Genomic DNA, 113,749 nt, shown 5'->3' with positions numbered 1-113,749 from the left:
GGTCAAGATCACGTCCGTCAGGGGCGGGCCCGTTAGTGCATGCGCTAGCTCCACGCTGCTGATCACAGGCCAGAACCTGTGGCGTGCGGAGAAGGTCTTGGTGCTCGGACAACTCCTCAGCGGAGATGCGGTCAAGATCGCGCCCGACATGGATGCGATCCTTGTGACAGTGCCACCCATTGCGCCGCTGCCCAAGGGCAATCAGGAGCTTGCACTCCACGTGCTCACCCCACTCGGCAGTCGCACGACGTCGGACTTCCAGTACATTCCGGAGCCGTCGGGGGACGGATGCAAGCCGGCTAAGGCTGCGGCAGCAGCGGCTGCCGATTCCGTCACCATCAGCACGGTCTCTCCGCCGCTCGACTTCGTCGTTCCTTCCAAATTCACGATAGACGTGACTGGAACGAACCTTGGCAAGGTCGAGTCTGTCAAGCTCCACAACCAGGCGGGCGACGTGACAGTCGCCCAGGGAGGCAAGTCCCTGTCCGTGCGTTTCGACGAGGATGACACCGGCGCCATTCCGCCATCCGACAATGTGGCTCTGGAGTTCTTCGAGAAGGGAAAAGAGGGCGAGCCGGGTAAGCTGGTGGGCAGCAGGATGGCGCGCATCAGGAAGAAGGGAGGGGACTGATCCATGTCGACGACGGGCCGCGGATGGGCAAGTGACGTAGAGGGTCAGTTCTGGGAGATCGTGGACAAGGCCGGGCGGGTTCTCGCGGTCTTCGATCACCAGCGTTTCCACCGGATCATGTCAGGAGCGCGGGTACAGTTCTGGGACGAAAACGGCGACGGTATCTGCGAGCACGTGCAGTCGGCCGCCGACGTCGACGCGATCTTCAGCATTGCGGCCTCCGACGGGAACAGGTTCGGGTGGGGCGCGAAGAAGGTTCTCGGCGCCTACGTCGTGAAGGCACTCAGCAACGGCAGCGACACTCCGGAGGCAATTCGCCCGCGGCTCGCCGCGGTCCGGACAGGTGCCGCATCCGGGCAGGGGCTCGTCACGGTCACACTCCTCCGGGACAACGGCTTCGTCATCTAGCCTCAAGGCGCTCTGAAGGGTTTTTGCGACCGCCTCGGGGCGACGCGCAGTACCGCGGGACCTTCGACACTCCGGCGGGGCGTGGACCAAGGGGCGCGCTGATTTCCTAAATCCATCAGTTGAGGCGTCTTCGAAGAGCATTCCTCCACAGGTTCGGGATGAGCAGTTCCAGCACCTGAAGGATGGAGATGTCGTCGGACGATCGTTTTGTAAGGGGAGCAGGCCCGCACCACCGGCTGCGCAACGAACTTCCAGTACTACCGGGTTGGGCCGGGATCCTCAGGCGGAACAGGGTCTGTCGAGGGGAGACGCGACGCTCCGGCTGATCTGGATCTTGATGGCCAGAGACGGGGAAGGGGGATTTGACCCGGATTGGGTCTTTCTGCACTTGCCCCCCGCCTGGCTGCACGTGAGTGTCGAAACCCTGTCAGGGGGAGCTCGAGCTGATGTGGCTGTCCGGTTGTTCGAGTCGCGGCATATACCCGCCCAGTTCGCTGTGTTCGGACCGGTCCCGTACAGCGCGGCGCCGTCGGGTGCACCACCGATGCTTCGGGCCTGATCGATATCGTGCCGTGCGTGCCGACTTCCGCTCTGCGTCCGCCACCGCGCAGCGGCGAACGACATATGAGGGGGAGGTGCTGCCATGATCCCCGGCAGCATCATGGGTGTGCTGCTACTCTCGGCCGCGCCTGGCGGCGGCGCCACTGTCCCGAAGAAGGAGGATAAGGCAGCGACAGCGCTGCGGGGGCAGAGCGTGGAGCAGCTCAAGGGTTCTGTCCGCTTGAGGGGCTACAATGTGACCCGTGCGCGGCTGCTCGCAACCGGAGCGGAGCTCAAGCAGGACCAGGATTGGAAGGTCGTTGGGGAGAAGGTGGTGCTTTATCCCGCTGGCGTGGTGTTGCGCTCAAGGTGCGGCGAAGGGCCCCGGAAGGTGGCGGTGCAGATCCCGCTGGAGCAGCCGGGAGCGCTCGGTGGTAGGGTCACCCGGGTGACCGTGACCTGGTCAATCATCAAGTCGGGCTGGAGCGATGGTGCGGTAGAGCTCTTCGGCTTCGGCGTTCGCAGGCGGGCGACCAGCCGGTCTACCCAGGCTTCAACGGCCGGGCGGCGGCTCCACATTGACCTGCCGGCGGCGACTGTAGTCGCGGCGGAGGGGGTTCTCGTCGACGTTGCGGCGGCGGTGCGCTGCAGGAAAGACGGGTCGGCCACGATCAGGGTCGACGCGCTGGAGCTGGAGGTTCGGCCATGATCCAGACCCGACTGGGCGAGTGGGGAGACGACGGCGCGGAGATCGAGCGCGACGAGCTGGCATATGTGCGTGAGCGACGTTCCGCCGCGCACATCCCGTCGAACGCGCCGGCGGTGGGCCTTGCGCTCTCCGGCGGAGGAATCCGGTCGGCGACCATCTCCCTGGGCGTGCTGAAGAGCCTGAGCCGACTGGGTCTCCTCCGCTGGTTCGACTACATGTCTACCGTGTCGGGAGGCGGCTACACTGGCGCCTTCTACGGACGGCTCATCACCTCCACGTCCGGCCGGCCGGACGCACCTCCCCCGGACCTTGACGACCCGCTTGGCACTAGCGTCGGCGAGGCCGCGGTACGCCACCTCAGGAACAATGGCCGCTACCTTCTTCCGAACGGGGCGGGGGACGCAGTCCGGCTCGCTACGACCGCTGTTCGCGGCTGGCTCGCGATCCAGCTGGTTATCGGCCTGACCCTGCTCGCATTCCTGCTGACATTGAAAGCTGTCCAGGCGTCTCTTCTGCGCTGGACCGCTGTGAACGGCGTCGAGGCCTGGCTGGCTGATCGGGGCTGGAGTCCGTGGTGGTCTCCACTGGAGTGGTTGAGGGGCTACCCACTGGGCGACTACCTGATGCTCAGCGCACTCTGGATCGTTCCCGCGATCGGCGTGCTGATCGCAGCTGCGACCGGCTGGGGTTACTGGCTCGCGCGCTACGATACTGTGCCCTTGTACCGCCCGGTCCGGCTACTCGGCCCGAGCGGCATAGGTGCATTGGGCATCGCCGCCATCTCTCTGGTTCCGATAGCTGACGGGGACCTGAGAACGGCGGTCAGGTTCATCGGCGGTCTGGCGGTCGCAGCGGTGCTCTCCTACCTGGCTGCCGAGTGGCGCGCGGCTACCGGCGAAAGGGTGGCTGGCTCGGACGTGCCTTCCCCGACCCTTGCGGAGCGGCGGGAACAGGAGGATCGCGTGCGCAACCTGCTCACACGATGGACATCAGCCTCTATCGCATTTTCGATCGCCCTGTCTGTTCTCGCAGCTATCGATACGGCGGGGCAGTCCATCTACTCGCTTTACCTTCAGGAGGACCGGCCGGGCATAGTGGCACCGCTCACGGGCGCGACGATCGTGCTCGCGCTGATCCCTGTCATTCGTCGTGTGGTCGCTTGGGTTCAGGGTGCAGGTCCGATGGGAGACCTGCTACGGAAATTCGGGCGCATCCTGGCGCTCGCCGTTGCTATCCTGGTGGCTCTGGCACTGGCGTCATTCTGGGCTGTGCTGGCCGAGTATCTGGCCTGGCGTGGAGGTGCGATCGGTGGCGAGCCAAACCTCCTGCGGGCGCCGGATGAGGACATCTGGTCACTTGCGTCCGTCTGGGCGCTGGCGGCCGTATTCCTGCTCGTTGCGTGCGGCATCGGCCTGTCGATCGGCTTCCTCAACCTCTCCTCGTTCAGCGCGTTCTACTCAGGTCGCCTGCGCCGAGCCTACCTCGGCGCCAGCAACCCGGACCGGATCGCGGGCGGCGTGGCAGCGGACCGGGAGGTGCCGGGTGACGACGTCCAACTGGCCGAATACTACCGTCCAGCAAGCGGCGCGCCGCTGCACCTCATCAACGTTACGATCAACGAGACCGAGGGGGAAGGGTCATCCGTCGTGCAGCGGGACAGGAAGGGGCGCCCGATGACGATCTCGAGCGCCGGCTACCTGATCCCCACGGTCGAACGCGCAAGGAACCGCATGACGTTCGACGCGCCCGGGCGGAATGGCGGCTCCTCGGGTGCCGAGCTTCCGCTTTCGAACTGGATCGCGATCTCGGGTGCCGCCATGTCGACGGGCCTGGGACAGAACACTTCGCTCGGCGTGTCCCTGTTGGCTGGCCTCTCCAATCTCCGGCTCGGTGTGTGGTGGACGCCGCCGGGCCGGCGGGGGCTCCGACTGCTCGACCCGCGGGAATGGGTGCAGCGCTATCTGGCGGCCGAGTTCCTCGCCCGGTTCACCGGCATCTTCGGCCGTCGCTGGTACCTCACCGATGGCGGCCACTTCGAGAACACGGGCATCTACGAGCTTGTCCGGCGGCGCGTGCCCCTGATCGTCGCGTGCGACAACGGCGCCGATCCTGACTATGACTTTGGCGACGTCGTGAACCTGACCCGTAAGCTCCGGGTGGACTTTGGCGCGGACCTCGACTTCCTGCCTGCCGGGCGGCTGGACGATCTTCTGGGCGCTGACTCTCCATCGAGGCCTATCTTCGGCGAGCTGAGCGAGCTCGTTCGGCTGTCGAGGGAGAGGAGTAGCCGTGGACCGTATGCGGCTATCGGCCGGATCCGCGTAGCAGGAGAGCCTTATCTGGGCACGCTCATCCTCCTGAAGCCGCGGCTCAGCGGGCTCGAGATGGTCGACCTGCTGGACTACAATCGGGCGAACCCGGACTTCCCCCAGCAGACCACGGGCGATCAGTTCTTCGACGAGGCCCAGTGGGAGAGCTACTTCAGGCTTGGCGCGACCATTGCCGAGCTCGCGTTCTCCACTGAAACGGCAGGCGCACCGCGACAGGCGCGGCGCATGGATCCGATCCCGCCGCAGGAGGAGCAGCAGCAGACTGGAGACCCGCCAACGGGGCCGCCGCCGAAGACGTGGGTGCCGGGAGCACTGATGCCGATCAGCAGCGACGACTTCGAATGGTTCGGAAAGGAATGGTTCGGCGTCAGCTTCAGGAAACCGGATGCCGTTTCAACGCCCCCGCCCCCTCCGCCGCCGGCCGGCGCCTCCGGCCCGGCTCCGACCGGAGATCTCCTCGCGACGACCGCCGCCCGCGTGGGCACCGGACGGTTGATGGCGGGCGCAGTCGCGGCCTTGGGAACGGTGGGTCTCGCGAGCGGGATCGGGAGTGGCCTCGCTGGTGGGCAGTCCGTTCCGCAGGATCCGCCCGCGAGCGTCAGGAATGAGGCGGTCGGGGCCCCCGGCGCTGCCGTGCCGCCGAACGATACGGCGGGCGGGTCTGGCAAGGCGGACACCGATGCGCGCCTCGGCGAGGCTATCGATCGGCTGAATGCGCTGATCGACAGCATGCCGCTGAGGCAGGACCCCACCGCTGCCACGCAGCTCATCGCCCTGCGCGCGAGCTTCGACCGGTATGCGGAGAGCCGCGAGCCCGATCTTCTGCCCGGCATGATCAAAGAGCTTGATGAACTGCGCCAATTTCTCGGGGGGCGGGACGACAAGCTCGACAACTCTCTGAAGAATATTGACCGACAGCTCGGCATCCTTGCGCAGCAGGTTCGGGACGCCGGTCCGCGGCGCAACGTGAGAGGAAACTGACTCATGGCCGACGCACGCCGCGGGGCTGTGGCACTCATCCTCCTGATGCTTGCGGGCGCCTGTGCCCCGAGGCACCAGCTCGCCGCATCCTGGTACATGACGTACCCCGCGACGCAGTCCTCAAAGCGGGACAGCGGTTCGGAAGACCGGCGGGAGACGAGCGCGTCTGAAGAGGATGTCGTCGTCGTGCTGCTGAACAAGGGGCTGCGAGCCACGACGATCACCGGCGTCGCCCTCAACCTGCCCACTGCCACGCTTTATTCGGGACCGCCGCACTCGCTGCAGCCGGGCGAGGTCATGGTCCTCCCCACCGGCATCTTCCGCTCGGGTGCCGGGCCACGCCCATGCGCCGTCCCGCTTCGGCTCTACGTTGCCGTGCAGGGCGGCTCGAAGCGGCAGCTGCCGGTGGAGATCAGCGGTTTGATGCCGACCTCGCTGCCGGACCGTTGGGCGGGTCCGGGCGCCTGCAGCCAGGCTCCGCCACGCTGAGGAGTCTACATGCTCGGTCCGGTCAACGGCACCTGGAGCCTCGGCTCCCCGACATTCTGCATACCCTGGGGCCCGAGCATCGGCGACAGGGCCATGCTTCAGCCTATCGCCTGCTCCAGCTGTCGAGTCTCCTCTCGGATCGAAGGAGGGCTTGCTACCGACGGCACTTGCGCGATTTCGTGGACGTAGGAGGAGGCGAGGGTCTTCGCCAGTTCAAGTCCTTCAGGTCGCAGGTGCGGGTGGATGAGGCGCAGGTATTCGGCGGCATGCCTCAGACCTGACGCGCTTTCGAACCAGCAGACGGGCATTCTTGGAAGCCCGTGCCTTTCATTCAGCTCCGCCGCGATGCGGCTCGTCCGTACATGAAGGTCGCGGTGCAAAGGCTTCAGCGCAGCTCTGCAGATGACGCGCTCCATAGCGCGCACTTCCCGTCTCAGCCGGCTGAGCGAGGGTCCGCCCGCCCGCTCCAGGCTGCGCGCATCCCACGCATAACCCGCTGTGCTTAGCACGACGCCGAGTATGTAGCCGCCTAGGAGGCCAACGCTCATCGGCGCGATGACTGCCTCGAGTTGGGGCGACGTGAGCATGACTGAGGCACCCCGCACGGCAGCTGTCACGATTGCTCCCGCCCGGGCAGGAACACCAGTCCCCGCGGCCATCGTGTCCAGCGCCTGGTTGCCTACGGCTGCGCCGAACGCCCATGTGCAGCCGAGCAGCCCGGAGGTCACGACTGCGATCCTTCTTCTGGATTCATGCATGTCTGCGTCATCAGCTGATCTCCTTAACGTTATGGATCTGGAACGGTGAGTGGCCGGCGCGGGGTCGCGGCAAGCCTGGATCAGCAAGCGGCCATGTGAACCCGCGGCGGAACTGGCATGGCTTGCGGTAATCGGTGGGGTGGAACCGCGCTGAAGGCAGGGACACCGCTGACCAGCAGCTTCAAGTCTCCTGAGCGTGTGCAATGGCAGCTCGGCTGACGAAGGCGCCGAGCGGCGAGAGTCGGGTCCGATGTCGACTAGTAGCGAGAATGGGGACGTGGCCTTGCTATCGCCCTCATGTGCGCGGCCGAGAGAGGGTGATCAGGCAGTCAAAGCGGAGGGCTCGGCTTTGGGGCCTTGTGGGCACCTGAGCCGGTCCTGTGGTGCCTTGTCTCAAGAGCGCTGGCTCGGACCGTCCTGCGCACCACCGCGACAGGCATCTTCTCCTCGTTCAGGACCAGCATCCAGGCCTGGATGATCGGGCTGACTTCCGATCGAACTTGGCTCAACTCCGTTTTCGACGAGACCCGCTTCGACGCGATGGTCTGGAGTTCGCGATGGCCTGTCGCAAGAGGTCCCATTCTGGTGTTCTTCGTTGCCGGACTGCCACGGCCGGGTATGTGCCAGCCGTCGGTAGTGAGCACATTCCGGCTACCGCAGGAGATCGTCCACCTGCGGTGCACGATCCTTTCCCCCGGAACATGCTTCAGCAGCTTCTGGATGCCGACAGTCATTTTCGCCGCCGGACGGGTGATCGGCACTTTGATGATTTCTGGCTCTCGTCTGTTCGTTGATCTGCAAAGCTGATTGGCCAGCTTCGCGTCGGAGGGCTCGCTGCTGACCTGGGCCGCGAGGCTGCGGATCAGCGCAAGCGCCTCTTCGGAATTAGCGGCTTCGCGCCACCAGACTGCTGCTTGCTGCTTTCCTATGGGGAACTGGTCGACCACCCAGCCCGTGACGGCCCAACCGGCGTTGACGAGCAGGAGCAGCGCGAACGTCATGAACGAACGCAGAAGGAAGGCATGGGCCATGCGGATGCCCGTCACCTTCTCGTTGACGCCATCCCTGTTCCGCCGCGAGGCTCTGAGGATCTGACGGACGAGGGCCGGCCTCGGATCCTTGCGCCCGGACCAGGACCTCGTCAGGTCGCCCACATCCACCCTGTAGGTGATCGACACCCGGAGCGTCCGGAAGGCCCAGAGGCCCGCGCCGGCCACATAGAGGACGGCGATGGCGAGAAGCGCTTGGCTGAGCAGCTTCGGCGCGCCTCCGGCCTTCACCTGCCAGATGGCGTTCTGGATGTTGACGACGAGAGGAACGAAGGCTGCGCCGACGGCGAGGTAGGCGGCCGCCCGGGTGTCCGCCGTCTTCCGGCGGTCCGTCTCGGCCTCTCCCAGCCTCCGGGCCTCCGCCAGAGCCACGTCAACCTGCCGGGCCCAGTCCGCATCGTCGATCGCCCTGAGGTCGCGCTCCTCCATCGCCGCGGCGGTCCGCACCGCCGCCGCGTCGGGCTCGGTGAGGGTGGGCAGGAACCACTCCCTCACCGCTGCCCAGTTCATTGCCGCTCCAGCAGGAGGTCGACGATCGCGCTGCTGATCGGTAGTCCGGTCCTCCGCTCGATCCAGGCCCATTGGCCGTTCGGATTGATTTCGAGGAACCACAGCTGCCCGTGGACATCCTCGATCAGGTCGATGGCGCCGAACCGCAGACCGAGGTGCCTGGTAAGCTCGACGCAGAGATTCGCCTCGTGCTCGGGAAGCTCGACCGCATGGTGCGCCAGGTCCGTGCGGGATCCCTTTCGCCAGTCGACACTGGTCTCAAGCTGTTCCTGTGACTCAATGGCGGCGGCGAACACCTGGCTTCCCACCACCGTCACGCGCAGGTCGCGCCGCTTGAGGACCTCCTCCTGGATGATGATCGGCGCCAGCTGGATAGCCTTCGGGTCCTCGCCGCGAAGCTCTCGCAGGCGTGAGGTGAAGATCACCTTCCCCGCCTCGTCGCTGCCGATGAGGTTCGTCCGCAGAGGTTTTCCAATGCAGGCGCGCCGCTCGCTGAAGGGGATCACCTCGTCAACGACGTTGCTGATCAAGGTGCTGGGCACGCGGAACCCCAGCTCACTGGCGGCGCTCAGCTGCCTTGGCTTGTCCTCCGCGCGCAGTATGGCGAAGGGGGAACTCAGCCAGCGGCCTTCGAGCGCGTTCCAGAGCGACCTGAGCACCGCCGACCACTCAGCTGACACATACTCGGTTGTCGCCTCGTCCGCGTCCTCACTCGGTAGCGGGGCGCCTGGACGCCTGTAGTATGCGGCCGGCACTGAGTTCAGCGGCAGCGCCACGCCGTCACTCAGGTGAAACGTCCAGCCCTGGTCAGGTGTGAACGTGACGGAGGCGCTGGGTAGATCCTCCGTGTTCAGGCGGACGAAGTCCGCGCCCCGGCGTTTGAGTTCCAGCACGACGAAGTCCGAAGTGATGTCGCGCTTGTTCGTGACGAGCAGGATCATCGGCGCACGGGTCTTCAGAAAATGTGTCCGATCTCGTCGTCGGTCTCCTGCTTCTGTGAGGCCGTCTTCGTCTCAAGCTCGAGGCTGTGCCGGTTCGGCGGGGACTCGTCGTCCTGCTCCTGCTTGGCGGCGGTCTTGGTGGTGATCTCGACCAGGCCGCGCGTTGGTGGCGAGTCCTCATCGTCCGTCTCGTGCAGCACTTCGGTCTTGGTCTCGAGCTCCACCAGCGAGCCGACCTCGTCGTCGGCTTCCTGGTTCACCTTCGTCTTGGTGGTGATCTCCACGAGGTCCGCATCCGCGAGGGTGATGACCGGCGTCTTTCCTTCCGGCCCATCGACTACCCAGGCGTTCTGCTCAGGATCGTAGCTTCCTGGCAGCGGAGGATGATTGGTCCTCGGGGTTGCGTGGCGAAACAGGAGCGGCAAGGGACTGCTCAAGCCGTCGGGTCTGCTCATGGTGATCTCCAATCCGTTACAGAGAGAGAATGGCAGCCGGGTGATGGTGCGGCCAGTCGAACTGGAACCGTATTGGAGGCATATCCCGATCGCGAGGCGGCGGGATTGCAGATGGCGACGCTCAGGTTGAGCGGGCAGGCTCCGCCGTTACAGTAGAGACACTTCGTTCTTTTCTCGCGCTGGCTTCGCCAGACAGGCGACCTGGTATGGTTCCGACCATCTGTCGACGTGCCGCGCGACGACGAGGCAACCTGCCGCGGCTTCGGAGAGAAGGCCCGACGCAGCTTCCTCGATGCGCCTCCGCAGCTCGTTGCGGTCCGTGAGATCGTGGACGAAGAAGCCGACCGGCACCTTGCGGGCAAGCGGCGGCGTAACCTGGACGAACCCGCCGCGCTCGAACCGCCGCGTCTTCCGGCGCACGTTCCTTCGGGCCTTGTCGAGCATTCTTGTCAGCTGCACCTGCTCCTCCGGACTGGCGGCGTTGAGGAGGTGCAGCCCCATCATGGTCCATCCGGAAGGGCGCCGGTCCCCGAGCGCCAGGATTATCGACCTGAAGAGGGCGCTTCGCCTCGGAGCGGGTTTGGGAGTCCGGACCCCGCGTGGACTGCATCGTAGTGCCGGTCGATCGGAGCTGACATTCCGGACGGCGAGAAGCGCATCCGGTCCTCCTGCTTGCCGAGATTGAAGCCGGTCTCGAGGTACAGGCCGAGGAAGTCCAGCTCGTCACCAAGCAGTTCGAAGGTCCGCTGGAACGGTCCGCGCTCAGCAAGGTAGTGGATGAAGTCGATCGGCTGATCGAGGACGTCCGCCACGACCATCAGATCGGCGATGTTCATCATGGGGGCGAGCTCATGGCCATCGGGAATCCATCCCGCCTCGCGCAGCTCTGGCTCTGCCGCCGAGATGACGGACAGGTCGTCGAGCGTGATCGAGATTCTTATCACCTGCTCGATGCCTTCCGCTGGCGGCAGCCCGGCCGCCGCCAGCACACCGCGGGCATCTTCCGATCCCGACCGCGCCGCGTCGACAACCTGCTCCAGGCGCGCCGACTGGATGGAGGGCTCGAGAATCAGGTCGCGGACATGCCGCCTCACGCGGTCAGGCGCACCCCGAAGCCCTTCGGGCGTGAGATGATGGGCCTTTGCCTCGGCGACGATCATGACCTTGTCCAGAATGGCCACCGCATCGGACTCGAATCGCTGGGTGCCGAGCGTCCACTGGACGTTCGCCCGTACGTCCGCTCCCGGAAGCGCCTTCCCGAGCGTCTCGACCAGGCGCCGTTCAAGATAGTCGGCTCTCCGTTGATCAAGCAGGTCCAACGCGTTGGCCTCTCTCGCGAGGCGCCTCATGATCCGGTGCACGTGGCTCATGATGGCCTGCGGCATGGGGAAGACGAAGCGGGCTCCCATCCTGATCCCGGGTGCCAGCCATATCGGGTTTCCGAGGTAGAGGTGTTCCAGCGTCTGCGCGGCGAGCGCTCCTGGCTCGAGTGACAGCGCGTGGAGTGCGAGCCGGACCCGCTCCGCGTCGATGCCGGTCGAGGCGGACAGCTCATCCACGCTGAAGGTGACGGTGCCCGCGTGCCGCAGGTCCGCGTGGGCCATGAGCATCGCCAGGACGGTCTCTCTCGGGGTGCCGGGCGCGAAGGCCTGCTCTAGCGATTCCGGGGTGCCCAGCATGCCCGGAAAGGCCTGCAGGTAGCGCGACAGGATGTCGGGTATTGTCTTGCCGCCCGCGACCGTGGCCAGTGCCTTCAGCCAGGCGCTGGCCCGACGCTCCACATCCAGCACCATCCCCTGCGCGAGCGCGATTACGTCCGATGCGGTGAAGCCATGGAAGGCGAGGAGCGAGGCGTCCAGCTGCCCGTAGATTTCGCGTGAGATCGATATAGCGTCGCCGAAGTATCCCCAGTTGCGGATCGCCTGCGTATGGAAGCGGATCCGCTCGAGTATGCCTGCAGCCGTCCGCTCCTGGGGCTTCGTCATGTCCTTTGCTGCAACGATGCGCTGCGCCAGGAACGCCGAGGCGAGGCGCGGCAGTTCGTCGTAGACCTGCTGCACCGCGGCTGGGACTGACGGTGCGGTCGGCCACTCCTCCTGCGGAACGGTCAGCACGATCGCCTGGAGCAGCTCGACCTCGTGCTGCTCCAGCGTGTGGGAGAGTACGGCGATCGATCCGTCAGGACGAATCCGCCGCTGAAGGGCGTAGAAGGCGATCGTGGCGATCACGCCGACCGGATCGTGTGTCCGGAAGAGCGTCTGCATGGACGCGAACATCTCGGGGATGCGATCAACATGGTCCCGGGCAGCCTGGGAGATCCTGTCGCGCGTGGCACCTGCGTCTGGCAGCGGTCTCATCAGGCGAAAGGCTGGCGCGCCCCGAGCGCGCTCGGACAAGTTAGGTCCCGCCTTCTTCCTTCGCCTCCTGCTCTTTGGCATCGCGGGACAATAGAAGGCCAGGGATGCGTGGTGAAGCGTGGGATGACGAGTGGGGAACTCCGGGCAGCCGACCCGGCAGACGCCCTGCAATCCGCAGTCAGGCGCAGAACTTGACATCAGATAGGGTATAGGTAATTACCAACACTATCGGAACAGCTGAGATCGGGCGGTCTGCTCTCTCTTTTGCGCCCTTTCTGGCGGGCTGTTTCAGAGAGGTGTATCATGGAAGCGGATAGCGGACGGATGCTTCGTGTCGGACGGTTCCGGCGCAATCTGCGCCAGCTCGAGCAGTCGCTTGAGCTGCAGGCCCTCAGGATGAAGCTGCTGCGCGACGTCAATCAGGTTTCTCCACTCGTCCAGGACCTGGCGCGCACGCGCGGTGTCGATCTGAAGGAGTTCCTTCGCGACCTGAGGCCGGAGACCTGCCATCCCGGTGGTCACGTGCGCTATGTCCACGCGTGGTGGGCCCATTCGGAGCAGTGGCCAAGCTTTGCGGCGCGTCGAAGACCCCATGCCATCGGCGAGGGGGCCAAGGCCTCTGGAATTCACGCGACGAAGGCGTTCGGTGACCCGCACGCCGCACCTGGGCTGCTGCGGGTGGCGCTTCAGGATGGAGAACTCTCCGCAAAGGCGAACCTCGGTCCGGCGAAGCTCCTTGCCTACCAGTCGAAGGCTGTCGTCGTGCTCCGGACGATGACCCCTGAGATCATATGCCGGGCGCTGCGGGGCAGGATGATCGATGAGGCGGTCATGCATCCGCTGCTCGCCAGCCGCGCATACCCTATCGAGAGCTGCTTCAGCGATGAGGCGGACGGGACGACCATCTGGTTCCGAACCCCGCCGATCCCGTTCGCTCCGCCGTTCAGGCTCGTCAGGTCCGAGCGGCTCGGCATTGTCGATGTCGACGGCAGTGATGTCTAAGTCGGGGACGATGACGGCTCATGGGGCGCCCGGCAGCGCTCCGAAGGATCCGCTCGCCTGGAAGCCGGACGCTGCCGAGGTCGTCCGCTTCAGACGACGCATCGCGGCCCTTTCCGCAGAGGCGTCGCCGCTCGCACTCGACCTGGTCGCTTCGGAGGGTATCGACCTGGCGGCTCTGCTGCGGGATCTGCCGCTGCAAGCCGGATCCTGGCACGCGATCGGAGGACCTGGCCGGCAGCCGCCCGTCTGGCTGGACCCGGACTGGTATCATCCCGATCAGACGTCGCTTGGCATGGACTTCGCCTTTGCCGCAGAGCACCTCGCGGGCCGCGTGTTCAGGGCGCCCTCCCACCCCCGCGGCTGTCTCGGAATCTCGGTCACCCCCTTGGGACTTCGGGTCGTCGCTCTCATCCGCCGCAGTCTGCTCATCGTGGAGGGTGGGGAGGCGCTCGTGATCGATCCCGTCGTCATCCCGGACGTCGTGATGGTCGGCGCAACAGGTGCCCCCTCAGGAAAGCTGATCGCCAGCGAGTTCATCGGCGAGAGGGATTATCCGATCCTGTCGATCGAGCATTCGCCGGACCTCGAGCGCACCCTCGTACGGTTCCGGACGGGACTTGTGCCGTCCACCCTTGATCTGTGAGACCATACCGCCACCCGTTCAGGTCCCGGCGCCGCTGGACTCGTGTGACTCGCGCCATGGCGAACGTCCCCTGCGAACCGCTTCTCGCTCACGACGACTCCAGCATCGCCCGGACGACTTCGACAGCGAGCGCAGATGAGAGCGAGGGAGCGCCAGCGTGGTGGAGGCTAGGCCCGGACGAAGTCCGCGTGCGCGCATCCCGCCTTGGCTGGAAAGGGCCGGCCTGGAGCATGGACGAGGAGACCGGCAGGGAGTGGATCGAGGGCTCGGACGTGCTGCTTGGCCAGGCCTCGGTGTCGGCGGAGACCATCTACTCGCTGCTCGACATGCTCAGGGCACATCTGACCCTGCCAGGAACAGCGAGATCGCCTTGCTACACCATAGCCGGCGTCCGCCGGTGCTTCGCAGATCCGGATGCCGACACTGAAAGGCAGTGCCTCGTCTTCGATATCGATCTCGACGACGTCATCGTGCCGGTCGCGGTGCATGAGCGCGCCTTCTGTCCGGCGGAAGGCTCAAGCCTCCCCGACATGATATCGGGCTTGGTCGACGCGATCGACGCAGCTGCGATCGGTCGCACGGAGTTGCTCGAGCAGGAGTTGGGGCTCCGGCGCGCGCTCGAGGGACTGGTCCCCAGCGGGGTCACTCCGCTTTGGCTGCGAAGACGTCCGGAAATCGTCCGTGAGTTCGACGCGCCTCTCCCTCCTCTCCCGTTCGAGGCGGTGGTGCTGTTCTCGGGCAGCCGGCCGACGCCTTTTCTCCGGGGACACAACTTCCTGTCCGGAGAGAAGGACTTGGCACGATGGCTCAACGACATCGCGCCCCATCAAGCGGCATCATGAGGCCGCGCCCGCTGAGATAGACCATGGATCACCGCGGCAGCGAGTGCGCCTGTCTCAGGTCCGACGCTTGTATCGATTACCGACAGGCGCCTCGATCGGTGTGTAGTTCGGGGCCTGCAGTTCGTCCGTCAAACGCATGAGGGCGAGCACATCCATGTCCAGAAGCGTGGCGTCGTCTCCGAGAGTGTGCCGCAGCCAGTCGATCACGGCCTGCCCGGCTGGCGCCACGTCGATCACGGTGGCCTGACGGAACCCGATGCTGGGCTCGTCCAGCCACTTCGGCGCAGCCGCGGCGCGTGCTGCCTTGGTCGGCTTGCCCTCGGCGTCATCAGGGTCCCTGGCGCTCCAGAGTTCGCCAAGCCGGCCGCGGGCCACAAGCCTGACGCGTGCGACTTCTGCTTCGGGAGCGATGTCGGGAGCCATCGCAGCGGAGAGGGCGCCTCCAGAAAGCACCAAAACCCCTTCCAGGTCGTGCGGCCGCCCTTTGTTACGGAGCAGCGCTTCTGGGTGCAGCCTTGACGCATAGGCACGAAGGAATCCGACCTCGTTGTCCCGGGCGATCTTCACCGCCTGCATCGGGGGGAGGTGGCTCTCTAGGAGAGCGAGCAGCGTGGTGATCCGGAAAATCTGGCGCACGGTGTGGCCGCTGCGCAGCATCGGATCGGACTTCAGGCTGTCGGGCCAGTCCCATGACGTGAGCGTCCTCAGGCGCTCGCGGATGAGGCGCCTGCTCTCGGGATCAACCGCGCTCGCCAGCTGATCCCAGTCCGCTCCTGTCCGAGGTTTCCCCTCGACGTCTGGGTCGTCGGAGGCGCCGCCAAGCAATGCGATCGTCGCGATGCGCTCGAGATGCTTGCCCGGGATGCGGAAGGGTCCGTCGGCCACAGGCGGAGGTCTACGGCTTGACAGATCGAGCGCAAGAGGGCACATAGGTGTTGGTAAATACAGACACCTTAGCAATCGCATTCTGTTGAAGAGGAAGATCCTGTGCTCCACCTGACCAGAAAGCGCTTCTCGGAAGCGTCCAAGCGTCTGAAGCGCATCCTGCAGGATGATTTCGGCGAGGCGACCAGGCTCAATCACTGCCAGAAGGCGCTCGCGGAGGGCCTCGATTTCGGCAACCTGCAAGAGCTCTCCATCGCCATCCCGACCGGGACGTTCTGGAACCGCGAGTGGTGCATCTACCATCTCGTGGAAGAGGGCTACGTCAGCTCCGCCGATGTCGCCGAAGAGGCGCTGATCGCTTTGGAGAAGCGGCTGCCATGGCTGAGCCATAATCCCCCCGAAGAAGAGCACGGGAACGGCGTTGATAATCTGCAAAGTGTTCTTCCCCCTTAGTGAACAATGAACAGTTATATCGACAATAAGATGCCTTATTAGACGCATGAACAACTGTTCACTTCGAACTATCACTTCCTAGATACATTGGAATAAGGAGCGGCTTGCCATGGCCTACGTTCTTCAGCGCTTTAATCCTTGGGCTGGCGATGTCAGTCTGGCCCACGCGGGTCCTGAGCTCCGCGCATCATCCGTCCTTCCGTTCGGAATGCCATTCCTGGTCGAGCGGGACACCCGGCACATTCCCATCCCCGCCCTCAGCTATCAGCTATCGATCTGCGACGTGCCCACGCGGAAGCACCGCGATGCCTCGACCTTTCCGGTCAATACCGCGCTCGCGTCGGGCCGGGCCCTGAAGAGCCTTCACGAGCAGCTGCAGCTCGAGCGGATGACCGAGGCGGAGATCGACGATGAGTTCCTCGCGGATTGGGTGGGCGACATGGTCGCCACCGTAAGCGACCAGACGGGTCGGCCCCTCCAGCGCTCAACCATAACCAACCGCATCCACTTCGCCATGGCTTTCATGCAGCACGCTAATCGGAAGGGCCTGATAGACGTGCACGTGGACAGGGACAGCGCTCTGCGCCTCGCCTGGGGTGTGGACCACCTCTACAAGCCCGATGGCACGCGCATGCATGGTGTGAACGCCTCAACCCTGAGGCGGGACATGATCCGGCCGATCCTGCTCAGCGAGTGGCGCCGCATCGCACCCGCCCTCGGGCCCACGCCGAAGGAGCAGGCGATGGGTCGCGACCAGCGCTCGTGCCGCCCGCGCGTGGCTTCGGAGATAGCTTTGCGCGACGGCCTCCGGGCCTGCGAGGTAGCGGAGGGACTCCAGGTGGATGCGATTATGGGCATCACCGTCACCGATCCCGACGCAGACTACGAGCTGATGCTCACCCGCACAAAAGGGCGCGCTGGACGGAAGGCGCATCTGCGTGGCCACAGCATCCTGAACTCGCAGGGATACGCCAGGGGAGAGCGCGCCGCCTGCATTGCCGCGGCGAAAGCCAGGGGACTCGGCGACTGGGTCGAGCCGACGGAGCTGCTCGTCAATGGGCTGGGGAGCGGACGCAACGTCGGTCGGACCGTGCAGCCCACGACGCTGGAACGTGACTTTGGCCAGTCCCAGCTGTCGATCGGAATGACAGTGGAGGGCACCAGGCGCGTCGGGGACGGGCGGCTGGTTACGGTTCGTCGTCCCCTCCACAGCTTCCACGACCTCCGGCACACCGCAGCGCTGTGGCAGCTGCATGAGGCAATCCGCCGAGGCGACCCCGATCCGGTCGCGATGGTGCAAGTGATTCTCGGACACCGCCGCCGCTCGAGCGCCGAGGTGTATCTCCAGCCGGACCGCTCGATTGTGCAGCAGGTCGGCGACCTCATGCGGCGACTGATCAAGGGGCTGGCGGATGCTTGAGCGCTCACAGCTCACCGCCACCGAGCGAAGGTGGCTGGATCGTCAGGAGGAGCGGCAGCGGAACCGAACGGAAAAAGCGCGCCGCAGGGTGGTGCAGTCCGAAGTCCTCGCCGCCTCCGCGAGCAGCCAGATGGGCACCGGCCCGGATGGAGTGGAGACATGCCCTGAGCGACTTCGCGATATCGCGCTGGAGCAACTCAGTCGGCTCGGGATGGTCGCCCGGTATGAGGATATACGTCGGGACACTCCCCTCGTCGTGACTGAGTTTCGGCGCAGGTGGATCGTCAGCCTCGCACACCCTCGTTACCGTTGCGGCCGCCACACCTCGCTCGTGGAGGAGGTGTTGGCGATCGGCGCGTTCGGCGCGCTTCTTCTCGACGCGTTGCGCGAAGAAGCTCCCAGCTTAGCGCCGGACACCCTGATGACAAAAGTCAGGGCTCTGGTGCATTTCAGTCGCCACATTGCGGACCTCGGCCTGGCGGGGAAGCTCGGCCGATCGGTTCCGGCGGATCTGTTCCTCCAGATCGAAGACCGGGTCTGCGTCTCCAAGGGTCTGAAGGAGGTGCCGGGCCGGATCGGGTGGGGACTCAACTCTATTCGCCGTCTCGTTAAGGGACTGCCGGCGCACGGTCACGTGGACGTCACCGCGGCGAGAGTGGGTTGGGACGCTCCTTCCGAGAACAGGCCGGAGCTGAAGGACTTCGAGGTTGAGCGGCTTGTGAAACGGTGCCGACAGGAGATTGGTGACACCATGCGCCTGATCGCCGCCTGCGACGCGCTGCCGGGGCACCCGCCTGCGCCTGGCGCGCCCGCAGATGAGGTGATCGCCTATATGCGCCGGACCTATCCCGGGGGACCACCCACGCCTTCGGCCCTGCGGCGCCGGCACCCGGAACTGGCCGAGGCTCACCGGGTCTACGGCCTGCGCGACCTCGTCTGCCGGGGCTATCCCGCGCTCCGCAACCTTGCGCCTTTCGCTACCCTCCTGACTCTTACGACGGGCCTGAACGCGTCCCTCGTCGTGAGTGCGGCCGAAGATGAATTTGTGGAGCGCACCGTGCTCGGTATCGCCCAACTCGTGCTCGCGGGATCGCCTGGCCAACCGGATGGGGAGGAGGGCGGGACGGATCTTCTGGCGAGCGGGCTCGAGCGCGCGCATGAGGAGGAACGGTTGGAAGGCGCTCCGTGGAAGGCGCGCTCGCGCAGGGTGCAACCGGTCAGCTGCCCCGTGGATCCGGCGTTCGACAATCCGGCCACGATGGTGAGCTTCCTCAGGAGTTGGACTGCACCGCTCCGCGCACGAGCGCCCGTCTCGCTGGCTGGCAAGCTCTTCATAGGCCTGGACCAGGTGCGCTTCGGGGTCATCGGGCTCTGCGGGGCCAGAGATAAGAACATGAAGCGCTACATGGCGGAACTCTGCGCGGACGCTGGCGTGCGTAGGCTTCCGCCCAAGGTCCTCCGGCTCGCGTCCACCGAACTCGTCCGCGAGGCGACCGCCGATGATCCAGCGATGGTCCAGGCGATCGGCAACTGGCGCCACCTGCACACAGCCGACGAGCACTACCGTTCGCTGAACTCGCGATCCGAGGAGGATGTGATCGAGGCCATGAGGATGCACTGGCGCGAGGCGGCCGCGGGCGTCGTGGTGTCTGACCGGGAGCCCGGGGAGGACCGGGCTGCGGCCAGCCCCGGCTTCATCTGCCTGGAGCCGCTGCGCTCGCCGGTCGAGATCGTCCCGAGGGGCGATCTCTGCTTCGCCACGGGACACTGCCCCACCTGCCGCCACGCGCGCGTCGACTTCAGCAGCCCGAACGCCTTTGCCCGCCTGGTCGCGCTGGCGCGGGCCATTGAGGACCTCCGGCCTGGCGAGGAGGACGACTGGGATCCCCTGGCCGTGCACTGGGCCGCGAAGTGGCAGCCGAAACTCGATCGCACTCGACTTCTGCTCGCGGCCTTTCCAACGGAAGTCATCGACGAGGCGAAGCTCCTCCCGGTGACCAGCTACCCGAGGCTACAGCCATGACGACGAAGACGACCACCGCCCGGATCGTGGCTGCAGGGGGCGGCCTTCAGCCTCTAGGTGAGCTGATCCGAGGGCGCGCGCCGGTCTCCAGCACCTCGACCTTCGACGAGGATGTCTGGTTTATCGACCTTCCGGCACATAAGGGCGGCCGCTGCCGGATTGACTTCCGCATTGTCGAGGAGCCGCTCAGGTCCCGCGGCAAGGCACTCCTGTGGGCCACGATGGCCACGCCGAGGCGGGCCCATCGGGCAGACCTCGCCAGCGTTGTGGCCATCGCGCCCAGCGTGATCAGGCTCCTGACATGGCTGGAAACCAGGTGCGTGCACGACTTCGCCGACTGCGACGCGTGGATGCCCGAGGAGCATCTCGAGGACCTCGCCCGGTGGCTGGAGCAGCAGGCCGAGGAGCTCGAGGACGCAGGACTTAACGCGAAAGAGGGGGAAGGCGCGGGGGACGTGGTCTCCGGTGCGCGGGCTGTCTCCAATGCCCGCACAAAGGCGCGGGCCTTCCGCGGTCAGGCATGCCGCGCGTGGACACCCTTCGATCCTGAGGCAGAAGGCGCCGTGGGCGAGGCGCGGAGCGCGGCAGGCCTCGATGGTTCCGCGTCCGGCTGGGCTCCCGCCGTCATCGGGACGAGGAGCCTCTCATACCCCAGTCTTGGACGGAACGGGCACATCTCGCGAGGCGCGCCTGCTGGAGTGTTCGACGCGTGGGCGCGGCTGCACCGGCATGGCCCGGACCTTGCCCGGATGGGGGTGGCCCCGATGACGGAGATGCCGTTCGGCGGGGAGCTTCGCGAGCACTTCCTCCGGAAGTGGTCAGCGCTCTACAGTAACGCAGTCTCAGCTTTGCCTGATCCCGTGTTCGTGGCCGCAGCAAGGGGCGCCGAGCGGATGATCGGCACCCCTGCCGACGACGTTGTCGCGCTCGTGGAGCGGGTGACGGGCGGGATCGCAAACGGACTGACCTTGTTCGAATCACTTCGCCGTTGCCAGGATCACCCCTTCGCTGTCGTGGAGGGCGAGACCCGCCCTTGGTCGGACAGGTTCACCCAGGCGCCCACTGACCCGACCCGAGCGATCGCCTTCTTCTCGCTGATCCGGCTCGTGCGGGACGCGGCGGACACCCTCCTGTTCGCCCATGGCGGCATGCGCCCGTCGGAGGTGATCGTTGCAGAGGGCGGGGTTCGGCCGCACGAGCGGCCCCGCACGCTGCCGGAGAGGACCAGGACGCGCCACGCGGCGGAGGTGGAGTCGGGCTGCGTTCTTCCCGTGGCCCTGCGGGAGAGCCTCTCGCACAGCGGTCTCACCGTCGCCTTCCACTTCGCCTCCTGGGTCGTGAAGGGGAGGAAGGACTGGAGGCCGGCCACATGGCTGATAGGAGGGATGACCGACGGCGGGTCGGTGCCGCCGGCCGTCCGGGCCACGATCGTGCTCGAGCGTCTGTTCGCGCCGCTCAGGCGGTTCGCCTGCGAAGGCAGCACGAGGCTCCAGCTGGCGGTCAGGTTCGACCCGAACGAGCCGGTGCCCGACGAGCTGGTGATGCAGCCGCTCTGCACGAGGGCGCTGTGCACCAGTCTGAAGCAGAGCCTCTTCGAGTTCTGCGACTTCTCCGGGCTGCCTGACGAGTGGCACGGGATCGACCTTCGCCGCTACCGAAGTCGCCCGTCGATCTCTGCCTACCAGTTCCGCAAGGCCTGGGCGCAGGCGGTCTACAGAATGGAGCCGCGCCTGAAGTCAGCGATTGCGAGGCAGCTCAAGCATGTGAAGGTCGCTGTGACCGAGCAGTTCTACATCACCGATGATCCAGTCCTGCGGCGCCACCTCGACGGCATGGCAGTCCGCCAGTCCAACCAGCTATTCGAGCGCCTGATCGACGGTGAGGTCAAGGTGGCCGGCGGAATGGCTCCGCTGATCGAGCGCGAGATGGAGAAGGTCCGTGCTCGACTCGGCGACGTCACCGGGCTGGAAAGGCAGCAGGCCATTGCCCAGCAGGCGGCTTTGCAACAGGCCAAGGTGTTCTTCTTCTCCGACGCCCACTGCTTCATCGGCCTCCGCCCCAGGGCCAGCCTGTGCAACCGCTTCGGGCGCGGCGCCCACTGGGCGCGTCAGGCGCCGGACACTTCGGTGCGGGACCGCAACCTGTGCGCGGACTGCCCCTGCGCACTTTTCTCCCCAGAGCACGCACCTGCGCTGCTGAGGAGCTACGTGGCAGACCGCCGGGCCTGGCTGGAAGCGGAGGCAGCCGGACTGGCGGACTGGCACCTGATCTCCCGTGCGAGGGCGGGTCGGGACGCCAGGCTGCTGTCGCAGATGGGTGTGCGGATACCGACCGACGCGGAGGTGATGGATGGCTGACGAGGGTGACGTCACCGGCCAGCCGGAGTCTCCGCCTGTGGCCTGTCAGAGCGGCATAGCGCCCCCGGGCGGTGATCCGGCCGGCGACTTCCGGTGGGCACTCGCCCGGCTCGTGGACCGCGGAACGCCTTTCTCGCTGTCCGAGGTGGCACGGGTCGCCCGCAGGTCGCGGACGCTCATCGGCTACGACGGCTGCGACCTGCCGGACGTCCGCCGCGAGGTTCTGGACGGAATCGCGAGCGTCGATGCCCGCAGGCCCGCCCGGCCTCGACGCGACGGCGGCGCCCCCACGGTGGGGCGCATCAGCGATCTGGAAGCGCGCCTGCGCAGGGCCGACAGCCGGAACGCCGTGCTGGTGTCCCGTGCGCTCGAGGCCGAAAGGGGACGCCTGACGGCGGAGCGGCGGCTCCAGAGGCTGCGCGAGCGCACCCGCGGTGCTTCGCCCTTTCTGGAGGATCCCTGCGAACCCGCTTCGTCCGGAAAGGACAGGTCCGGCGGCTTCGAGGCCGATCCGGGACCTCGGGACGACCATGGCGAGGAGGGATCCGAAGGTTGAGGTTCCTGCCGCTTCGGACGAGTGCCGCGACTGCCGCTTGCAGGTCACCTGCTTCAAGGACCTCGCAGCCGCGCTCGTTCCGCCCTCCAGGCCGCGAGTAGCGCAGGCGTCAGTTGAAGGCGGCGCTCCGCTTGCGCGCGTGCGTCTGTCAGCAGCCGACGCCCGGGATCCCCGCGAACTGCACCCGGACCGTGCGGTGACCGAGCATCCTGGAGAACCGCTGGTAGTTCCGGTTCGCGAGCCGCCACCTGCCCGCCACGATGGCCGGATGGACCCCTGCCTTCGCGGCGAGAGCCTCCACTTCGGCCTTGCTGGTGTATTCGCCCTGGTTGAACCCTCTCCAGAGGTCGGGCGGGATGAGCGCCTCCTCGGCGATCCGGTCCGCCTCCCGCTCGATCTTCGACGAGGACCCGATGTCCAGGTCGTCGATGATCGCGGGACGGCCGGCGCCGATGTGCTTCCAGACGTGGGCGAGCTCGTGCATCAGCGTGAACCAGAAGCTGTCCACCTGGTCCCGCCGGAGCGACAGGGCCACGACGGGGACCCCGTCCGCGCGCAGCATGGCGGCCCCGTCCAGGTGGGTTCCCGGAAGTGTGGGCACGACCACGAAGGCGACGCCGAGGCCGGCGAGTTCCTGGGGAACGCGGGCAGGTCCGTCCTCGGACGCGCTCAGCCGGGCGATGTCCCGCATCGAGCGGCCCAGGCGGTTGGCATCGAACCGCTCATCCACCTTCGCCTCCTCGGACCTCACGAGCGCGCCGGCGCACCATGCCTGCATGGAGGCCGCGTCGGTCTTCGCGTTGGTCCTGTCCGACCGGGTCTGGCGCAGCATGGCGAGCGCGGGCGACCCCCGGGTCGCTCGTTCGACGAACGCGGCCAGGCTCTCGCCGATCCGCATCAGCCCCCAGGAGGTCAGTCGCTGCTCCACGGGCTTGGGTAGCCGTCGCGGCTGCTCCGGCGATGCCTCGCCTCCGAGGAGTGCCTCGGCTGGGATGCCGAGGTGCAGGTTGAGCGCGCGGATCATGTCCAGCGACAGAGGTCGCGTGCCGTTGAGGACCTCGCTGACCCGCGAGCGGGAACCGAGGATCGGCTCCATGTCGCGAGGTGTCAGTCCCTGCTGCTCCATGCGGAAGCGGATGGCCCCCAGCGGGGTCGGAGCCGGGATGTGGAAGTTCTGCTCCTCATAGCGGTCGAGAAGGGCCGCGAGCACGTCGAACTCGTCGGACTCGGGCGTGCCGGGCTCGGCTTCGGCGATCTCCTCGAGACGCGCGAGTGCTGCCTCGTAGTCGTCCTCCGTCCGGATCGGCTTGACTTGTACGGTGTTCACTTTTTCCCTCCACCTACTGTCTCTGCCGAGATCGCGTCATATTCCTCATGAGTCCCGATGAACTTGATCAGGACTCTCTGCTTCGCGTAGATCACGTGCACGACGAGCCGGTACTTGTTGCCCGCTATGTTGAAGATCACCCGGTTGTCGCCGACGAAGCTGGCGGACCGGTACTTCTCCTTGATGTCGGCGGGCGTCTTCCAGGCGGCCGCGGTCGTCTCGAGATACCACGCCTGGAGCGGCTCTTCGGAGTCGCCGCGGTTCGGCGTTTCCCAGAACTTCCGTAGCGCGCTCCTGCTCAGCACTCTCATGTAATCTGCCCTGCGGAATGCACGATGTCAATGGATGTTCCCAAAACGGGAACAGTGGTGAGGCCATACGCGGCACCTGGAGCTGTCGCAAGCGCGGAGCCGTTGCCGGTCGGGACCTGCAGCGAGCACCCGGTGACTGGTCTCGGGCTCGTCGCGGCTCGGTCGCTCCCGCACTAGCGCGGGCCTGTGCTCGCGTCCGCAGGAGATCGAGCCGGATCGGGGCGATCTCCCGTTGCGGCGCGGAGCGCAGTGCTGTTCACTCGCGCCGCGACCCGACCCGTGTCGGAACTCGCCAGTTCTACGCCGGGGGGCGAGACATGTCCGGATCGAAGTTCTTGAAGCTTCTTGTCGGCCTGCTGGCCGCGCTCGGGGCCATTGCGGGCTCGCCGGCATCGGCCTGGAATGCGCGGGGGCACATGATCGTCGCGGCGATCGCCTGGGAGCGGATGACTCCCGGGGCGCGGGCGGCCGCGTCGCGACTGCTCGCCCTCAACCCGCAGCACGGCGGATGGGCGGTCGGCATACCGGCCGGGGAGCGTGACCGCATAGCGTTCATGGAGGCTGCGACCTGGGCCGACGACATCAGGGGAATGGCATGCACGGGGCGGCCTGAGTGCTACAGGGACGAGGGCTACACGCCCGCCGACGCGGGTCAGGACCTCAACATAGGCTTCGCCGACAGGCGCGTGCGGCCCTACTGGCACTTCAAGAACCTGGCGTTCACGACCGACGGCACGCCGATGAGGACGCCGTTCGCGCCGAATGCGGAGACGCAGATCATCGCGTTCTCTCAGTCGCTGTCGAACGCGACGCTGGGGGACGAAGCGAAGTCGTACAACCTCACCTGGCTCCTTCACCTCGTGGGAGACGTCCATCAGCCGCTCCACGCGACGGCCCGCTTCAGCCAGGGCAACCCGAACGGCGACAGCGGCGGCAACCGGCAGATCGTGTGCAGGCCGCCGCCTGCGAAGTGCGACACCGAGCGCCGTCCTGACAAGCTGCACGGGCTTTGGGACCAGGCGCTCGGCACGGGTCCGAGCCCGACGGCGGCGCGGGCGAAGGCCCTGAAGCTGGTCCAGCAGGCCGATCAGCCCGGCAGCTTTCTGGCGACGGTGGTGGAGCGCACTGATCTGGACGCCGACGTGCCGCAGTGGATGATGGAGAGCCTGGAGCTGGCGAAGAAGTATGCCTACGCGCCGCCGATCGGAGACGGCAGGGGGCCGTTCTTCCCGACCCCCGCCTATAGGGCGGCGGCGGGTTCCATCGCCGAGCAGCAGGTGGTGATTGCCGGGGAGAGGCTGGCGCGGATGCTGAACGCCGCATTCCCCTGATTGGCGCCTGTTCCAAGCCAGTAACGGCCAGTCAGCAAGTGCGCCCTGCGGCCGAGAGCCAGATTTCCGCGGGGTCAGGCAGCCAGCGAAGCTCGCGTGCGAGATCGCGGACCCTCTGATCGATTACCGCGTCCGGTGCCGGAAGCCCAGGTGCGTGTACGGCGCGTCCATCTCTCAGGAGCCTGACCAGTGTGAGGGCACATGCGGGCGTGGTGACCCAGGCGCACAGCGTGTCGGCATGCCTCCAGCGGAAGTAGCCGAGCGCCTGGACCAGCTCGCTGGCCCGATCGTCCTCCGCGCAGAAGTCGGTCGCTCTCGCGCAGGTCAGGAGGTCCCATCCCAGATCAGGTCCCGCCCACGTGGCTGCGCCATCGGGCCGGACGAGTTGACCGCGTTGTGGCGCGGCTGGGCGGATTGCCGCCGGAAGCCTGGAGACCTCGAGGGCCGCGCTGCGGCACGCGATGCCGATGTTCCCGCAGGCCGCCTCCACGTAGAGGGCGGCCGTGAAGAACCCGGCGTCCCGAACGGGACCGTGGAGGGCTGTGGCATGGTCCCGGAGGATCGCGAGCCGCTCCAGCATCAGCTCGTCATGCGAGGTCTTCACAGCGGGCGTGACCTGGCACTCAGGAAGGTGGCCGGACTGCGCCCGCGCCCGGACCAAGACTCCGCTTGCAGCTCCAGCGGGAGGGCGCATACTCCGCCGCGGTGGCGAATCCCTTCTTCGTGGCTGTCGGCGAGCGCGTGAAGGCGATCCGTCTCGAATCCGGCCTCTCGCGAGAGGAGGCGGCGGGGCGGATGCAGCTGAACCCCTTCTTCCTGGCCCGGGTGGAGAGGGGCGAGCAGAACCTCTCGCTCATGACGATCGGTCGCATCGCGCTGGGGCTCGAATGCCCCGTCACAAGGCTGTTCGATGGCATCGAGCCTGACTCCTCGCTGCTCGAGCCGCGGCCTCGCAAGAACCACCGGGAGCCGCGGTTGCGCCAGACCTAGTCCCATGGCGCGGCTCACGCCGCGCCGACCGGGTGTCGAAGCCGATCTGAGCCCGCCGGCCGCCCCGGAACGCGGATTTCGGTCCGGCAGGAGTTCGGGCCCGCCGTGAACTCGACAGTTCCCCCGAGGCTGCGCACCATCTCCTCGGCCAGGGGCCGGCCGAGGCCTGTACCGGACCTGCCTGGGCGTCGCGGTCCCACCGGACGCTCCTCCACGACTAGGACGATGGCTTCGCCTGTGCCTGACCCCATGATGTCCACGCGCGCGCCGAGGGCGCCGGTTCCGTGCCTGGCCGTATTCCCGAGGAGCTCGGCGACGATGCAGGCGAGCCGGTGGGCCACCGGACCAGCAAGGATGAGCGGGCAGTCGTGAAGGTGCACGGATACCTTCGCCTGGTCGAGATGGGCGCGCACCATGCCCGAGCAGAGCCTCTCGAGCACGTCCGCAAGCCGCACGTCGCCGGTTCCTGAATGAGCGAGCAGGGCGTGCACGTCGGCGAACGCCTCCAGCCGGACGGCAGCCTGCCGCACCCTGTCGCGCCAGCTCCCCTCATCCGCATCGGCGGCGAGGCGGAGCGCGGACACCGCGGCTGCAAGCTCGATCGCCACCCTGTGGTTGCTCTCAGCCAGCCGGAGTGCATCCAGGCTCGCGCCGGGCCTTCCGCTTCTGAGACGTTCTCGCACATCGACCTGGACGCCGTTCATCATCGCCATTCCTCCCTACCAGACATGGGGGCGCGGTTTTGAACTTACAAGTTCAAGTCAAAGACCCATTCAGGGCGCGAGTGGGGGAAACTCACCGGCCCTATCGCAATCAGGGTGTTCGAGGCGGTCGAGAGCGACGCCAACTTCCACGTGGATGTCGTCTTCGACGAGGGGAAGGTCCGTGCGATGTTGAGCCGCGCAGCAGGCGGGTAGCGACACTTAGGATCCTGGCCGAGCTCTGGCGGGCCAGGGCTCCGCGTCGGGGCGTGGCCTGTCGCGCGTCAGCCTGAGTTCGAACCCCGCTGCAAGGAGCGCCTCGAGAGCCGATCTCGCGTAGACGTGGAAGCTGTCCATCGAACTCTGCGGTGTAAATGCACCGCTTGTCACGGACATCATGCCCTCGATCATCGCATTGAGGGCGGCAGCCTTTTCCTCCTGGTCCACCGGATGGGCGTTAGTGCCGCCGGTCGCCCTGCCGCAAGCATGTTCTCGAACCACACCGTACGGTTCATCACCGCCCTGCAGGCCGCAACCGACGCGACGGTCGCCATGGCCTTGACGATGGTGCCGCTCGGGCACCGCCATGCGCGGCTTACGCGCCTCCAACATCGTGCTTTGGGGAACGAAACTGAGTGGAGGAGGGCGCGATGCTCGGGACCGGCTGGAACGCGCGACCGTGCAGGGCCGGCAGCCTCGGGAAAAGGCGGGCTGGCGCATGGCGCATCGCCGCTGCCCGGCCCGGACATCGGCAAGCAGCTATTGGAGCGACGAATGGCACGTGCAGTCCTCATCGGTGTGGTTGCGGTGGCCGCAGTCGTTCCCCTCTTCGCGCAGATGGCCGCACCCGAGGCGCCTCTCCCGGGAGTTCCCGACTCGAGCCGCGTCACCGCGGGAACCTACCGGGTGGATCCCTATCACACGCAGGTGGTCTGGACGGTCAACCACATGGGGTTCACCCCGCTCTCGGGAGATCTGGCGGCGAGCGGCGGATCGCTTGAGCTGGATCCAGCGCGCCCTGAGACAGCCAGGGTGAGCGTCACGTTCGGTATGGCCACCATGACCACGCTCGTACCGAGCTTCACCACTCATCTCCTGAGCGCCGACCTGTTCGACGTCGCCAGGCATCCCACGGCCCAGTTCACTTCCACCAGAGTGTCGGTCGAGGGCGGTCAGGCGAAGATAGTGGGTGACCTTACGATCCGGGGCGTGACGAGGCCGGTCACCCTCGAGGCGAGGCTCTTCGGCGCGGGCTTCCATCCCAGGAATGGCAAGCTGAACGTGGGCTTCAGCGCGACTGCGCGGATCCGGCGGAGCGACTTCGGGATCAACTATGCGCCCACCGTGGGCGATGAGGTCGATCTCCGCATCCATGCCGCCTTCGAGAAGGTCGAGTGAAGTCTACACCCCCAGCCAAGAGGCGGACACCGGCTAGCAGTTCCGGCGCGACTGCGGTCACCCGGTCGCCTGCGGGTGAGAGATATACGACGGTCGCCATCATCCTCCACTGGACGATCGCCTTTCTCCTGATCTTCGAGCTTTCGCTCGGCCTCAACATGGAGCGAGCGAGCGGTCCGGCGAAGTTCGCCGTGTTCCAGCTCCACAAGTCGGTCGGCATCACGATTCTGCTGCTGATGCTGCTCCGAATCGCGTGGAAGCTTCGTCGTCGGCCGCTTCCGCTGAAGGCGGACGGCTGGGAGCGGGCGCTCGCAACGGCGGTGCACCTGGCCTTCTACCTGCTCCTGCTGGCGATGCCTCTGTCCGGCTGGCTGGTGGTGTCCGCGAGCCGCGTCGCAGTCCCCACTCTGCTCTACGGCACGGTGCCTCTCCCCCACGTGCCCGTCGTCATATCGTTAGCGGCGGAGACCCGGGAAGGCTGGTACCGGGGCTCAGCCTCCGTGCACTCCTACCTCTCCTATGGGCTCTACGTGCTGATCGGCCTGCATGTCGCGGGAGCGCTCAAGCACCACTTCCTCGACAGGGATGGTAGCTTCGCCCGGATGGCTCCAGGGATCAGGCCGGGCTCCCTGCTGGACCCGCGCCTCCTGCTGATCGGCGCCGCAGCCAGCTCGGCCGCTGTCTTCGGGTTCGGCTGGGCCCGAGGCCGCAATGTGCATCGGCCCGTCCAGTCGGTCGAGGCCACGCCACCTCGTCCCGCGACGCCAGTCCAGCAGGCGAGGCAAGAGACCTACGAGCAGGCTGCCGCTGCCGCGCCAGATGCCCCGGTGGCGGCGGAGGACGTGCCTTCCTGGACCATCGAGGACGGCTCAAGCCTGAGCTTCAGCACCAGCTGGGCGGGTGAACCGATCGAAGGAGGCTTCCGCCGCTTCCGCGGCAGCATCGAGTTCAGTCCGGACCAGCTGGATCGCTCCTCGGTGGCGATCACGGTGGACATTGGCACCGTCTACACCGGCGACTCCAGCCGTGACGAGACGCTGAAGGGCGGCGAGTGGTTTGCAGTGGGCACTGACCGCAATGCCGTCTTTCGCGCGGAGCGCTTCAGGAGTGTCGGGCGGGGCCGCTACGTGGCTGAAGGCACGCTCCGGATGAAGGGCGCGACGGCTCCCCTGTCCATGCCGTTCACGCTCCAGATTAACGGGAACCGCGCCTTGGTGGAGGGGAGCGCCGTAGTGGACCGGCTCGCATACCGCATTGGCGAGGGCGAGTACGCCTCCACGGCGGAGATCCCCGCTGACGTGACGGTCAGGATACGGGTTGAAGCCCGCCGGCGCTGATTGCCGGCCGCGGGTGGCCGTCGCGCGAAACGACCTGCACGGGTGGTGCGTGCGGCGCACCATCCCTGACGCCTTAGGCACCTCCTGCCGCCTGGCCACACCGGCCAATCAGGCACGGGAGGCAACATGCTGGCACGTAGGGATATTCTCGGCTTGATGGGTAGCGCCGCGGCGCTGTCTCTCTCCGCGGCAAGTCGGGCGATGGACGTTCTCCCCGCCAACGGTTCCGACCGGGCGCGGCTGCTCTATGCCTCGATCATGCAGCGCGTGCTCGAGGCTTCGCCGGAGCTCGCGACGGAGCTCGGACGGGACCGGGAGGCTGCCAGTCACCTCAGGTCGCGCCTGACGGATGTCTCGGCGGAACGCCTGCGGCAGTTCCGGCCGCTCGTTGACGCCCTGCCTGCGCTGCGGGCGCTCCGGCATACGGAGATGCCGCGCCGCGAGAAGGTCTGGCTGGAGACGTTCATCTGGCAGGCCGAACGGGCGCTGGACGTCGATCGGCTCGCCATCGGAGCGATCTCCGGCGGTTATCCGGTCCCGTTCCCGGTGACACAGCTCACCGGATCCTATCTGGACACTCCGCGACTGCTCACGGGAGCGCACGCGGTGGAGTCGAGTTGGGACGCGGAGGCGTTTGTGGAGCGGCTCCGCGGATTCGCCCGCAACCTGCGCCTTGAGAGCGGCCAGGTGCGCCGCGATGCCGGGCGAGGACTCCTGCCGCCTCCGGTCATCGTGGACAAGACGCTCACCCAGCTGCGCGCGCAGAGGCCCGCCACGGCGGAGGAAAGCGAACTGCTTCGGCACCTCCTGGCCGGTGTGCGGAAGGCCGGGATCAGTGATCGCTGGGAGCGGGTCGCCCGCCTCGTGATCGAACGGGAGGTTCTGCCCGCTCTGGACGGACAGATGCGGCTGCTGAAGGATCTGTCAGGGCGGAGGGGCTCGCCTCGCCTATCGGACGTCAGCGGTGGCGCGGACTTCTTCGAGGCGTGTCTCAGATGGCACACCGGGACGGGTCTGTCCGCCCGCGAGATCCACGAGACCGGCCTCCGGGAGACTGCCGTCCTTCAGGCCGAGCTCGACCAGCTGCTGCGTGGGCAGGGTCTCCGCGATGGCACCGTCGGGACAAGGCTGGCTCGCCTTGGGCAGATGCCGCAGCACCTCTACCCCGACACCGCGGACGGCAGGGCGCTGCTTCTGTCCGACGTCAGGAGCCAGGTCGAACGCGTTCGATCGTTGCTGCCGCGCTTCTTCGCGGAGGTGCCGCGGACGGATGTGCGGATAGACCGTGTACCGCCTGAGGTTGAGGTCGGCGCGCCGCGGGCCTATGCAGTTCCGCCCGGCCCTGGGGGCCGCCCGGGGGGCTACTTCATCAACCTGGCCGATATCCGTGTCTGGCCGAGATGGGCGCTCCCCACGCTGACGCACCACGAGAGCATCCCTGGGCACCTGTTCCGCATGGCGGTGGGCGCCTCCACGCCCGAGCTGCCTGAGCTCCACCAGATCGTCTACACGGGAGCGTTCGGTGAGGGCTGGGGCGTCTACGCCGAACAGCTCGCGTCTGAGATGGGCATCTACGAGGGGGATCCGCTCGGCCGGATCGGCTTCCTGCAGTCACTGCTTCACAGGACTGCCCGGCTTGCCGCGGAGACCGGTCTGCACAGTCTCGGCTGGAGCCGTGAGGCCGCAGTACGTCATCTGGTCGAGATCGTCGGCATCACGGAGGGGCTGGCCGAGAACGAGGTGGACCGCTACATCGTCTGGCCTGGGCAGGGTGCCACCTATCGCATCGGCCACATGCAGTTCGCCAGGTTGCGTGAAGGAGCCCGCACCACCCTAGGGGCTAGGTTCGACATCCGTGCCTTCCACCAGGCCATACTGTCGGATGGGGACATGCCGCTCGACCTCCTCGAGAAGGTCGTCGACGCGTGGGTGGCGTCCTCCTGAGCGCCCTGCCGTGAGGCTCGATCACGGTGGCACCGGCTGCCGACCCGCTAGCGCAGCAGCGGCCGATCCATGATGCGGAAGCTGCTGGGAAACGGCCCCACAAGGTTGGCCTTGGCGCTGCTGGCCGCCGGGGCAGTGGCCTACCTGGTCCTCGGCGGGGCAGGACTGTTCCTCCTGGGCATTGGCGCGATGCTCAGCCTTGCCTGGCGATACGACAACCATACGGGCAGCCTGTTCCTGGCGGCGGTGCTTCTCACGATCGTCATCGTGATGCTCGTTCTTCTGATCGCCCTGCTTGCACTCATGCGTGCATAGGGGAGCACGTCTGGAGCTGGCCTCCGGGCAGCAGTAGGAGAGGCCATGCAACGGACGACGCTCGGAGTGCTGCTCCGCCACCTGCTCGACCTGCTCGACGGTGACGTCGAGGTCACCTACCGAGCCGCCGGACTGGACTACCGTCCCAGGTTCACCCCGGTGGTCCGCCACCTGGCGGAGGTTGGCAGCGGTTCGATCCGGACAATCGCCGAGGCGGCCGGCATCACCCACTCGGCCGCGAGCCAGACGGTGGCGGAGATGACGAGGAAGGGGCTGGTGGTGGCGGAACCCGGAGCCGATGGCAGGGAGCGGATCATCGCACTCAGCGCCGTAGGCGTTGAGCTGGTTCCGGCTCTCCGGACGATCTGGTCGGCGACGAATGCGGCAGCTGAGGAGCTGGACCGTGAGGTCGGCGGACTGCATGAGGTGCTCGGCGCCGCCATCGAAGCTCTCTCCCGGCGCCCCTACCGCGATCGGATCGCGGCGCGGCTTCCATCGGCGGGACACGCCGTGCGTGAGTCTGTGATCGTCCGGCCGGCCGACTGACCAGCTGATCGTCTGCGTCATTCTCGTTGCCCGCAAAAATGAAAGCGCTTATGCATCTGGTATGAGCCGCGCTGCTGCTTCCTGCATCCCGATCATCTCCCTGGCAGGAGCGCGCGCCGGCGACATGGGATCTGCGGCCGGCATGATCGGGAACGCATTCGCGGAGACAGGCTTCTGCTATCTTGCCGATCACGGAGTGTCTGATCAGCTGATCGAGGAGGTGGTGGAGCAGTCCCGTCGCTTCTTCCGGCTTCCGCTGGACGTGAAGGAGCGGTGCGCCCCACGCGAGCTGGTCCGCGGCTACAATCGCATGGGCCGGACCGTCATGCGGGGCGCCCGTCATCCCGATCTGAAGGAATACTTCCAGATCGGCCTGGAGCTGCCTCCCGACGATCCGGCTCGTCTTGCCGGGCAGCCGATGCGGGGAGCGAACCAGTGGCCTGAGTCGCCGCCTGGCCTGAGGATAGCGCTCGAGCGCTACTTCGACGAGGTCTCCTCCTGCGCCGAGGTGCTGCTGCAGCTCGTCGCGCTGTCCCTGGGCGCTGGCCAGGACTTCTTTCGGCCGAGATACGGGAAGCGGCTGCAGCGGACGCAGGTCATCTACTATCCGCACGATCCCTCTTCCGGCGACGACGAGCTCTTCGGCGTGGCGCCGCACACCGACTACGGATGCGTGACCCTGCTGTGGCAGGACGATGCGGGCGGTCTGGAGGTGCGGACCCGGGGAGGGGAGTGGATCGGGGCTCCTCCGGTCGGGGGAACGCTCCTCGTGAACATCGGCGACCTACTGCAGCGCTGGTCCAACGACCGCTTCGCCTCCAATCTGCACCGAGTGCGCAACCGGTCGGGGCGGGAGCGGCTGTCGATCGCCACCTTCTACGACCCCGACTATTCGGCGCTCGTCGATCCGCGTGAGCTCGGTCTTCCCAAGGGTCAGCCTTCGGCCTACCCTCCCGTCCTCGCGGGGGACTACATCATCGGCCGGATCTCGGCGTCCCTCGATGAGCGATCAGGAGATCCTGGCCAGCCCGACCTGCCCGGTCCCGGTAACGGCCGGCGTGGATGAGGCGGCGCTGGCGAGCTACGCCGGCGCTCTCGCCCTTCAGGTGTGCGTGCCTGGTCCCGCCACCATGGCCGTCGTCAGCATCGGTTCCTCTCGTGGCTTCCTCCCTGCCGCTGGCTTCAGCCTCGGCGTAGCCGCCGGCGACACGTTCCTGGCCATGGCGACGCTCCAGGGCCTGTCGGCTGCGGCGACCGTCCACACGGATGCGCTGCTCGCACTCCGCTGGCTCGGTGCGGCCTACCTGACCTACCTGGGGGTGCAGGCGTTCCGCGACCGCGCGCACCCGAGCGGGGGCACGGCCCTGCGAGGAGCGGCGGTCGCGAGGTCGGGGCTGCTGATTGGGATCGCCAACCCGAAGGCCATGCTCCTGCATGCGAGTCTGATTCCGCTGTTTCTGGAGAGCCACGGGCCCGGAATGCATGCCACTCTGCTCCTGCTGGCGCTCGTCCTGCTCGTGAACCTCGTCGTTACGGTGGGCTACAGCGGGCTGAGCGCGGCCTTTGGGGCGGCAGCCTGCGGAGGAGGCGGGTTGGTCCTTCGCCGCGTCTCCGGTTTGGTGATGCTGGCGGCGGCCCTGCTTGTCCTGCTGTCCTAGACAGGAGGGCATGTCCGGAATGCGGCGGGCCGGAATGGCTTGGGAGCAGCCTTCCGCGCGAGCGCGAGCGCCTCTTCGAGGGCGCGGTCGGCCGGAACCTCGACGTCCGGCTTGACGCCCTTACCCTGCCAGTCGGTGCAGGTGATCGGGTTTATGGAGCGTCGCTCGGGCAGCGACAGGAAGAACTGGTTGCTGATGGGCCGGTACTCGAACGGGTGCGCTCCACCGCCGCTGGTCTCCCCGACCACGGTGACGCGACCGAGCGCCTGAAGGTCGTAGGCGAAGGCTTCAGCGGCCGAGAACGTCTTCCGGGACGTCAGCACGTAGACCGGCTTGCTGGAGCTGAAGTGCCTTCCCGGCACCCAGGCCGGACTCGTGAACCGAAGCATCTTCCTCGTCGGCCTTTCGTACTCGGCGCTCATCTCGATCGGGCCGTCGAGCAGGTAGGCCGACAGGAACAGGACCATCTCGCTCATGCCGCCCCCGTTGTTGCGCAGGTCGACGATGAGGGCGTCGGACTGGGCGAGCATCGTCATGGCCCCTGTCGCCAGGTCTGCGGCCATCCGGAGAGGGGCGAAGACAGTCAGGTCGAGATATCCGACGTTGCCATCGAGGCGCCGCACTGCCTCGAAGCCATGGTTCACCCCGCGACCGTACCATTTCTCGAGTTCGGCGGCCACGAAGTCGGCGCCGGCACTGTCAGTGCTTGCCTCCGGCTCTTCCCGGTAGTCGACGCTGAAGTGCCCATCCTTCGAGAGGACCATCAGGTGGTCAGTGAACGCTTGGGCGAAGGCTTCCGTGTCTGTCGCGCTTCTGAAGATGTCCCGGGCCGCTGCGGCCCGCAGCTGCTTCGCGAACTCCTGCCCCCGGTCTGCATACACGTAACGGTCTTCGATCAACTGCGCAGCTCCGGTGATGATGGCGCGCCTTTCAGCCGCATCGATCGGTCGGGCGGGAGCGGAGCCTGCGGAGATCGCCGCCAGCACGACGACGGGCCAGCTCGGAAACTTCATTATGAACCCTTCGATGGAAGATGTAACAGTTCTGTTATATCAAGCTGGGAGGCGTTCCCACCGGCTGGGAGGTGCTAACGGCGTTCCCGATGGTGCCTTGGGAGCACCACAGGCTCCGATCCGGTGCCCTTGCCGGGTACGCATGGTCTGTCGATGTCGCAATTGCTGGGGATTACCGCTCCGCGTGTCTTGCTCGGCCCCTGAACGAAATATGCAAACCTGCCCGTTCTCAGCTCCCGGAAGGCCGGTGCGCGGACCGGATGATGTGCCGGTGCGGGCGAGGGTCCCGAGGCCGCCTCGCCTGGTCGGCCTGGTGCCGATCGTCCACTCAGCCGTTCGGGCGACGGAGCAGGTTCCAGAGCGCGAGCGCGAGCAGGAGAACTCCCCAGTGTGCCGTGCTGTTCGCTAGGTAGAACAGGGCGGACAGGCCCTCTGCCGAGATCCCTGTCTCCCAGTCGGACCAGCGCGTGTAGAAGCTGCGAGGCCAGCCGTGCTGCACCCTCGTGCCCGTCCCCGACGCTCCAGATAGCTTTATCGGGTAGGTGGCTGCGCTCGTGAACGCGGCCACGGGCGCCGCCGCGCACATGCGTCCAAGCGATGCGGCCCAGCTCCGGCGGCTCCACTCCGAGCTCGCGAAGGCCGCCGCGCCGACCGCGCCGAGTGCCAGGCAGAGGTGAACCGGGAGCATGTCTCCTCCTTCACTATTCCGAGGCGCAAACGGCCCGCCGCCTGGCGAGATGTGCCGGACCGGTCTTGATTTGTCTATACAAATGGTGTCACCTCACGCTGAGAATCAGGGAGAAGGAAGATGAAGGCGACCCTTTGCGCAACGATGCTCGCCACCATGGGGATCGGAGCCGACGCGTCGGCTCCCGGCGAGGCTGGCACAGTGTCGTGGCGGCTGGCCGAGGGTCCTGAGCGGTCGAGCGTGCAGCTGACGCTTGCCTACAGGTCCGGGACCGGGGGCGAGAGCCGCATCTCACGGCCGGCCCGCCTCCAGGAGCTGGTCGGGCTTGCGCCTGCCCAGTTCCACGGGAGCACGTCGGCGGTCCGCTTCACGAAGGCGGCGGAGGCGGGGCGGCTCGATTGCTCGGGGGAGGCAGGCTCGGGACGTGGCACGGGCCGGTGCACCTTCTCTGCCGATCCTGCCTTCCGGTCGGAGTGGGTCCGCCAAGGCTTGGGCGAGCTCTCCGAGGGCGAGCAGCTCCGCGTGATGCTCCACGGCGTGGACCGTCCGCTCCTCGCCGAGCTCGTGCGTCTCGGCTACCGGGTGGGGCCATCGCAGGTCCTCGGCCTGGGGGTGCACGGCGTCACTGCGCAGTATCTGCGCGGCCTCGCCTCCGCCGGCTTCACGGCGAGGAGTGTGGATGAGTTGGCCGAACTCCGGCTCCATGGCGTCGACGGCACGTACCTTCGCGAGCTCTATGCAGTGCGCCCGTACTTCCGGTCGATGTCGGCGGATGACCTGATCTCCCTGCGGCTCCACGGGATATCTGCCTCTCGGGCTCTGGCTCTGGTCCAACGTGCCGGCGGAGAGCCCTCGGCGAAGCAGCTCGTCGACATGGACCTGGGCTTCTCGATCCCCGCGCCGCCGGCTCCTCCGGTGCCGGCCCGACCTGATCGCGTCGAGACAGCGGGCGGCTGACGTGGCGTCACCGGCTCTAGCCGGGCACGGCCAGCGCCAAGGCTGGCGAGAACCTGAGCCACGCAATGGGTGCTGAGGTGGACTTTGGGGTGCCGCAGCCCATTGCGGCCAGGCGCCAGCACGCCGCTCGGCGAACGCTGCGGCTCGTCCCTGCTGCACCTCTGAATGCCCACGATGCGCCAGAAGCCGCAGACGATGCCGACGTCACGACGGCCGCGCGGAAGGCTCTCCGTCTGCTCGGCCAGCGGTCGCGAGTTTTCGGTGAAGACCTCGCGAACGAGGTGGTCTGGCGAATGCTCCTCGAGCTTCTCGTCGCGAGGGGCGAGCGCCGGTATACTCCCGTGAAGTGCCTCTGGCTCGCATCGGGGGCGCCGCGCTCCACGGCCCTCCGGTGGGTTCAGCATCTCGAGAGGCGCCAGCTCGTCCGGCGTATCAGCGACCCGGACGATGGGCGGCGCCAGTTCATCGTGCTAGACGAGCGGCTGGCGCGCAGGCTGGTGGAGTTTCTCCGCATGGCGGGCTAGTCACAGGGCTGTGGTGGCTGGTGAACGTCGGGCCCCGCGGGCACCTGCCGGGCTTCGCGCCAGGTAATTGCGATCGGCGTGCATTCTCGGGAGCCCTGGCCGTTGGCGGAGCCGCTTTTCTTCATGGATGGGGACGGACCCGCCTACTCGCAGGTCAGGGAGGCGATTGCGCGGCCGATCCTGGCCGGCCGGCTCCAGCCAGGCGACAGGATACCCCCGGAACAGGAGCTCGTGGGGCTGTTCGCCGTCTCCCGCATGACGGTCAACCGGGCGCTGCGGTCACTCGTGGAGCAAGGGCTGATCACGCGGCGGCCGAGGCTGGGGACGGTCGTCGCTCGCCAGTTGGGTGAGCATGCGGTCCTCCAGATCGACGATCCGGAGGTGGAGGTGACGTCCGAGGGTGCCCGCTACAGCTTCGAGCGCCTGGAGCGCAGCGTTCTGCGTGCCGATGCCTCGCTTGCCCTCGAGCTCCAGGCGCCGGGCGGAGCCGAGCTGGTGCACGTGCGATGCCTGCATCGGAGCGACGGCGCGCCGTTCCTGCTGGAGGACCGCTACATCAACGTTGGAGCGGTGCCGCGCGTTCGGGAGGAGAGCTTCGCCAGCATCTCCCCGATTAGGTGGCTGCTGGACGAGGTCCCGGGTTATGCGGCGGAGCACGTGATCCAGGCGGTCGCGGCGGACGGCGAGACCGCCTCCCGGCTGCAACTGAGCGAGGGGGCGCCCTGTCTCCTCGTGCAGCGCCGGACCTGGCGGGCGGAGACGTTCGTGACCGCCGTCAGCCTCTACTACCCGGGCGACCGCCACCGCCTCACGGGCGTGTTCGGGCCGGCCCTCCGCGGCCGCGGCCTCGACCCTAGAGCGACGCGAAGCGAGCGCGGCCACAGGCGATCGCCTGCTCCGCCACGTAGGCGGCCATGACGATGTCCTGGGAGGCGATCCCCACCGACTTGAAGACGGTGATCTCTCCGCTCCCGCTTCTGCCGGGATGGCGGCCGAGGAGGACCTCGCCGATCTCCGCCTGCACGTGGCTGGGCGTGACCAGCCCAGTCCTGAAGGCGGCGAGCAGCTCCCCCGCCTGATCCATGATGGAAGGCCAGTAGTCGATGAAGACGGACGCTCGCCTCATCAGCTCCGGTTCGACTTCCCAAGAGTCGCTGGTACTTGAGCCCACGAGGTTCAGGTGCGTGCCCGGGCCGATGGCCTCGGCACACACCAGGGGCTCTCGCGCCGCCGTGACGGTGCACACGACGTCCGCCCCCGCTACCGCCTCGAGGGGGTCGTCGCTGGCCCGGATGGGCAGCAGGTCGCCGTGGCGGGCCAGTATCTCATCGAGCGCCATCGGATTCCGCGTCCATACCCGGCACTCGCCCCAGTTGCGCACCGGTGCGAGGGCCTCGATGTGCGCCACGGCCTGCTCGCCGGATCCCAGGATCGTGAGCACCTTGGCGTCCTTGCGGGCTAGCCGGTCGGTGGCGAGCGCTGAGACGGCTGCCGTCCGCAGCGCCGTGATCGTTGCTCCGCAGAGGATGGCGCGTGGCGTGAGGCCCTCCGCCTCATAGAGGATCATGAGCCCGAGATGGCTCGACCCCTTGCGGGAGGCGGGCGGCACGAGGCTGATCAGCTTCAGGCCGGCAGCCGCGATCGGCCTCACGAAGCCGGGCATGGCGCTGAGCATCCCCAGGCCGTCCGGGAGCTTGAGGCAGCGGCGGAGGGGCAGCTCGACCTCCCGCAGGCTCGTCATCTTCATCGCTGCCGCCATGAGCTCGCGTGACACGTCGGGCGTGACGAGATCGCGGATCGTCGCTCCGTCGATCAGCTGCAGGTTCATCCGCTGGCGCCTACCCGGGTGCTCGCCGCCGCGGCGACGTCCTCATCGCCCGGGTAGCCTCGGGCAGCCATGACCCGGATGAACACGGTCGCATTCAGCGTCATGACGAAGCCGTAGATTATGGCCGTGATGGCGAGATCCACGCTCCTGAGCAGGGTGAGCGACAGGTACATGGCCATGGTAGCGTTGTGGATGCCCACTTCGAGCGCGATGGTGAGCGAATCGCGGCGATCCAGTCGCATCAGCCGCCCCAGCGCCAGGCCTGTCGTCATGGCGAGGACGTTGAGGAGGAACACGGCCGGTCCGACGCGCCAGAGGTTCCGCACCACGACATCGAAGCTGACCAGCAGCTCTAGCGTGATGACGGAGAAGAGGACGACGAGCGCAGCGGGCCTCGACCATCTGGCGATCTGCGCGGCGGCGTTCGGCATGAGGCGGCGGACGGCCATGCCCGCGGCGATCGGGAGCACCGTCATCCTGGCAAGCGTGGCCATGGTGGCGGGGGCCGACAGGTGCGGAGCGTCCGCCGCCACGTAGTAGTGGCCGAGCGCCCACGACAGGTAGAGGGGGGCCGCCACCACGCAGAGACTGCTGGTGAGGACCGTCAGCGTGACCGCGAGTGCGACGTTGCCCCGTGCGACGTGGGTCATCGCGTTGGACGTGACGCCTGCTGGCGACGCAGCGAGGATGAAGAGGCCCATCGCCAGGCCTCCGGTGAGGCCGAGGAGTGCTGACACGGCGATGGCCAACGCGGGCATGAGCACGAGCTGGCCGATAAGGCCTGCGCCGACGGCGCGGGGGTTCCGCCCGACGAACAGGAAGTCTGCGGGCCGGAGGCTAACGCCCAGGCCGAACATGATCAGGATCAGGCCGCCAGGAACGATGCCGAGCGTCACCAGGTCGATGAGACCGCCCTCGCCGGATATCATCGGACAACACCCGGAGCAGAGGGTTCCTTGTTCTCCGACTGGCTACTCAGACGACGCATGTCGGGTCTCCCTTGTCGTCCGTCGAACCGCCCGTTGACCGGGATGATCAACGAATGCTTAAGTGGTTATGCATTTTGGGGGCAGATCGCGCCATGGGTTCCTGCCTGGTCATACTCGCGTCGGCACGATCCCGCGGCAACACGGCGATCGCGGTGGAGAGGCTCGCCTCGCGGATGGGGAGGCGACCCGAGGTGGCAGACATGTGCCGGATGAACATCGTGCCGTTCAGCTACGGTTCCGGGGATTGCGATGACGTCGCGAGGCTGCGTCGAGCGATCTCCGAGTCCTCCAGCGTCGTGTTCGCCACGCCGGTCTACTGGTACGCGATGAGCGCGCTGCTCAAGACGTTGCTGGAGCGGCTCGGTGATCCTTCGCATCAGCCGCCGGGCGCGGGAACCGGCTGGGAGCGGAGCACCTGGCTGATCGCGACCGGCGGCGATCCCGTCCTTCCGCTCGGGTTTGAGGTTCCGCTGATACGCGCCGCCACTGCCATGAGGATGCATTGGGGAGGCACCGTCTACGTGCGGAGTCACGACGGCGAGCCTCCGCAGGAGGACGAGCTTCGGCAGCTGGATGGGCTTGGTGGTGAGATCGAAGCACCGCCGCACACGGGCAGGCACAGGGTGACTCTGTCGCATGCTGAGGGCGTACCTGCCCCAGCGTCTGTGGTCCCGCACCGATGGGACCGGTGAGCGTATCCGGTTCGCCGGGCCTCCAGCATCAGGACCAGGCGTCGCGGAAAACGCGGGCGAAGTTGCCGCCCAGGATCTTCTCCACCCGCGCGCTGCTGTGGCCACGGCGAAGCAGGTCGTCGGCGAGAAGCTCGAAGCGGCGCGGACTGTTGTACTCCGGCACGATCAGCATCACGTCGGCGCTCTCACCCGGCGCCGCGAAGCCAGCCTTGGTGCGGCGCTCGTGGCTCTCCTGCAGGTGCTTCCGGTAAGCGTCCATATTCGTGATCGCCGGCACGCCGCCGTCGGTGCCGAGTCCCACATGGTCCTCCCCGGCGACGTTGATCGCGTGCTCGAGATGCCTCCACACGTCCTCGGCGTGCGGCTGGCTGCCGATCTTCAGGAAAGGCATGAAGTAGATCCCGAGCACGCCTCCCTTGGACGCAAGCGCGCGGATGACCTCGTCGGTCGTGTTGCGTGGAGTGTCCGCCAGCGCACGGCAGCCGCTGTGGCTGACGACCACGGGCTTGCTGGAGGCCTTGATGCCGTCCATCTGGGTGCGTGAGCCGGCATGGCTCATGTCGACCAGCATGCCGGCCTTGTTCAGAGCGGCAACCAGGTCGTGGCCGTGCTTGCTGAGACCGCCATTCGCGGGCTCCAGGCATCCGTCGCCTGCCAGGTTTCGGAGGTTGTAGGTCGGCTGGACGATCCGGACGCCGAGGTCGCGGAAGACCTCGACGTTTCCGAGATCGGTTCCGAACATGGTGCTGTCCTGGAAGCCGAAGATCACGCCGAGGCGGCCGCTCTGCTTGGCACGGGCGAGATCCTCGTGTCGCTCCACCTTCATCAGGAGGTCGGGGGAGCGGCTGACGATCCCGTTCCAGTACGCCAGCGTTCCCACCGAGTCCTCGAATGCGGATGGCGCGTTGCCCACGCTGCCGACCGTAAAGTTGATCGCGGTGATGCCGGAGGACCTCAACTCGGACACGAAGCGGGGAAGGAGCGAGCCGGGTGCGTCGGCCGGATCGAACGCGGTGAGGTAGCTCAGGCCGTCGATCACCGTGGCGCGGGCGTAGACCTGCTGGGCAGCTCTCGACAGCTTCGTCTGCGCAGCGGCGGACTGGGGCAGGGCCGCCAGCACGGCAGCCGCCGCGCCTCCGGCCAGGAAGTTGCGCCTCGAAGGCGCCATTCCAGTCTGGTTTTCATGAACCTCTTTCACGGACGTTCCTCCTTGTCCTCGACGGCCAGGCCGGCCCCTCGCGCGAGCGCCACTGGATCCATGGCAATGCCCTCCTTCATTACCATCCGGACGTCCCGGACCGCACCTACGTCCCGCGCGGGATCGCCGCCGACGAGGACGAGGTCGGCCAGCTTGCCCGGCTCGATCGAACCCAGCGTCCCAGCCTTGCCCATGATCGTAGCCGGTACGATCGTGGCCGATCGGAGGGCCTCGGCGGGGGTAAGGCCGGCCTCGACATAGAGCTCCAGCTCGCGCGCGATCTCCAGGCCAAAGCCGTCCGTGCCCGCGACGATCGGGACACCGCCCGCGTGCAGCGCGCCGACGAACCGCCTCAGAGCTAGATGGCCGCGGCGCATCTGGTCGCGGGTGAGCCCTGCCGGGGGGGCGTACCCGCCCTGGCGGAGGCCGCGTTGGAACTGGACGGGCAGCGCCTTCGCATATGGCGACAGTGCCGGCGGCATCTCTCCCGGCTCGAGCGTCCAGAGCATCTCCGTGACTGAGAGCGTAGGGTCGACCGCGGCGCCCCTTCGCTTCAGTTCCGCGACGTAGGACCGGACCTGCTCGGAGTTCAGGTCGAGCTCGGCGGCGAAGCGGGCCGGTCCGAAATGGGTCCGGTCTCGGTGCGGCTGGCTCAGCACCGAGTTGGGCGCGAACTGGAGGAGCGCGTGGTTCGCGTGCGTCAGCTCGTCATAGCCCTGCTCCAGCGCGTGCAGCGGACGGGTGCCGGCGGGCATGTGGCCCTGGAGCCGCAGGCCCAGCCGCTTCGCCTCGCGGGCAAGCTCCTGGACCAGCCCTGGCTCCAGCGAGTTGTAGATCTTCAGGCCGAGATATCCCTTGTCCAGGGCCTCCTGCGCCGCGGCGCGGGCATCCTCGGGCGAGGAGACGGGGCGTGCGGTGTAGTTCATGGTCGGCCCGGGTCCGTCGACGACCATCAGGGGCAGGATGCGCGGTCCGAGCAGTTCCCCTGCATCGATCCGACTGCGGAGCCGGACCATCACGTCCGGCAGCGTTCCCATGTCCCGGACCGTGGTGATCCCCGCGGATAGCAAGAGCGCGCCGCTGCTCGTCCCGACCATGTGCTTGTGGCTGTCCCACAATCCCGGAAGGATCGTCATCCCCCGGGCGCTCAGCCGCAGGGTTCCGGCCGGCACGGCGAAGCTGCCTGCGGGTCCGACCCTCTCGATGTTCTTCCCGTTCACGAGGACGCTCTGGCCGTCGAGAAAGCGGCCAGCCTTCGCGTCGAACAGCCGACCGCCCTCAAGCAGCACTGGCCCGGTGTGCCTGCGGGCCAGCTGCCTGGCGAGGGAGGTCTCGCGCTGCTCCAGCGCGGACTCCTGCCGGCGCTGCAGCTCGGAGGAGAGACCCGTGCATCCGTTGGGCAGGAGGCTGATCGGGCCTGCGTTCCCGAACGCCTTTCTTCCCTCGAACCAGATGGGCTGGGGTGTCAGGTCGAGACCGCTGATGAGGTATGCGGTGAGCTTCCTCTCCCGTCCTCCGCACCTGACCTGCGCATTGGCGAGCCGCTCCAGCCTCGCGGCGCCCGAAGGGGCCAGCCGCATCTCGGAACGGGGATGCGCGACGAGCCACTCGGCGAGTGCGAACGTGGCGTCCGCCGTCCCGGCCAGCGGCAGGTAGAAGCTGCGGGCGGTCACCCGTCCGGTGCCGGCGTCGGAGCTGGACTTGAAGGTGTAGGTCTTCCCGTCGGTTCTGTAGCTCTCCGCGACCTTCCCCTCAGGACCGGTTCCTTCAACCGTCAGCGCCTCCAGGGTGCCGTCCTTCCGCTGCGACAGCCGCTGAGAGAGCTCGAAGCGGGTGCTCCTCTCCTGGAAGACCTCATGCGACAGGCGGACGCCTGAAGCGTCCCGCCACGTCTTCAGATGGCCGAACTCCTCCCGGCCGTTGGTGAAGGTCCAGCTCCGGGCACCGGCCGGGATCACCACCTTCTGCGTGTCGGATGCGGTTGGCTGCGCCATGGCTCGCGCGGCGACGAGCAGGGCTGCGGCTGGAAGGATCGCGATGCTGCTCAACGGTGGGAACGCGGTTGCCGAGCGGGCGTGCGGCGGCAAGGCGGGAGAGGACCTGGACATGAGGAAGTGCTTATAGACATGCGCCCGACCGCGCACCCGAGCCGTCCCGTTTTGGACCTTTTCGCCGCTCTGACCTGTGACCCTGTCGGCCGCGTTGAAATGGCGCGCTCCGGGCTATACCCGAGCCGAAGGAGCCTCGACTGGCTTGGCTGCTTCTCCCGAACGCAAGTGCTCGGAGATCCGGTCCGCGAACGGCCGGTCCTGAAGGAGCCGGATAACGCCTTCCAGGGACTGCTCCAGGTCCAGACCGGCCTCCCGGGAGAGCTGCGCCGCAGCCGAGTTCGTGGCCGACCAGCAGCGCTTCAGCACCGGAAGGAGCTCCATGCTCCTCTCGGTGAGATGCACGAGCCGCTCGCGCCCGTCCGAGCCGCGCTCCAGCCTCGCCAGACCCGCCCGGACCATCTCGGAGACCGTCTGACTCATCCCGGGATGGCTTACCCCGGCATGGAGGGCGATCTCCCGAATCGGGGCGGCTCCCCGCTCCTCGAGGAAGCGCATGACGGGCGTGAACCTGGGCCTGTAGTCCAGTCCCATCGAGCGGTAGGTGCGCTCCACGTCGCCATCCAGCAGGTCCAGCAGATGCCGGAGCAGGGTTCCGAGAGTGCGCCGGCTGCTGGTCATGTCCGCATGTAAGCAGGCGACCTGCGCCACAACAACCCGTTGGAATGGGCTTGCCACTTAGCTGAGCAAATGTATAAGCGCTTACATATATATGGAGGTTGCTTGATGGTCTTCCTTGCTGTTCTCGCTGCTGCCGCATCCTGTCCTGCCCAGACAGAAGTGCTTCAGGAGGTCGCACGCCAGATAGAGCGCGACTACGTGATCGCCGCGGAGGCCAGACCACTGGCCGAGGACGTGAGGAGTTGGGCGAGACAAGGGCGCTTCGCCGCGAACTGCGGTGACCTGCGCATCTTCGCCTCACGGCTCGAGGAGGAGCTGAAGAGGCGCGACCAGCACTTCAACATCATCGTTCCGGACGGCGCAGGCACTGACAACTCGGGATACGAGGATTGGCGTCGCGAGGCGCACGACGCCAATGCGGGCGTGCGGCAGGTGGCGGTCTTCGAGAACAACATCGGCTATCTGCGCCTGTCGGAGTTCTTCTCCTGGGATCTCGCCCGACCGAAGATCGCCACGGCGCTGTCGCTGCTGGCGGACTCGCGCGCACTGATCCTTGACCTTCGGCAGAACGGTGGGGGGGACGGCGAGACAGCGGACAATGTTCTCGCCGCTCTCGTCCCTGAAGGGTCGACGCTGCTCGGCTGGATGGAATCGCGCGCTGGCAGGCGGGAGAACAGGACGCTTCCAGCGACGGCGCTGCCGAGGTGGCCCGCGGATCGGCCTGTCGCGGTGCTCGTGGACCGGCGCAGCGGTTCCGCCTCAGAGGCGGTGGCGTTCCACCTGCAGTCGCTGGGACGAGCTGTGATAGTCGGCGACCGCACCTTCGGGTCTGCACACCTCTACGGTGAGGAACGGAAGCTCCCGGGCGGGCTCCGGATGACGGTCCCGCAGGAACGGCCGATCGGCCTCCGGACCAGTGCGAGCTGGGAGCGTATCGGCGTCAGGCCTACGGTCGCCGGAGGGGACGATCCGCTCTACGTCGCTCGACGGCACCTTGAGGGTCTTCTCGGCGCGACGCGGAAGTAGCCACGCGGCTGCGGTCCACCGTCCTCGCGGCTGGGGCGGCCGCTCGCGCGAAGCGGCCGGGCGAACTGCCGGTGAGAGTCTTCACCGCGCGCGTGAGGTGGGACTGATCGGCGAAGCCGAGCGAGAATGCCAGGTCGGCAAGCCCCATTCTGCTGGTCCTGAGCGTCTCCACCGCGCGGAGTGCTCGGGTCTCGGCCCTGAAGCGTTTGGGGCTTACGCCGAAGACCTGGCGGAAGCCTCGACTTACCGATTGTGGAGCGAGGCCGTGGGCGGACGCCCACTCCGCAATGGTCAGGTCGCTGTCGCTCCTGAGCTCCTCTGCCAGCAGGTCGGGCCAGTCGGGGACAAGCCTGGGCGCCGGCCGGAGTCCTGCGAGCATGGCTTCGGCGGCCGCGACAGGATCCGTTCGGGCCAGGCGCAGCACCTCCTCGCCAAGAGAGCACTCGTAGTGCCCCGGAGTGAACGAGAGGTCGGGCAGCGGAAGGTTCAGGACCAGGGTGCGGCTGCGGGTCGTGAGGTCTTGGTGCGCCTCGTGGGCGTGGTGGAGCACGACCTCGCCTGGCTGCACTGAGAACCGTCCTCGATCGCCGGCCTCGGTGTAGCCGCCTTCCGCCAGGAGCGCGACGTAGCCAACGGCATGCCGGTGGCGCCGGATGCAGGCGCCCGGCTCCAGATGCTGAAGTCCCGACGTGATATGGGTGTGCGACACAGCCCCTCCGTCAACGGATGTGCGCGATCCGGTGCCGGATTGGAAGCGGCGGGGGTGGGCTCTGACTGCGAGGTTAAGTCCGTTCAATAGGCGCGGTCGGAGCGGGACTAGGGATGACGCCCATGACCAGCCCACCAATGATGTCCCGCCGGGGTTCAGACGGCCCCATCTCCTTCAAAGCGCCTTCAGCGCTGATCCGTCTGGTCTGCGCCGGCGTGACGGCCCTCTGGTTAGCCGCCAGCTCCCCGGCGGCGGCCCAGACTGATCGGCAGTTCAGCCCCGCCGAGCTTCGACAGGACTTCGATCATCTCTACTCCGGTCTGAAGCAGGCACACGTCGACCTATACGCCTTCGCTTCCAGGCGGGAGCTTGACGCGGCCTTCCGGAGAGAGCGTGCCAGGCTGAACCGCCCGATGTCCCGAGCCGAGGCTGCGGTGCGCTTCAACCTGTTCACGGCGCGAGTCCGCATGGGGCACACGCGCATCGAGGAGGTCGATGAGGGCTGGAGCGCTTTCCAGTCGAACGGAGGGCTCATCCTGCCCGTCCGGATCCGCGTCGTCGAGGGCAGGGCCTTCATCACCGCCGATCATAGCGGAAGCAGGTCCGTAGAGCCTGGTGATGAGCTCGTCAGCATGGATGGTCTGCGCGCCTCAGAGTGGCTGGTCCGCACGCGACGCCACATCGGCGCCGAGAGCGCGTACATGGCCGACTCCCTGCTCGAGTTCATGTTCCCCAGGCTGGTCTGGCGCGAGCTTGGCGAGAGGGCCTCGTTCGATCTGGTGCTTCGGCGCTCCGGAAGGCTGCTGAGGGTCAGGCTTCCGGCCCGTAAGGCAAGCGATGTGCAGGAGGCGCGCTCGGCGGACCGGTTGCGGCTGGTCCTGACCGACGAGAGGAAGGCCAGGGTCCTGCCCGGCGGCATTGCCTATCTGCGGCCAGGTCCCTTCTACGAGCCCTATGCGTCAACCCCGGCCGGGATGTTCGATGCCGCGGCCTTCACGGCCTTCATCGACAGGTCCTTCTCGGACTTTCTTGCGTCGGAAGCCACGGATCTCCTGATCGACCTCCGGGACAATCCTGGAGGCGACAACAGCTTCAGCGACCCGATGATCGCCTGGTTCGCGACGAAGCCCTTCCGCTTCGCCTCCCGCTTCGAGGTGAGGGTGAGCCCTCAGTCGGTCGCAGCGAACGCCGCGAGGCTTGGCCCCCGGCCCGAGGAGGCGAACGCCGGCACGAAGGCCTACGCCGAACTCTACTCGAGAACTCCCTTGGGCAGCCGCGTGAAGGTCGAGCAGCCCTGGATGGGGCCCAGAGCCGGTCGCCGCTTCGGAGGACGGGTCTATGTGCTGCAGGATCGACACAGCTTCTCGAATGCCGTGCTCGTGAGCGCCATCGTTCAGGATTTCGGCTTCGGCGTCATACTGGGGGAGGAGACGTCGGACATGGCGACGACCTATGGCGCGGCGGAGCAGTTCAAGCTGCCTGAAACGGGACTGACCGTCACCTTTCCGAAGGCTTTCATCGTCCGCCCCAGCGGGGACACCCGATCTCGCGGCGTCGTGCCGGACCTGAGGTTGCCGACACCTGTGCTGCAGTCTCCGTCCGATGAGGTGCTGGAGTCCGCGCTAGAGGAGATCCGCAGAGGACGGCCGAAAAGCTGAGGGCCAGTGGTCCAACCTCGCCGCGCGTGCTGTGGTCACACCGAGATCGCCTCCCTCAGAGGGTTTTCCGATGCAGATTTGCGAGGTTCCGTCCCACGTTGACACCCAAAACGACTGTGGCCGGCGGCTGAGAGGTGCGAATGTCCGCTCACCGGTTTGAGGTCGCCAAGAAGATCAAGGACGCACTCGACTCAACAAGACAAGGGGGTTTCAAGATGAACATGTTCAGGATTGCTGCAACTTCACTGCTGATCTCGGTTGCCGGCTCTGCCGGGGCGGCGACGACGGTGAAGAACACCGACCTGCCGGACGTGAGCGGCAACTTTGGCGCGGGAGTCGCCGCTACTGTGACGGACGCGAATGGTACCCTGACCACCGTGACGGGGCCGAGCGGCTCGGCGAACCGGGCAGGAGCGGGCCTGGTGCTGGACAAGTGGGCCCAGCAGAACGTTGGGGCTAACGCCTCGGTGGGCATCACCAAGACGCGCGCCCGTTCGGGTAACGGCTCGGTGGAGTTCATCGGGACCAGCGCCAACGGCCATCCCGACCAGAACGGCAATCCCGGCAGCGGATCGAAGGCGGACCTCGAATACTACTTCAGCCAGCCTGTCCGCCTCTCGGATTTCGTCAGCGCATCGTACGACTGGTACCGCTCCTCCGCCTCCACCACTGACGGGATCCAGACGGCATCGCTCCGCCTGCTCGTCAACACTGGCGGGCTGACGCTGCCGCTCTCGACGGCGCTGATCTACGAGCCATACTACCAGTCGGCGCCAGGCAACGTCGCGACGGATGCGTGGGTCTCGGAGAGCATCGGCCTTTCATCGCAGTTCTGGAACAACAGCGGGCTCGCCAATCCGGGAGCGTTCACCAACTCGCTTTCCGACTGGATCGGCGCCAATCCGGACCTGCTCGTGGTAGGACTGAGCTCCGGCATCGGCTCCGGCTGGAGCGGCACCTTCTCGGGCGGGATCGACAACGTCGCTTTCGATTTCGGCAGCCGCGCCGACAGCTTCAACTTCGAAGTGGCCGCGGTGCCGGAGCCGGCCACCTGGGCGATGATGATCGGCGGCTTCGGTCTTCTGGGGGCGGCGACGCGGCGTCGTCGTTCGGTGCTCCGGGTCGCATAGCACCCGGTTCATCGAGGGGTGGTGGCGCTCGCCCCCTGAAGGCGCTGCCACCCCGTCGATGACCTCAGTTCGGGGGGACAGATCTCACTGGTACGGGAACCGACCGGCATGACCTTGGACGCACTGTTCTGGTTCCTCCATCTGCCGGCCCTGGCGGCGTGGATCCTGCTGCTGGCACCGCACGACGTCAGGCGTATCGCGGCTGCCAAGGGCGCGGGACTGCTCCTCGCACTCGCCTACTGCGCGCTCTTCTTCGCTGGCAGGGGTGCGAGCACGCTCGTCGCCGACTACTCGCTTGAGGGTATCGCCGAGTTCTTCGCGGTGCCGGGGCTGCGTCTCGCCGGGTGGACCCACTACCTCGTCCTGGATCTCTGGGCGGGCATCTGGGAATCGGAGGAGGCGGCACGCAGGGGCATGCCGTCGTGGCAGCTCAGGCTTTCATTGCTGCTGACCGCTTGCGTCGGACCCTTCGGCCTGGTCGTGTTCCTGCTGCTTGGATGGATCAGAGGAATTCTTCAAGCACGCCCGGGTCAGTCATAATGCTGCCTGAACTGACGATGCGCGACGCGACCTGCACCGTCCTCTTATGTCGTGTCCGAACGAGCTGACCTACTGCCGGAACAACCCAGTCGCCCTTCTTAGCCTCGCAGCCTCCATCAGACGTTTCTGGGTGAGGATCAGCTCGACGTTCCGGATGTCCGAGATTCGCGTGCCGGGGTCGCCCTGCACGAGCACGAGCTCCGCGAGCTTGCCCACCTCGACGGAGCCGGTGCGGGCCGAGAGTCCGAACGCCTCGGCGGGTGCGATCGTGGCGGAGGCGAGCGCCTCGGCAGGGGTGAGTCCAGCCTCTACGTAGAGCTCCAGCTCGTGTGCGAGCACCAGGCCGTTCATGTCCGAGCCCGCGACGAAGCGCACGCCCTTCCTGCGGAGCTCCGGGAGCAGCTCCTTCAGCCGGCCGAACGCCTTCAGGATGGCGGGGCGGTCAAGGCCGGGCGCTGGGGCGATCCCGCCCTGCCTCTGCCCACGCAGGAACTGGTAGTCGAGGCTCTCGGCAATGGGCCGATAGGCCGCCCCGATGTTCCCGTCCTGATCGGTCCAGAGGTGCTCGAGCACGCTCAGCGTCGCGTCCACCACGACTCCGCGTCGTGCGATCTCGTCGAGGAGGCCGCCGATGCTCGGACCGGTGACGTCGATCTGATCGGCAAGCCGCATGGGGCCGTAGTGCCGCTCCAGCGTGTCGGTCCGGTTGATCACCTCGTCTGGGGCGGCCTGCAGGAGCAGGAAATTGCCGTGGTTGATCTCGTCATAGCCGGCCATGACCGCGTCCAGCGCGCGCATACCGTGAGGCACGTGACCCTGCATCCGGAGCCCCAGCCGCTTCGCCTCCGCGACGATGCCGGGCACCAGCTTCGGGTCCAGCGAGCCGTAGGTCTTCACGCCTGCGAAGCCCTGGCGCTTGGCCAGCCTCACGGCCTCGAGCGCTTCCGCCTCCGTGCTCACCTTGACGCCCACGAAGACGGAGAGCGGCCCCGGACCGTCGATGATCATCATCGGGATCACCCGTGGTCCCAGGAGCCGGCCGTCCTCGATCCGGCGCATGCGCGGGATGATGTCCTCGGCGAAGTTGCCCGGATCCCGGACGCTGGTGATGCCCTGCGAGAGGAGCAGCGTCCCGGCTTCGTCGCTGAAGAAGTGCAGGTGGCTGTCCCACAGTCCGGGCAGGAGCGTCCTGCCCGCACCTGGCACCACGCGGGCACCTCGTGGTATCCGGGTCCGGCCACTCTTCCCGACCGCAGTTATGACGCCGTCCTCAACCACGACGGTCATGTGCTCCGCGAAGGATCTCGCCCTGGAGACGAAGAGACGCACGTCCTTGAATGCGACAGGCTGCTTGAGGACCGGCGCGAGTTCCGACACTAGCGCGCTGGCGCGCTCGGCGGCCCGCTCGTCCTGGGCCTTCTTCAGGTCCGCGGCGACGTGCTCCCACCCTCTCGGGAGGCAGGTGTAGCCACCCGCTCGGCCGTAGCCGAGGGACTGCGCCACGCCGAAGACGGTCGCACCGTCGAACCAGATCGGCTGGCGACCGAAGCCGCCCCTCAGCTGGTAGCCGCTCAACTCCTTCGTCTCGGCACCCTTCCGGACCTGCACGCGGCCGAGGAGCTCGAGCTCGGCCTTGCCGCCGGGCGCGATCTCGACCGATCGGCTGGGCGACCGCAGGGCCGCCTCGGCAAGGTTGAACAATGCGTCGATGGATTCGGCGAAGGGGACGTAGTGGAGATTAGGACGGAACGGCCCGGATCCCTCGTCGACGAGGCTCTTGAACCAGTAGCCGCCCGGCGTGGCCGAGTAGCTCTCCTCCACGGGTCCGCTGGACGTGGTGCCCCTGATCGTGAGGAGCTTCAAGTCGCCCCCGGCATCGAACCTCGTCTCCTGCTCGACCTCGTAGGCGTAGCCGCGGTCCAGCAGGCTGTCCCGGGATCGTCGCGCTCCGCTGCCGTCGGACCACCGTGCGAAGCTTCCATAGCGCGTGCCGCCGACTGTGAGGTCGCACGTCCACGCATGCTCCGGGGCCGCGGACAGGGTAGGTGCAGCGGCTGGTTGCTGAGCGGACGCTGCAGACGAGCATGCACACAGGAGCGTGATCGCGACCGGCATAGCCGACGAGGCCATGCGCTGGCTACGCCGAGGAGCGGCATGGGGCTGCACCGGATGCAGCAGGCCGTGCGCTGCCATCAAGGTTCCAGGCCGTTCCATCAGTCCGCCTCCATGTCGCATCCCCTCATCAGCTACCATTCGGAGGGACGTGGCCGCGTTGCCTAATGGGTGATCGGAGGTGTGTCCCACGCACCGGCGCACTCCATCCGCTGAAAGGTCGCAGGGATGCATCGGTCCACTGTCCTGGCCTGCTGCTTGTCGCCTCTTCGAGCGTGTGCGAACGCTGCCGGGATGTCCGAGCCTGCCAGAGACGCTGCCCCAGACGCGGAGTGGATGCCTTCGAAGGGTCTGCCCCCTTTTGCCGCGCTGCGCGCGTTCGAGGCGGTCGGCCGACTGGGCGGCATCCGGAAGGCGGCGGCGGCGCTCTCCCTCCACCACGCGGTCGTGAGCCGGCACATTGCCTCGCTCGAGCAGTGGATCGGGCAGCCGCTGATAACCCGGGATCGCCGGCTCAAACTGCTCACCGAGGTGGGGCAGCGCTACCATGAGCGGGTGCACCAGGCGTTTGCCGAGCTGGCTGCGGCCACCGAGGAGGCGAAGGGCGAGGGCGGGCGCCGTCGGCTCAGGATATGGACCAACGGCGGCTTCGCTTCGAAGTGGCTGTCCCGCCGCATCTCGGAGTTCGAGGCCTTGCAGGGCTCCCTCGAGATCGAGCTGCGGCCCTCCGACAGGGCGCCGGACCTGCTGAATGGGGAGGCCGAGGTGGACGTCCGGTATTTCGGCGACAGCTACTCGCCGGATCCCGGCGGCCGGAGTCTCAGGCATGTCGAGCTCGTCCGGCCCCACATCATGGCTGTCGCCGCGCCGGGTCTTGCGGCCAGGCTGGAGCCGCTCGGCTCGGCTGCCGACCTGCTCCGACAAACCCTGCTGCACGAGGAGGACGACGCGCAGTGGCGTGCCTGGCTAGCGGTGCGGGGGCATCAGGTCGCGGGTGAGATCGCCGGCCCGAGACTGTGGCACGCGCACCTGGCGATCGCGGCTGCGGTGGAGGGGAGGGGTATCGCCCTCGCCAGCGCGTACCTCGTCTCCGACGAGCTCAGGTCCGGCTCGTTGGTCGTCCTGCCCGATCCCGACGCTCCTGCGCCGGAGGTGCCTCTCGGCGGCTACGTTCTCTCGACGCGCGCCGACCGGTTCGACACGCTGCTGCTCCGGCGCTTCAGGCGGTGGCTCGGGGACGCCCTCTCGGTGACTTGAGGGCACCGCGCGGCGCGGCGTTGGCGACTTCCAGCAGGGGCTGCCGCCCCGGAGGTTGTCTTTCTGCAAGCAGAGGGAAGCCGATGCTCGATCTCGAGCCGCACTGGATGCCGTTCACCGACAATCGCCGCTTCCGCCGGTCGCCCAGGATGCTGGTATCGGCTTCCGGCGTGCACTACCGGGATTCGGCGGGGCGCAGCATTCTCGATGGTGCCTCGGGCCTCTGGTGCGTCAATGCAGGCCACTCGCATCCTCTGATCGTGGAGGCCGTCACCGAGCAGCTGCGCACACTCGACTACGCTCCCTGCTTCGAGTTCGGTCATCCCGGGGCGTTCGAGTTCGCGGCCGACCTCGTGGGCGTCATGCCGAGGGCATTTGACAGGGTGATCTTCGCCAACTCGGGCTCCGAGGCGGTCGACACGGCGCTGAAGCTCTCGCTTGCCTACCACCGGGCGAGGGGCGAGGGCGGCCGGACGCGCCTGATCGGACGCGAGCGGGGCTACCATGGAGTTGGCTTCGGCGGCACCTCGGTCGGCGGCATCGGCCGGAACCGTGCCGCGTTCGGCACGCTGCTGCCTGGCGTCGACCACCTGCGCCACACGTACGACCCGTCCGCGGCATTCACCCGCGGACAGCCGGAGGCGGGCGCCGAGCTCGCCCGGGATCTGCAGCGGCTGATCGACCTTCATGGCGCCGAGACCATAGCGGCGGTGATAGTGGAGCCGGTCGCCGGTTCGACCGGCGTGCTGGTCCCGCCGGTCGGATACCTCCAGCTCCTGCGGGAGATCACCGAGCGCCACGGTATCCTCCTGGTGTTCGACGAGGTGATCACCGGATATGGCCGGCTTGGCGGCATGACGGCGTCGGAGGTGTTCGGCGTGACGCCGGACCTCATCGTGCTGGCGAAGGGTCTCACTAACGGAACGGTCCCGATGGGAGCGGTTGTGGTCTCCGCCCATGTGGATGAGGCCTTGTCGACAGGGGTGGCGCCGGGTGTGGAGCTGTTCCACGGCTACACCTGCTCTGGGCACCCGCTTGCGGCGGCGGCCGGCTTGGCGACCCTGCGGGTTTTCGAGGAGGAGGGCCTCTGCGAGCGCGCCGCGGCGCTGGCGCACCTGCTGGAGGAGGCCGTGCACGAGCTCGCGCGGGAGCCGTTCGTCCGCGACGTGCGCAATATCGGACTGGCGGCCGCGGTCGAGCTGGAGCCGGGAGCAGGTGCTCCGGGCGTTAGGGGGTTCGAGGTGCTGAAGCGCTGCTTTGAGCAGGGGGTTCTCGTCAGGGTTACCGGCGACACGATCGCGCTGGCGCCGGCCTTGGTCTACACGGAGGCGCACGTCGAGGAACTCGTCGGCGCCGTGCGGACCGCGGTCAGGGGCATTCACTAGACGAGGACCGCGAGTGCGGCCGCTCGGTCTTCTCAAGTTCGATGACGGCGCTCGAAGTCGGCTTCGCCAGGGGTTCCCCCGGATCGGCTGCATCTCTTCTTGACCCTCACGACCTACGCCGATTGAACCCCGCCCGGCAAAGGGCGCGAGTTTGGAGGGGGAGGCGAATGCCGGCAGTTGATCAGTTCCTTGGTGGTTGGTTCAACACTGGCGTGCTGGCCATGCTCGGTGTGGCGACCCTTCTGTTCGTTGCGGAGGCCACCAACATCCTGCACCCGAAGGTCGCGGAATGGCTGAACCGGAACAGGCTGGCTCAGACCATGAAACTGCTGCGGGAGTTCGGCATCGACACGGAGACGCCCCGGCGCGTGAACGAGGTCGCGCGGCTGGAGCAAATCTCCGGCCCGGATCTGGCCGCGAGGGTCAGCGGTCGCCTGCAGCATGCGAAGGTCGGCCACAAGGTGACGGTCGGCCGTGAGGTCGTAGTCCCCATCGACGACTACATCGACCTGATGGGGGCGACGGCCGAACCGCAAGTCGCGAGCCTGTACGCGCGGGACCTGGCGGCCAGGTGGCGACAGCTGGCGGATGTTGGAGGCCAGGTCCAGAACCTGCCGATCGACTTCATCGTCACGCCCAAGACTGGATCTCCCCTGCTCGGCTCCGCGTTCGCCGCGCTCCTCCGCAAGCCGCTTCTGCTGCACAATCCGGAATCCAAGTTCCGGTCCACTCCTGACGATCCGAAGGCGGTTTTCGACTGCGGGGAGCTGCCCGCACCAGGCGCCCGGGGGCTCATCGTCGACGACAGCAGCACGGGTGGCGGCAAGGCTGTCCGCCTGATTGAGGACCTGAGGCGGTCGGGATGGCTCGTCAGCGACTTCCTCGTCGTCTTCGAGCCACAGGCGAAGGCCGGAACGGGGCAGAATGCCTCGACTCGGCTGAGACCGCTGGGCGTTGCCCTTCATTCGATCGTGAAGACCTGACCCTTGCTCAAGGTCCTGGTCACGGGCGCCTACTCTACCGGCAAGACAGGACTGGTGAACAGCATCGGTCCGGCACTTCAGGCTCACGGCCTGCAGGTCGACATCCTTCCGGACACTGCCCGGACCTGCCCGTTTCCGCTGAACAAGGAGCAGACCGGGGCTGCCTCGCTATGGCTGATTGGTACCCAGATCTCGCGAGAGATCGAACGCTCGGCGGCGGTGCCCGACATCCTGATCTGCGACCGTGGCGTGCCGGACGTGCTCGCCCACGACCTGGAGGCGTACCGCTCCGGCAGGGGGAGCGGACTCGAGCTTCTGAAGCCCTTCCTCGCCGAGTGGACGCGGACCTACGACCTCCTGCTCCTGTCGCGGGTGGACCGCGGGATCCCGGTTGAACCCGACGGGCTCAGGGTCGAGGATCCGGAGTACCGCGATTTGCTTGATGGGCTGGCGGCCGAGGTTCTGCTGGGAGTTGCTGGCGTGCTTGAGCTGCCCCCCGGCCCGGAGGATCGCCTGGTCTACGCGCGTGAGGCTATCCTCGCGCGCCTCTCGAAGTCTTCCGTGCGCATCGCTCCCGAGACGTGATGCAGGATCTCCGACGCTATCTCGAGCGGTGGCCGGAGGGTTCCGTCTCGTGCGGTTCGAACCACGCGCCAGGTTCCGATCAGGTCGCACGCGGCAAGGCGGGCGTAGTTGGTCCGCACGTTCTCCTGGAGCCGGAGATCGGCCTCATGCTCGTCGTATTGCCGCTCCGTGTAGGATCGTGCGCTCTTGCGGAGCATCAGTTCCCGCGCGACGTCGAGCGGTGTGTCGAGGTAGATGGAGAGGTCGGGGGGCAGGACCCCGAAGGTCCGCGTCTCGAGCGTCAGGATCCAGTCCATCAGCTGCGGAGCCTCCTCCGGGCTCACCTTCGATGCCTGGTAGGCCATGTTCGAGGCGATGTAGCGGTCGAAGATCACCACGTCGTGGTCGAGTGCCGCCTTCTGCACGTAACCGACGGACTCGAACCGATCCATGGCGTAGAGGATCGCGGCCGCCTGCGGGGTCACCGGGACTGGCATGCGACCGGAGAGGAACTCGCCAAGCGCAACGCCTCCAACCGTCTCCTGATACCGCGGGAAGGAGATGACCGTCGCGGAAAGACCCTGCTGCTGAAGGGCGTCCCGCAGGTTCGACGCCGCCGTCGCCTTGCCGGCTCCGTCTGCCCCCTCGATGGCTACAAGGAGGCTCATGCCGCCACCTTGCTGGAAAGCGTATGGTAGCGCGCGAGGATGAACCGGACGAACCGCTCGCTTGCGCCCGTGCGCTCCACGAGCCTGGCTATGCGCTCCTTCCGGTGGTCGGTCGGAAGGTACAGCAGCGTGTCGCTGCGATCGCGCGCATACTGCAGGAGCTCGAGCAGGGCGGCCATGGTCGTCGGCCCGTCCCGACGCTCGAGGTCCGCCCCTTGCACGAGGAATCCGGTTGCGAGGTCCTCGTAGAACAGCGTCGCCGAAGGATCCCGGCTTGCGACGAGCCCGAGTGCGATTCCGCCTATGCTGACACCGTCGCTGCGCACGTTGGTGGGCTCCGCCTCGAGGAGAGCAGAGAGGTGGATGAGAGCTGCCTCACGCAGGTCCGCCTCGTCGAGGCTGCGGGCCACCTCTCCGGGGGCGTCGCTGAGACCCCCAGCCCGCGCCAGGCGATCGATGGCTGCATTCAGCAAACTCGGAACTCCTTCTCTGCTATCATCAGTAGCATAGGTGCACGCCGTGTCATCTCCAGTCATTCTTAGGGCTCCTTTTCCTTGATGGAGGACTTTCAGATTGCTCATTTTGCGCTCGGAGGCTCTCGTTGAGGTCGTTCCCGCGGCGTATGCTGCGTTCAGGGGGCTAGTTGAGCAGGATGCGGTTACCTTCGGACCCGCTGAGACCGCGCTGGGAGCAGCCGGACCTGACCGGAAGCGCTACCTCGAATTGTCAGGCATGGGCGGGCCGCCGCTCCCAGCATCTCTGACGGGGCTACGGGACTGTCTCTGCGCGATGGTGACCCACAGCCTCGACCAGATTGGGACTGTCGTCCTGCCGTCGGGCCGTGCCCTCCAGTCCATGATCGACAGGCGGGCGGGACCAGTGCTCCGTCTCAGCTGGTATCCCCCTGGTCCGGTCGGGCCGGTCAACCACGAGCACACCGACATCGACCTGTTCACGCTTCTTCCGGCCGCTACCGGGCCGGGCCTCCAGGTGCTGGGGGATGGCCGGTGGCAGCAGGTCGATCCCGGAGCCGATGGAGCGGTCGTGCTTGCGGGTGCGCTCGCTCAGGAGTTCGGCGGCGTGCCGGCGGCCTGCCACAGGGTCGTTGGCGACGGCCGTGAACGGATCTCCGCCTCGCTGTTCGTGAATGCCCGCCTGGACTTGCTGACCGACGGAGGGGAGCTTGTCTCCGATCTGTTCAGCAGGCGGCTACACGAGGTACAGGCTCCGGCAGGGCCGGGAGGATGGGAACATGCACGTTAAGGCGATGACGGTCAGCGTCGCCCTCCTTCATCCCTCCGAGCCGCGGGTCCTGTGCGTCCGTCACCCGTCGCTGGGACGCTGGATGTTCGTCGGTGGACATCTCGAAGCGGGCGAGACACCCCCGGCTGCCGCTCTGCGGGAGGTCGCGGAGGAGGTGGGCCTTTCCGCCGAGCTGGGCGATGCGTCGCCGCTTCCGGTCTGGCGAAGTGGGGGCAACAGACGGCTCCCGCATCCGCTCGCCATCATCGAGGAGAGCCTTCCGGCAAGTCCTGGCGAGGCCTATGTGGACATCGTGTTCGCCGGCGTCTCGCGCACCGCTGAGTTCGATCTTCAGCGGGAGGTCCTGGAGGCGGGCTGGTTCGACCTGCGCGGGGTCCAGGCCCTGGACACTACCTACCCGGTCAAGGAGCTGACCGGCGTGCTCCTCGGGATGGCTTCCTCACTCAGGGCGCAGGTCAGTGCAGGGCGTCCGTGATCGCGAAGTGCCCGTCGTGCAGCGCGCGGACGACGAGCTGACTGCGCCGCGCCACGCCGTAGCGGGCTCGTGCCGCGTCCACATGCTCCGTAACGGTGTCCTCGGATAGGCCGAGGATCCGTCCGATCTCCCAGTCGGTCTTCCCCTTGGCGATCAGCAGCACGCAGTCGATCTGCCTTGGCGTGAGCCGGACGGGCTCCAGCACGGTCTCCGTCTGACGCCGGAGCCGCCGCGCGGCCTCGTAGGCGAACGTCCCGGTGAGCTGCGCCATGGAGAGCCGGTGGTCCGGCAGGGGATGCCGAGTCTCCACGGCGAAGGTCGCCAGTCCGTTGGTCTCGCCGGGTATGTGGGCGGGCACGGTGTAGCCATCTCCGATCCCCGCCCTGCGGGAGCGAGCGAGCACGGTGCGCTGCTTCCGGCCCAGCGGAATGATCGTGTGCATCTCGGACCAGCGGAAGCCCACGAGGCTGCGGCAGCTGGCGAGGAATGCGGGATCGTCCTCGATCCTCGTTCCCGTCGAGATGTCGGCGACCCATTCCTTCGGATAGCTCGAGATGGCGATCACGCCCCGTTCGCCCGGCGTCCGCCGCAGGTCGACCTGCACGAGCGCGAAGTAGTCGAAGCCCATGTCGCGCGTCATCGCGTCGCAGAGCGCATGGAGTTCGTGCGCGCTCCTGACGCTACGGCTCAGCTCGATGAACTCGTTGACGGCGGCGAGTTCGCCCATGCCCGATTCCCCCTGGACCAGCATAGAGCGTTGAAAAGCGGGAGCAAGATCGTCTGGGCAGCAGCTCCTGCGGACGATCATGAGCAAGAGGGGAGGTGGGGAAGGGTTGAGGATCTCGCGTCAGACGTGCGCCACCATGCCAAGTGCGTGCAGGGCGTCGACTTGCTCAGGCAGCAGGTGGTCGACTGCGCCATCTCCCTGCTCGAGCGGGTCGCGGCAGTCCACGCCGTTCAGGTTGGGTGCGATCCTCCCGTAGCCCACTAGTTCGCGCAGTGCCTGGGGCCATGTTCGTGCGAGGTTCGGAGGATAGCTCAGCCAGGGGTTTTCCGATGGGAGGAGCCACGCCGCCTTGTAGCCCACGACCAGGCACGTGCGGACCATTCCGCTGAGGTTCGCTCCCTGCGCGTGCCGTGTCGAGCCGAGCATCACCAGCGCGTCGCCCGGCTCCATGGCTGCGACCGTCGCGGGCCCCTCCGGTGCGGGCGAGCCGCGGTGGGAGCGCGGCCACACGCGAGTGGCACCGTTCTCAGCCCTGAAGGAGGTGAGCGGCCAGAGCACGTTCACCAGGTGCTCCCCGGTGGGGGCGGGCAGCGGCCACATCGCGTCGTCCCGGTGCGGCACCTGCGCCCGTGCGCCTGGATGCACGGCGATGGCCTGGGTCAGGTTCAGCGTGACCTCGCGATGATGAGGTACGATGCAGTCGCGTGCAGCCCGCAGCAGCTCGGGATGCATGACCAGCTCCCTCGTCTCCGGGACGCGTGCAAGGAGACGGCCGATGCGCTTGGTCCCGCTGCCGTAGAAGGGTCCGGAGCTGAAGCCCACGTTGTCGAGCTCGACCGCGACCAGGGAGGCGATGGAGCGCGCCAGCGAGGTCGGGATTGCGGATCTGATGATCGCGAAGCCGTCGCGCTCGAGCTTCCCCGAGATGGCCGCGGTCATGCCGCTTCCATCAGGTGGCCAGCCGAAGGCCTGAGCTCCATCCGGTCGATGGACCGTTCCTGGTAGACGCCTGCGCGGCGGAGCAGCGGGATGGTGTTCGGGTCGACGTGCACCATCAGCGCGGCGATCATGTCCTTGCCTTGAGCAGCGGGCATTCCCAGCATCTCGCACCGCCAGCCCAGGGCCGCCACGCGGGAGAGCAGCGAGACTTCGGTCAGCATCGTGTAGGCGCGCACGCCAGTCAGCAGGGCGTACTCGACCAGCGCTCCCACGAGCCGTCGCCTTACGGCCAGGCTCTGGTCCTTGGGACAGTCCGGCGAGACGCACAGGCGCGTGATCTCCATGATCTCCGGACCTCGCGGGATCCCTCCGCTGCAGAGGTGGCTGAACACGTCGCCGAGCAGGTGGGGCCCGGTCGTCGGCAGCAGCCGGAGCGAGCCCATGTGCTGACCCTCCTCCCTTCCGGTCACGACCATGTAGGTGGCTGCGGGTCCGTCATAGGCGTCGCGCTCCTCATGGCCAGCGTGCGGAAGGTCCCAGCCCATCCGGTCGATGAAGATGCGCTTGCGGTCCCGGTGCATGGAACGTGCGAGGCTGTGGTCGGAGGGGTGACGGTCGAACCGGTCGAGTACGGCGAGCATCGGGTGTCTCCTGCTGTCTGCGCGCCAACCATCGCAGCGGGCGTGGTGCATCCGCCTCCCCCCCTAAGGGGGGTGATGCTCGCCCACGGACTGTGGTCGCCTCTCCCGCATGAGACTCGCAGAGAAAACCAGCCCTACCGGGGAGCAGGAGCTGCAGGCCGATCAGGCGCAGAACGTCGTCCGCGCATGGCCGGGATCCAGAGCCATCGCACTCGTCAACGTAGACCTGAAGGCGCGGGCGCGCCGGATCTACGCGGACCGCAGAAGGCGCGATCGCCTGTTCGGGGAACTGAGCGTCCTCTTCAGGGATCCGGCCTGGGACATCATGCTGGACCTCTACGGTGGGGATCGGCCCTGCGGGCCGGTGAGCGTCAGCAGCGCGGCCCGGGCAGCGTGCATACCCATGTCGACTGCGCTCAGGTGCGTCGAGCAGATGGCGGCACGCGGCCTCGTGCACCGGTGGCCGGACCCGGAGGATGGGCGGCGGACGCTCATCAGGCTGACGGCGTCGGCGACGGAACTAATGGGGAGGCACCTGGCGGACGAGACGCGCTTCGGCCCCGAAGGATGAGCGCCCCGTCGGGTGAGAGACCTCAGCATCAGCGTAGGGGCGGGGGAGAGCCCCTGACTGCCTCTGCGGCAGTCAGGCGGCGTCAGAAGCTACCGTGGGCCGGCATTTTGCACTTGTAAGTTCAAATGCGATCCCCAGCTTGCTCCTGTGGAGCAGCACACCGACGAACCTCGAACTCGCACGGGCGACCAGCCTGACCATCCGGCTGAGCCAGCGCGTACGCGCACTCTCACCCGTCTCGAGGTGCGGGAGGGACCCACTGGTGAGGGGGACGGCTCCCGCACCTGGGTCGCCGCCGTGCTGGACGTGGAGACGACCGGTCGGGACACCCAGCTGGACGAGGTCATAGAGCTTGCGGTCAGGCGCGTGCGGTTCGACGCAGAGGGGATCATCACGAAGGTCGACTCCGCAAGGTCGTGGCTCGAGCAGCCCAGCTCAAGCCTGAGGCCTGACGTGATCGAGATCACCGGGCTCACCGATGAGATCCTGGCGGGCTGCCGGATTGACGAGCGCGAGGTGCTGACGCTGCTGGAGCCATCCTATCTCGTGGTCAGCCACAACGCGCGCTTCGACCGCCCGTTCGTCGAGCGGAGGCTCGCGGAGCTGCCGCGCAAGCGCTGGGCATGCTCGATGGCTGACGTGGACTGGCCCGCCCTTGGCTTCGACGGCCGGAAGCTCGGGCACCTCCTCATGCAGTGCGGCTACTTCCATGATCCTCACCGGGCGACCGGCGACGTGGACGCCGTCATCGGACTGCTCAGGCACCGGCTTCCGGATGGAAGGACCGTCCTGCGCGAGCTGCTCTCCAATGCGAGCATGCCGCACTGGATTGTGAGGGCCTACGGCGCCGCCTTTGAGGCGAAGGGGCTGCTTCACGGCCGGGGTTACCGGTGGAACCACCTGGACAGGCACTGGATGCGGGAGGTCTCCGATCGGGAGATCGACGAGGAGCGTGCCTGGCTGCAGGAGCAGGTCTACTGCGAGCGGATGAGGCCGAGGGCGCCGGCGCCTTGGATCGGCAGGCTGCCATGGACGGAGCGCTTCAGAAGCTGAACCGGTGAGCAGCATGCAATCTGCCGTAGCGCCTTCTGCAGCTGTGAACTGAACGGCTGACGCAGCCGCAATGCGGCTCACACGTTCAGGTTGAACACGCTCAGACCCTTCTGGGGGATGCAGCGGGTGGAGAGCTCCTGAGGCTTGTCAAGCGGAAGGATCCTGAGACGCCTCTTGCCATAGTAGCTGATGTCCATGGAGATGCGCACTGGCTCACCCTTGCGGGTGAAGATCGCCTGGTCGCCCGCCCGGTCGGTGCCGGTGATGCATAGCCGCCATCCCCGCCGATGAAGAGAAGGCAGGATGTCGTATAGCGCGCGCTGATCACCGTCATGCCAGAGCACGAGGTGATCGAAGCCCGACTGTCCCCTGCTGCCCCGCAGGTCCACGGCCGCTTCGTAGGGGCCACGTCCATAGAGCGTCACCCCGGCTCGTCGGCACCGGACGTGGACCGCGTCCATGTTGAAGCAGTGACGAAAGCCGCCTCGGGCTGCCGCTTCCATGCTGCCGCGGACCGGCAGGCCACCGAACAGCAGCTCTGGGGGAGGGGGTGTGTTCGGAGTGCACCCACTAACGCACAAGGAGACGGGCAGCGTCGCGACGGCGAGCAGGTGCTTGAGCGGAAGGCGGCGGTGACCCGTCACGACCGTCCGTCTGGAGCCGTCTTCGCGGGAAGGCCGGAGCTCGCCGCCGAGAATCTGAACTGAAGGACCGAGATGAGGTACGAGACCGCGACTGCAGCCGAGACCGCGCCTACCCTGTTCGAAGGCACCGCGTGCCAAGCTACGAGCACGAGGGCGATGCGCATCGCGAGGTGGGTCAGCCCTATGGACGTTCCCCGGCTCCATCCGGAGACGACCCAGTGCAGCGCGAACGCGATGCCGACGGTAAGCGGGAACAGGTCTGGAGCATATACCCACACTGGAATGTGTATGGACCAGGTCGCGAGCACCATCACCCTCGCCAGTGCCGACAGCTCGAACAGCGGATTCTCCGGGAACGGTCCGTTTTCCTCACCGCGCAGCCTCATGATCGCCGCGCCGACGGGCATGATGAACCAGAACCCGACGAACAGGACAAGGTTGCGGTAGGATGGCGGCGTCGCAAGGGAGGCGAGCGCGATGCCGGCGTAGACGAGGATCCCTGCTATCGGCAGGGACGGCACGGCGAAGCGCACGCGTATGAAATCCTGCTGCATCTCTTCGAACGTCATGTGGGAAGCTCCGTTATTTGTTCCTTGCTACCGGGTCAGCTCCCCGCCAGCTTGTAGAAATCGGAAAATCCGGAGCTAACGCGTTGATCGACAATCCTCGGATCCTGGCCCGCCCCGTTCGGCCAACCCTCAGGCAGCATGCTATCGGGTTCGTCGAGAGATCTGGTCGGCAGCCTTCGGGGGTCCGGCTGGAACTTCCCTTTGCGACACCAGTGATCCACGTCAGCCTCGATGCGGCCACGGTCCGTGCGGTGCAGTTCAGCGCGGGATCCAGCAGCGCTAGCACGTCATCCTTCGATGACCGCCGACGCATCTTTGTGATTGCGCTCAGCTTCACCGGCGCGGCGGCGCTCCTCCCGGAAGTGGTGGGAGCGGTCGATCAGGGCTTCGTGGCAATCGAAGGCTCCATCTGGTCGGAGCTGCGTGCTCGTCTTCTCGATGCGCCATCCTTCGCGGAGCGGGCCGCTGTGGCGGAGTGGTTTCTGGAGGAGCGGACTAGTGCCGGGACAACCGGTCAGAGCCCCTTCTTCAGAGCGGCGGACGCGATCGCCTCGGACCGCTGGCGGGGCTCGGTTGCGGATCTTGCCAGAGCCTTCGGGTGCGAGGAACGCACGCTTCGGAACCGGTTCAGGCAGGATCTGGGCTGGGCGCCCAAGGGGCTGCTGCGCGTAGCGCGGTTCAATCGCGCGCTAAGGACCCTCCATCCAGGCTCCTGGGCCGGCGCGCCCGACACGGATTCGCGGATCGAGTTCGCGGACGAGGCGCACTTTCACCGCGAGTTCGTCGCACATGCGGGTATCTCTCCGCGCGCGTTCGTGGAGGCGAAGCGGCGAAGCGGCGAGCCGATGTTGCACAGTGTGGTGCTGGATTAGCCCGACGCGGGCGAAGCCGCCCGAGGCCCGCTTGCTTCATGCAGCGGCTGCGGGTCGTAGCTGCCCGCGAGCTCATTTGGTCGATGGGGCTGCCGATGGAGAAGCTCGCTCGGCGTCTGGGTTGCGACCCGGGCATGTGCCACCGCTCGCTCCTGCCGGGATCTCGGCGCCGCGGCGGCTGTTCCGGCGAGAAAATCAGCGCCGGCTCGTTGCGGCTATGGCCGCTGTTAGGCTGCGACCTTTCTGCCGCCGAGGCGCCGCCTGATCATGTGCAAGCTGCACAGTTGGCTGGAACCTGCGATACCTGATGGGGCGTGACGCGCAGAATGCTGTCCCACACCGTCACCGCCTGCCCCGTAAGGAGTACGCGTTCACCCTCCACCCGGCAGCGGATATCGGCGCCACGACCTGGCGAGGCCTGACGGAAGCGTATGTCATGTCTGGTGAGCCGGGATGACAGGATCGGCGCGAGCATACAGTGGAACGATCCGGTGGCTGCGTCCTCCTCGATCCCGTAGCCGGGCGCGAAGAAGCGATCGATCACCTCATAGGGCGCGGTTTCATCCGCGAGTGCGGCGACGCCGACATTGCCTTGGCCTCCATGAGCCGACGAGATCACTTGGAGCATATCGAAGTTCGGCGATAGCCCGATAACTTGGTCGGGTGTGGTGAAGAGCGCGATGAGGTACGGCCCGGCCCAGACCTCCGCTGGCACTTCCCCCAGTGCCTGGCAGAGTTCCGGCGGGTTCGGGATCTGCCGCGCCTCAGGTGCCGGGAAGTTCATCTGGTAGGCCGATCCGTCCTGCCGGACCACCAGCTGCCCGGACGGGGATCGGAAGCGTAGCGTTTCGCCTTCGAAGCCCACCTCTGCGAAGAGAACATGGGCGGCGGCCAGGGTGGCGTGTCCGCAGAGCGGCACCTCGACCTGAGGCGTGAACCACCTGATTTCCAGGCTCCCCGCTTCTTCCCTTGGGACGAGGAAAGCGGTCGCGCCCGCGCCGTTCTCGCGAGCCAACGCTTGCATCCACGCCATCTCGGGCCAGCGCTCCATCGGTTCAACGACGCATGCCGAGTTCCCTGAGAACGGCAGATCGGTAAAGGCGTCAACTGTCCACTGGCGCATCGTCAACCCTCAAGGCCTGTAAATCCGGGTGATCGGCCCGAAAAGGATCCAGTGGCAGTGCCTGTGGCGACTCAAATCGAGGTATCCTCGCCATCGACTTCACTCGGACGCGAACAGGCTTGACCCGGGAGCCGGTCAGCCTAGCTGTTCGGTTCCGAGAAGCCCGGGCGGCCGCCGCCGCGCAGCGCGAAGCTGCGGAGTAGAGCGTTGGTGCCCGGATCGGCTGCCATGCGTCTGAACGCCTCCGCCTCTATCGCAAGCGCCTCGTCGATGGGCTTATCCAGCCCATTAGTGACGGCAGCCAAGGCGGCGCCGACGGTACGCAATGGATGCGATCCGATCTGCTCGGCCAGCCTGACCGCCGTATCGAGCGCCTGGCCTTCGGGCACGACGCGATTGATCAGGCCGAGGCGCTCCGCCGCCACAGCTGAGATTGGAGCACCCGTCAGGATCAACTCGAGCGCCTTCTTACGACCGATGTGGCGCGGTAGCCGTTGCGTGCCGCCGAAGACGGGGATGATACCGATGTTTATCTCCGCCTTCGCGAACGTTGCGTCTTCTGACGCGACAGCGAGGTGCGAGGCCTCGACGAGTTCGCACCCTCCTCCATAGGCGAGGCCGTTGACGGCACAGATCACCGGCTTTCGGCTCGCTTCTATTCGGCGGGTCAGCTCCTGACCCCTTTGAACGATATCACGCAGCGCCGCTTCGACGCTCTCGTCGAGAGACGCGACGAATGACGGGATGTCCGCGCCGGCAGAAAAGGCGCGTCCGGCGCCAGTCAGCACGATACCACGAATAACCGGCTCGGCCTCAGCGAGATCCACGGCTTCCTGAAGGGCCTCGATCAGGGAGGCTGTCAGGGCATTTAGCTTGTCCGCACGATTGAAGGTGAGGACGAGCACTCCGGACGCGGTTCGATCAGCCAACAACTCGGGCAAGCGAGCCTCCTCCCTGTTTGGGCACATTGGCGCAGGAGCCTGGACGAGCCGCAGGGGGTGTTCTCCCTCTGGCCCAAGCCGAGCGCTGGTGAGGGCGGGCGTTCAGCCGAACGCCCGCCCAACTATCCGTTAGAACCGCTGGCGGGCGGTGATGCCGAAGGTGCGGGGCTGGCCGACGTTGAAGCCGAGGCGCGCGCGGCCGCCGCGTTCGCGGTCGAACGAGAGCAGCGGGTTCTCGTCGAACAGGTTGTTCACATAGGCCTGCACTTCGAAGCCGCCGCGCGAGGTGAGGCCGACGCTGAGATTGACCAGCTGATAGTCCGGCAATCTCAGGTTGAGCGTCGTCGATGCCGTCGCCGGCGCGCCGCCGAACGGCAGGCCGTGCACGAAGGTGCGCGGATTATTCTCCTGATCGCCCGGCTGGGTGAAGCGATTGCCGACATGCTGGAAGCTCGCCGACACGAACGCATCCAGGCCGTCCCGGACCGGGAACTCGTAGCTGGTGTTCGCCGAGAGCTGGAACTTCGGCACGGTTGGCAGGCGATTGCCTTCGCGAATGCCCTCGATGACCGTGCCCGCGGCGTTGGTCAGCGTGCTGTCGAACTCGGCTTCGAGCATGCTGGCGGAGACGCCGAGGTTCCATCCCTGCACCGGCTGGGCGCTGAACTCGACCTCAAGGCCCATGGTGTGGGCGTCGGTGTTGAACACGACGCGCGAAGAGCAGCTGCCCGCGTCGGCCGTGACCTGCAGGTTCTTGATGTCGGTGTAGAAAGCCGCCGCGTTGAAGGTGAAGCTGCCGAAGCTGGACTTTATGCCAGCCTCGTAGTTCCAGAGGGTCTCGTCATCATAGCGCGGGCGATTCCCGAACGTCCCGGCATCGCCGGGACCGCAGAGCGGGATGTTTAGAGGGTCGTTGACACCTCCCAGCCGGAAGCCCTTGGACGCCTGCAGGTTGATAGTGACGGCGTCGGACGCCTCGTAGCTGACTAGGAGCCGGGGATTGAAGCCGTCCGACGAGGTGCGGTCGACGTTGTTGTCCCCATTGGCGAAGATTCCGCCTGACTTGAAGGTGCGCACCTCGCTGAAGTCGTAGTAGCGCAGGCCTGCGGTGGTCGTCAGCCGTCCGAAGTCGTAGCTGATCTCGCCGAAGATCGCCTTCTGCTTGATGTCGTAGGGGATGTCGGCGTTGTAGGGCGAGTTGAGGGGGAACCCGTTAGCAGCCCCTGCCGAGGTGCCGACGCCCAGGCGTGCATCAGTGAAGGCGTCGTAGCCCGGCGTGGGCAATCGTTGCGCGTATACGCGGTCGATCTTGGAGTAGAAGCCGCCGACCAGCCACTGGAACGGGCTTGCGCCGTTGGAGGCGATGCGGACTTCCTGGGTGAACGTCTCCAGGTCCGTGTTGTCGCGCAGGTTCGACGGCAGCAGCACGCCGGCAGCCGGAAAGCCGAGGTCGACCGACACGGACCCCGTGAGCGCACTGGCGTCGCGGGAAACAAGAATGCTGCGGTCGATGTAGCTTGTGACGGAAGTGAGCGTCACTGCGCCTATGTCGACATTGGCCGTCAGGTCGGCGAGGAAGGTTTCGTCCTTGAAGGCCTCGCGCAGCAGCAGGAACTGCTGGCGCTCGCGAAAGGTGACAGCCGGACGCGTCGTCGTGAACGGGTTGGCGTAGAGATTGTAGACCTCCTGGCGGTTGAACCCGTCCGCGGTGACCTTCTGATACACGACGCGGGGCGTGATGGTGATGTTCTCAGTCGGCTGGAACAGCACTGCAATGCGGCCGCCGTAGCGCTCGCCGTCGTTCACGTCCTCGTTGATCGCGCCGCCTTCGCGCCGTGCATCGATGAAGCCGCCGAACTTGGTGTAGTAGCCGACAGCGCGGATCGCGAACATGTCGGACGCTGGCAGGTTGATTGCGCCCTTGAGCGAACCGCCCACTGAGCCGCCGTTGATATAGTTGATGTTGCCCTCGACCTGCCCTTCGACCTTATCGGTGGTCGGCTGGTTGGTGATGTAGCGGATGGTGCCGCCGACCGAGCCGGAGCCGAACAGCGTGCCCTGCGGTCCCCGCAGAGTCTCGACGCGGTTCAGGTCGAACAGGTCGAGGTCGGGCGTGAACAGCGACAAGGAGACCACGCTCTCGTCGAGATAGACGCCGACCTGCTCCTTCACACCCGGCTGATCGCGCACAATCTGCCCCGACGAGACGCCGCGTATGGAGATCTGGCTCTGGCCAGGTCCGAGGTTCTGGATGGTGAGGCCGGCGACGTTGCGCGACAGGTCCTCCAGCGTGGCCGCGCCCGAGCGCTGAATGTCTTCCTGGGTCTGGGCGTTGATCGAGAACGGCACGTCCTGGAGCGAGGTGGCGCGCTTCGTCGCGGTGACGATGATGTCCCCATTGTCACCTGCGACCTCGGCCCCGGCGCCCTGCGCCCCGGTCTGCGCCATGGCTGGCGCGGCGAGCGCAACCAGGAGCAGAAGCCCCGTGCTGCTTAGCAGCGCTTTCCGGTGAGCAATCCGAAGCATCAGCAATCCTCCCAGGTTGTCAGTCTTTTCCAGGCGCTCTTCGCGCCAATCCGTGTGCAGGTAGTTGAGCTACTCGCGTCCTTCTTCGCGCGAACACTGCCCGAGGTGCGAAGAACCTGGAGGAGTCCTCCTACTTGGCCCCGGCGCCGCGTCTCACTTCTGCATTGTCGGCTTCCGAGACGCCCGGATTTCGGCCAGCACCTCAGCGATCGCGGCCACGACGGCCTCGGGTGCGTCCAGCTCGATGTGGTGAGTGGTCCCTGGCACGATGCGCTGGGTGCCGCGCCTGGAGAGCCGTGCGCTCTCGCGGTGCAGGGCGAGCCACTGGTCCACCCCCAGTGCCTCGAGCGGGTCCGTTGGCGTGCCGAGGTCATGGGTGAGGACCCTGATCGGAATGTCCGCGAGGGCCCCGGGTCTAAAGAGCCGGGCGTAGACCGGATCGGCCGAATCCGTTCCGTAGATGCTGTATGCGATCTCGGAGGCCTGCGCGGCCTGGTAGGCCGGTGTTACCTGGATCTTCTGTCGCATGGCCGCGACGTCGGGGCCGAGCTTCGGCCGCACCGGATCGGAGCACCGCTTGTATTGCGTGGAGGAAGGATCGAGCGGCTTCTCCAGAGCCGCGGCCCGGCAGCCGACATAGTGCTCGACCAAGCCTGCCAGCGCGCCATGGTCGATCAGCTCGGACCGCGCTGCGAGCCGTTCTCCATACTTCTGCCGGACCATTTCGCGGGTGCGGTCCCATGTCCTCTCCTCAGAGGGGTCGACCAGGACCAGTCCGGCCACGTCCTCCGGATAGAGTGCCGCATGGAGCTTGACGTTGAAGCCGCCGAGCGAGTGGCCAACCAGGACAATGGGCTTCTTCAGCGCCGCGGCCTCTATAAGGGCGTGGAGGTCCTCCGCGATGGCCACTGGCGTGCGGGGACCGCGTGCGGGATCGCTGTGGCCGAGGCCCGCCCGGTCGTAGGCGCAGGCTCTGGCCTGTTTACCGACCACTGGCTGGACCAGCCCCCATATTGCGGACCAGTCGCTGCCGCCCGCGTCGAACAGGACGGTCGCGTCTCCCTCGCCCATGCAGACCAGGTTTAGCCGCCGCTTTCCGCCGATCTCCACAAGCTGCGCCGGTGCGACATAGGCGCGGACCGCCTCAGGGCTGATGGTCGGCGCATCCTGAGCGATGGCGGGGGCAGTGAGCGTGGCCAGCGCGGCCGCTAGGACATGTCTTATCACTCTGCGATTCCTCTCCTGGTCCAGCCCCGGCGGTCGGCTTGGCGCTCGGCACCTTAGCTGCCGCTGTTCGCGGATGGGTTTGGCTGGCCCGAACGGCAGTCAGCCAGCGGCTGAATGGACAAACACCGTGGCAAGTTCGCCAGCAGCTCGCCACCGCGCCGCCGCGCCTGCCCGAACATCGCCTGAGAGACGGTGGCGAAAAAGCCCTTAAAAACGGCCATTTCGCCGCTTCGTCTGGCAATATTGTTCTCGTAGCAGAAGTCTAATGAGACTTGGATTTGCAGGCTTGGGGCTCATGGGACTTCCCATGGCGATCAACCTCCGCCGGGCGGGCGTTGACCTCACCGTGTTCAACAGGTCTGCGGAGCCTTGCGGAAGGCTGCAGGGGCTGGGCGCGTCCGTGGCCTCCTCCGCGGACGCGCTGTTCGGCGACTGCGACGCGGTCATCCTGATGCTCCCCGACGACAGGGCCACGGACAGTGTGCTGGGGCGAGGAGGACCGAGCTTCGGCGCCCGTGTCCGGGGGAGGCTCGTCATCAACATGGGCACCCACGCCCCGGCCTACTCGGAAGCTCTCGACGAAGACGTGCGCTCGGCTGGCGGCGTCTTCGTGGAAGCTCCGGTTTCGGGTTCGCGTGCGCCTGCCGAGACGGGCGACCTGCTCGCGATGGTGGCTGGTGCTCCCGAGGGGGTAACCCGTGCCCGAACCATAGTGCAGCCGATGTGCCGCAAGATCATCGTGCTAGGGGCGCCCCCTTCCGCCATGAAGATGAAGATGGCTGTCAACCACTATCTCATCACCACAGTGGCGGCGCTGGGCGAGGCGATGAACATGGCGAGGAGGTCCGGCCTCGACCTCGAACTCTACAGGCAAGTGCTGGAGCTGAGTCCGCTTCGAAGCGACGTGGCCGCACAGAAGTCGCGCAAGATGGTGACGGGCGACCTCTCCCCTCAGGCTTCGATCAGGGATGTCGTTAAGAACGGCGGGCTCGTCGCCGCGACGGCCGCTGCCGCTGGCGCCGCCGCGCCGCTGCTAGATTGGAGCGTCCACCTGTTCCGGAGCGTGCTGGAGAGGGACTGCGGCGAACTGGACATGGCGGCCGTCCTGCGCGCGTTCGACCATCCAGAGGATGCCATGTTGGAGACGCTGGGCCGCGAGCCGGCTGAGCTTGCGGACGAGAAGAGTGCTAGGGTCCGGGAGGAGGATGAGGCTTCATGATAAGAACGACGATCTTGGCTCTCGAGGGGGCCCTCGCTTCAAGCGTGACCATCACTGTCGACGTGCTCGCGATGGCCAACCACAGGTGCCATGCGGCCGGGAGGCCGGCAGCGTTCGACGTCAGACTGGTGGGATCTGGTGCGGATCTGTTCCGCCCATTCCTGGCCTTCCCCGAGGCACGGCATGAGCTGCCCGAGTTGTTCATCATACCGGCTCAGGGGCTCTCGAAGGCAAGCTGCTACCGGGACCGGCTTGCCGAGCCCGACGCCGAGGAGGCGCGCGACCTTATACGCTCGGCGAACGAGGCCGGAGCGCACGTCACGAGCTCGTGCACGGGCACCCTGCTCCTCGCCAGCGCCGGGCTCATCGCTGGTCGCCGCGCGACCACGGCGTGGTGGCTCGCTCCCGTTTTCCGGGAAATGTTCCCGGCTGTGCGCCTGGACACGTCCGAGCTCGTGCTGACGGACGGCCAGTTCACCACCGCTGGTGCCGCGATGGCGCAGATGGATCTCACGGTTGGGCTGGTGGCACGATATGCGGGCGGCGAGGTCGCGGAAGGCTGCGCCCGCAGGATGATCCTCGACGAGCGCCGCTCCCAGGTTCCGTACATGGCGGTGGGTCTGCTGGCAGCCTCCAGCGAGAGCGTGGCACGGGCCGCTGCCTGGGCTCGCCCGCGGCTGGGCGAGCCGATCGGTGTGAGTGACATTGCCGCAGCGGTCGGTCAGTCCTCCCGCACGTTCGCTCGGCGCGTGGCGGCCGCGACCGGGCTTTCACCGATCCAGTTCCTTCAGCAGCTGCGGGTCGAACGCGCGATCGAGCTGATCGAGACGACCGCGCTGCCCTTCGAGGAGATCGCCTACAGGGTGGGCTACTCCGATCCTTCGACGCTGCGGATCCTCATCAGGCGCGGAGCGGGACTGGGGCCCCGGGACCTGCGCGCCCGGGCGAGATCCAATCCTCGGCACAGGCTGCCGCCACCGCCAGGCATGGCGCTCTCCGCCTGAACCGACTGTGGCGGATCAGCCCCGCTTTTTGCCCGGTAAGCCGCTGGAGGTCACGCAGCTGCGCGGACACATCTAGATGGTGTCCGCGCTCCCACCCGTTGCACCCGCCGAGGCGCCTTTTTCACGCGTGAGCGCCGGAACCTTCGTGGCCCACCAGTCGGCCGAAGGCCCGTGGTCGCCGGGCTATTGCCATGGGGGAGCGCCGGCCGCCCTTGCGGTGCATGTCGCCGGCTCATTGCCATCTCCGACGAGGATGGGCGTTGCCCGTGTGACGGTCGACCTGATGCGGCCCGTTCCCACGGGGGAGCTCGTCGTCGGGACGCGCATCGTTCGCGAGGGGAAGAAGGTTCAGCTCATCGACGTCGAGATCCGCGCTGGAGACCTCCAGGTGGCCCGCGCCTCGGTTCTGCGGCTGAGGTGGGAGGATCAGCATGCGGTCGCCGAGACGCCACCCATCGAACTCCCCGGGGCTCGAAGCGGGACTCCCACCCATCCACCGACCGGCGTGGGCTTCTCGCAGCTCTTCGACATGAAGGCGGTCGAAGGGAGCTTCGAGGCGCTGGGTCCCGCGGCCGTCTGGTTCCGGATGGATGCTGCGTTGGTAGCGGATGAGGACACGCTTCCGGCCGCACGGGCAGTAGCTTGCGCGGACTTCGCGAACGGTATCGCGAGCGTCCTTCCTTTCGATGCGTGGTCCTACCCCAGCACGGACCTGACCGTCTCCTTCATCCGGGAACCCGTCGGGAGAGACATCCTTGTGGATGCGGAATGCTGGGCTGGACCGGACGGACGCGGGATCACGCAGGCCCGGCTGGGGGATGCGCTCGGCTGGTTCGGACGATCGATGCAGACGACGATCTTCGAGCGCCGCCGCTGATGCCGGTGCGGTCCGCGGCAGCACCAGGTTCGATAGGCCCGTCGCGCCAGTAGAAGAGGACAAGATGACTGAAGCCCAGGGAGCGCTCACGCGCGAGGACATGCTCAGGCACGCATCCGAGTGGATCGACGCCTGGAACAGGCGTGACCTCGATGCGGTGCTGGCGGGCTATTCAAAGCATGCCTCGTTCCGCAGTCCAGTGGCCGCCCTCGTGACCGGGTCACCCCTTGTCGAGGGCAGGGCTGCGCTGGAAGGCTACTGGCGTGCCGGTCTGTCAAGGCTGCAGTCGCTGCGCTTCGACCTCCTTCAGGCGATCTGCGATCCGGACGGTCAGACCATGGTCGTCCACTACCTTGCCTCGCTGGACGGGCCACCGAAGCGCGCATGCGAGATCTTCAGGTTCGAGGCCGGTGTGAAGATCTATGGCGAGGCGCTCTATGGGGATGACGTCGCGGGCGCCCTTCGCCGCGACTGAACACGGCTCCCGCTAGGCTCTCGGAGGGAAGATGTTCCGTTACACCTACCACACTGTCGACGTCTTCACCGATCGGCGGTTCGGAGGCAATCCGCTCGCCGTCTTTCCGGATGCTACAGGGCTGGACCCGGCGACGATGCAGGCTCTGGCCGCTGAGCTGAATTACTCTGAGACGACATTCGTCCTCCGCCCAGAGAACGAGGCCAACACTGCCCGCGTCAGGATTTTCAACCGCACGTCGGAGATGGCGTTCGCGGGACATCCAAACGTGGGAACGGCTTTCGTGCTCGCCCGGCTGGGGCACGTAGCGGGAGGGCGGATGTCCTTCGAACAGCCGGCTGGTATCGTGGAGGTCCGGCTACTTGTCGGGGAGGGCGCAGTTTGCGGGGCCGAGATCGACGCACCCCAGCCCCTGCAGGTCCTCGGCGAACTCCCGCCGAGCAGTATCGCGGACTGCCTGTCGATTGACGCGAAGCACGTCGTCCTGGCTGCTCACCCGCCGGTCCGGGCCACTGTGGGCATCGAGTTCGTGCTGGTCGAAGTGACGATGGAGGCCCTCACGCGTGCGGCGCCTGACCTGATCGCCTACCGCCGCTTGGCGTCGTCCACGAACCTGGGCGGCCGCCTCTCCATCCTCCCCTATGCGCGGCTCGGGGATGCTGGCGTCCGGGCGAGGATGTTCGCTCCTCTGGCAGGGACGTGGGAGGATCCCGCCACGGGCAGCGCCCACGCGGCTCTCGCGGCCTTGCAGCTGTCGCGGTCGGAGCCGGAAGCTCTCTCCTACGAGGCCATTCAGGGTGTCGAGATGGGTAGGCCAAGCCGCCTGCTTCTGTCGGCTCGCCGGAGCGGCGGCGCCGTCCGCGCCAGCGTAGGCGGCGGGTGCGTCAGTGTCTTCACAGGGACGATCGACCTCTGAGCGCCACTACGACGCCCGGGCTTTCGACGCCCGACATGGCCCTTGCCATCGCCGTGGTCACCGTCTGGGGGACCAACTTCGTCATCGTTCACGAAGCGCTGCAGCAGTTCCCACCGCTAACGTTCGGAGCCCTGCGCTTTCTGATTGCGTCCGTGCCGCTACTTGTCTTCGTCCGGCCTCCCCTCATGCCGCCGCTCTCCATCGTTGCCTATGCCGTGCTCGTCGGTGCTGGTCAGTTCGGTCTTCTCGCCCTTGCACTGGATGGCCGCATCTCGCCCGGCACGGCGTCCTTCCTCCTGCAGACGCAGGCGTTCTTCACGATCGGCCTGGCCGTGCTGATCGTCGGCGAGCGGGTGACGCTGCGTAGCGTCGTGGCCTTGGCGGTGTGCCTCTTCGGCGTGCTCATCGTCGCGCTGAACGTCGGTGCCGATGCAAGCGCGGCCGGCGTCGTCCTGGTGATCGGTTCGGCGCTGAGTTGGGCGGGAGGGAACGTCATCGTGAAGTCCGCGGGAGCCGTTTGCATGTTTTCCCTGGTTGTCTGGAGCAGCCTCATCGCCGCTCCAGTCCTGATGGCGGGGGCCCTTCTCCTGGAAGGTCCGGACCAGATCGTGGGCCGGCTCGGAAGTGTGACGCTCGCAGGGTGGCTCGCCTTGCTGTGGCAGGCCATTGGCAATGTCCTGTTCGGCTATGGCGCCTGGAACATTCTCCTGTCTCGTTATCCGGCAGCGATGATCGCGCCATTGACGCTGATGGTCCCCGTCATCGGAATGGCCTGTTCGAGCTGGTATCTGAAGGAGCGGATGCCGGCCTGGAAGTTGACGGCTGCGATCCTCATCGTCGGTGGCCTCGCGCTCAACTCACTCAGACCGGTTGCGGTGCGGCCGAACTGAAGCGAACCTCGCCCGCGAAAACCGGCCAGACCTCTGGCGAGAGCGCCCCGATGAATGGCCCAAACGCTACTGGCTGCTCTCTGGCGACATCGGCCAATCTGAGCCCAGACAGGAGCGGCCGCGCGTTCGGCCGCACACCCGTCGCCACACAGCCGAATAGGTGGGAGCTCCATGCTGAGATCGATTCCATTGCTGATCCTGATCGCCGGTGCGCCGGCGCCCGCGATGCCGACCGACTCCCGGGCAGCGACCAGGGTGACCATCGAATGGAAGCACGGTGCCAAGGAGAAGCTGGTCGCGGATGACTCGCTTTGGCGCTGCACCGGGTCGACCTGCACCGGCCGTGTCGTCGATCGGGCTCGCTCCCGCCTCCGAGCCTGTCGACAACTGGCTCGAGCCGGAGGGAGGATTGTCTCGTTCGAGACAGCAAGCGGAGCTCTGTCGTCGAACGAGCTCGCCGCGTGCAACGACGTCCTGCAGCGATAGATCAACAAGGGGAGGACGGTCCGATGTCACCTTCAAGGGACCCGTTCTCGGGACGGAGTTCGCCAGAAGCCACGGTCTTGGAAGATGGCCAGCCTTCAACGCGTCCTCCTGCACTTTGTCCCGGCGTTAGCCACGTCCGGCTTGGCCATGCGCCAAGCTCACGATGAGACCTGAGGCTGGGTAGGAGGAGGATCCCTGTCTTGGAGGTGCTCTGTCCTACCAAGGAAGGCTCCCGCAGGACGCCCGCGCAGGCGGATCGCTGATGAGCGGTCAGCCGATCGATGATGTGGCGGTTGTTAAGACACGAAGGTGGGTTCGATCCTCACGGAGAAGTTGACGGATCGCGCGATGAAGCATTTCGCGTGGGCCCGCTCGTGGATGTCCCGCGCCATGGCCTCGTCGTCGCCGGTGGCGAGCCTCACCTCAGGACGCAGGACGACGAAAGTGAACTGACCGGCCCCGTCGCTCTCCTCGCGCATCTCCCCGCGCGCCTGATCTCTGTAGGCCGTCACACACACGCCCGCCTGCGCGCAGAGGGCTAGGAACCAGAGCTTGTGGCAGGCCGCCAGTGAGGCGACCAGCAGTTCCTCGGGGTTCCAGCGCGTCGCATCTCCGCGGAATGATCGGTCGGACGATCCCGGGATCATGGGCTTGCCGGGCGCCGTTATGGAGTGGGACCGGTCGTAGCCGCGATAGTCCCGAGTGCCTGAGCCTAAGTTGCCGGTCCATGCGAGGTTGACGCGGTATTCATGAAACCTCTCCTTCATGGATCTGACCTCCTGTTGCGCTGGCGGGAGCTTAGGCAGCCGCGGGTAGGGATATGGGGGCAGGACGCCTCCACAGGATGAAGATCAGGGCGACCAGCAGCGCTAGGATGCCGCCCAGGAGGAATGCCGATGCGTAGTCACCCGACAGGTGCCTGATCACGCCGGCACCGATGGCTGCCGTCGCCGCGCCGGCCTGGTGCCCCGTGAAGATCCACCCGTAGATGATCGGACCGTCGGACTCCCCGAAGTGCGCGTTCAGGAGCTTGAGCGTGGGGGGAACCGTCGCGATCCAATCGAGCCCGAAGAAGATCAGGAAGAGAATGACGCTGAGACCTCCGAGGTCAAGGAACGGCAGCGCTAGGAGTGAGAGTCCTCTAAGGCCGAAGTAGGCAAACAGAAGCTTGCGCGGATCGTACCGATCGCTGAGCCATCCCGACGCAGTGGCACCCACGATGTCGAAGATGCCCATGAAGGCGAGCCAGGATGCGGCTACCACCGGGGCGATGCCGTGGTCTCCGCAGAAGGCGATCAGGTGGGTGCCGACGAGGCCGTTGGTGGTGAGTCCGCAGACGAAGAAGCCGCCGAACAGCAGCCAGAATGCGGAATCGCGCCAGGCGCTCCTCAGCACGCGGACCGCTACGAAGTTGCGGCCGACGTGAGATGGGCTCGGCGGCTCGGCGCCGGGTGCTTCTCCATAGCGGCCAAGCCGGAGATTCTCCGGTCTCTCGCGGACGAACAGCCAGACCAGTGGGATCAGAGCCGCCATGACGATGGTGACGGTCCAGACTACCGGCCGCCAGTCGCCCGCCTCGCTCAGCTTGGCCATGGCCGGCAGGAAGATCAGGGATCCGGTGGCAGTGCTGGCGGTGAGCACGCCCATGACCAGTCCCTGTCGCCTCGCGAACCAGCGGTTCACGACGGCTGCAGCGAGGACCCCCGCCACCGCGCCACTCCCGATGCCCGATACCAGCCCCCAGGTAAGCAGGTATTGCCACGGCTCCGTCATGAACAGGCTGGCGAAGGTGGATGATCCCATCAGCGCGAGGCCGGCGAGAAGGACCCGCTTGATCCCGTATGCCTGCATCAAGGCGGCCGCGAACGGGCCGACCAGCCCGTTAACGAGGATCCCGACTCCGGCGCCTGCGGAGACGGTTGTCCGGTCCCATCCAAAGGAAAGCTCGAGCGGCAGGATCAGGACGCCAGGCGCTGCGCGCAGACCGGCTGCCGCCAGCAGCGACATGAAGACCAGGACCAGAACAACGAAGGCGTAGTGGAGCCGGGCGGGCGAGCGACCCGGCTGAAGGGCTCCCCTGGTCAACCGCTTTGACTCCTCGTTCATAGCGCCGGCAAGTTCTCTGGTGGCGCGGGCGCACCGCTTCGCTCAACTGAGCGTTAATTTGATGCTCGCCCAGCGTCACATCTGACTTTGATCAGGGCTTCCCCGCCAACTCGCGACGCTGTGACGAGCGGCAGGGCCTCAGGTCTCAGGTGGTCCAATCAAGGCTGGCCGCTCAGCTGCTTGTAAAGTTCGAATGCGCTGCGTTCGACCCAGCACTCGGCAAGGCGGCCCGACTCGACGCGCCAGATCGCGATTCCCGTGAAGGCAAGCGGCCGCTGGTCTGCGGGCAAACCATAGATGCCATTGTTGAAGCCGCGGGTGATCCACCTGGAGACGACCCTGTCGCCCGCACTGTTCATGAAGACTTCGAGATGCTCGTTGGTGGCGTCTCTGATTTGCTGCTGCATGCCGGCAACCCAGCTCTTGAACGCCGCTCTGCCCACGATTTCACGGCCGGCCGTGGTGATGCGGTAATCCTCGGTCATCAACTCGTCGATCGCGTTCAGGTCGTGGGGCGGAGCCCAGACCCTTCGGAAGAATTCTCTCGCTAGATGGTCACCGGTCGGCGTGATCATGACATTCCTCACAGTGTGATCTGTTTCCTTCTGGAGGCGGGACGGGCAGTCGCTTGCATCCCGGAGTCCATCAGGCGTGGCTTCTCACCGCTCTGTGGTCACGGGCGCAGATGCCACGAAACCGGGATCGCCCTGTTTGAACCAGGCTCGGCGGATTCTGCCGCTTACGACTTCGTAGATGCCGAGGACTTCGAGCGTGCAGAGCCCTTCAGGCAGGTTGCGTGTCACCCGCTCGCGATCGACCACGAGCCCGGCCACGCCCAGGCGGCTGATCAATACGGCGTGGAGGTCCGGCTCCCGGAATCGCTCCACGTGCCGTGCGCGGATCTCCGGGCCGCCTGAGGCGATCAGGAGCGACGGCCAGGCGAAGATCTCGGCCTCGGCTGACCAGCACGCCATGAAGGCGTCGATGTCGCGCGCGTTGTACGCTTCGAGCTGCCGGGCCACGACCTCGGCCTCGTTTGACGACTGGCCGTCGATTTCCATGCTGATACTCCTGGAGGTCGCTGGGGACGTGGACGGCCGCTCCCTTGTCAACTCGGCCCGGACGCCGGTGAGGTCTGGGTGAGTTGACGGATCATCTGGACGCTGCGGGCAGGGGGAAGACCTGCCTGATCGCTTGCGTGGCGGCTGGATGATAGACGGTGGCGTGCTTTTCCATAGGGAAAGCCGTGTAGCTCCAGCGCAGGCCCACATCGGGATTGCCGCCGAGGGCTGCGGTGAGGCGGTCCATCCCGGCCTGCATCGAGCCGCCTTCATCAGCCATCGACAGCCACAGGATCCGTTCTGGCTGTCGCCGCGTCCTGAGCAGCGCAGTAGCGTCGCTGGCAAGGCGCTGGCGATCCCACCAGAGGCTCGGGCTGACCGCGATATACCGGTCGAATGCTGCGCCATGCAGCAAGGCGGTCTCGACGACGAAGAGCCCAGCGAGCGACTCGCCAATCAACCCGTCGGTTCCGTCTGTGCGGTAGGCCGCTTCGATCCGGGGCTTCAGCTCCTGGACCAGGAACCGGCGGAAGTCCTCCGCCTTGCCATGGCTGGGGAAATCCTTCTGCTCCGAAGGATCGGAGGAGGGAGATGTAAACTCCGCCTTGCGGTCTTTGCTCTCGATGCCGACCACGATCATGGGTGCGTTTGCGCCCCATATGCCGCCCTGGTTCACTAGCGACGCGATGTGGAAGAAGTCCTGCCACCCTGTCCCACCATCGAGGAGGTAGAGGACCGGGTAGCGGGCTTGGCTCTGCTTAGGGTCGTCATATCCTTCCGGAACGAGGATGTTGACGCGCCTCGTGTCCTGCAGAGCGGCTGATTGCACCTGGAAGGTTCGCCCGAAGACGATCGGCTGCCCCGCGTCCCTGGCCAGCCGGTCGACCGCGAGGGCTGGTGACGCGGCGAGCACCAGGCCAGCCAGTAGCAGTCGCACCGTCCAAGTCATGTTGATCCTAGACTTCTGAAATGAACCGTATCAAGCGCCTGATGCGAGCCGCGTAAGCTCGTTGCCAGCGGTGTTTACGCCAGCGAACGAGCGTTTCCCGCCAATCGGCTGGCAGACCGGCGGCACGCGGAACACCTGGGCTGCGGCTTGTCTATTGAGCTGCATGGGCTGGCCCGCGCACCGATGCTGAAGCCGCGGCGGCGAAGCGTCACGGCGAAGACGGACGGTTTCACTACTCGCCCGGCAGAATCGCCAAGCTATGGGTTCAGGCGGTCAGCCCTGGAGCGGACCTGAGGAGAGGCCCTGCCGGTCTATCGAGTATACGACGTGCAGGACGTTCGCCCCTTCCATCTCTACATCGACCACTCGAGAAGTGAGGCTGGCGCCGATCTTCTCGACTGCCCTTCGCGAACGCAGGTTGTGCTCGCCGATCATGAAGATCACCTTCTGGAAGTGGCGGAGAGCATGCCGGACCATCAGGCGTTTGGCCGTAAAATTCGTCTGCCCGCCCCACTCCGAGCGCGCCAGGAAGGTCCACCCGACCTCGATCTCGCCGTTTTCAGCCCTCGTGCGATCGAACCGGGAGGAGCCAAGTATCTCGCCTGTGGCGCTTCTCGTTATCGCGAGCGCTCCGCCACTCCGGAGAGCGTCTTCGAAGAAGACGCGAAACACAGGCTCCCTCCACCGGTCGCGGGCTGGATGGAGCTCCCAGATCAGCGGGTCGGACGCCACAGAGTAGATCCCCTCCCAGTCACTCGCCTTCAGAGGCCTGAGAGTGACTTCACCTTCACTTAGCGTGGGCTGAAGATCGATTGTGACCATTCCGGAGGACTATCAAAGGCAGATCGCAGATCAAGGTTATCGGGGACCGTATTCGGTGTGGAGCTTAGCGGCCCCTGCGTCCGGTGCGACCGAGAGCTGAGTCCCTGATATGGTGGTCGTGGCGCAGCTTTGCTTCGTTCCCCGTGATTAAGCGCCTTGCTGCCGCTCGAGGGGTCGCAAAGGTCGAGCAGAGAGGATTCTTAACGGAAATATCTTGCCGCCGAAAGCATCGGAAATCCGCGGGCTTTCAGGATCGCCCAAGGCCGAATGTGGCACATCTGTGCTACAGTCCAGTGTGCATAGCCCGCCCGCCGGCAGCTTGCTGCGGCCGCAACGCGCCCATTTCGGCCATAGAGTGCACGCATCGCTAATGACCGCATTCGGGCCGTAAGCGGATGGTCCGCTTTGCATTCGGTGGAGCGGGGAAGCGGACGTTGCCGCAGGCGGGGTCCTACTTCCAGATTGAGGTCTTAGCGGACACCCAGAGGGCCTGCGGGCAAAGTGCGGAGGTAAGTAGCAATTGCCTTGACGGTCCTTGAGGAGGCTTCGTGTTCCTCTCGGCTGCGAGGCCCCAGACCCATAAGCTCGTCTGGGTACCCAAGTCTTTCCAAGATAGGGGGCTCACCGCCCGCGGCCGCGGAGAATCCAGCTATGGGAACGTATTCGACAAGGTCCTGGAAACCAGCAGCCCGCAGAGTGGCGCCCACCACAGTCCGGAGTTATGGTGCCGCCGACCTCGTGGGTCTGGAACCCTTCCTATTCCAGGGCGCAGCATCAAAGAGCGGCTCGGAGCTCAGAGGAAACTTAACATGGCGAGAACAGCTACAATAGCGCGCAAGCTCAAGATAATGATCTCGAGCCAATGTCGGCGTCAATTCCCGAAGGGCGGACGGACGCTGACTGAAATCCGGCAGGAAATTCGCGACCGCCTAGAAAAAGCCACCTTGCTTGGCGAACGGCTCTTCGAGATATGGATAAACGAGGACGCGCCCGCCGCAGGGCTGGACGAGAACAGCTGGGAAAAATGCCTGACCCAGGCACGCCAAGCCGACATCCTTATAGTCCTTGATGCCGGCCATGCCGGATGGGCCCGAGCCGGCGGCGACATCGGCATTTGCCATGCCGAGTTGATGACTGCTTACAACGCCCAGCCGGGTAAGGTCCGAATCATTCCGATCCGCGGCAGCGAGCCGCTGGGTGATGAGGACGCTCCGCGAAACCTCCGGTTCGAGGAATATGTCGAACGCCTCAACGCCTTCGCTCCGCCCGTCCGATCCGAAGCCGATCTTCACACCGCAGTCGACCGTGCGGTGATCGACGCCGTTAGTTCGCTCACACACCTCGGTGTCCGGGAGATCCGCAAGGGGCGCTATCATTCCGGGGATGCGCTCGAATGGAGCAAGCTCAGCTTCGCCGAACGCCAGGAGCGGATGGTCGCCGCGCTGGAGAGCGGCCTCACCGAAAGCGGAGGAAAGCAGTTCGAGACTGCCGTCATATCCACGTCGCTCGGCGGCAAAGACGTGGCTTTCCACCTCCATGCAGCGCCCGCGGCGCTTACTCTTAGCCGCGAGCGCGTCGGCCGGCCATTTCTCGAAGATCACCGACTCGTTCAGGGGTATGCCAAGGAAGTCGCTGGCCCAGTCCACATTATCGCCTGCCAGTCGGGCGCGACAGAAACACAGGCACGCACGATCCTGGGCTTTCCCGACGCCATGGTCGTCTCGGCGCCATTCGGCATCTTCGTCGCCGACGAAACCCAGCAGATCCAGTTCGCCCTGCTGAAAGATTGCCGCGACGATACGACGACCCGGCACGCCGTCCATCGCTTCCTGGACTGGCTTCGGGAGGCTGGCGAGGAAGAGGCGCTGGCGAGGCGGGCCGAAAAGCGACGCAAAATCGCCAACGCGATCGCGGCGGAGCTCTGAAGAGCCCCGCCGCGACCTGTGGATGAAGGGTGGAGTTGAGCGGCCGAGCGACCGCGTCGGCTAGGTGCTGTCGACTACCCGGGCCGCCGGCGCGACCCGCTTAGCGGCGTTGATGCCGTTCTGCGCGCCCGCCTTGCTGGCGTAGACCTCGGAGTGGCACAGCGTCTCGTTGTTGCCGCCCTGGAGCGTCCAGAAGAAGCCGCCCCCCTTCGCGTTCTTGATCTCGAACATAGTCAATGGCCCTCCTTGGGCCGATGCTTTGAACGAGAGCCGGCCATTCCGGCTCTCTACTCCGTCAATCGCGGCATGGGTCGGCTACCGGGAACGGCAGTCGAGATTTTTTGCGGGCGAGAGGCCGGTGGCGAACGAGCGGCAGACTCTTTAAGCACGCGCCAGCAAGAGAATCGGTCAGGACAAGTAATTTGATTAGGCCGCTCCAAAAAAGAACCGACGACGGCAAGGGCGAATTGTATTCGCGCCGATCGGAGGTCGAGGCCGAGATCACGGCTCTCGCGTCTCTACCGCGCGACGAGCTGATCAAGCGGTGCGCGGTGCGAAGCCGTCGCGACCCGAGCTACGTCCGCAGCGAGACCATCCTCTACTTCCTTCGCAGCACCCGCGGCGATAACTCCTCTGCACTCTTCGATCGGCTTTTCCACATCCTCAGCGCCCGTATCACGGCCGCACTGCCCCGCGTCGACAGCCTCGACGGAAAGACCAGCAGCGCGACGAACAGCGAGATCCGCGACGCTGTTTACGGCCGCTTCGAAGAGCTGCTCGCCTGCGACCGCCAAGGCTACGAGGAGGGGCTCGACTTCTTCGAAGTTATGTTCGACGCCGCTATTTCGAAGCTCAAGATCGCCGCCGAGCGGAAAGCCTGGCGCGACGAAAATCGCTACGTTTCAATCGAGTTCGACCCTGAGACGAACGAACCCTCGAGGAAGGTTGAAGAGGCGTATCTGGAATTTAAGCACAAAGTGGATATAAGTTTCGACGATCCGGATTTCCGGTCACGGCTCAACGCTGCGATTGACACCCTACCAAAGGAACAAATCGGGGTCATTCACATGCTGTTGCAGGATTTCCAAATGCATTCCAAGGATCCGGAGGTCATGACGATCGCCAAGGCCCTTGATTGCGATGAGAAGACTGTCCGTAATCGGCGGGATCGCGCTGTCAAAACGCTGCGCGCCATGCTCTTCCCTGGAGACGACCGGTGACGAGCACTCCAGCCATGCGGCCCCTAGAAGATGTGCTGGAGGCTTTCGCCTTAGAGAGCGTCAATGACCGCGCCACCTTAGAACGATACCTACGCGATCACCCGGCTTACGCTGCAGAGCTCGTAGATATGTCGCGTGAGCTCAGCAGAGAGCCACCAGCAGAAGCGCCGGTTCCAACTCCGGAAGAAGAGGAGCTTATCGAAGCTGCTTGGAACCGACTTTCCAAAGCGGCCTCCTCACCCACGACCAATCCATTTTCGTCAGTAACGTCCGCGGAACTGAAGGCCCTCGCCCAAAGCTTCGGCGTCCCAAAGCTGTTCTTTGTCGCCATACAAGAACGACGGGTCCGTCCGGAAACCTTCCCAGAGCGCTTTATCCGTCTGACATGCGCCGGTCTCAACAGGCCAATAAGCGATTTCAAACGCTGGATTGCATTACCAGGCCCAGTTGCTTCAGCCAGTGCCTACAAAGCGGACGAGAAACCCACGGGCGGGCAGCAGGTGAGCTTCGAAGCGCTACTCCTCGAGTTCGAACTAGACAAACCGACCTGCAGGCGCCTGCTGGAAGACGACGACTGATGGACGCCGTCGAGCTCGCTCGGCAGGCTGCCGCCCAGCTCCACAACGAACTTGTCCAAGCAGGAAACAATCCCTCCGATCCGTATGCATTTGCGGTAGCGGAGGCTTTGCGCCGCGATATCGAGGTAACTGGCCTCTCTCCAGGCGCCACCATGCTGGAAGGCGCCCGCGCGCGGCTGGGTGCGGCCGGGAACGATCGCTTCATCGTCCATGAGAATATCGGATCGACTTTCGAGCAAGCATTCCTAGTCGCCCACGAGCTCGGTCACGCTCACCTCGGCGATGACCCCTTGGGTGAGACCGTGCCGGCCATCGACCCGGTTCGTAGCTCGGAGCCCGCGCCGATCGGCTTTGATCGCGTGGTCGACTACGGTCGCCGCCAACGGCGCGAGATCCAGATGGATCTTTTCGCTCGCGAATTCCTGCTCCCCCGGCACGTCGTTCGCAGGCTCCACGTCGAAGAGGGACAAACTGCGAGCGACCTGGCAACGCGTTTCGCAGCGGCTTTCGACGTCGTGGCGCAGCAATTGTTCGACGCTCTCCTTCTCCCCGAGTTGCGACCAACTGTCGAGCGGCCTCGCCCGGACAGGCCGCTCAACCCGGAGCAAGCAGCGGCTGCCAGTCATCGAGGCAGACCGTATTTGCTCGAGGCGGGCCCGGGGACGGGCAAGACCCAGACGCTGGTCGGCCGGGTCGAAAGCCTTCTTCGTGACACACCCGCGATCGATCCACGCCGAATCCTCCTGCTTACCTTCTCAAACAAGGCCGCCGGCGAGATGGCCGAGCGGATCGCGAGAAAGAATCCCGAGGCCGCCGCGGCGATGTGGATCGGGACCTTCCATGCGTTCGGACTCGACGTCATCCGGCGATTCCACGCCGAGCTTGGCCTCATCAAAGATCCGCGGATGATGGACCGGACCGAGGCGGTCGAGTTGCTCGAGAACGAGTTCCCGAAGCTCCAACTGGTCCACTACCGCAACCTCTATGATCCCACCCAGCAAATCGCTGACATTCTCTCAGCCATTTCGCGCGCAAAGGACGAAGTCGTCGGGCCGTCCCGCTACGCTGAGCTTGCCGAAGCGATGCGCGCGGACGCGACGACAGATGAAGAGATCGAAGCCGCGGAGCGCGCGCTCGAGGTGGCAAAGGTCTATGCTCGCTACGAGGAGCTCAAAGCCGCCGCCAAAGCCGTCGATTTCGGAGACTTGGTGTCGCTGCCCGTGCAGCTTCTCGAGAGCCGCCCCGAGATCAAAGAACACCTTCAGCAGCAATATGATCACGTCCTCGTGGACGAATACCAGGACGTCAATCACAGCAGCATCCGGCTCGTCTCTGCGCTTCGACCCGAGGGTCGCAATCTCTGGGCCGTCGGCGACGCGAAGCAATCGATCTACCGATTTCGCGGGGCGTCCTCGCTCAGCATGCCGCGGTTTGATACCGAGGATTTTCCTGGAGCCGACCGCAAGCCGCTCAAAATCAACTATCGCTCCGTTGAGGAAGTCGTCGAAGCCTATTCCGCGTTTGCGGCCGCCGACATGATTGCGGCCACTCCCGGATCTACCCACCTTGAGGCGGACAGAGGTCCCGGAGGACACCTTCCAGAGTTTCTGACAGTCGAACAAGCCGAACAGCAGAGCGTCGCCCTTGCCGAGACGATCGAGGCGATGAAGGAGGCCGGCCACAGCTATCGGGACCAAGCAATTCTCTGCACGAGCAACGATAAGCTCTCCCGGATCGGCCAGGATTTGGAGCGGCTCGGTATCCCGGTCCTGTTCCTCGGCAGCCTGTTCGAGCGCGAAGAGGTCAAAGACCTCTTGGCACTCCTGTCCATCTTAACCGACGGGCGGGCGATGGGGCTCGTGCGCATCGGCTGCTGGCCGGATTTTCGCATGTCGATCGGCGACGTCGCGGCGGTGCTCGACTACCTCCGCGCGGGTGATGCGGTACCTCTCCAATGGCGAGAAGAGATCGACAACATTCCCGGCCTCACTGAGGAGGGTCGGCAGGCCTTGCGCAACCTATCCCTGGCCCTGACCGGCTTCGACTCCTCGTCGCAGCCATGGGACGTGCTCGCATCCATTCTTCTAGACCGCAGCCGCGCAGCGGCCGCCATTTCCTCCTCTGGCGCCATCATCGATCGAGCTCGCGGGATCGCCATCTGGCAATTCCTCAACTTTGTCCGCGCCCAGCCGCCGGCTCGCGGACTACCGATTACACGTCTGCTCGACCGTGTCCGTAGGCTCGTGCGCCTGATGGACGAACGAGACCTCAGGCAGATCCCCGCCGCCGCGCAAGGCTTGGATGCCGTTCGCCTAATGACCATCCATGGCGCGAAGGGCCTTGAGTTCCCGGTCGTGCACCTGACGGGCATGAACGCGGACTCTATGCCAGGCTGGCGTCAGCCGCCAGCGTGTCTCCCGCCGGCAGGAATGATCGTGGGCGCCGAAGGCACTCCGCTCGAGTTCTTCAAGCGCGGCCAAGCCGAGGAGCAAGAATGTCTCTTCTACGTGGCTCTCTCCCGCGCCAAGGATCGCCTGTTCCTCTACGCGCCCACCAAGAATGCCGCGGGCTCAAAGCGAGCAACATCGCCGTTCATCGACCGCTTAGGCTCCAAGATTTCGAAGCACGATATTATCGTCGCTCGCGAGTTGCCTCCCGGCCCCGGCGCGGCCGATCTCATTCTAGAAATCGACGGCGGTCTCAGGTTCAGCGGATCAGAAATTTCCTTATACGACAGCTGCGCCCGACGCTTCTTCTACACCTATATCCTGAGGATCGGCGGCAGGCGGGCGATGACCCCCTTCATGCACATGCATGAGGCCGTCAGGCGGGTTACCGAGGCAATCACCAAGGATCCCAATCTGGTCGGATGCGACGCCGACGTCGACAAGCTCGTCGTGGACACCTGCAACGAAGGAGAACTCGCCGACGACGGCTATGCGGCGGACTATCATGAGCTGGCGAAGGCGATGGTCCGCTACTTCCTCTCGAGCCGGGAAGGTCACGCCCCGGAGACGCCAAAGGCGCTCCGTATCGCTTTCGGCGCCGAAGAGATCTACGTGCGGCCGGACGACGTCCTGGTCGACGCCGAAGGGACCCGCAGGCTTCGCCGCATCCGCACAGGGCACCGGCGATCGGCTGAGGAGGAAGATGTGGGAGCGGCCGCCTTTATCCTCGCCGCCCAGGAGGCCTTTCCCGGCGCAGTCGTCGAGCTCGTCCACCTCTCGGATGAGAGCATCCTGCCGCTGGGGATGTCGCCCAAGAAGCTCGATGGCAGGCGGACGAAGCTGACGAAGTTTCTCTCCCAGATCCGAAGCGGGCGTTTTCCGGCCGACCCCTCATACCGGACCTGTCCTGGCTGCCCGGCTTTCTTCATCTGCGGAACGACTCCGCCCGGAACCCTCCACAGAAAATTCTGAGTCGCCTTTGCCGGTTCGGCGAGGTCGCTTCGATTGAGGTTTTGGAGCCCCGGAAGGCTCGACCTCGGACGAAGGACAGCGACAATGAAGCTCGAAGACAAGCCCAACAAGCCCGACAAGCCCGATCCGCCCAAGGGTTCGCCCGAGAAGAAGACCGTCACCATCAAGGTCGACGGCGTCGAGCGCGAGGTCCCGAAGGACAAGATGACGGCGGCCGACCTCAAGGCCCTGCTCGGCATCGACCCCTCCCAGGTCCTGGACGAGGTGGACGAGGACGGCACCTTCAAGCCGCTCGCCGACACCGACATCGTTAAGCTGCGGGACGGTCTCGTCCTCGTCAGCCATGGCCGCGGCGGGGGCTCCTCGTGAGCGGGTTTGAAGGCGAGATCGAGCAGCTCCGGGACGTTTGTCCCGGAGCCCAGGCATTGACCGAGGGAGGCTTGGCGTTCGCGTTCCTCCCGAAGCTCAGGTTCGTCTCCCGCGGAGGGACGGTCCAGCTCGACGCCCTGCTCGCGCCTCAGGGGCATAGCGGCTACGAGACGCGCCTCTTCCTCGAGCAGCAGCTTCCCGTCGGGGCAGCCTGGTATACCCAGCAAATCCTCGGCCGGACCTGGCACGCCATCTCCTGGCGCGGAGTTTCGCCTGGGCAGCCGTGGGCCCGGATCCTCGCCGAACAACTGAGGCCCTTGGCATGAAGACCGCCTTCCGCATCACCACCGGGCTGCTCGGCAAAATCCGGCACGATCTTCGACGTCCGCATCCCTTCGCCGCCGAACGCGTGGGCTTCATCTCCGCGCGGCCGGCAGTCGCCGGATCAACGGTCTCCATCATCGCTGCCGATTACCACCCCGTCGCTGACGACGATTACGAGAGAGACCGGCGGGTTGGCGCCATGATCGGCCCGACTGCCATTCGAAAGGCGCTGCAGGTCGCCTACCGCAGCAACGTCAGCATGTTCCACGTTCACATGCACGAGCACGCGGGCGCGCCTTGGTTCAGCCGGGTCGACCTGACCGAGTATCCGAAGTTCGTGCCGGACTTCTTTAACGTCCAAGGAGGCCTGCCGCACGGCGCCATCCTCCTCAGCCACGATGAAATCATCGGTCTCCTCTGGCCCGCAAAAGGGCGTCAGCCCCAGCTGCTCGATGAAGCCATCGAGGTCGGAGCACCGCTCCGCATTTTCAGGAGGCCATCATGAAGGACCAGTTCAGCCGGCAGAGCTTCCTCGGCGAGGGCAGCCAAGAGAGGCTGACTCGGCTCCGGATCGGCGTCTGCGGGCTCGGCGGCGGGGGGTCCCATGTCGTCCAGCAGCTCGCCCATGTCGGAGTTGGGAATCCCGTCATCTGCGACCCAGACATCGCCAAGGACGTGAACCTCAACCGCCTGATCGGGGCGACCGTTGTCGACGTGCACAACGAACGGGCAAAGACGGAGATCAGCGAACGCCTGGTGCGAGGCCTCCTACCGGAGGCGGAGATCGTGCTGATCCCCGACAAGTGGCAGATGCAGGCCGAGCTGCTGCGCTCGTGCCACATAATCTTCGGCTGCCTCGACGGCTATGGCGAGCGCGCGCAGCTCGAGGCCTTCTGCCGGCGCTTCCTCATCCCGCTCATCGATATCGGGATGGACGTCCATGAGCTGGAAAATAGCTACGTCATCAGCGGCCAGGTCATCCTCTCCATGCCCGGAGAGCATTGCATGCGCTGCTACGGCTTCATCACCGACGCGAAGCTCGAGGAGGAGGCGCGTCTCTACGGCGCCGCCGGCGTCAAGCCCCAGGTCGTATGGCCAAACGGCGTCCTCGCCTCGACGGCCGTCGGTCTGGCGATCAACCTCGTATGCCCCTGGAGCGAGCCGGTCGGCAGCACGTACCTGGAATATGACGGCAACCGCCATACAGTGACCGTTAGCAATCGGCTCGCCGCCGTCGCTGGCCGGGCATGCAAGCACTACCACGCCGGCGACGTGGGCGATCCGTTCTTCGCTTTCGACCTAACGGTCGTCTGAACCCGGCGCCGGAACGGCTTCAGACGCGCCGCAACGGCACCTGAGCCAGGCGGCGCGCCGCGGCATATCTGTGATTGCATGGTGATGACACGGCGGACCTCACCGTGGCGGCGGAATCGCTCACCGCCCGGAAAAGCCATCAAAATGGGTGGTCGGGGCGACAGGATTCGAACCTGCGACCATCTGCTCCCAAAGCGGATACGCTTGCTGAAGGTCTGCTTACAAGAAGCGTGAGCCGGGGCCGCAATGGCTGCTATTGGCGCAGAGCGGAAGCTCAGGCTCCGCGATAGCTTGGCGAGAATGGGCGCTAAGCTGCCATCAAGTATCGTAAAAGGTGTTCGAACCCGCCTCGCTGCAGCGGTGAGCAAAAGGCAGCAGGAGGCGCTCTCGCAAGCGGGGAGGAGCTTCCTCGGGAGCAGAAGGCGCTCGGCGGCCAGCACGGCCGCGGGCAGGAGCGGGTGTCCAAGCAGGCGAAGGAGCGTTTCCGGGCGCTGCTGGTAGAGGCCTTCAACTGTGGTGTCGCGCAGCGGCTTGAGTGAGGTTCGAGGGTACGCTGCACTTGAGTGGACTGGCTCGGCCGCGCCCCTAGACTTGCCTATCATCGCTATGCCTGCAGCGGGAGCGGCATGTCCGGTGTCTCTCTCCTGCTACGGAATCAGAACTGAGGACGATTTCTGCTGCGTCGCGGCCAGGCCTGAACGAGTCGTCGGGATGCCAGTCTGTCTCCAGTGCTGCTTCCGGGATCATAATCCCGGGCAGCGGTCCTGAGCCAGCTTTGCGCACCAACGCTCTTGATCCGCTGAGCTCGGGGACCCAGCGGCGCCCGGTGTGAGCGGGGCGAGGGGAACAGACCCACGTTTCGCTGCCCGCCATGAGCTCGGGTGTTGCTGGTTGGGATTTGAGAAGCTGAAGGCAGCGGGACGCAATGCGGCGCTGAGGAAATGGGCCTCGTTCACCGGCTGGCGATCCATGCCAGTATGTCGTGGCCAATGAGGGCGGTACGACCAGCCACAGGCTACTTTGCTGCGAGGCCCGCCTTATCTGGCCCGAAGGGAGCATTCTGGTTGGACGGGCTTCTGACTGCCTCTTTTGACAGGTGCTTGCCAACACTTTCATTTCGGCTCCATTTCTCGTTGACACCGCACTCCCGCCACACGGACAAGCGAAGGGCATCGCGGAATGGTTAGACCCGCCACCGCTTCGCAAGACTGACCACAGGTCGGTTCCGACACTTCAATCGGCGCCGAGAAGGTCCTGTAACCCAGCCTAAGGCCTTGGAGGGCGAGTGACGATCGAATGACTGAAGCAGCTTCGAACCTGGGGAGACTTCACGAGGCAAGCTCGGCAGCAGTGCACGCCACGCTCGAAAGCGGAGTGGCTGCGGAGATCGGTGAGGCTTACGCCTTTGTCACTGAGCTTGAGGCCTGGCGGGAGCCGCTAGCAGACCAACCAGAAGTCGTGCTGTTTGACACAGCCCACGGCGAGTATCTCATAGCCCTGCTCAATGCGGTGCAGGGTCAGTATCGCAATGCGTTCAAAGGGCTTCGGCTCGTGCTCGAGCTGCACCTCCAAGGTGTTCTGCTTTCCACTGACCTGCTGGCGTTGAAGGAGTGGCTAGGCAGCGGCCGACATACAATCTGGGCCCGCGTCGTCGATGACGATGGGGTGTTCGGCAACCGCATGATCAACGCTTTCTTCGCCACCTTCAGGGTGCCAGCGGCGCGGATGAGGGATAGTGCAAAGACGACGTACAGCGAGCTGTCGGAGTGCATTCACGGGAACGTGCCCGTGGCGATACCACTTCCCGAGGCCATCTGCTTCCATGAGCCTTCCGTGCGGCTGTGGCTTGAGAAGGCCAGAAGCGTGCGCCGGTTAACGCATTTCGCGTTCATGCTGCGCTACATCGGCGACATCGACGAGGCGGCGCGGCATCGCCTAGAGCCGGCGCTCGTCGATGTGCTCGGCGATATCGTAGAGGTGAGAAGCTTCTTCGGAGGTCGAACGGAGTGAGTGTGACGATAAACGGTGCCTCGGACTTCATCATCCGAACTGAGGATCTCCGCCCGGATGCCGCTCTCGCCTTGTATGTGCCAACTCCGCGCGACGAGGCTCTCATAACACTGCTTGCCTCGCAGACGCCACTAGTACTGGAAGGGAGCCGGGGCACTGGCAAGTCATTGCTGCTGCGGGTTTGCGAGCAGCGGCAGCTTCAGGTCTTCGCGAACGACAAGGTGCTGCCAGTCTACTTGAGCTTCGTGAAAAGCTCACTGATCGACACAGGGCGGCCCAACCAGTTCGTGCACTGGATGCTTGCTCGTCTTTCCGGCCAGATCGTTCGTACCATTCAGAAGAAGGGGCTTGGGCTGGGAGCTTCGCGGGCCCTCAGCGTTTTGACCGGTGGCACGGCGCAAGTGAGTGAAGGTGCGAGGACCCGCCTTGAGGAGGTCGCCGAGGCGTTCGAGCAATCCTACAAGCGACCAAGAGAGGCGATCGACGACACCGCGGTTCCGGAGATCGAGGACTTCCGCGACGCCGTCGAGGACATCTGCGACGATTTGGGCATAGAGCGCTTCAACATCCTGTTCGATGAAGCTGCCCATATCTTCCGTCCGGAGCAGCAGCGTCAGTTCTTCACCCTTTTCAGAGATCTTCGGTCCCCGCGCATGACCTGCAATGCCGCTGTCTATCCGGGAGTGACCGCCTACGGCAGCACTTTCGAGGGCACCCACGACGCACGGGTCGAGCAGTTGTCGAGGGAGATCGGCACACCAGCCTACTTTGAGCAGATGCGCGACATCGTCCTTCGGCAGGCCTCGCCTGAACTGGCGACGCGCATCAATGAGAATGGAGAGACCTTCAAGGCCCTCGCCTATGCAGTCTCTGGCAACCCTCGCATCCTGCTAAAAACGGTGGCTAAGGCGTCCCGGATGTCTACGGGTGCCATCAACGGCGTCATCAAGGAGTTCTTCCGCAACGAGGTCTGGGCCGAGCATAGCGGTCTGTCGGGCAGGTACCCAGGTCACAAGTCGCTGATCAACTGGGGCCGTCGCTTCGTGGAAACGGCCGTCATCCCAGAGGCCAAGAAGAAGAACGACGGCTGGCGCGAGCGCGGAGCTTCGGAACGAAGCAACGTGATCTGGGTGTCTCGGGATGCGCCAGAGGCGGCCAAGGAGGCTCTACGGCTCCTCACCTACACAGGAATCCTCAGCAAGGTGGATGATGGCATCAAGGGCACCGCAAGCCAGATAGGAAGCAGGTACTCGATAAACGTGGGTTGCCTGGTCGCCGAGGAGGCGAATCCGGTCGAGGTGATCCACGACCTGCGGCGCTACAACTCGATAAAGCGCTTCACCGAGTTCGGCGCGAGCAGGCGGGAGTTCGCCGAAATCTCGGAATCGGTCGGGAAGGACGTCGAAGCCGACATGTCGGTCGCTCTCGGCGAGCTGCTGACCCGCTCTGTCGACGATCTTGACCTGAGCGCGCATCAGCGACAGGCGCTGCGCTCGGTGGGAGTCGACACGATAGCGAAGGCGCTGAGCGCAACCGAACAGGACTTTCAGGCCGCCCGGTACATCGGACCTGTGCGCTCTCGTCAGATGAAGAACGTGGTCATGGCTGCGGCATTGGAGTATCTGTCCGGCTGACCTGCTTCGTTGGGCAGCGTTCGGCGCACGCGTAGCCAGGATCGTAGCCTCGTCACCCGGCGACGTGTTCCAGGACGATCCTCTCGCCCAGACCCGACTGCTCCCGATGCTGACGCTCCAGCTGGCGCTGTTTCGACCGGGGCGACATGCCGAATATGTCGGCCTTTCGCACGAGGCGCCGTAGCTTCAACCGGAAGTACACGTCCTGCTTGCGCAGATCGATCGACACCGACCTAGTGGACACGGGGAACGGCGGATCCCACTCTTCTAGCGGAAACAGGGTCAAGCGTTTCCGTAGGGGATCCAGGCGGACTAGGCACGGACCGTCGATCTCTCCCGAGAGATGGAAGGCGCAGCCGATATAGCACCGCAGCACCCCGGGCATGCTCTCGATGCGCTCCGCGTCCACCACGAGCCTCCCGTCCTCGTCGATGATGCCAACTCCGAGTTCGGCGGCAACTTCCATCGCCTGAGCAGTTCGCTTGGCATCGGCGAGTGCGTGCAGATATTCGAGCGCCTGCTCGCCGAGTTCTCGCTGGCTGCCAAAATGCGCACGGACATCGCGGATGATGGCCGGACTGGGCTGTGAGGCTGATCGCGTACGGTTGAGGATGCCGAGTGCGTGATGCACCAGCAGATCCTCTCGACGTGCCGCAGTCGCTGAGGAGAAGGCTTCCTCGTCAATCGCAACCTCTCGGCAGAGCTCCAAGGCCCGGGTGAAGGACACGCGCTCGTGGCTCAACTTCTCATGGCCGGTCGGCGTCAACTCCTCAGGATGGGGTAACCTGCCGCGGTCCATAGCGAAGGCCGCCATCTCCTCAATGACCGTGGCGATCCTTTCGTGAACTTCCGGTCGCGCAATGGCTGCCCGCCGCGGCCGCTCGACGCGGTAACCTGCCGTGGAGGAGCGACGGCTGCGGCGGCGCTGCAGTAGAAAATCCTGTTCGTCCTCGGGACAGCGGAAGGCGACGAAGATGCCGGGTGCGAGCGCCACCGGTTCAACGCCGGTCACCTGGGCGACGACTGCACGGAGCTCTGCATGTTGGAAGTACTTCTGGAAGGTGCCACGGGAGGTGAGGTAACCGTCACCATAGGGGCGCAAGCCGTCGACCGGAACCTGACCGATGATCATCGTCGAGACCGCCAGCAGCTTCCGAGAGAGCGACCAGGCGTTCCTCAGCGCCTCCAGTCGCTCGCCCGCATCTTCTATGACGTTGAGCACGAATCCGAGGTTGACGACGTCAGCGCTGACCTGGGGGACGTCCGGGGCGAAGTGCGGGTCCCATCCTGACGCGGTCACACCCGCGGCGGCCAAGGCGCGGAGATCGTCGCCTTGCCCGCAACCATAGTCGAAGACGGTTGCCTCGGGTCCTACCAGCCCATGGCGGACGAGAAGCGACATGGGCTGCGACAGGGTGTGCCGCACCATCGCCGTCTTATGTCTCTGCACTGTGCTCGTCAGGCCGGACACACCTTGTCTCCTGCGATCTCCAGCCCAGCGCTTTTAAGCCGCTCCTTCCATTGCCTTTGGCGGCCAATCCGATTGCTGTCCTTGAAGAGACCGCGGTTCTCCAGGGCAGCGGTGATCTCCGCCCAGCGCCGTACGCGTTGATCGGAAGGAGCCACTAGGAGCTCCTTCCGATGCAGTATCAGGGGGTTGCGTGAGGCGGAATAGTCTGTTCGGCTCACGCGGCCGCTCAGCAAATCTACGCGGACGGAGCACAGCAGAGCCGGAAAGGCGGACGCGTCGAACTCCTCATACTCCAGGAGGCCCACCACGTGTTCTTCGATGCGCACGACGTTCCAGGCAGCCGCGGGGGCGAGTTTCGTCGCGCGTTCGACGCTTTCCACCTGTTCGGCTGGCAGAAGGTTCAGAGCGGATACATGGACGTAGAGAGCGCCACGCACACGCTTCCCTACCATCTCTCTACTCTGCAGCCCGCTGCATCGCCCCCGACCAGGTGGCGATGACTGCATTCGCCAGATCCTCGACCTCCTCGTCCCCGATGTATGGTACCTGGAGGTAGACCTTGTCGTCAGTGTCGAGCTTGGCGATGAGATGGCCCTTGCCAAGCAGACGGTCGGCCCCAGGCTCCCCGAGTGCGATGCGTGAGCTCCCCTCGTCGCCAAGGCGGAGGATCAGCTTGTTCCCCAGGTTCGTGCGCAACTGCATTGTCATCACCTGATTGTCAGCACGCTGGTAGATCATGAAGAGGTGGAAGCCCGCCGCGCGGGACTTGGTAGCGATCTTGTTGATCAGGCCGTCGACGACCTTCTTGAAGTCGTCGTCCTGCATCCAGTTGGCGACCTCGTCGAAGAATATGACGACCCGCGGCATGCGCGCCTGTGGGCGCACCTTGCGATTGTACTGATCAATGTTCCGGCAGCCCTCGGCCGCGATCGCCTCGTATCGGACGTCCATGTCCTCGACCAGTTGAGTGAGTAGCGCTTTCGCCTCCTCCTGATCGTCAATGATGCCGCCGTGGAGATGTGGAAGCCGGCGTGCCCAGGCATAGTCCACGCCCCGCTTGGGATCGATCAGATGCAGCTCGAGATCAGAAGGATCGTTGAGCGCGCACAGGTCCAGGATGAGGTTCGTGACCAGGATTCCCTTGCCGCTGCCCGTCGTCCCGGAGATGAGGCTGTGAGGTGCGGCGCGCTCCTGTCCAGCATAGGCGCCCGCCAGAGGCAGGAAGCAGAGCCGACCGTCGTCCTCCTTTTCGCCCAGCAGCGGGGAGGTAGGCTGTCCATCCCGTGGTTCGGACTGACGGCGCAGCCAGGCGTCTGCCAGGTGCAGGATGGATCGTGACGGGCGTTTGAGGCCCACCGCGATCTGGCCCGGCATCGGCGTAATGCGGACGATGTCCAGACCATATCGGGTGAGCAGATCGGTTCGCCTCCGCTCCAGCCACGCGACCGTCAGCGTGCGTCCTCCGACGTAGACAAGTCCTGTGTTCGGCGTCAGTCGCTGACCCACGACGGGAGCGTCCATTCCCTCCGTCTGGAGGGCACTGCGCAAGGCGTTTATCTTGTCCTGCAGCCACGCCTCTCCCTCCGCTTGATCGGCCGCTTGGCTGAGGCGCCTGAGCACGTTGAGGATCGGCATGCTCCACGGGCCGATCAACTCGGCCGCCCCGGCGCAGTCGGCCTGCTGCTCCACCTCAAAGGGCTCGCGTTGCGCCTCCCCCGTCAGCTCGTCAGGATCGGCCCTCAGCGCGGCTTCAGCGGGCGCTTGGGCGTTCTCTGCCGACAGGTTCTCCGGCGGGGGAGCTTCCCCGCGCGTCTCCTCTTGTCCCCGCACGGCGGCGCTGGCGGGCTGCGCCCAACCCGCCGGCATGGCGATCATCGGCGGCCGCGCGTCGTTGGCGATCTCACGCAACGCTGCAGCCGTCTCAGCTCGCGAGAATACCCATTGAGCAAGCCGGCGCCGCTCTCCCGGGGCCCTAGCCTGGTCCGGGATGACCGGCATGGCTTCGTAGACGCTGTCGAGTTCATGGCTGAAGACAAACGAGTGGCCATCGACCGTGATCGGATACCTTCCGCTGCGGAGAGCCTCGATCCACTTATCCTGTTTGACGCCGCCGATTTGATCGAATGGTTCCATGTGCTCCAGCACCATGTCGGCCAGTCGGTGCCTCCAGATCGATGGATCGAGATTGGCGTCGCCACTGAGGAGGCGACTGTTCAACGACGTCCAAGTCGACTCCAACTGGCTGGCGGAGCGCTTGCGCTGTTCCGAAACGCCGTCTTGGCCGACGTACTTAGCTTCCGCGATTACCACTCGGATTTCGGGGCCCTTCGCGCTCATCGCGAAGTCGATCGCGAGGACGTCGGCCATCTCGCCCGAGAGATCGAGCCAGTCCCGATAGTCGTCGAGGAAGAACCATGCTGTGCGGTTGACGCGATCGACGCGGAGCAGACGGTCGACTTCACGCTGCGCAAGCACGAGGCCCAGCAGCTCATGGGAGTAGTTGGACCATTGCGCTCCCCTCATGATCACGCCGCCCGAGAGCTGCGCCGCTCGAATGAACAGTTGATGCCGCAAGGCGGCAAGTTCTTCGTTTACTAGGCCAGGCACCAGGACGTTCAGGTCGTCGTCGATACAGTCCCCCAGCTTCTGCTCCGTAATTTCGGTAGACACGATGACGTTGTGGGTGGAGCCGGGCACACTGAAGTAGCGGATGATCCGTCGCTCATCGGTGGCGATGAGCCTTCGATCGGCTACCCGATCGAAGGTCATGACCCAGTTCCCGAGCGCGTGTGCCTTGGTGAGGATCTCGCTGACCTCGCCTGCTTGGAACTCGACCTCCTGCACTGGCAGCCAGGGCTCCGCGTTGATCGTGGCGTCCCGCGTGCTCACTGTGCGCAACGCATCCACATAGGTCCGGCAGGGTTCAGGCTGCCGCGGCGCAGTGAGGTATAGCGCCGAGGTGGTGTTGCCCCGCCGGAACGGTCGGCGCTTGGAGCGCGCAGTCGGGACAAACGTCTCGATCGGCGAGGACGCGTTGTCGGCGGTCCCCTTGGTCCATCGAACCTTGCTGCTGCGCGCGATGACGTCCTGGAGCAGCACCACGTCGTTGCCCTTCAGACCTTCACTCGCGAGTGTTTCGGGACTGAAGATCCCGACCCGAAGCCGCGACAGGAAGTTCCGGGCCGCCTCGCTCGCGAGGCTCGTGTCTATCTCTTGGCTGATCCGCCGGTTCTGCCGTTCGTAGACCTGTCGCAGTCGAGTGGGATCGTCGTCGGTGACAACCAGCTCGCATCGGATCTCCGAATCATCCTCGACGCGGCGCGACAGTCCGTTCGCCAACGCGAGCGGAAGGTTCTCCGAATTGGCGTTCAGGATGACGACTGAAAAATTGGCCTTCTCGTGCGGGCGCAGCTTCAGGTACTCATTCGCCACCCGGTTGAAGGCTGCCACAGCGGCATCGGCTGGCTCGTCGGTCACGCCGTGCTGGTTGCCTCCTGAGATCGGCTCCAGCAGGCTGTAGTCCGCGAGCGCGTGCGTTTCGGCGACGAGTTGCGGCTCTATGCCGCTGATCACTGCCACGTCGCCATAGTAGGTGCCGCCGAGCGTCGAGACGCGGTCGTTGACGAAGTCCTCGACGCCCGCCCGTTGTTGCGCATCGCTGGTCACGACAGCGGCGATCGAGTGTGCGAGCTGGCTGGCCTTCGCCGCGATCTCGGCAAGCCGAAGCGGGTGCCATGCGGTGAGGATGGCCGAAGGGCTCTCCCCCTCGACCTCGAGGACCCCGATGGACGTGAGTGGTACGAGCAGGTCGCGGATGCAGACCTCCTCAGGCGCCACCCGCATCACGGTCCCGAGCAGCTTCCCATAGAGCTCTGCCTGCTCGAGCAGTGCCGGTGCGCCGATCCCGTCACCCCGCAAGAGTTCGTTGATCGCCTTGCCGTAGAGTTCCAGGAACGCATCGAAGTCGCTCTTGATCTCGTCGGCGGCGGTTGAGGTGAGTACCCCTTGGTCGACGATCGCCTGAAGGGCTGCTGGCAAGGTCTCGTCGATGCAGTTATCGCCGCGGCCAACGTTCGCTAGCAGGCCGTCGCTCTGACCGAACGCATCCGTCACGGAACTCCGCTGCGCGAGGTCCACGGTCGTCGAGGTTGCGCTGCGACTGCCCCGGTTCTGGTGGATGCGGCCCGACACCAACCGTGTCGGCTCCTCTGCCGCCTCTCGGCGGATGTGACGGAGGTCGATCGGCAGGGACAGGCCCAACGCTTCGGCCGGTGCCTTCCAGACCATCTGGGCACGATTGGCGTGCGGCTTGACCGAGCGGTCGCCGAGGATGGTCTCGAGTTGGTCCCGAGCGACAAGGAACGCCTCGAACTCGAGCTCGGTCGCCGCCTTCCCGGTCGAGCCGTTCTCCTCCTCAAGACCGCTCTCCCACTCCTCGGTCCAGCATCTGCCCCAGTCCAGCACGGTATGTGGTTCGAGCAGCTTCGGCAGTCCGCGATATCGGTCCCTCAGATAGCGCAGCACGCGCGTGTTCTTCTCCGAGGTCCAGAAGTCCATCTTCTGCGAGTCGCGCAGGCGCACCACCAGCACCCTGTCTACGCCTTCGACCTCGGCATCTTCATTCTCCGGAAACGCGCGGTGGGCCAGCCTCAGCAGGCCTTCGGCGAGATCGCGCGTTTCGATCGGCGCGCGGAACACCATGCGTTCCCACCTCTTGTAGAGTCTGGGCTCGGTCTGCAGCCGCGCGCGGTGCTTGGTGAAGAAGTCGTCGACGAGCTCGCTGGGCTTTAGGCTGTCCTTCGCCAGGTCGGCGAGAAGCTCCTGCTCGGTCGGCTTCAGTGTGTCGGGGTACTGGCGGTCGAAGAACGCCTTGGTCTCCTCACCAAACGACTGCTTTGGCTTCCTCTTGGTGTCGCTGAAGAACGGTTCAATTCGGTCCCACCCAAGTTCCGCCACTGCCTGCTGGCTCTGGGTCCACTGACCGTCATGCACGCCGCGGTCGTTGACGAGGGCGGTCAGCGCATCGCCTACTTCCTGCGGAAGCAGGCCCTCCGCTCGCATCGACTCCAGGCGTTTCCGAAGTTCGCCCCGGTTGAGCGGATCGCCGTCCTTCGTTCGGAGATAAAGGGCGGGCTGCGCGTCCTCGACGGCCTTCCGGAAGAAGCGCGCCGCCGTTTCCGGTGACTCCGTCACCTTCATCCTTGGGTCGCCTCCGTCGCGTGGGAGCCTCAGCGTAGGCATCGCAGCCCTGATCGCCCTTTCAGGCGTGTAGCCTCCGTCGATGATGCCGCGGCCGACGCAGCTGACGAACTCCGCGACCGTGCCCGCGTCATGGACAACGCATGCGTCCAGCATACCTCGCAGGGTTCTTGCGAAGGCACGTCGTATATCGTCCGAGCTGTTCTCCAATCCCTCGTCCGCCCAGACCTCCGGCTCCTGTAGCAGCCACTCCTCGTCGATCTTGGAGCTGTGCGCCAATGTTGGCTCGGTCGCCTTCACCATGTCGGGCGGGACCGTGCAGACAGTCAGGCGGATCCCGGGTGTGGCATGGTTCCGGTGCCATGGCGCCGTCTGGTCTGACTCGGAGGCGGGGGATACATCGCCGACGACCAGCTTCGGGTGGACAAAGACCTGGACGTCGCCCGCGGCGGCGCCATCCACGGCGACTCGCTTCGCGATGGCGCTGGTCACCTCTGCGTCCAGCCCTACCATGCAGTAGAACGCACGCCCCTTCGCTCCATCGCGTACGTCGCGCAGGCGGCGGGCCGCCACGCGCCCTATGAGGTCAAGCGTCGACAAAGTCTTCGGCTCCGGCCGAGGCTGGAGCCGCCTCGTAGAAGGGGTTGATGACGAATGCGCAGTCGTCGGACTTGCGGTCGAGGAAGCCGAGTATCCGCAGGCGCTCTTCCAGCCGCCGCTCGTTTTCCTTCAGGTCGGCGAGCGGCGCGGGCAGCGCCCCGGTCATTATGTTGAAGGCGCTACGGACCTCCTCAGGCCCGATGACGATGTTGTAGCGGACCATCAATCGGTTGAGGAAGTCGCTGAATACCATCGGCGAGGTCACGTTGGCGAGGACGAGCGCTTCCAGGAAAGCGTCGTTGGGCGAATACCAGGTGCCCGATCTTCGCTGGGCACGGAGCACGCCCACGTGCTTGGCGTGGTTGGAGATCGTCGAGGTGATCGAATGCCCTTTGCTCTTCTGTGCCTGATTGCTCATCTCCGCGAGCTGTTCGTCTGGCGAAGGTGTCCGATCGGGATTGGACGAGAGCTTCGGCCGCCACATGAACCTTTCCGAAAGCAGGTCGGCGGCCTCCTTGCCACCCGCGGCGCTCGCCATGACGGCCTTCCACTCGTCCGATGCGGCGAAGGCTTCGATGAAGGCGCCGACGGCGTCCGTAGGCAAGGATCGGTGACGCTTGAATTGGTTGGCGGAGAGCTTCCGGATGGGATTGGTCCCGGGGGCACCGACCATGTCTAGGAAGAACGGGGGAAGGGACACTCCATCGCCGACCACGTCCTGCGCTCGGTCCAGAATGTACAGGATCTGGAAAAGGCCGCTTAGCCGCTCGAGCGGATCCAGGACATTCTCGACCGGGATGTTCTTCAGCGAGAGGAGTGCGATCCAGTCCTCAGCGAGGCGGTCGTATATCGGATGCGTCCAGAGTGGGAGATAGCCGATATGAGTGTCACCGATCGATTGCTCGTCCTCACCTGCAAGCCTGCGGGCCAGTCGGTTCCAAGGCCCCTGGGAACTCAGCAGGCGCGCGTCGATTAGACTTGCCAACTTCTGTCGGCCGGCGGATCGATTGAGCATGAGATAGAGCATCTCGCCCGTGCGGCGCATGAACTTGCGATCGAGCGAGTTATCGGCGTCCACGTCCGCGAATAGCATGTTCGGACCCAGCGGCAGCAGGTGCTTGGACGTCCATCGCTTCGCTGAATGGGCCTCGATCTGAGCCGTGCGCAGCAGTTCCACCGAACGGGCCATCTCACCGAAGCTATCGAACTGATCCTTCAGGTAGCCGAGCTCCAGCCCCTCGTAGTCCCGCGCCACCGTGTCGAACCATGTGCGCCAGCGCGTGCGGTCGTCGACCGACTGTCCGGAGGCGATCTTCACGACTTCCCGGTCCCGGAAGATCAGATGGCGCAGCCGGTTGTTGAGGCGGAGCCGATAGTTGACGACTTCATGCTCCATGCAGTCGCTCGGGGCTTCAAGCGTGAAGACCGGCTCGCCCCGCTGCTTACGGTCGAAGCAGATGTGGAGGCATTCGACGACTGTCAGCCACGGCGACTGATCGTGATAGAAAAGCAGGCCCCAGATCGAGTATTCGACCCAGAGCCTTACGCTGCTGAGGTTCTGCGTTTCGGGAACGCGGATTGCGCCAGGGACGAGGTGCAGGGACTGATTTCTGCTGGGCATGCTAGATCTCGATCCGGCTGGCCTGAATTTCGCCGTGGGTGCCGAGTGCGAGCATGCGCACGACCTCCGGTCCCGGCTCCCTTTCCACGAGGCTTCGCACGGCGGCCACGGCAACCAGGGCGTAGTGCCTGATCTCCTGATGGCATTGCCGGGAGAAGCTGGCCGGCAGGCTGCCGTTCGCCACCCGCATGAGGTACTCAAACAGGAGGGGGCGGAGGTCCAGCTGCGGCATATTCTTCGCGTGTGTGAAGAATGCGGGAGGCGAGATCCCGAAGGCCGGCCGGCGGGTGACCGGGTCTAGCGCCAGCTTGAGCGACAGGCTTGTCGCAGAAGTGCGGTCGACTGCGTCGACGATGCTTACTCGCCCGGCGGGGTCATCGGTCTTGCCGATCGTTCCGGCCAGCCACAAACGGTCCTCGTCGGCGGCCATCATGCCTGTGAGGGCACGATTGAGGCCACGGACGAGTTGCTTGGTGTATCGGTCGGTCACGTCGCGCCGCTTGCTTTCGAGCGCGTCGAGCAACTCTAGGTACTCGCCGCCGTGATGGAAGATCGTCAGCCTCCAGGGCGACGCCTGCTCACGCTGCGGATGTTCGGGCAGTCGGAAGAATGCGCGCCTCCGCTGCGCCTCCAGTCCGCGCCGGAAGTTCCTGACAGCGGGATCGCCGCCGCCGCCGCCCAGGTAGTCCCGCCGGAGTGGGTCGAACAGGTCGGCGCCGTAGAGCGGCTCGCTGGCGAACAAGAGGTCGTGGAGGTCCTCAGGCTCGCGCTGCACCAGCATCGAGTCGATGAGGTTGTTGGTCTCCAGACCGGTGCCGAGAACCTCGAACACGCTGAACACCCGATTGGCGCGCCGACGGTCGTCCCGCAGGTTGAGGCCAGCCGCATTGTTGTAGGGGTTCGTGAAGGTGTACTCGCGCCGCGAGGCTCTTCGCTTGGCGGTCGAGCAGTCCAGCAGCGGCCGATTTGGCTCCTTCGAGTCACCAAGGATGATGTTGACGACCAGCGTCAGGAGCTGCCGGACGGGAACGTGCTGGTCGTTCGAGGCTGCCAGTCTCAGCGCCTGCCGGAGGCGAGAGCGGAAGGGAGAGGGGCGTTCGCCGTCTAGGAGCAGCTCTCGGTTTAGCCGGATGGGGCAGGGGTTCGGCTCAGACAGGGACGGGCATCCTGCGCAGGCGTGATCCCAATCCGGATGCTTGAGGACGGCGTCGAAGATGGCGTCGACCGTGGCCTCGCTCCAGGTGCGGCTCAGGTTGATCAGGCGCAGGGAAAGTCCGTCGCTGGTCTCCGCTTCGGCGCGGAGCATCTCCGTGACGCGGCGATGGAGATCGCGGTAGCGGTCCGCCTCCGGTCCGCCCTGACCGGCCGCGTCGCGGAAGTACTTCAGCAGCTGACCGTCGTTGGCCGCCGCCAGGTAGAGCCGGTCCTTCCGTTCTCCAAGAAGACACGCGGCGAAGGACGCGAGCTCTGCCGCTTTCCTGCTGTCGGAGATCTCACTCAGGTCGCGAATGACCCGCAGCTGCCGTCCATCCGGCAGCGTAAGGTCGAACACGTACTCGTCACCAGGCCATGCCTGGAGCTGGCCTGCAAACTCGGTCTCTATCAGCCTGCGGATGTGGTAGGTCTTGCCGTCGCCAGCGGTCCCGGTGAGGATTACGTTCCGACCCGGCAGGCCGATCAGCTCTGAGCGGACGTCCTCGAGGTGAGGTGCTGCCGTCTCGATGCTCGCCATCCCGAACGCCGCCTGTGCCTGGCGCACGTGCTCGTCGGACAGGCTGTCCGACGTGGCGACCGGGCCGTAGCTGGCGAGGAAGTCGATCAGGCGGTTGTCGTTGCTCACAGGTGGCATATCGCGCAGCCGTCCTCATCCTTGGCCCGGATCCCTCGCCGCGGCATTCGCTCGACATCCTCTAGCGACCTCCCGTCGACCCATGTGTACTGGCGCCCCCGCTTCATAGTCTCGTAGCGCTTGGCCCTTTCGAACAGCTCAGGGTGTCGGTCGCGCAGCCCCTGCCACTCGCCGATCTGCTGGTAGAAGCAGAAGTAGCAGCCCGATCGGCTCCGCCATTCGTAGTATTCCGGCAAGCCCAGACCGGCGCTTTCCAGGATGTGGCCCACCTCGGCCAGATCGATCGCGTCGTCCCGGTATGGGTAGACGGGGGTGATGTTTGGCCGTTCCGATATGACGACGGGCTTCGCGCCAGCTGTTCCGGTGCCGAGATATCCGGATCGGTTCTCGTCCGCCCGGATGCCGATGTAGGAATAGGCACGGTCGGCTCCGACGAAGCGCTCGAACGGCGCGATCTTCATCACCCGGGTGCACCAGCGGGCCCTCGGGCTGGGGAGGAATCCCGCGAAGTGCTCGTAGAGCGCCACGTCGAACGCAGTGCGCCCAGGCTTCTCGGCGACATCGAACAGATCCATGGCGGAGACCCGATGGATCTCGATGCCGAGGACGTTCTCGAGGCGGTCGAGATAGTCATAGGTCTCAGGCAGCTCGACCCCCGTGTCTGAGAACACGTATTCGAACCGCACCTCGGGGTTGCGTTGCCGGAGGTACACGGCGAGGGCCGATGAGTCCTTGCCCCCGGACACTGGCACGATGTGGCGGGCCTCGGTGTCACCAAGGGCCTCGTCGATGTGAACGGCACTTATGCTCAAAGACCCCCTCCGCAGTTCTTCATCCCGGAGGTCGAATTCTCCGAAGCAGCATCGATTTGCTCAAGGAGTGCCTGCAGCTCTGTCAGGCGAGCGCTGATGATGGGCCTCAGCTCCTCGCCTGGTTGCGCTGTGTCTAGGGCGGCAGTCTCGAGGCGCTCGCGCGTCTCTCGAAGGGCGGCGCGGAAATGGACGGCGGTCCGGTCGTCCCACCTGTCGAGCCCACGCTGCAGCAGGATCGAGCTCAGCGATGCCGCGAACGACTTGGGCGAGAAGCGGCCATTGGCCGTCTCCACCGCCTTGCGGAGAACTGCCTTGTCGCTGATGCGCAGATCCCCACGGGCGTCCATCGCGCGCAAGTCGAAGCAGCGGGCCCAATTCCTGACGGCGTCGAGGAGACCGCTTGCGGCGCCGTGAGCTCGGAACGCCTCTTCAACCGTCGTCATCGCCTCGACGGCAAATTCGTCTGCTAGCCCGTCAATCTGTATCCGGGTTCGCTCGAGCGCGGCGATGATCGAGCTGTCAGCCCCGACCGTCCCGAATGCGCGTGGGATCGCCACGAGAAACAGGTCGACCGGGTCCTTCTCGCCGTCGATCGCGCGCAGCAGGGCCTTTGCGGCGGCGTCTAGCTTCTGCGTCCGTTTGGAACCGTCCGGCACACCGGCTCGCCACCGGATGATCGAGTCGTGGGCGGTTCGGAACAGCTCGGAGTCAACGCTCGGATGCTCGTGCGTGAAGGCGTAGCTGAGCTCCCGCAGGTAGTTTATGAGCTTGAGGTCCGGCTGCTCGACCCGCACAGCGATGCCTTCTGGCATGGTGATCAGCTGGTCGAACTGGAACCCGAGCAGGTCGGGCAGGTAGACGCCCTCTTTGTAGAGCGCCACCGTGCGGGCGAACCGCTTGTACCCGGCCGCGATGAGTATCGGCAGCACCGCCTTCGGCACACCGTGTGGGGGTGAGGAGAGCTTCTCCACCAGCTGCGACAGAGGCTTGCCTCGGGATGTGGTCGGCGAACGGAAGAACCACGCGATCTCGGACCAGGCCTCCCGGAGACCCTCATCCTCGATCTCGTCCGGATCCGCGATCCTCCAGCCACCAGCTCCGCCACTCCGATGGAGCCCGGTCCGCTCCAGCACGGTGCGGTAGATCGAGCTTTCGGCGCTTCGCTCCCCGGCATCGTAGCCGAGCCGTTCCCGATCGTGATGCTCGAGCAGGGCGCCCACGACGCGAACGCGCGCTGTCTGCATCGTCCGCGAGGCGCGGTCCCGCATCAACTGTTCGTTGGCAATGCCGGGGGTCAGGCGGTACCAGCTGTCCAGCAACGCCGACGCCGCCATTGATGCGGGACGATCGCCCGATACTGGGAGGCGCCTGCCTTCCGCCCACCATTCCGCCGTAAGGCCGCGGGGATCGAGAAGCGAGCGGAGCAGGGTCGCGAGTTGCTCGAACGCAACTGACTGCAGTTCGTCAAGCTCGGTAGTTACCATGGGGTCGGAGGCGACGAAGTCCCGATCCGCCTTGAGCGCCTCGAGCGCGACCAGTTCAATCGCGGCGCTCTCCACTTCGAGTGGCCGCGTCGGGACGACGATGATGCGCCCCCTTTGTGCGGCAAGCTCTGCCGCGCCTCGGGCGGCCTCGATGTCGATCCGGGTGCGGGCCAGGACATAGTTCACCTGCGGCTCGATCGGCTCGGGTGCTCCCCTGTCGAGTTCCGCCGCAGTGACGTAGCTGCCGGAAAAGAAGCGGTTCACGCCCAAGCGGGCGTTGTGGCCTGACGCCCGCAGGTTTGGAGCAGGAAACCGGTCATCAAGGAACCGCCGCAGGTCGAAGCCAATGGCCTGTCGCTCACGCTCTTCTTTCACGCGCAGGGCAACGTCAATGTCGGCGCCGTGCCACACGGCGACGTCGTCGTTGTGGCGGCGCCAGAGGAGAAGATTCGCGTCCAGCAGGGCGTCTACAGCGGCTGTGACGGTGCGGTCGCTGATCCCGGGCCGAAGAACCGATAATTCCAGCACCGAGCGCGGAAGGCGGCAACGCTCTCCGCTGCTTCCAAGCTGAAGCAGGCAGGCGGCTGCCAGGAGCTCGCGCTGGAGGGTGTCCTTCGCGCGGGATCTGGCGCTTTCGGTCTCCAGCCACCGCCGGTACGCTCCGCCGATCCCCACGTCGCTCCGGAGCGCGTCGGCGAAGGCTGTATAGACCTCCTCGATGCCTATGGTGTGGCTCAGGTCGACCTCGCGCAGGAAGGTGAAGAGGCTCCGCTCGTTCTGGCCGACCCGCGCCACCAGCGTCGGGAGGACCTGAAGGGCTCCTGCGGTGAGGGGGCGGGCGTCGGCCAGCACCTGCTCCACCCGCCGCTGTTCCTCCACGCCGTCCAGCCATCGCGCCTCGCGGACGCGCCTGACCACCTCCGAGGGCACCTTCTCTTTCGGAGCCGCCGGACGAAGTCCTGCCACGACTTGGCCGACGAGCTGGTAGATCTCCTGGCTGTCCTCGATCATCCTGACGACTGTGAAGCGGCCCTCGACCTTCTTCCACTCGCTGCGTGTCGTCTCGTTGAGACGCGAGGCGTACGAAAGGAGGTTCTGGTGCAGCAGCAGGGTCAGGCTCATGGTTGGGCCTGAAGCCCGCGCACAGCGCTCCGCCAGCCTCTGCAAGACGTCGAGCTCGTCTGGCCGTCCCTCGCTGACGAGCCCCTCGAGATGTCGCCCGAACTCGTCCCAGATGATGGCGACGTGGTCCCAACCACCGTCTCTCAGGGCCTTTCCGAGACCCTCGACCGTACGCGGGACTCGGGTCGTCCCAAGTGACTCCGTGATGGCGGCCAGAGGGTCGGCGACGTAGCCGGAGAGGGCGACCACGGCACCCTTGTCGGACGATTCCGAGCGCTCCCGCAGCTCGCGGCCGAGCTCTGGGTCGACTTCGTCGATGGACGGGATGATCCGGCCGACCACCTCGCGATCCTGAGGCTGGTTCCGGACGGCCAAGGCGGCCACTCCGGCAGCCAGGCTCTTGCCGCTACCGTAGGGGGCGATGACCATGGTGGCCTTGCCGGCCTGCATGACAGCGGCGAGAACCGGGGTGGCGCGACGGGTGGGCTGGTAGTGGGCAAAGCGGAGGGGCTCGCCGAGGTCTTCGGTAAGGCTCATCGAGCGGAAGAAGCTGTCCTCGATCATGCAGCCACCTTCGTGATGCGTCCATAGAGCTCCTCGAGCCAGGCGCGGGCGTCGCGCTTGGGGAGGACGAGGTGACGCTCGCCTGCCAGGGTCTCGACTGCAATCCCTTCCATCCACCGTCGCCGTCCGATCCTGCCGACCAGCTCCTCGATCGCGTCGAGGCCGAGGCAGAGGATCCGTCCCGGTCCCATGCGGGCCGATGCCATCTCCCGCAGCGAAATGGACGACTTCCCCAGATCGGCCGCCAGAAGGGAGGCTGAGGCGAGGAACGCCTCAAGCGGCATGGCGTGCGGATTGCGAACCCGCTCGAAGCGGCTCACCGCGTCGTGCCGGACAACGAGTCCCAGTTCCCTGAGCGGACAGGCCCCCACGTCGTCGGGATCGACAACGTCGACCCCGGGGCGCGCGGAGTAGGCGCTAAGCAGGCAGGCCACGTCCCGCTGCGCGGCCGCCGGAGACGCCGGTCTGACCGCATGGGCGCGAGTATGCTGGAGGAAGGCATCCGTGCAGGCCAGGCGGTCGAAGATGCGGTCCGAGTAGTCGTTGTAGAACCAGGACCAGACCGTTCCCTCCCGCCGCGCCATTGTCAGGTGGAGGAACCACCACGTCCCGGGGTATTCGAAGAACGGGTCGTTCCGGTAGATAGTCCAAGCAAGCTGACTTGCGCCTCCGGATGTGCGGCTTGTGTCGCGGGGTGCGCTCAGACCGGTGACGTCGAGCCAGTAACTTAGGGACTCGACCATCTTCGAGCCGATGCCAAGTTCGTCCGCCGTATCGGTGTTCGCGACGAAGCCGCTGTCCCGGACAAGTCGTTCGATCGCCTTGGGTAGCCAGCCGTAGCGGACGGGGAATGTCGCATGCCCCCCATACTGAAAGCGGATGAGCTTGGTCATTTGAACGCAGCCAGGGTTCGGCACACCTTGGCCACTATGCCCACGGCGGCATCGATCTCTTCTGGTGAGTTGAGGCGAGACACGGAGAAGCGAACCGTCGAGAACGCATCGGCTTCGGAGAGGCCCATGGCGGTCAGCACGTGCGAAGGGGTAGGGCGCATGCTGGAGCACGCTGATCCTTGGGAGACCATGATCCCTTCTGCATCGAGAGCGGCTACGAGTGCCATTCCGTCCAGGCCGCTGAAGCGAATGCTGCTCGTGTTTGGGAGCCGCGGCGCGCCAATCCCATTGACCTTGGCATTCGGTACGACTTTGGTAATGCCGTGCTCGAGCCGGTCTCTCAAGGCCTTCATTCTCTCGACGTCGCTCTGGAAGTTTGCTGCTCTTAGGGCGCAGGCGGCACCCATTCCGGCGATCATGGACAGTGGCTCGGTTCCGGCGCGTCTTCCCGACTCCTGTTCACCTCCCCGGATCAGGGGCCGTATCCGCGCTTCACCATCGGCGAGCAGCAGCGCCCCCACGCCCATTGGCCCGTGCAGCTTGTGGCCGGAAATGCTGACGGCGTGCGGACCACACTCTGGATCGAGCTTGATTGGGAGCTTACCTGCCGCCTGAGCCGCATCGGTGTGGAACAGAGTGTCTGGCCGCGTCTCACACAGAGCGGCGATGTCGGCGATCGGCTGAATGACACCGGTCTCGCTGTTCGCCGTCTGAACTGATATAATAATCGGTCCGTCGATGGTACTCACGAGCCGTTCGACGTCTCGGACGTCAATCAACCCGTCGGGCGAGACTGCCAAGGATCGGACGCACCCCCCCTCGGACCGCAGCGCTTCCGCGGGTGCAAGGACGGAGGGATGCTCGACAACCGTGGTGATAAGCGTCGCGCCCATCGTGCGGGCTGAGTTCAGCACCATGTTGTTCGCTTCGGTGCAGCCGGAGGTGAAGATCACGCCGTCCTCGAAGACGCCCTCCGCCAAAGAGACCACCGCGTCCCTGGCTTGTACCAGGATGCGCCTTGCGGCGGCACCCCTGGCGTGATCGCTGGATGGATTCGCCCCGTCCCGGAGTGCTGTCAAAATCGCCCGCTCGACCTCAAAGGTGATGGGAGCGTTGGCGTTTGCGTCCAGATTGACCGACCGACGTGTCGAACCGCCATCATCTCCGCGTTGAGCCGCGACGCCAACCTGGCTCTCCGCTAAATTGCCGTCCCACATACGCTTTGAACCCCCGGGGTGGATGCCTTATAGGATCGACTTCCTGCCTACGCCAAGCTCGCCATGCCCCTATAACGGGTTTGGATCTGGCCCTTCAGCCTAGAACAAATGAGGAACTCAATCAACGCGACTTCGGCCTTAGGGCTGTCCTCGTGCGCGCCAAGAATCTTCCGGGCGTGATCGGGCCGAGTTCTCCAGCGCCATGACAACAACTGAAGGCTCTTCGGGCGTTGATTGAACGCCCTACATCTGGTCTGCAACGACCTGGCGGCTTGGTTCGCCTGGGCATTCTGGTCCACGGCGCTGCAAACCTTGTTCCGACTTCGGCAAAGGTGCGACCACCCGGATGAGCTCGGTTCTCGCAGTCTGGGCAGGACCATTGCGGGTCAAACAGTATCGCGATTCCTAAAGGTGACGTATGTCGAGGCTTGTTGGCACCTCCGTTCCGTAGCGCATGTTCGCTGAGATGAAGCAGTCCGCTCGGCTGCGGAAAATTGTTCATGGCCATCAGCGAGTGATAGATTTCTTACCTTGATCTGCACTCGCGTAGATGACGGCGAGAAGCCGAACTGCCCACCTTCATGGTTCGTCGACCAGTTGCTCCTAGCCGACCAACGGACACGCCAGCCATTCGCGTAGAAAGAATGGCTCGTTTGCGTTGCCGAGGCCTTTCGGCGACGTGAACACGATCAAGTCCGACGCTCGCTTGTTGAGCGGACTCTCCGGGAGCGCATGTACGAGACCAGGTCCTCCGGCAGGTACCGCACAATTCTTGGCCCGATCTCCACGTAGCTCGGCCCGGTCCCGAGCACCCGGTAGTTCTGCAGCGTTCTGACGCTGACGTTAAGGGCCCTGGCCGCCTGTTCCGTCGTCAGTCCCAGCACTTCGCCTTCGGCGATGCGCATCAGCCTGGCGCTTCCTGCCATCTCCCGGTTGTCTTCCCGCCGCTCCATGATCTACCTCCGAACAGGTTATAGGATCGGCCTCGGGAGGCGCCAAATGCCTCTCGATACATGCTGTGCTATCGTCTCGCGTAGTCTTCCGCAGCGCAGCCGGCGCCGCCCTTGCGTTCATCCGCTTTGGTGCGATGATCCAGTTCACGGAACGAAGGCGGTGGGCGATGAAGGGGGAATGGCTTCGCGAGAGTGACGATACCGTCATCGTCTTCATCCATGGCATCCTGTCCTCCGGAGGGGCGTGCTGGCGGCACGAGAGCGGCACTTACTGGCCTAGGCTGATCCTGCAGGAAGAGGGCGCGCTAGACCCCGGTGTCTACGTGTACTCATACAAGACCGGTTTCTTCAGCGGGAGCTACCGGGTCAGCGACGCGGTTGACGACCTAAAGGAGCGATTGGCCCTCGATGGCGTCCTCGCATGCCGAACCATTGTCTTCGTAGCGCACAGCATGGGAGGGATCGTCGCGCGCAAGCTACTAGTCGAGCGCGCCGATGACTTCAGAGACATCAATCTTGGCTTGTTCCTGGTCGCGTCGCCATCCCTTGGCTCCAGCTACGCGAACGTGCTGGCGCCTCTAGCGCGGCTCGTGGGCCACTCACAGGCGGACGCCCTTCGCTTCTCGCAGTCGAATGCTTGGTTGGCCGACCTCGACAAGGAGTTCAAGAACCTGCATACGTCCGGAAGATTGGCGATCTCGGGCAAGGAGCTGGCCGAGGACGTGTTCATCGCGCTGCCTGGACTGGTCCGGCGTCAGGTCGTGCCACCTTTCTCCGCCACCGCCTACTTCGGCGAGCCCTACAAGGTCCCGGACAGCAACCACTTCTCGATCGCGAAGCCGGTGAACGCTGACGCCATACAGCATCGGCTTCTAGTCGACTTCGTCCAACAGGTGCGCGCCAAGCTGCGGCCGCGGATCGAACCGGAGCTCCGCGGCCGCCTCGATCGTCGGCTGCTGGCGTGCAGTACCGCCGGTCTGCCATTCCGCGCGTTCCACAAGCTCGACGCGGTCTTCTCGATGCAGACCGGCTTCGCTGCCAGCGTTCTGGGAGGCGTGAAGCCTGGCGGGTTCGAGTCAGTGCGTGACTGGCTGCGCGAGGCGGTTCGAACCCAATCATCCTCGGAGCCCGGGGAGGAGCACGCATTACCGCCGATTGAGGAGGACGCGCACTTGGAAGCGGCGGCCGAGCTCGCGGCTGCGGAGCGCGCCAAGGCTGTCGATGAGCGGCATCTGCTTCTTGCGATCCTCGCTGATCGTGCGTCAGGGACGGTGCGCCAACTCGCTGAGTTCCTGGGCGACGCCGGGTTCGACCGCTTCGTCGATGCCACCCGTTCCGCTCGACCGAGCGCCGCGAAGCTGTCGCGGACACCCGCAGGACCGCCGATTGGGGGCGCGGCGAGGTGAGCAGGCGCGGAATTCGCTCGACCATCGGCGGGATCGATGTCGCTCGAGCGCAGCGCCGACGCCGGCAGCTGATCAACTTCGACGAAGGCCTCGTAGCTCACGTACTGGAGACCCGTCGTGGTGGCATGGGGGTTGTCCACCTCTGTTCGCTGGAGGAAGGCGCCCTCGAGCCCACGTTTGCACTGAAGACGTTCGAAGAGAGCTACTTCTTCGACCCGGGCATGCAGGCGGCGGTGGAGGCCGAGGCGTCATGCTGGCTGGAGGTTTCCGGCGCCCCGTTCGTCCTGCCGCTGATCGACGTACTCAACGCACACGGTAAGCCTCATCTGATGATGCCGGCGGTCCGTTCGCCTGACCGGGGCGACCCTTCGTTGGCGGGCGAGATCGCTAGATCGGGCGCCGGGCTTGAGAGTCATCGATGCATGACGCTGTCGCTTCAGATCGCTACCGCGATGGCCGGGTGCGACCGCCTGCTTCCTGGCATCGTGCACGGCGATCTGAAGCCAGGGAATGTCCTCCTGCTACCCGACGGAACTGCTCAG

General features: G+C 65.8%; 108 protein-coding genes (2 of these 108 only partly in view). 60 read left to right on the top strand and 48 right to left on the bottom strand.

Translation table 11 applies throughout. The features are described from left to right. From VGT77_RS04700 to VGT77_RS04680, 5 genes are all read left to right on the top strand, one after another. Positions 1-631, top strand: partial view of a hypothetical protein gene (locus VGT77_RS04700; protein WP_327460063.1) — the 3' portion only. Its footprint begins 1,952 nt before the window's first position; 631 of the gene's 2,583 nt are visible here — the last part of the coding sequence; its start codon lies beyond the left edge, outside the window; its stop codon occupies positions 629-631. A 3-nt stretch (positions 632-634) separates the two neighbouring features. Continuing rightward, positions 635-1,039, top strand: a complete 405-nt coding sequence (locus VGT77_RS04695; protein WP_327460061.1) for a hypothetical protein — start codon at positions 635-637, stop codon at positions 1,037-1,039. Positions 1,040-1,682: 643 nt separating this feature from the next. After that, positions 1,683-2,288: a hypothetical protein gene (locus tag VGT77_RS04690; RefSeq protein ID WP_327460059.1), complete on the top strand. Its 606-nt coding sequence runs from the start codon at positions 1,683-1,685 to the stop codon at positions 2,286-2,288. Then, entirely contained in the window at positions 2,285-5,599 is a 3,315-nt protein-coding gene (locus VGT77_RS04685) for a hypothetical protein (RefSeq protein ID WP_327460057.1), read from the top strand. Before VGT77_RS04690 ends, VGT77_RS04685 begins: the two co-directional genes overlap by 4 nt. Positions 5,600-5,695: 96 nt before the next feature. Then, entirely contained in the window at positions 5,696-6,088 is a 393-nt protein-coding gene (locus VGT77_RS04680) for a hypothetical protein (protein WP_327460055.1), read from the top strand. A gap of 98 nt (positions 6,089-6,186) precedes the next feature. Here the strand turns inward: VGT77_RS04680 and VGT77_RS04675 are convergent, their stop codons facing one another. The 6 genes from VGT77_RS04675 to VGT77_RS04650 all read right to left on the bottom strand — a co-directional run bounded on the left by VGT77_RS04675 (position 6,187) and on the right by VGT77_RS04650 (position 12,158). Further along, entirely contained in the window at positions 6,187-6,816 is a 630-nt protein-coding gene (locus tag VGT77_RS04675) for a hypothetical protein (RefSeq protein WP_327460053.1), read from the bottom strand. Positions 6,817-7,175: 359 nt separating this feature from the next. Next, complete coding sequence (locus VGT77_RS04670; RefSeq protein ID WP_327460051.1) at positions 7,176-8,405, bottom strand: hypothetical protein; 1,230 nt, start codon at positions 8,403-8,405, stop codon at positions 7,176-7,178. Next, positions 8,402-9,346 carry an MvdC/MvdD family ATP grasp protein gene (locus VGT77_RS04665; RefSeq protein ID WP_327460049.1) on the bottom strand — a complete coding sequence of 315 codons (945 nt, stop codon included), beginning with the start codon at positions 9,344-9,346 and terminating at the stop codon, positions 8,402-8,404. Before VGT77_RS04665 ends, VGT77_RS04670 begins: the two co-directional genes overlap by 4 nt. Positions 9,347-9,360: 14 nt before the next feature. Beyond that, positions 9,361-9,801 (bottom strand): hypothetical protein, encoded by a 441-nt coding sequence (locus VGT77_RS04660; RefSeq protein WP_327460047.1) that lies wholly within the window; start codon positions 9,799-9,801, stop codon positions 9,361-9,363. A gap of 147 nt (positions 9,802-9,948) precedes the next feature. Beyond that, positions 9,949-10,305, bottom strand: a complete 357-nt coding sequence (locus VGT77_RS04655; protein ID WP_327460045.1) for a hypothetical protein — start codon at positions 10,303-10,305, stop codon at positions 9,949-9,951. 38 nt (positions 10,306-10,343) lie between these two features. Then, on the bottom strand, positions 10,344-12,158 hold the full coding sequence (locus VGT77_RS04650) for a hypothetical protein (RefSeq protein WP_327460043.1): 1,815 nt from the start codon (positions 12,156-12,158) through the stop codon (positions 10,344-10,346). Between the two features lie 303 nt (positions 12,159-12,461). Here VGT77_RS04650 and VGT77_RS04645 point away from each other — a divergent pair, with 303 nt between their 5' ends. From VGT77_RS04645 to VGT77_RS04635, 3 genes are all read left to right on the top strand, one after another. Then, a complete protein-coding gene (locus tag VGT77_RS04645) occupies positions 12,462-13,160 on the top strand; it encodes a hypothetical protein (protein ID WP_327460042.1) in 699 nt (232 codons plus the stop codon). 10 nt (positions 13,161-13,170) lie between these two features. Then, positions 13,171-13,803, top strand: a complete 633-nt coding sequence (locus tag VGT77_RS04640) for a hypothetical protein (RefSeq protein WP_327460040.1) — start codon at positions 13,171-13,173, stop codon at positions 13,801-13,803. A gap of 188 nt (positions 13,804-13,991) precedes the next feature. Next, a complete protein-coding gene (locus tag VGT77_RS04635) occupies positions 13,992-14,645 on the top strand; it encodes a hypothetical protein (protein ID WP_327460038.1) in 654 nt (217 codons plus the stop codon). A 54-nt stretch (positions 14,646-14,699) separates the two neighbouring features. Here VGT77_RS04635 and VGT77_RS04630 read toward each other — a convergent pair whose 3' ends face one another. Beyond that, entirely contained in the window at positions 14,700-15,530 is an 831-nt protein-coding gene (locus VGT77_RS04630; RefSeq protein WP_327460036.1) for a hypothetical protein, read from the bottom strand. Between the two features lie 102 nt (positions 15,531-15,632). On the opposite strand from VGT77_RS04630, the gene VGT77_RS04625 reads away from it, so the two are divergent. From VGT77_RS04625 to VGT77_RS04605, 5 genes are all read left to right on the top strand, one after another. Then, positions 15,633-15,983: a hypothetical protein gene (locus VGT77_RS04625; protein ID WP_327460035.1), complete on the top strand. Its 351-nt coding sequence runs from the start codon at positions 15,633-15,635 to the stop codon at positions 15,981-15,983. A 109-nt stretch (positions 15,984-16,092) separates the two neighbouring features. Then, positions 16,093-17,403, top strand: coding sequence for a hypothetical protein (locus VGT77_RS04620; protein ID WP_327460033.1), 1,311 nt, complete (start codon positions 16,093-16,095; stop codon positions 17,401-17,403). Continuing rightward, on the top strand, positions 17,396-19,426 hold the full coding sequence (locus VGT77_RS04615) for a hypothetical protein (RefSeq protein ID WP_327460031.1): 2,031 nt from the start codon (positions 17,396-17,398) through the stop codon (positions 19,424-19,426). Before VGT77_RS04620 ends, VGT77_RS04615 begins: the two co-directional genes overlap by 8 nt. After that, entirely contained in the window at positions 19,423-21,783 is a 2,361-nt protein-coding gene (locus VGT77_RS04610) for a hypothetical protein (RefSeq protein WP_327460029.1), read from the top strand. The genes VGT77_RS04615 and VGT77_RS04610 overlap by 4 nt, the downstream gene beginning before the upstream one ends. Next, entirely contained in the window at positions 21,776-22,339 is a 564-nt protein-coding gene (locus VGT77_RS04605; protein WP_327460027.1) for a hypothetical protein, read from the top strand. The genes VGT77_RS04610 and VGT77_RS04605 overlap by 8 nt, the downstream gene beginning before the upstream one ends. Before the next feature lie 148 nt (positions 22,340-22,487). Here the strand turns inward: VGT77_RS04605 and VGT77_RS04600 are convergent, their stop codons facing one another. Then, positions 22,488-23,666: an ImmA/IrrE family metallo-endopeptidase gene (locus VGT77_RS04600; protein WP_327460025.1), complete on the bottom strand. Its 1,179-nt coding sequence runs from the start codon at positions 23,664-23,666 to the stop codon at positions 22,488-22,490. Further along, positions 23,663-23,977 carry a type II toxin-antitoxin system HigB family toxin gene (locus tag VGT77_RS04595; RefSeq protein WP_327460022.1) on the bottom strand — a complete coding sequence of 105 codons (315 nt, stop codon included), beginning with the start codon at positions 23,975-23,977 and terminating at the stop codon, positions 23,663-23,665. The genes VGT77_RS04600 and VGT77_RS04595 overlap by 4 nt, the downstream gene beginning before the upstream one ends. A 317-nt stretch (positions 23,978-24,294) precedes the next feature. Between VGT77_RS04595 and VGT77_RS04590 the strand changes: the two genes are divergently transcribed. Continuing rightward, complete coding sequence (locus VGT77_RS04590; protein ID WP_327460020.1) at positions 24,295-25,308, top strand: S1/P1 nuclease; 1,014 nt, start codon at positions 24,295-24,297, stop codon at positions 25,306-25,308. Positions 25,309-25,339: 31 nt separating this feature from the next. Here the strand turns inward: VGT77_RS04590 and VGT77_RS04585 are convergent, their stop codons facing one another. Continuing rightward, a complete protein-coding gene (locus tag VGT77_RS04585) occupies positions 25,340-25,912 on the bottom strand; it encodes a hypothetical protein (protein WP_327460018.1) in 573 nt (190 codons plus the stop codon). A 101-nt stretch (positions 25,913-26,013) separates the two neighbouring features. Here VGT77_RS04585 and VGT77_RS04580 point away from each other — a divergent pair, with 101 nt between their 5' ends. Continuing rightward, entirely contained in the window at positions 26,014-26,298 is a 285-nt protein-coding gene (locus VGT77_RS04580; RefSeq protein WP_327460016.1) for a helix-turn-helix transcriptional regulator, read from the top strand. A 14-nt stretch (positions 26,299-26,312) separates the two neighbouring features. On the opposite strand, the gene VGT77_RS04575 is transcribed toward VGT77_RS04580, so the two are convergent. Continuing rightward, positions 26,313-27,005: a histidine kinase dimerization/phosphoacceptor domain -containing protein gene (locus tag VGT77_RS04575; RefSeq protein ID WP_327460014.1), complete on the bottom strand. Its 693-nt coding sequence runs from the start codon at positions 27,003-27,005 to the stop codon at positions 26,313-26,315. Positions 27,006-27,773: 768 nt separating this feature from the next. Between VGT77_RS04575 and VGT77_RS04570 the strand changes: the two genes are divergently transcribed. The 7 genes from VGT77_RS04570 (at position 27,774) to VGT77_RS04540 (ending at position 34,197) form a co-directional block, all read left to right on the top strand. Beyond that, a complete protein-coding gene (locus VGT77_RS04570) occupies positions 27,774-28,397 on the top strand; it encodes a YceI family protein (RefSeq protein WP_327460012.1) in 624 nt (207 codons plus the stop codon). After that, complete coding sequence (locus VGT77_RS04565; protein ID WP_327460010.1) at positions 28,394-29,734, top strand: cytochrome b/b6 domain-containing protein; 1,341 nt, start codon at positions 28,394-28,396, stop codon at positions 29,732-29,734. The genes VGT77_RS04570 and VGT77_RS04565 overlap by 4 nt, the downstream gene beginning before the upstream one ends. A gap of 126 nt (positions 29,735-29,860) precedes the next feature. Beyond that, on the top strand, positions 29,861-31,678 hold the full coding sequence (locus VGT77_RS04560; RefSeq protein WP_327460008.1) for a DUF885 domain-containing protein: 1,818 nt from the start codon (positions 29,861-29,863) through the stop codon (positions 31,676-31,678). Between the two features lie 111 nt (positions 31,679-31,789). Continuing rightward, the gene (locus tag VGT77_RS04555) at positions 31,790-31,993 is read left to right on the top strand and encodes a hypothetical protein (protein WP_327460006.1); all 204 of its coding nucleotides are present in this window, start codon (positions 31,790-31,792) and stop codon (positions 31,991-31,993) included. Between the two features lie 45 nt (positions 31,994-32,038). After that, positions 32,039-32,539, top strand: coding sequence for a MarR family winged helix-turn-helix transcriptional regulator (locus VGT77_RS04550; protein WP_327460004.1), 501 nt, complete (start codon positions 32,039-32,041; stop codon positions 32,537-32,539). Between the two features lie 61 nt (positions 32,540-32,600). Then, entirely contained in the window at positions 32,601-33,605 is a 1,005-nt protein-coding gene (locus VGT77_RS04545; protein WP_327460002.1) for an isopenicillin N synthase family dioxygenase, read from the top strand. Beyond that, entirely contained in the window at positions 33,541-34,197 is a 657-nt protein-coding gene (locus VGT77_RS04540; RefSeq protein WP_327460001.1) for a LysE family translocator, read from the top strand. Before VGT77_RS04545 ends, VGT77_RS04540 begins: the two co-directional genes overlap by 65 nt. On the opposite strand, the gene VGT77_RS04535 is transcribed toward VGT77_RS04540, so the two are convergent. Then, entirely contained in the window at positions 34,194-35,210 is a 1,017-nt protein-coding gene (locus VGT77_RS04535; protein ID WP_327460000.1) for a S41 family peptidase, read from the bottom strand. The genes VGT77_RS04540 and VGT77_RS04535 overlap by 4 nt on opposite strands. 328 nt (positions 35,211-35,538) lie before the next feature. After that, a complete protein-coding gene (locus tag VGT77_RS04530; protein ID WP_327459999.1) occupies positions 35,539-35,898 on the bottom strand; it encodes a hypothetical protein in 360 nt (119 codons plus the stop codon). Positions 35,899-36,018: 120 nt separating this feature from the next. On the opposite strand from VGT77_RS04530, the gene VGT77_RS04525 reads away from it, so the two are divergent. From VGT77_RS04525 to VGT77_RS04515, 3 genes are all read left to right on the top strand, one after another. Further along, positions 36,019-36,855: a hypothetical protein gene (locus tag VGT77_RS04525; RefSeq protein ID WP_327459997.1), complete on the top strand. Its 837-nt coding sequence runs from the start codon at positions 36,019-36,021 to the stop codon at positions 36,853-36,855. Between the two features lie 341 nt (positions 36,856-37,196). Further along, positions 37,197-37,379 (top strand): hypothetical protein, encoded by a 183-nt coding sequence (locus VGT77_RS04520; RefSeq protein WP_327459996.1) that lies wholly within the window; start codon positions 37,197-37,199, stop codon positions 37,377-37,379. A 102-nt stretch (positions 37,380-37,481) separates the two neighbouring features. Next, positions 37,482-38,297 (top strand): UTRA domain-containing protein, encoded by an 816-nt coding sequence (locus tag VGT77_RS04515; RefSeq protein ID WP_327459994.1) that lies wholly within the window; start codon positions 37,482-37,484, stop codon positions 38,295-38,297. On the opposite strand, the gene VGT77_RS04510 is transcribed toward VGT77_RS04515, so the two are convergent. Together VGT77_RS04510 and VGT77_RS04505 are read right to left on the bottom strand one after the other, a co-directional pair. Further along, complete coding sequence (locus VGT77_RS04510; RefSeq protein ID WP_327459992.1) at positions 38,233-39,207, bottom strand: ornithine cyclodeaminase family protein; 975 nt, start codon at positions 39,205-39,207, stop codon at positions 38,233-38,235. The genes VGT77_RS04515 and VGT77_RS04510 overlap by 65 nt on opposite strands. Then, entirely contained in the window at positions 39,204-40,136 is a 933-nt protein-coding gene (locus VGT77_RS04505) for a bile acid:sodium symporter family protein (RefSeq protein WP_327459990.1), read from the bottom strand. The genes VGT77_RS04510 and VGT77_RS04505 overlap by 4 nt, the downstream gene beginning before the upstream one ends. 152 nt (positions 40,137-40,288) lie before the next feature. Between VGT77_RS04505 and VGT77_RS04500 the strand changes: the two genes are divergently transcribed. Then, the gene (locus VGT77_RS04500; RefSeq protein WP_327459988.1) at positions 40,289-40,888 is read left to right on the top strand and encodes a flavodoxin family protein; all 600 of its coding nucleotides are present in this window, start codon (positions 40,289-40,291) and stop codon (positions 40,886-40,888) included. Between the two features lie 28 nt (positions 40,889-40,916). Here the strand turns inward: VGT77_RS04500 and VGT77_RS04495 are convergent, their stop codons facing one another. The 3 genes from VGT77_RS04495 to VGT77_RS04485 form a co-directional block, all read right to left on the bottom strand. Continuing rightward, the gene (locus VGT77_RS04495) at positions 40,917-42,008 is read right to left on the bottom strand and encodes a dipeptidase (protein ID WP_327459986.1); all 1,092 of its coding nucleotides are present in this window, start codon (positions 42,006-42,008) and stop codon (positions 40,917-40,919) included. A 74-nt stretch (positions 42,009-42,082) separates the two neighbouring features. After that, positions 42,083-44,134, bottom strand: a complete 2,052-nt coding sequence (locus tag VGT77_RS04490; protein ID WP_327459984.1) for an amidohydrolase family protein — start codon at positions 44,132-44,134, stop codon at positions 42,083-42,085. A 174-nt stretch (positions 44,135-44,308) separates the two neighbouring features. Further along, on the bottom strand, positions 44,309-44,815 hold the full coding sequence (locus VGT77_RS04485) for a MarR family transcriptional regulator (RefSeq protein WP_327459982.1): 507 nt from the start codon (positions 44,813-44,815) through the stop codon (positions 44,309-44,311). A 105-nt stretch (positions 44,816-44,920) separates the two neighbouring features. On the opposite strand from VGT77_RS04485, the gene VGT77_RS04480 reads away from it, so the two are divergent. Beyond that, positions 44,921-45,841: a S41 family peptidase gene (locus tag VGT77_RS04480; protein ID WP_327460125.1), complete on the top strand. Its 921-nt coding sequence runs from the start codon at positions 44,921-44,923 to the stop codon at positions 45,839-45,841. On the opposite strand, the gene VGT77_RS04475 is transcribed toward VGT77_RS04480, so the two are convergent. Next, positions 45,762-46,550, bottom strand: a complete 789-nt coding sequence (locus tag VGT77_RS04475; protein ID WP_327459980.1) for an AraC family transcriptional regulator — start codon at positions 46,548-46,550, stop codon at positions 45,762-45,764. The two genes, VGT77_RS04480 and VGT77_RS04475, sit on opposite strands and share 80 nt — an antisense overlap. Positions 46,551-46,672: 122 nt before the next feature. Here VGT77_RS04475 and VGT77_RS04470 point away from each other — a divergent pair, with 122 nt between their 5' ends. The 3 genes from VGT77_RS04470 (at position 46,673) to VGT77_RS04460 (ending at position 49,878) form a co-directional block, all read left to right on the top strand. Then, positions 46,673-48,208, top strand: a complete 1,536-nt coding sequence (locus VGT77_RS04470) for a S41 family peptidase (protein ID WP_327459978.1) — start codon at positions 46,673-46,675, stop codon at positions 48,206-48,208. Positions 48,209-48,348: 140 nt separating this feature from the next. Continuing rightward, positions 48,349-49,338, top strand: coding sequence for a PEPxxWA-CTERM sorting domain-containing protein (locus tag VGT77_RS04465; protein ID WP_327459976.1), 990 nt, complete (start codon positions 48,349-48,351; stop codon positions 49,336-49,338). Between the two features lie 114 nt (positions 49,339-49,452). Beyond that, complete coding sequence (locus VGT77_RS04460; RefSeq protein WP_327459974.1) at positions 49,453-49,878, top strand: abscisic acid-deficient protein Aba4 family protein; 426 nt, start codon at positions 49,453-49,455, stop codon at positions 49,876-49,878. 69 nt (positions 49,879-49,947) lie between these two features. On the opposite strand, the gene VGT77_RS04455 is transcribed toward VGT77_RS04460, so the two are convergent. After that, entirely contained in the window at positions 49,948-52,092 is a 2,145-nt protein-coding gene (locus VGT77_RS04455) for an amidohydrolase family protein (RefSeq protein ID WP_327459972.1), read from the bottom strand. A 192-nt stretch (positions 52,093-52,284) separates the two neighbouring features. On the opposite strand from VGT77_RS04455, the gene VGT77_RS04450 reads away from it, so the two are divergent. The 4 genes from VGT77_RS04450 to VGT77_RS04435 all read left to right on the top strand — a co-directional run bounded on the left by VGT77_RS04450 (position 52,285) and on the right by VGT77_RS04435 (position 56,200). Then, positions 52,285-53,247 carry a LysR substrate-binding domain-containing protein gene (locus tag VGT77_RS04450; RefSeq protein WP_327459970.1) on the top strand — a complete coding sequence of 321 codons (963 nt, stop codon included), beginning with the start codon at positions 52,285-52,287 and terminating at the stop codon, positions 53,245-53,247. 149 nt (positions 53,248-53,396) lie between these two features. After that, positions 53,397-54,632, top strand: coding sequence for an aminotransferase class III-fold pyridoxal phosphate-dependent enzyme (locus VGT77_RS04445; protein ID WP_327459968.1), 1,236 nt, complete (start codon positions 53,397-53,399; stop codon positions 54,630-54,632). A 167-nt stretch (positions 54,633-54,799) separates the two neighbouring features. Beyond that, entirely contained in the window at positions 54,800-55,615 is an 816-nt protein-coding gene (locus VGT77_RS04440; protein WP_327459966.1) for a hypothetical protein, read from the top strand. 3 nt (positions 55,616-55,618) lie between these two features. Continuing rightward, positions 55,619-56,200 carry an ATP-binding protein gene (locus VGT77_RS04435; RefSeq protein ID WP_327459964.1) on the top strand — a complete coding sequence of 194 codons (582 nt, stop codon included), beginning with the start codon at positions 55,619-55,621 and terminating at the stop codon, positions 56,198-56,200. Here the strand turns inward: VGT77_RS04435 and tmk are convergent. Then, the gene (gene tmk, locus VGT77_RS04430; protein ID WP_327459962.1) at positions 56,134-56,847 is read right to left on the bottom strand and encodes a dTMP kinase; all 714 of its coding nucleotides are present in this window, start codon (positions 56,845-56,847) and stop codon (positions 56,134-56,136) included. The genes VGT77_RS04435 and tmk overlap by 67 nt on opposite strands. After that, a complete protein-coding gene (locus VGT77_RS04425; RefSeq protein WP_327459960.1) occupies positions 56,844-57,320 on the bottom strand; it encodes a hypothetical protein in 477 nt (158 codons plus the stop codon). The genes tmk and VGT77_RS04425 overlap by 4 nt, the downstream gene beginning before the upstream one ends. Positions 57,321-57,636: 316 nt before the next feature. Between VGT77_RS04425 and VGT77_RS04420 the strand changes: the two genes are divergently transcribed. Both VGT77_RS04420 and VGT77_RS04415 read left to right on the top strand, forming a co-directional pair. Beyond that, positions 57,637-58,110 (top strand): 2OG-Fe(II) oxygenase family protein, encoded by a 474-nt coding sequence (locus VGT77_RS04420; RefSeq protein ID WP_327459959.1) that lies wholly within the window; start codon positions 57,637-57,639, stop codon positions 58,108-58,110. Then, positions 58,100-58,585 (top strand): NUDIX domain-containing protein, encoded by a 486-nt coding sequence (locus VGT77_RS04415; protein WP_327459957.1) that lies wholly within the window; start codon positions 58,100-58,102, stop codon positions 58,583-58,585. The genes VGT77_RS04420 and VGT77_RS04415 overlap by 11 nt, the downstream gene beginning before the upstream one ends. Here the strand turns inward: VGT77_RS04415 and VGT77_RS04410 are convergent. The 3 genes from VGT77_RS04410 to VGT77_RS04400 all read right to left on the bottom strand — a co-directional run bounded on the left by VGT77_RS04410 (position 58,566) and on the right by VGT77_RS04400 (position 60,892). Continuing rightward, positions 58,566-59,336, bottom strand: a complete 771-nt coding sequence (locus tag VGT77_RS04410) for a LuxR family transcriptional regulator (RefSeq protein WP_327459955.1) — start codon at positions 59,334-59,336, stop codon at positions 58,566-58,568. The genes VGT77_RS04415 and VGT77_RS04410 overlap by 20 nt on opposite strands. A gap of 96 nt (positions 59,337-59,432) precedes the next feature. Continuing rightward, a complete protein-coding gene (locus VGT77_RS04405; protein ID WP_327459953.1) occupies positions 59,433-60,251 on the bottom strand; it encodes a phytanoyl-CoA dioxygenase family protein in 819 nt (272 codons plus the stop codon). Further along, positions 60,248-60,892, bottom strand: a complete 645-nt coding sequence (locus tag VGT77_RS04400; RefSeq protein WP_327459951.1) for an acyl-homoserine-lactone synthase — start codon at positions 60,890-60,892, stop codon at positions 60,248-60,250. Before VGT77_RS04400 ends, VGT77_RS04405 begins: the two co-directional genes overlap by 4 nt. A 109-nt stretch (positions 60,893-61,001) precedes the next feature. On the opposite strand from VGT77_RS04400, the gene VGT77_RS04395 reads away from it, so the two are divergent. Together VGT77_RS04395 and VGT77_RS04390 are read left to right on the top strand one after the other, a co-directional pair. After that, positions 61,002-61,463 (top strand): MarR family winged helix-turn-helix transcriptional regulator, encoded by a 462-nt coding sequence (locus VGT77_RS04395; protein WP_327459949.1) that lies wholly within the window; start codon positions 61,002-61,004, stop codon positions 61,461-61,463. 147 nt (positions 61,464-61,610) lie between these two features. Beyond that, entirely contained in the window at positions 61,611-62,516 is a 906-nt protein-coding gene (locus tag VGT77_RS04390) for a 3'-5' exonuclease (RefSeq protein WP_327459947.1), read from the top strand. A gap of 77 nt (positions 62,517-62,593) precedes the next feature. Here VGT77_RS04390 and VGT77_RS04385 read toward each other — a convergent pair whose 3' ends face one another. Continuing rightward, positions 62,594-63,160: a hypothetical protein gene (locus VGT77_RS04385; protein ID WP_327459945.1), complete on the bottom strand. Its 567-nt coding sequence runs from the start codon at positions 63,158-63,160 to the stop codon at positions 62,594-62,596. Next, positions 63,157-63,729 (bottom strand): DUF7010 family protein, encoded by a 573-nt coding sequence (locus VGT77_RS04380; RefSeq protein ID WP_327459943.1) that lies wholly within the window; start codon positions 63,727-63,729, stop codon positions 63,157-63,159. Before VGT77_RS04380 ends, VGT77_RS04385 begins: the two co-directional genes overlap by 4 nt. Before the next feature lie 212 nt (positions 63,730-63,941). On the opposite strand from VGT77_RS04380, the gene VGT77_RS04375 reads away from it, so the two are divergent. Further along, positions 63,942-64,601, top strand: a complete 660-nt coding sequence (locus VGT77_RS04375) for an AraC family transcriptional regulator (RefSeq protein ID WP_327459941.1) — start codon at positions 63,942-63,944, stop codon at positions 64,599-64,601. A gap of 265 nt (positions 64,602-64,866) precedes the next feature. Here VGT77_RS04375 and VGT77_RS04370 read toward each other — a convergent pair whose 3' ends face one another. The 4 genes from VGT77_RS04370 to VGT77_RS04355 form a co-directional block, all read right to left on the bottom strand. Next, complete coding sequence (locus VGT77_RS04370) at positions 64,867-65,724, bottom strand: PhzF family phenazine biosynthesis protein (RefSeq protein WP_327459939.1); 858 nt, start codon at positions 65,722-65,724, stop codon at positions 64,867-64,869. 140 nt (positions 65,725-65,864) lie between these two features. Then, a complete protein-coding gene (locus tag VGT77_RS04365; protein ID WP_327459937.1) occupies positions 65,865-66,665 on the bottom strand; it encodes an enoyl-CoA hydratase-related protein in 801 nt (266 codons plus the stop codon). A gap of 129 nt (positions 66,666-66,794) precedes the next feature. Then, positions 66,795-69,191 carry a TonB-dependent receptor gene (locus VGT77_RS04360; RefSeq protein WP_327459935.1) on the bottom strand — a complete coding sequence of 799 codons (2,397 nt, stop codon included), beginning with the start codon at positions 69,189-69,191 and terminating at the stop codon, positions 66,795-66,797. 153 nt (positions 69,192-69,344) lie between these two features. Next, a complete protein-coding gene (locus tag VGT77_RS04355) occupies positions 69,345-70,418 on the bottom strand; it encodes an alpha/beta hydrolase (RefSeq protein WP_327459933.1) in 1,074 nt (357 codons plus the stop codon). A 38-nt stretch (positions 70,419-70,456) separates the two neighbouring features. On the opposite strand from VGT77_RS04355, the gene VGT77_RS04350 reads away from it, so the two are divergent. The 8 genes from VGT77_RS04350 to VGT77_RS15590 all read left to right on the top strand — a co-directional run bounded on the left by VGT77_RS04350 (position 70,457) and on the right by VGT77_RS15590 (position 76,285). Continuing rightward, entirely contained in the window at positions 70,457-70,684 is a 228-nt protein-coding gene (locus tag VGT77_RS04350; protein ID WP_327459931.1) for a hypothetical protein, read from the top strand. After that, the gene (locus VGT77_RS04345; RefSeq protein ID WP_327459929.1) at positions 70,684-71,637 is read left to right on the top strand and encodes an NAD(P)-dependent oxidoreductase; all 954 of its coding nucleotides are present in this window, start codon (positions 70,684-70,686) and stop codon (positions 71,635-71,637) included. The genes VGT77_RS04350 and VGT77_RS04345 overlap by 1 nt, the downstream gene beginning before the upstream one ends. Positions 71,638-71,681: 44 nt before the next feature. Beyond that, entirely contained in the window at positions 71,682-72,641 is a 960-nt protein-coding gene (locus VGT77_RS04340; protein WP_327459927.1) for a GlxA family transcriptional regulator, read from the top strand. 76 nt (positions 72,642-72,717) lie between these two features. Continuing rightward, complete coding sequence (locus VGT77_RS04335) at positions 72,718-73,518, top strand: thioesterase family protein (RefSeq protein WP_327459925.1); 801 nt, start codon at positions 72,718-72,720, stop codon at positions 73,516-73,518. Between the two features lie 64 nt (positions 73,519-73,582). Further along, complete coding sequence (locus VGT77_RS04330; protein WP_327459923.1) at positions 73,583-73,993, top strand: nuclear transport factor 2 family protein; 411 nt, start codon at positions 73,583-73,585, stop codon at positions 73,991-73,993. A gap of 31 nt (positions 73,994-74,024) precedes the next feature. After that, positions 74,025-74,909, top strand: coding sequence for a PhzF family phenazine biosynthesis protein (locus VGT77_RS04325; protein WP_327459921.1), 885 nt, complete (start codon positions 74,025-74,027; stop codon positions 74,907-74,909). A gap of 35 nt (positions 74,910-74,944) precedes the next feature. Beyond that, positions 74,945-75,799 (top strand): EamA family transporter, encoded by an 855-nt coding sequence (locus VGT77_RS04320; protein ID WP_327459919.1) that lies wholly within the window; start codon positions 74,945-74,947, stop codon positions 75,797-75,799. 171 nt (positions 75,800-75,970) lie between these two features. Beyond that, on the top strand, positions 75,971-76,285 hold the full coding sequence (locus tag VGT77_RS15590; RefSeq protein ID WP_414713356.1) for a CC_3452 family protein: 315 nt from the start codon (positions 75,971-75,973) through the stop codon (positions 76,283-76,285). A gap of 296 nt (positions 76,286-76,581) precedes the next feature. Here the strand turns inward: VGT77_RS15590 and VGT77_RS04315 are convergent, their stop codons facing one another. From VGT77_RS04315 to VGT77_RS04290, 6 genes are all read right to left on the bottom strand, one after another. Next, complete coding sequence (locus VGT77_RS04315) at positions 76,582-77,052, bottom strand: OsmC family protein (RefSeq protein WP_327459917.1); 471 nt, start codon at positions 77,050-77,052, stop codon at positions 76,582-76,584. A 31-nt stretch (positions 77,053-77,083) separates the two neighbouring features. After that, positions 77,084-78,370, bottom strand: a complete 1,287-nt coding sequence (locus VGT77_RS04310; RefSeq protein ID WP_327459915.1) for an MFS transporter — start codon at positions 78,368-78,370, stop codon at positions 77,084-77,086. A 179-nt stretch (positions 78,371-78,549) separates the two neighbouring features. After that, positions 78,550-78,966, bottom strand: a complete 417-nt coding sequence (locus VGT77_RS04305) for an ester cyclase (protein ID WP_327459913.1) — start codon at positions 78,964-78,966, stop codon at positions 78,550-78,552. An 84-nt stretch (positions 78,967-79,050) separates the two neighbouring features. Next, positions 79,051-79,452, bottom strand: a complete 402-nt coding sequence (locus VGT77_RS04300; protein WP_327459911.1) for a nuclear transport factor 2 family protein — start codon at positions 79,450-79,452, stop codon at positions 79,051-79,053. Positions 79,453-79,543: 91 nt separating this feature from the next. Further along, positions 79,544-80,401 carry an alpha/beta hydrolase gene (locus VGT77_RS04295; RefSeq protein ID WP_327459909.1) on the bottom strand — a complete coding sequence of 286 codons (858 nt, stop codon included), beginning with the start codon at positions 80,399-80,401 and terminating at the stop codon, positions 79,544-79,546. 273 nt (positions 80,402-80,674) lie between these two features. Then, entirely contained in the window at positions 80,675-81,223 is a 549-nt protein-coding gene (locus VGT77_RS04290; RefSeq protein WP_327459907.1) for a GNAT family N-acetyltransferase, read from the bottom strand. Positions 81,224-81,771: 548 nt separating this feature from the next. On the opposite strand from VGT77_RS04290, the gene VGT77_RS04285 reads away from it, so the two are divergent. After that, complete coding sequence (locus VGT77_RS04285) at positions 81,772-83,148, top strand: hypothetical protein (RefSeq protein WP_327459905.1); 1,377 nt, start codon at positions 81,772-81,774, stop codon at positions 83,146-83,148. A gap of 60 nt (positions 83,149-83,208) precedes the next feature. Here VGT77_RS04285 and VGT77_RS04280 read toward each other — a convergent pair whose 3' ends face one another. Beyond that, complete coding sequence (locus VGT77_RS04280; RefSeq protein WP_327459903.1) at positions 83,209-83,379, bottom strand: YegP family protein; 171 nt, start codon at positions 83,377-83,379, stop codon at positions 83,209-83,211. A 191-nt stretch (positions 83,380-83,570) separates the two neighbouring features. Here VGT77_RS04280 and VGT77_RS04275 point away from each other — a divergent pair, with 191 nt between their 5' ends. The 9 genes from VGT77_RS04275 to VGT77_RS04235 all read left to right on the top strand — a co-directional run bounded on the left by VGT77_RS04275 (position 83,571) and on the right by VGT77_RS04235 (position 94,016). Next, entirely contained in the window at positions 83,571-84,368 is a 798-nt protein-coding gene (locus VGT77_RS04275; protein WP_327459901.1) for a DNA-binding response regulator, read from the top strand. Further along, on the top strand, positions 84,365-84,946 hold the full coding sequence (locus VGT77_RS04270; RefSeq protein WP_327460133.1) for a hypothetical protein: 582 nt from the start codon (positions 84,365-84,367) through the stop codon (positions 84,944-84,946). The genes VGT77_RS04275 and VGT77_RS04270 overlap by 4 nt, the downstream gene beginning before the upstream one ends. Further along, positions 84,946-88,365, top strand: coding sequence for a UvrD-helicase domain-containing protein (locus VGT77_RS04265; protein ID WP_327460123.1), 3,420 nt, complete (start codon positions 84,946-84,948; stop codon positions 88,363-88,365). The genes VGT77_RS04270 and VGT77_RS04265 overlap by 1 nt, the downstream gene beginning before the upstream one ends. 84 nt (positions 88,366-88,449) lie before the next feature. Continuing rightward, a complete protein-coding gene (locus VGT77_RS04260; RefSeq protein ID WP_327459899.1) occupies positions 88,450-88,734 on the top strand; it encodes a multiubiquitin domain-containing protein in 285 nt (94 codons plus the stop codon). Then, a complete protein-coding gene (locus VGT77_RS04255) occupies positions 88,731-89,060 on the top strand; it encodes a hypothetical protein (protein ID WP_327459897.1) in 330 nt (109 codons plus the stop codon). The genes VGT77_RS04260 and VGT77_RS04255 overlap by 4 nt, the downstream gene beginning before the upstream one ends. After that, positions 89,057-89,563 carry a hypothetical protein gene (locus tag VGT77_RS04250; protein ID WP_327459895.1) on the top strand — a complete coding sequence of 169 codons (507 nt, stop codon included), beginning with the start codon at positions 89,057-89,059 and terminating at the stop codon, positions 89,561-89,563. The genes VGT77_RS04255 and VGT77_RS04250 overlap by 4 nt, the downstream gene beginning before the upstream one ends. After that, complete coding sequence (locus VGT77_RS04245) at positions 89,560-90,372, top strand: HesA/MoeB/ThiF family protein (RefSeq protein WP_327459893.1); 813 nt, start codon at positions 89,560-89,562, stop codon at positions 90,370-90,372. Before VGT77_RS04250 ends, VGT77_RS04245 begins: the two co-directional genes overlap by 4 nt. Before the next feature lie 1,296 nt (positions 90,373-91,668). Further along, positions 91,669-92,382: a hypothetical protein gene (locus tag VGT77_RS04240; protein WP_327459891.1), complete on the top strand. Its 714-nt coding sequence runs from the start codon at positions 91,669-91,671 to the stop codon at positions 92,380-92,382. Between the two features lie 2 nt (positions 92,383-92,384). Beyond that, the gene (locus VGT77_RS04235; RefSeq protein ID WP_327459889.1) at positions 92,385-94,016 is read left to right on the top strand and encodes a hypothetical protein; all 1,632 of its coding nucleotides are present in this window, start codon (positions 92,385-92,387) and stop codon (positions 94,014-94,016) included. Between the two features lie 52 nt (positions 94,017-94,068). Here VGT77_RS04235 and VGT77_RS04230 read toward each other — a convergent pair whose 3' ends face one another. From VGT77_RS04230 to VGT77_RS04220, 3 genes are all read right to left on the bottom strand, one after another. Next, positions 94,069-95,466 (bottom strand): DNA phosphorothioation-associated putative methyltransferase, encoded by a 1,398-nt coding sequence (locus VGT77_RS04230; protein ID WP_327459887.1) that lies wholly within the window; start codon positions 95,464-95,466, stop codon positions 94,069-94,071. An 8-nt stretch (positions 95,467-95,474) separates the two neighbouring features. Further along, entirely contained in the window at positions 95,475-95,867 is a 393-nt protein-coding gene (locus VGT77_RS04225) for a hypothetical protein (protein ID WP_327459885.1), read from the bottom strand. 76 nt (positions 95,868-95,943) lie between these two features. Further along, positions 95,944-100,188 (bottom strand): FtsK/SpoIIIE domain-containing protein, encoded by a 4,245-nt coding sequence (locus tag VGT77_RS04220; protein WP_327459883.1) that lies wholly within the window; start codon positions 100,186-100,188, stop codon positions 95,944-95,946. A gap of 285 nt (positions 100,189-100,473) precedes the next feature. On the opposite strand from VGT77_RS04220, the gene VGT77_RS04215 reads away from it, so the two are divergent. Further along, positions 100,474-100,671, top strand: a complete 198-nt coding sequence (locus VGT77_RS04215) for a hypothetical protein (protein ID WP_327459881.1) — start codon at positions 100,474-100,476, stop codon at positions 100,669-100,671. 601 nt (positions 100,672-101,272) lie between these two features. Here VGT77_RS04215 and VGT77_RS04210 read toward each other — a convergent pair. The 7 genes from VGT77_RS04210 to VGT77_RS04180 form a co-directional block, all read right to left on the bottom strand. Beyond that, positions 101,273-102,907 (bottom strand): hypothetical protein, encoded by a 1,635-nt coding sequence (locus VGT77_RS04210; RefSeq protein WP_327459879.1) that lies wholly within the window; start codon positions 102,905-102,907, stop codon positions 101,273-101,275. A 1-nt stretch (position 102,908) separates the two neighbouring features. Beyond that, on the bottom strand, positions 102,909-104,747 hold the full coding sequence (locus VGT77_RS04205) for a hypothetical protein (RefSeq protein ID WP_327459877.1): 1,839 nt from the start codon (positions 104,745-104,747) through the stop codon (positions 102,909-102,911). After that, positions 104,744-105,568, bottom strand: a complete 825-nt coding sequence (locus VGT77_RS04200) for a phosphoadenosine phosphosulfate reductase family protein (RefSeq protein WP_327459875.1) — start codon at positions 105,566-105,568, stop codon at positions 104,744-104,746. The genes VGT77_RS04205 and VGT77_RS04200 overlap by 4 nt, the downstream gene beginning before the upstream one ends. Next, positions 105,565-108,738: a hypothetical protein gene (locus tag VGT77_RS04195; protein WP_327459873.1), complete on the bottom strand. Its 3,174-nt coding sequence runs from the start codon at positions 108,736-108,738 to the stop codon at positions 105,565-105,567. Before VGT77_RS04195 ends, VGT77_RS04200 begins: the two co-directional genes overlap by 4 nt. Then, positions 108,735-109,631 (bottom strand): DUF4007 family protein, encoded by an 897-nt coding sequence (locus VGT77_RS04190; protein ID WP_327459871.1) that lies wholly within the window; start codon positions 109,629-109,631, stop codon positions 108,735-108,737. The genes VGT77_RS04195 and VGT77_RS04190 overlap by 4 nt, the downstream gene beginning before the upstream one ends. Beyond that, positions 109,628-110,848 carry a cysteine desulfurase family protein gene (locus tag VGT77_RS04185; RefSeq protein ID WP_327459869.1) on the bottom strand — a complete coding sequence of 407 codons (1,221 nt, stop codon included), beginning with the start codon at positions 110,846-110,848 and terminating at the stop codon, positions 109,628-109,630. Before VGT77_RS04185 ends, VGT77_RS04190 begins: the two co-directional genes overlap by 4 nt. 689 nt (positions 110,849-111,537) lie before the next feature. After that, a complete protein-coding gene (locus tag VGT77_RS04180) occupies positions 111,538-111,801 on the bottom strand; it encodes a helix-turn-helix domain-containing protein (protein ID WP_327459867.1) in 264 nt (87 codons plus the stop codon). A gap of 167 nt (positions 111,802-111,968) precedes the next feature. Here VGT77_RS04180 and VGT77_RS04175 point away from each other — a divergent pair, with 167 nt between their 5' ends. Both VGT77_RS04175 and VGT77_RS04170 read left to right on the top strand, forming a co-directional pair. Continuing rightward, positions 111,969-113,207, top strand: coding sequence for an alpha/beta hydrolase (locus VGT77_RS04175; RefSeq protein WP_327459865.1), 1,239 nt, complete (start codon positions 111,969-111,971; stop codon positions 113,205-113,207). After that, positions 113,204-113,749, top strand: partial view of a protein kinase domain-containing protein gene (locus VGT77_RS04170; RefSeq protein WP_327459863.1) — the beginning only. Its footprint extends 2,466 nt past the window's final position; 546 of the gene's 3,012 nt are visible here — the first part of the coding sequence; the start codon lies at positions 113,204-113,206; the stop codon falls past the right edge of the window. Before VGT77_RS04175 ends, VGT77_RS04170 begins: the two co-directional genes overlap by 4 nt.

It is taken from the genome of Sphingomonas sp., assembly GCF_035944535.1.
GTDB lineage: Bacteria > Pseudomonadota > Alphaproteobacteria > Sphingomonadales > Sphingomonadaceae > Sphingomonas_B.
Note: the sequence above shows the minus strand (reverse complement) of the source record. Positions and strands in the feature narration are given on the sequence as shown.

Excerpts from the sequence above, each read along its gene's own strand:
- VGT77_RS04695 (WP_327460061.1), top strand. The coding sequence starts at position 635 with ATGTCGACGACGGGCCGCGGATGGGCAAGTGACGTAGAGGGTCAGTTC.
- VGT77_RS04690 (WP_327460059.1), top strand. The coding sequence starts at position 1,683 with ATGATCCCCGGCAGCATCATGGGTGTGCTGCTACTCTCGGCCGCGCCT.
- VGT77_RS04685 (WP_327460057.1), top strand. The coding sequence starts at position 2,285 with ATGATCCAGACCCGACTGGGCGAGTGGGGAGACGACGGCGCGGAGATC.
- VGT77_RS04680 (WP_327460055.1), top strand. The coding sequence starts at position 5,696 with ATGACGTACCCCGCGACGCAGTCCTCAAAGCGGGACAGCGGTTCGGAA.
- VGT77_RS04670 (WP_327460051.1), bottom strand. The coding sequence starts at position 8,405 with ATGAACTGGGCAGCGGTGAGGGAGTGGTTCCTGCCCACCCTCACCGAG.
- VGT77_RS04665 (WP_327460049.1), bottom strand. The coding sequence starts at position 9,346 with ATGATCCTGCTCGTCACGAACAAGCGCGACATCACTTCGGACTTCGTC.
- VGT77_RS04660 (WP_327460047.1), bottom strand. The coding sequence starts at position 9,801 with ATGAGCAGACCCGACGGCTTGAGCAGTCCCTTGCCGCTCCTGTTTCGC.
- VGT77_RS04655 (WP_327460045.1), bottom strand. The coding sequence starts at position 10,305 with ATGATGGGGCTGCACCTCCTCAACGCCGCCAGTCCGGAGGAGCAGGTG.
- VGT77_RS04650 (WP_327460043.1), bottom strand. The coding sequence starts at position 12,158 with ATGAGACCGCTGCCAGACGCAGGTGCCACGCGCGACAGGATCTCCCAG.
- VGT77_RS04645 (WP_327460042.1), top strand. The coding sequence starts at position 12,462 with ATGGAAGCGGATAGCGGACGGATGCTTCGTGTCGGACGGTTCCGGCGC.
- VGT77_RS04640 (WP_327460040.1), top strand. The coding sequence starts at position 13,171 with ATGACGGCTCATGGGGCGCCCGGCAGCGCTCCGAAGGATCCGCTCGCC.
- VGT77_RS04620 (WP_327460033.1), top strand. The coding sequence starts at position 16,093 with ATGGCCTACGTTCTTCAGCGCTTTAATCCTTGGGCTGGCGATGTCAGT.
- VGT77_RS04615 (WP_327460031.1), top strand. The coding sequence starts at position 17,396 with ATGCTTGAGCGCTCACAGCTCACCGCCACCGAGCGAAGGTGGCTGGAT.
- VGT77_RS04610 (WP_327460029.1), top strand. The coding sequence starts at position 19,423 with ATGACGACGAAGACGACCACCGCCCGGATCGTGGCTGCAGGGGGCGGC.
- VGT77_RS04605 (WP_327460027.1), top strand. The coding sequence starts at position 21,776 with ATGGCTGACGAGGGTGACGTCACCGGCCAGCCGGAGTCTCCGCCTGTG.
- VGT77_RS04595 (WP_327460022.1), bottom strand. The coding sequence starts at position 23,977 with ATGAGAGTGCTGAGCAGGAGCGCGCTACGGAAGTTCTGGGAAACGCCG.
- VGT77_RS04590 (WP_327460020.1), top strand. The coding sequence starts at position 24,295 with ATGTCCGGATCGAAGTTCTTGAAGCTTCTTGTCGGCCTGCTGGCCGCG.
- VGT77_RS04575 (WP_327460014.1), bottom strand. The coding sequence starts at position 27,005 with ATGATGAACGGCGTCCAGGTCGATGTGCGAGAACGTCTCAGAAGCGGA.
- VGT77_RS04570 (WP_327460012.1), top strand. The coding sequence starts at position 27,774 with ATGGCACGTGCAGTCCTCATCGGTGTGGTTGCGGTGGCCGCAGTCGTT.
- VGT77_RS04560 (WP_327460008.1), top strand. The coding sequence starts at position 29,861 with ATGCTGGCACGTAGGGATATTCTCGGCTTGATGGGTAGCGCCGCGGCG.
- VGT77_RS04550 (WP_327460004.1), top strand. The coding sequence starts at position 32,039 with ATGCAACGGACGACGCTCGGAGTGCTGCTCCGCCACCTGCTCGACCTG.
- VGT77_RS04545 (WP_327460002.1), top strand. The coding sequence starts at position 32,601 with ATGAGCCGCGCTGCTGCTTCCTGCATCCCGATCATCTCCCTGGCAGGA.
- VGT77_RS04540 (WP_327460001.1), top strand. The coding sequence starts at position 33,541 with ATGAGCGATCAGGAGATCCTGGCCAGCCCGACCTGCCCGGTCCCGGTA.
- VGT77_RS04535 (WP_327460000.1), bottom strand. The coding sequence starts at position 35,210 with ATGAAGTTTCCGAGCTGGCCCGTCGTCGTGCTGGCGGCGATCTCCGCA.
- VGT77_RS04530 (WP_327459999.1), bottom strand. The coding sequence starts at position 35,898 with ATGCTCCCGGTTCACCTCTGCCTGGCACTCGGCGCGGTCGGCGCGGCG.
- VGT77_RS04525 (WP_327459997.1), top strand. The coding sequence starts at position 36,019 with ATGAAGGCGACCCTTTGCGCAACGATGCTCGCCACCATGGGGATCGGA.
- VGT77_RS04510 (WP_327459992.1), bottom strand. The coding sequence starts at position 39,207 with ATGAACCTGCAGCTGATCGACGGAGCGACGATCCGCGATCTCGTCACG.
- VGT77_RS04505 (WP_327459990.1), bottom strand. The coding sequence starts at position 40,136 with ATGATATCCGGCGAGGGCGGTCTCATCGACCTGGTGACGCTCGGCATC.
- VGT77_RS04500 (WP_327459988.1), top strand. The coding sequence starts at position 40,289 with ATGGGTTCCTGCCTGGTCATACTCGCGTCGGCACGATCCCGCGGCAAC.
- VGT77_RS04485 (WP_327459982.1), bottom strand. The coding sequence starts at position 44,815 with ATGACCAGCAGCCGGCGCACTCTCGGAACCCTGCTCCGGCATCTGCTG.
- VGT77_RS04480 (WP_327460125.1), top strand. The coding sequence starts at position 44,921 with ATGGTCTTCCTTGCTGTTCTCGCTGCTGCCGCATCCTGTCCTGCCCAG.
- VGT77_RS04470 (WP_327459978.1), top strand. The coding sequence starts at position 46,673 with ATGACCAGCCCACCAATGATGTCCCGCCGGGGTTCAGACGGCCCCATC.
- VGT77_RS04465 (WP_327459976.1), top strand. The coding sequence starts at position 48,349 with ATGTCCGCTCACCGGTTTGAGGTCGCCAAGAAGATCAAGGACGCACTC.
- VGT77_RS04455 (WP_327459972.1), bottom strand. The coding sequence starts at position 52,092 with ATGGAACGGCCTGGAACCTTGATGGCAGCGCACGGCCTGCTGCATCCG.
- VGT77_RS04450 (WP_327459970.1), top strand. The coding sequence starts at position 52,285 with ATGTCCGAGCCTGCCAGAGACGCTGCCCCAGACGCGGAGTGGATGCCT.
- VGT77_RS04445 (WP_327459968.1), top strand. The coding sequence starts at position 53,397 with ATGCTGGTATCGGCTTCCGGCGTGCACTACCGGGATTCGGCGGGGCGC.
- VGT77_RS04440 (WP_327459966.1), top strand. The coding sequence starts at position 54,800 with ATGCCGGCAGTTGATCAGTTCCTTGGTGGTTGGTTCAACACTGGCGTG.
- tmk (WP_327459962.1), bottom strand. The coding sequence starts at position 56,847 with ATGAGCCTCCTTGTAGCCATCGAGGGGGCAGACGGAGCCGGCAAGGCG.
- VGT77_RS04420 (WP_327459959.1), top strand. The coding sequence starts at position 57,637 with ATGGTGACCCACAGCCTCGACCAGATTGGGACTGTCGTCCTGCCGTCG.
- VGT77_RS04415 (WP_327459957.1), top strand. The coding sequence starts at position 58,100 with ATGCACGTTAAGGCGATGACGGTCAGCGTCGCCCTCCTTCATCCCTCC.
- VGT77_RS04410 (WP_327459955.1), bottom strand. The coding sequence starts at position 59,336 with ATGCTGGTCCAGGGGGAATCGGGCATGGGCGAACTCGCCGCCGTCAAC.
- VGT77_RS04405 (WP_327459953.1), bottom strand. The coding sequence starts at position 60,251 with ATGACCGCGGCCATCTCGGGGAAGCTCGAGCGCGACGGCTTCGCGATC.
- VGT77_RS04400 (WP_327459951.1), bottom strand. The coding sequence starts at position 60,892 with ATGCTCGCCGTACTCGACCGGTTCGACCGTCACCCCTCCGACCACAGC.
- VGT77_RS04395 (WP_327459949.1), top strand. The coding sequence starts at position 61,002 with ATGAGACTCGCAGAGAAAACCAGCCCTACCGGGGAGCAGGAGCTGCAG.
- VGT77_RS04380 (WP_327459943.1), bottom strand. The coding sequence starts at position 63,729 with ATGACGTTCGAAGAGATGCAGCAGGATTTCATACGCGTGCGCTTCGCC.
- VGT77_RS04370 (WP_327459939.1), bottom strand. The coding sequence starts at position 65,724 with ATGCGCCAGTGGACAGTTGACGCCTTTACCGATCTGCCGTTCTCAGGG.
- VGT77_RS04360 (WP_327459935.1), bottom strand. The coding sequence starts at position 69,191 with ATGCTTCGGATTGCTCACCGGAAAGCGCTGCTAAGCAGCACGGGGCTT.
- VGT77_RS04345 (WP_327459929.1), top strand. The coding sequence starts at position 70,684 with ATGAGACTTGGATTTGCAGGCTTGGGGCTCATGGGACTTCCCATGGCG.
- VGT77_RS04335 (WP_327459925.1), top strand. The coding sequence starts at position 72,718 with ATGGTGTCCGCGCTCCCACCCGTTGCACCCGCCGAGGCGCCTTTTTCA.
- VGT77_RS04330 (WP_327459923.1), top strand. The coding sequence starts at position 73,583 with ATGACTGAAGCCCAGGGAGCGCTCACGCGCGAGGACATGCTCAGGCAC.
- VGT77_RS04325 (WP_327459921.1), top strand. The coding sequence starts at position 74,025 with ATGTTCCGTTACACCTACCACACTGTCGACGTCTTCACCGATCGGCGG.
- VGT77_RS04320 (WP_327459919.1), top strand. The coding sequence starts at position 74,945 with ATGGCCCTTGCCATCGCCGTGGTCACCGTCTGGGGGACCAACTTCGTC.
- VGT77_RS15590 (WP_414713356.1), top strand. The coding sequence starts at position 75,971 with ATGCTGAGATCGATTCCATTGCTGATCCTGATCGCCGGTGCGCCGGCG.
- VGT77_RS04315 (WP_327459917.1), bottom strand. The coding sequence starts at position 77,052 with ATGAAGGAGAGGTTTCATGAATACCGCGTCAACCTCGCATGGACCGGC.
- VGT77_RS04305 (WP_327459913.1), bottom strand. The coding sequence starts at position 78,966 with ATGATCACGCCGACCGGTGACCATCTAGCGAGAGAATTCTTCCGAAGG.
- VGT77_RS04300 (WP_327459911.1), bottom strand. The coding sequence starts at position 79,452 with ATGGAAATCGACGGCCAGTCGTCAAACGAGGCCGAGGTCGTGGCCCGG.
- VGT77_RS04295 (WP_327459909.1), bottom strand. The coding sequence starts at position 80,401 with ATGACTTGGACGGTGCGACTGCTACTGGCTGGCCTGGTGCTCGCCGCG.
- VGT77_RS04290 (WP_327459907.1), bottom strand. The coding sequence starts at position 81,223 with ATGGTCACAATCGATCTTCAGCCCACGCTAAGTGAAGGTGAAGTCACT.
- VGT77_RS04280 (WP_327459903.1), bottom strand. The coding sequence starts at position 83,379 with ATGTTCGAGATCAAGAACGCGAAGGGGGGCGGCTTCTTCTGGACGCTC.
- VGT77_RS04265 (WP_327460123.1), top strand. The coding sequence starts at position 84,946 with ATGGACGCCGTCGAGCTCGCTCGGCAGGCTGCCGCCCAGCTCCACAAC.
- VGT77_RS04260 (WP_327459899.1), top strand. The coding sequence starts at position 88,450 with ATGAAGCTCGAAGACAAGCCCAACAAGCCCGACAAGCCCGATCCGCCC.
- VGT77_RS04250 (WP_327459895.1), top strand. The coding sequence starts at position 89,057 with ATGAAGACCGCCTTCCGCATCACCACCGGGCTGCTCGGCAAAATCCGG.
- VGT77_RS04245 (WP_327459893.1), top strand. The coding sequence starts at position 89,560 with ATGAAGGACCAGTTCAGCCGGCAGAGCTTCCTCGGCGAGGGCAGCCAA.
- VGT77_RS04240 (WP_327459891.1), top strand. The coding sequence starts at position 91,669 with ATGACTGAAGCAGCTTCGAACCTGGGGAGACTTCACGAGGCAAGCTCG.
- VGT77_RS04220 (WP_327459883.1), bottom strand. The coding sequence starts at position 100,188 with ATGGTGTTCCGCGCGCCGATCGAAACGCGCGATCTCGCCGAAGGCCTG.
- VGT77_RS04215 (WP_327459881.1), top strand. The coding sequence starts at position 100,474 with ATGCACGCCGCGGTCGTTGACGAGGGCGGTCAGCGCATCGCCTACTTC.
- VGT77_RS04210 (WP_327459879.1), bottom strand. The coding sequence starts at position 102,907 with ATGCCCAGCAGAAATCAGTCCCTGCACCTCGTCCCTGGCGCAATCCGC.
- VGT77_RS04195 (WP_327459873.1), bottom strand. The coding sequence starts at position 108,738 with ATGATCGAGGACAGCTTCTTCCGCTCGATGAGCCTTACCGAAGACCTC.
- VGT77_RS04190 (WP_327459871.1), bottom strand. The coding sequence starts at position 109,631 with ATGACCAAGCTCATCCGCTTTCAGTATGGGGGGCATGCGACATTCCCC.
- VGT77_RS04185 (WP_327459869.1), bottom strand. The coding sequence starts at position 110,848 with ATGTGGGACGGCAATTTAGCGGAGAGCCAGGTTGGCGTCGCGGCTCAA.
- VGT77_RS04180 (WP_327459867.1), bottom strand. The coding sequence starts at position 111,801 with ATGGAGCGGCGGGAAGACAACCGGGAGATGGCAGGAAGCGCCAGGCTG.
- VGT77_RS04175 (WP_327459865.1), top strand. The coding sequence starts at position 111,969 with ATGAAGGGGGAATGGCTTCGCGAGAGTGACGATACCGTCATCGTCTTC.